Raw genomic sequence first — 108,818 nt, 5'->3', positions numbered from 1 at the left:
TAACAACGTAACGCATCGGGTCTCTCCTTGGATGGCAGTAGTCTCCGCCGATTTCGCGCCCCTGTCCAGCGACGCGGTCCCGGGCGCGGGACCCATCGGCAAGCCTGCGCCGAAAGACGTGACGCCTAGCCTAAAATGCCCCGCCAGCGGGCCACCTGTTCACGCACCCGCACGGGCGACGTGCCGCCGTAAGACACCCGCGACGCGACCGAATTATGGACGCCCAGCACATCGAAGACGGCCGGCGTAATATCCCCGTGCACCGATTGCATGTCCTCAAGGGTCAGATCAGGCAGATCGCAGCCTTTGTCTTCTGCCAGCTTCACCAGTGAACCGGTCACGTGATGGGCCTCCCGGAACGGCATGTCCAACGCCCTGACCAACCAATCGGCAAGGTCCGTCGCGGTTGAAAAGCCCGACGATGCGGCGGCCTCAAGCGAGGGCACATTGGCCTGCATATCGCGCACCATGCCTTCCATCGCCGCAAGAGCCAACATCAGGTTATCGGCGGCGTCAAATGTCTGCTCTTTATCTTCCTGCATGTCCTTGGAATAGGTCAGCGGAAGCCCCTTCATCACCGTCATCAGGGCGACATTGGCCCCAAAGATGCGCCCGATCTTGGCCCGGATCAGCTCGGCCGCGTCAGGGTTCTTTTTCTGCGGCATGATCGACGACCCGGTCGAGAACCTGTCCGACAGGGCCACAAACCGGAACTGTGCAGAGGACCAGATCACCAATTCCTCCGCGAACCGCGACAGATGCATCGCGCAGATCGACGCCGCCCCCAAGAACTCCAACGCGAAATCCCGGTCCGCCACCGCATCCAAGGAATTCGCGGCAGGGCGATCAAAGCCCAGCGCCTCTGCGGTCATTTCCCGGTCGATGGGGAATGACGTCCCCGCCAGTGCCGCGGCCCCCAGCGGCGATTCGTTCATGCGCGCGCGCGCATCGCGAAACCGCGAGGCATCGCGGCCCAGCATCTCTACGTAAGCCATCATGTGGTGGCCCCAGGTGACAGGCTGCGCCGTTTGCAAATGTGTGAAACCGGGCATGACCCACTCGGCCCCTGCCTCAGCTTGGCCCAACAATGCCCGCTGCAACGCCTCAACCCCGGCAATCGCGGCGTCCAACTGGTCACGCACCCATAGCTTAAAATCAGTAGCAACTTGGTCGTTTCGTGACCGCGCCGTGTGCAGACGGCCTGCGGCGGGGCCCACAATCTCGGTCAGGCGCGACTCCACATTCATATGAATGTCCTCCAGCGCTGCCGAATAAGCAAAAGTTCCGCCCTCGATCTCTGACAAGACCGTGAGCAGCCCTTCCCGGATCACGTCAACGTCGCTACCCTCAACAATGCCTGTGGCCGCCAACATGGCGGCATGGGCACGGGAACCTTCGATATCCTGACGCGCCATGCGCTGGTCATACGAGATCGAGGCATTGATCGCCTCCATGATCGCATCGGGTCCAGCCGCAAAACGGCCGCCCCACATGGTGTTGGCCTTGGACGTATCGTTGGAGGAACCCGTATCGCTCATATCTGTCTGCCCTGTCTTCAGAGGAACCGAAATGGTCCGCAAAACCCTAGTTACCGCCGCATACATCGCCGCAAGCCTATGCGCAAATGCCGCAATCGCCCAAGATCTGTCTGATCTGCAAGTGGGCGACATGCGCGGACTGGTGATCCATGCCGAACCGGTCCCCGCTTCCGAGCAGCCTTTCGTGCAGGAAGATGGGTCTGAAACCACGCTCGCCACCTATTCTGGACAGGTCGTCCTCCTGAACTTTTGGGCCACATGGTGCGCGCCCTGCCGGGAAGAAATGCCTTCGCTCCAAAGCCTCCAAAACACCATGGGCGGCGAGGATTTTCAGGTCGTCACCCTTGCCACGGGCCGTAATCCTCCACCCGCCATCCGTCGCTTCTTTGAAGAGATCGGCGTAACGTCCCTTCCGCAAAACCGCGACATCAACCAGCAAATCGCCCGCGAAATGGGGATTTTCGGCCTGCCCATCACCGTCGTCCTCGACCGCAACGGTCAGGAAATCGCCCGCCTTCGTGGCGATGCCGATTGGGCCTCCCCCGAGGCGATCACTCTTCTAGAGGCCCTCTCCGCGCGCGAGAGCTAATACCAACGACCGCGCCGCTCCCTTCTTCATCTTGGCAAATACACCTCCGGGGGACATGCGCCCCTTGGGGTGCATGGGGGGCAGAGCCCCCAAACGAATAACCTTGGGCAGAGCCCCCAAGTAAACAGTCTCGGGCAGAACCCTACATTAAATACCAAACAACTTCCCCGTCACGCCCCCAACCTTAACGGGCCAGCGCCGCGACCTCTTCGTGCCTTGGGCAGCCCACCAAATGATCGTTCACCACGCCCGTCGCTTCCAGCCACGCATATACAATCGTCGGCCCGCAGAACTTGAACCCCGCCTTCTTCAAATCCTTTGACATCTTGGCGCTCATATCGGTGGCAGGCGGCACTTCCGCCATCGTGGTAAAAGCGTTTCTCAACGGCACGCCATCCACGTAATCCCAGATAAAACGGTCAAACCCGCCTTTCTCTTCCATGTCGATCCAGGCCCTTGCATTGGTGATCGTCGCCTCAATCTTGCCGCGGTGCCTCACGATCCCCGCATTGCCCAACAACCGTTGCACATCGGCCTCTCCCCACTGGGCAATTACTTCTGGATCAAACCCTTCAAATGCCTCCCGAAAGGCGTCCCGCTTGCGCAGGATGGTGATCCAGGCCAAGCCCGCCTGAAACCCGTCCAGCACCAACTTTTCCCACAACGCGCGGCTGTCGTATTCGGGCACACCCCACTCGGTGTCGTGATAGGCCACGTATAACGGATCCGTGCCGCACCAATCGCAGCGACCCTCAGCCTGCGCGTCCCTCTCACTTGCCATTTCCCTAATCCCTCGCATTTGACGCAAACACCGTCTTTCATCCTTCTTTAAAGGTCTTCCGTGCATCAACCCCCAAACATACGCGCGATCGGAGTGGGTGATGGAAAACAAGGCCGGTGAACTTATCGAACCAGGAACCGCAAGCCCCTTGGATGCCGCCATCTCTCAACGGGATCGCGGGACCCTCGCCATGGTGCAACAGGCCCTGACCCGTGGGGATTCCCGCCTCGCCTATCAGCCGATTGTCCGCTCCGATGGCCAAGGCGTCGCCTTCTACGAAGGGCTCATTCGCATCCTCGATGAGACAGGTCGTGTGATCCCGGCCCGGGATTTCATGGGCGCGGTGGAAGATACTGACATCGGACGCCAGATCGACTGTGCCGCGTTGCAACACGGCCTTCAGGCGCTCCATGCCAATCCCGGCCTTCGCCTGTCGATCAACATGTCCGCCCGCTCTGTGGGCTACCCCCGGTGGATGCAAATCCTTCGGGCCTGCCTGCGTGATACCCCCACTGTTGTCGAACGCCTGATCCTCGAGATCACCGAAAGCTCCGTCATGATCATGCCGGAAATCGTCGCTATCTTTATGGAAGACCTGCAAGACAAAGGCATCACCTTCGCCCTTGATGACTTCGGCGCCGGCTACACCGCGTTCCGGCACTTCAAAACCTTCTATTTCGACATCCTGAAAATTGACGGCCAGTTCACCCGCAACATCGCCGAGGATGCCGATAACCAAGTCCTGTCCGAGGCTCTGATCGGCCTTGCCCGCCACTTCGACATGCTCGTCGTGTCAGAATCGGTCGAAACCCCGGAAGAGGCGCAATGGCTCGTTTCCGCCGGCGTCGATTGCCTTCAAGGCTACTACTACGGCGCTCCCTCCATGACCCTTCCCGAAATCGACAATGATCGCGTCATGCGCAGCGCTTAATTCACGCCCCGTTCTTTCCCTAAGGGCAAGATCACTCCTTTACATCGCCTGAGACACCGTGTCCGTTGATTAAAGCCGCCGCCACACTTTAAGACGCGGCCGACAACACACGCCGCACCGACCACCCCAATTCGGGGCTCGGATGCGCTCAGGAAAGGACTTACCATGACCAATGTCGTCATCGCCTCCGCCGCCCGTACGCCGGTTGGCAGCTTCCTCGGCTCCTTCGCAAACACCGCCGCCCACGACCTCGGCAAAACCGTGATCGAAGCCGTTGTTGAACGCGCTGGCATCGACAAAGCCGATGTCTCCGAGACGATCCTTGGCCAAGTCCTCACCGCCGCCCAAGGCCAGAACCCGGCCCGCCAAGCGCATATCAACGCAGGCCTTCCGCAAGAATCCGCGGCTTGGAGCATCAACCAGGTCTGCGGCTCCGGCCTGCGCGCCGTGGCCCTTGGCGCTCAGCACATCATGCTCGGCGATGCCTCCGTTGTGATCGCCGGCGGCCAGGAAAACATGTCCATGTCCCCCCATGCCGCCATGCTGCGTGCGGGCCAGAAAATGGGCGACATGAAGTATATCGACACGATGATCCGCGACGGTCTGTGGGATGCCTTCAACGGCTATCACATGGGCCAAACCGCCGAAAACGTCGCCGAGAAATGGCAGATTTCGCGGGAGATGCAGGACGAATTCGCCGTTGCCTCTCAGAATAAGGCCGAAGCCGCGCAGAAAGCCGGTAAGTTCGCCGATGAGATCACGTCCGTGATCGTGCCCAACCGCAAGGGCGACATCACCGTCGATCAAGACGAATACATCCGCCACGGCGCGACAATGGAAGCAATGCAGAAACTGCGCCCCGCTTTCACCAAAGACGGCTCCGTCACTGCGGCAAACGCTTCCGGCCTGAACGACGGCGCGGCCGCTACGCTGCTGATGTCCGCCGAGAACGCAGAGAAGCGCGGTATCCAGCCCCTCGCCCGCATCGCTTCCTACGCGACCGCTGGCCTTGACCCGTCGATCATGGGCGTCGGCCCAATCTACGCCTCTCGCAAGGCGCTGGAAAAAGCCGGTTGGTCCGTGGACGACCTCGACCTTGTCGAAGCGAACGAGGCGTTTGCCGCCCAAGCCTGCGCCGTGAACAAGGACATGGGCTGGGATCCCAGCATCGTAAACGTCAACGGCGGCGCGATTGCCATCGGCCACCCCATCGGCGCTTCCGGTTGCCGCGTCCTGAACACGCTGCTGTTTGAAATGCAGCGCCGTGACGCGAAAAAAGGCATCGCCACGCTCTGCATCGGCGGCGGCATGGGCGTTGCCCTCTGCGTCGAGCGCGACTGATCCAACACCACCGCAAGAGCTGCACGCAATAAAGTTGCGCGCAGCTTTTTTATTTGCAACAAAGTTATACAAATCAGGAGGAGAGACATAATGGGACGAGTCGCACTGGTCACCGGCGGAAGCCGCGGCATTGGCGAAGCCATTTCCAAGGCCCTGCAAGCGGACGGCTACACCGTCGCCGCCACCTACGCAGGCAACGATGAAGCTGCCGCGAAATTCACGGCTGAAACCGGCATCAAGACCTACAAATGGAACGTCGCCGACTACGACAGCTCCAAAGCAGGCATTGAGCAGGTCGAAGCCGACCTCGGCCCCATCGAAGTCGTTGTCGCCAACGCCGGTATTACCCGCGATGCGCCGTTCCACAAAATGACACCGCAACAGTGGAACGAGGTGATCGACACCAACCTCACCGGCGTCTTCAACACCGTCCACCCAATCTGGCCCGGCATGCGCGAACGCAAATTCGGCCGTGTTATCGTGATCTCCTCGATCAACGGCCAGAAGGGCCAGTTCGCTCAAACCAACTACGCCGCCACCAAAGCCGGCGACCTGGGTATCGTGAAGTCCCTCGCCCAAGAAGGCGCCCGCGCTGGCATCACCGCCAACGCCATCTGCCCCGGGTACATCGCCACCGAAATGGTCATGGCGATCCCCGAAAAAGTGCGCGACAGCATCGTCGCCGGCATTCCTGCGGGCCGCTTGGGTGAGCCTGAAGAAATCGCCCGCTGCGTCTGCTTCCTCGCCTCCGACGACAGCGGCTTCATCAACGGCTCCACCATTTCGGCCAACGGCGCTCAATTCTTCGTCTAAACGCCGACACCAAGACCCCGAAGGCCCCTGCCACCCGCGCTGGGGCTTTTTTTATGGGCGCGCCCGCTCCTTCATCTTGGCCAATACAACTCAAAGCCGCACTCTCCTCCCCACATCCCTATCGGCTCTATCCCTCCCCGCTCGCCGCGGCTAAACCACTTCCATGACACGTACCCGCGCCACCGCCATCGGCTTCATCGCCGTCCTGCTCTGGGCCCTTCTCGCCCTGTTCACCATTGGCTCCGCCCCCGTCCCCCCCTTCCTCCTCAACGCACTGACCTTCACCATCGGTGGCACAATCGGCCTCATCTGGGTTACCGTCACCAAGGGCTGGCCAAAGCTTCGCTCCGTCCCCCTGCGGGTCTATATCTTCGGCACGATTGGCCTCTTCGGCTACCACGCGCTCTACTTCAGCGCCCTGCGCCTTGCCCCCCCGGCCGAGGCGAGCCTCATCGCATATCTCTGGCCTCTGTTTATCGTGCTCTTCTCAGGCCTCTTACCCGGTGAGCGGATCGGCCCCCTCCACATCATCGGCGCGCTTATCGCCTTCGCCGGTGCCGCGTTGATCGTCGCACCAGGGGCCGATGGCTTCTCAGGCGGCATCGGCCTCGCCCTCGCCGGGCTCTGTGCGCTGACGTGGTCCGGCTATTCGGTGCTATCGCGCAAATTGGGGGACATGCCGACCCAGACCGTCGCCATCTTCTGTGTCGCCACAGCCATACTCTCAGTGCCCGCGCATCTTGCGCTGGAAACAACGATCTGGCCCGAGGGCATGATCGGATGGGCCTCGGTCGTGGCACTGGGCCTCGGTCCCGTGGGGCTGGCGTTTTATGTGTGGGATTTGGGGGTCAAAGCCGGGGACATCCAACTACTTGGTGTGGCCAGCTATGCGGCACCGCTTCTTTCGACGCTGGTGCTTATCGTTGTGGGCGTCGCTCAGGCATCGCCCACCTTGATCTTATCTGCCGCCCTCATCGCGGGCGGGGCGGGCCTTGCGGCCCTCGGCTCTGCCGTGGTTCAGCGCAGAGCGCAGAGGTAACCGTTCACGCGCGCCCGGTCTTGGGCGTGGTTGGTTTGAACCTGGAAGAGGGACTGGCGCACAAGCGCGCGGAATTCCGAAAAGAACATTTTAAGTGACCTTCGCACTAGAGTTGAGTTTTTAATCTGCCCGCTAATTAGGCAATCTGCGAACAAAACCCCAATGCCAATTCGGAATGCCTGTTAACCGGCTACTGCAACGCTCGCCTTCGTGGCGGGGCGGCGGCGGAACAGAGAGGCGATCAGACGCGCCATTTCACGGCTACGCTCTGCGCGGGCTTGGTTGATCAGTTTCTGCATTTCGGGTTCGGCTAGATCGTGGAACATGTGGACACCTTACGGATAAAAGTTTGCTTCCATTCCAATATAGGGACTCTTTGCGGAAGTAGCATTGCAAATGCTGCAACCCCGCATCCCGCCCGTCATTGACGTCCGGTCAAGTAATTCCAAATCTCGCTAAGGATCTTGCCGCGCTCTGCGTGGGCACGAAGGATGGCATCGCGGGCGGCGGGGCTGGTGGTATTGTCGAAGTGCATAACAGTGTTCCTTTACAGGAGTGGGAGGAGATGCATCTTACATGGGCCATCAAAGCCACGGCGACAAACGGGACTTTCCAATCACTCGCATAAGGTTTACTTAACTGAGCATGTCAGATCGCCTCCCACCCCTCACCGCTCTCCGCGCTTTTGACGCTGCAGCGCGGCATATGTCCTTCGCCAAAGCGGCCGCCGAACTTAACGTGACGCCGGCCGCCCTATCATTCCAAATCAAGTCGCTGGAGGAGCATCTGGAAGCCCCTCTCTTCCGCCGTCTCAACCGTGCGGTGGAGCTCACCGATGCAGGCCGCGCCCTTGCACCCGGTGCCGCTGATGGCTTCACCGCGCTGGCCGCTGCGTGGCGCGCCGCCAAGCGCACCGTTGAACAGAAAAGCCTGATCGTAACCGCAGGCCCCGCCTTCACCGCCAAATGGCTTGCCCCGCGTCTGTTTAATTTCGCTGTCGCCAACCCCGAGATCGAGCTTCGCTTCCTCGCCACGTTGCGGCTGGTGGATTTCGCCCATGATGATGTGGATGTCGCCATTCGGTTTGGCATGGCCAAAGAAGAACCCGGCCTCTTTTCAATGCCGATCATCCGCGAATGGGTCGCCCCGATGATGACCCCGGAGCTTGCCGAACAATTCCCCAATCCTGCCGATCTGGCCCGTGCGCCGCTCTTGCATCAGGACGACATCCATTTTCTCACCCCCACCGTCGATTGGCCCGCATGGTTCCGAGCCGCAAAACTGCCGCCGCGCTTTGCCTCGGGGGCACGGTTCAGCCAAGCCGATCACGCGATCGACGCGGCGCTGGCAGGGGCTGGCGTTGTGTTGGGGCGGATTTCACTGGCGGAAAGAGACCTGAAAGAAGGGCGCTTGGTGATGCCCTATAAACTCGGGCTTACCACCGATGCGCAATACAGCTTCGTCTGCCCAGAAGGGCCAGACGAACGTCCCCAAGTGCAAGCATTCCGTGAGTGGATTGAGGCTGAGACTTTGTCTCTGGAAGAATACCGGGATGGAACGACATTCGTTCACGCCGCCGAGGTTCAGGTCTAACCAAATCTCCCGACGGCGATCGTAGTGGTTGGCGCAAGGGCCCTTGCTTTTATCAGTCTAAGGGCGCCTTACGCAGGATGCTGACTAGCTATCGAGACGGCTGATTTCTTCCTTCAACCGCAGCTTTTCCTTCTTCATGTCGCGAAGGGTCAGATCATCCACTGCCGGACTTCGTTGTTGTTGTTCAACCGTGGCAGAGAGATGGGCATGTTTCTTCTTGAGTTCCTGAAGATGGGCGCCAAGCGACATATGTGTCTCCTCTGATAAGTTGGGTCTACAAGGATCAGTCGAGCATATTGTCATGCGTCTGTCACGAAGAACTGTCTTAACGGCTAAAATGCTCGGTATTTAGCTGGTTAGCCGAAGGGCAGCGCCGCGCCGTCGCGCAGAACGGCGCGGGTTGTTGCAGAATAGTCATCGCCATCGACGGTATGGGCTGGCCCCTCGTGGATGACGAAAGGTGCCAGCAGCCGGAAAGGGGCGCGGGCACCCTTGCGGGCGCGCAGTACGATACGGCCCGCCATCCGCCCCTCTCTCGCCGCCAAGGGCAGCACGGCGATATCGCCGAAACCCTCCAGCCCGCGCAGAATATCGGGCAGGCGTTCGGCCAGATGGATCATCGTCAGCCAACCGCCGGGTCGCAGCCGCGCTTTTGCCACCGCGCACCACTCGGCCAAGGGGGTTTCTTCGCGCAAGGCACCGTCGCGCCCCGCATCGTCCGAGGCGGTCCCCGGCCCATAGTAGGGCGGATTGGCGATCACATGGTCAAAACTGCGCTGCCGCAAATCGGTGGGAAGCACCGTCAGATCGGCCATCACCACCTCCAACCCGTTGCGCTTGGCCAATTCGGCATAGGGGGCTTGCCGCTCCACCCCTGTCACGTTTAGGCCATCCACCCGCGCCATCAGGCACAGGGCGGCCACGCCCACACCGCAGCCCAGTTCCAGCACGCTATCGCCCACCTTTGCCGGGCAGGCCGCAGCCAGAAACACCGGGTCCGTCGCGGCGCGGTAGCCGTCGCGGGGCTGCCAGGCCTGCACACGCCCGCCCAGGAAGCCATCTTGGGTCAGTTCCACTTCGACACCGGTAGGTTATTGTCGCGCAGAACCACATCGGCGGCGGCGGCCTCATCCCGGCGCACCATCAGGCGGCGCGGCAATATGCCGATGCTGCCCTCAAGCCCGCTCATATGGACGTCCATCTCGAACACCTCTATATCCTCGCCCCTAAGCAATGCGGTGGCAAAGGCGATAATCGTCGGGTCGTTACTGCGAAGAATTTCAAGCATAACCGACAGGTAAGCACGCACGCGCTTCATGTCGAGATGGAGAGCTTCCGATGAGCCTGGATACGCCAACGCAGAAGCCCCACGATCGTCTTAGCGCGGCCCTGTCCGATGATCTGGCCGCCGTGAACGCGCTGATCCGCGACCGCATGGCATCCAAGCATGCCCCCCGCATCCCCGAGGTTACGGCCCATCTGGTGGAGGCCGGGGGCAAACGCATCCGCCCGATGCTGACGCTCGCCTGCGCACGGCTGTGTGGCTACACTGGCGACGACCACGTGAAGCTGGCCGCCACGGTCGAGTTCATTCACACCGCCACCTTGCTGCATGATGACGTGGTGGACGAAAGCGAACAACGGCGCGGGCGGCCCACGGCAAACCTTCTGTGGGACAACCAATCCAGCGTTCTGGTGGGCGACTACCTGTTCGCCCGTGCGTTTCAGTTGATGGTGGAACCAGGCAGCCTTCGGGTGCTCGATATCCTGTCGAACGCCGCCGCCACGATTGCCGAGGGTGAAGTGTTGCAGCTGACCGTCGCCTCTGACATCGCCACGCCCGAAGACACCTATCTGCAAGTGATCCGTGGCAAGACCGCGGCCCTGTTCGAGGCCGCCTGCAAGGTCGGCGCGGTGATCGCTGATTGTGATGACGCGGTGATCGAGGCGCTCGCCATCTATGGCGACGGTCTTGGCGTGGCGTTCCAGATGGCCGATGACCTGCTCGATTGGGGCGGTGTCGCCGGAGAGGCCGGGGCGATTGGCAAGAACATCGGCGATGATTTCCGCGAACGGAAAATGACCCTTCCCGTGATCCGCGCAATAGCGGCGGGTGATGCGGATGAGAAGGCCTTTTGGGCCCGTACCATCGGCAAAGGCGACCAACGCGACGGCGATCTGGCGCACGCCCTGAGCCTGCTGCAAAAACACGGAACGCTGGCGCAGACACGGGATGAAGCGAACGCCTATGTCGCCGCCGCCAAGGCGGCGCTAACCGTGCTGCCCGCCGATCCGTTGCGCGATATGCTGGCCGATCTGGCCGATTACGTCGTGGCGCGTCTGAACTAAGGCGTCGCGCCCAACACCGGTGCGGCCTTGGCCCACCAGTCGGCGGGCATCGCGGCAGCGGCGGCGACCGCGTCGGCTTCTGCCGCGAACAACCCAAAGCATGTCCCGCCCGAGCCGCTCATCCGGGCAAGCCGGCACCCCGGCGCTTGGCCCAACCGCACCAACACGTCGCCGATGATCGGTGACACCGTCTTCGCGGCTGTTTGCAGGTCGTTTCGTGTCCCATCTAACCACGTAATGAAACTGTCGAAATCGTCCCACGCTGGTAACGGCAGCGGCGGGTTATCCCTGCGCTCCAGCGCATTGAAGACCGGGCCTGTCGGCACCTCTTGGCCCGCGTTGACCAACACGATCCACAGGGGCGGCAGGGGCGGCACGTCTTCCAATACCTCTCCGATGCCACGCATCCGCACCGGGCGGCCATGGAGGCAGACTGGCACATCCGCGCCCAAAGCCTCTGCCCCGCGCGGCACATCCACGCCCCACATCTGCGCCAAGCCCCGCAAGGCGCATGCTGCATCGGCGGAGCCACCGCCGATCCCGCCCGCGTGGGGCAGATGTTTGTCCAGCAAAATCGCCGCGCCGCGTCCGGGCGCGAGCCATTGCGCGGCCTTCCATACCAGATTGCGCCCATCCTCAGGCACGCCTTCTGCGCGGGAGCCACGGACATTTAAAGACAGCGTATCAGCCGGGGCGAAGGTCAGCCAATCGCCCACCCCCGCGAACACAACAAGCGAGTCGAGCAGGTGAAACCCATCCCCCCGCTTGCCCGTCACATGCAGGGCAAGGTTCACCTTGGCGGGCGCAAATTGCTTCATGCCGGACATCGCCCTGCGCTCATTCTTCCTCAAGGATGCCCGTGCCGCCTTCTTCTTCCAGCACCACATCCAAGCCGACCTCTAGCTTGCGGCGAATACGCTCGGCGTCTTCGGGTTCCGGGTCAAACGACAGGGCGCGTTGCCATTGGAATTCCGCCTCACGGTAGCGACCCACGATCCAGTAGACATCGCCCAGATGGTCGTTGACGATCGGGTCGTTCGGCTCCAACTCCACGGCGCGTTCCATGGGGGCCACGGCCTCCTCGTAGCGGCCAAGACGGTAATAAACCCACCCGAGGCTATCGACGATGAACCCGCTTTCAGGCCGCGCGGCGACCGCGCGTTGGATCATGCCCAGGGCCTCATCAAAGCTGCGGCGCTGCTCGACCAGCGAATACCCCAGATAATTCATGACGTTAGGCTGCTCGGGGTTCAGCTCCAACGCGCGGCGGAAATCGGCCTCTGCGGGGGGCCAATTGTCCAACTGGTGGTAACAAATCGCGCGGGCGTAGTGGATGAACCAATAGCGCGGCTGATCGGGGTCCACCAAATCCAAAACGGCGCTATAGGCGGCGATGGCCTCTTCAAACTGCTCTGCCCGGCGCAGCAAATCGCCATACGCCGCCTGAACCGAGGCCAGATCGGGCCGCGCTTCGACCAAGGCCGACAAGATCGCAACCGCCTCTTCCTGCGCGCCGGAATCTTCCAGTGCCTGCGCGCGTCCCATCTGGGCTTCGATGTAGTTGGGATCACTTTCCGGGACCGCGGCATAGGTGTCTGCGGCCAGTTGATATTGCTCGGTGCCCGCCAATAACTCTGCGGCCAAAACCACGGCGTCGGAATGCTCGGGGTCAATGCCCCTTGCCGCCTGTGCCATCAGCAGCGGCAGGGTTGTGTTGCGATCCCCGGCCAACAATTGGGCGACGTTAAAGAACACCTCGGCCACGCCATCTTGGGCGGTCAGCACGAAATCATAGGGCGTGTCTGCGCCTGCGCCGATGCTGGCCTGTAGTGCCAAAAGGCCGGGGTCCGGGACGGCTTGCGTATACCCATCCAGAAGGTCCAACGCCTCTCCGCGCTGGTCAAGCTGCACAAGGATGATCGCGCGGGCGCGCACGACGCGCTCGGTGTTGGTAATCTGCACCCCGGTTTCGCCCGACAGGATTTCGTTGGCGGCCTCAAAATCGCCCGTTGCAGCGCGGGCCAAGGCCAGATGCAGCGCCGCCAGTTCTTCCAGGCCGCGCTCGGACGCCAGCGCCTCAAACCGCTCTACAGCGCCGGACATATCGCCAAGCCCAAAGGTCAGCCACGCGCCGGTGAGGTCATCGGCCAAAGGTCCGGGGCCGTCACCTGCCTCGATCATATCAAGGGCGCCCTGAAACTCTCCCTCAGAAATGAGCCGCACGAAGGCGACCAATTCGGCCAGCTCCTGCCCCTCAGCTTCGGTGTCGAGATGTTGCGCTGCCGTTTGCGCCGCTTCCCATTCCCCAAGCGAGGCATAGGCGAACACCGTGTTGGACACCAAAAAGGCGTTGCCGGGGTCAAACTGTAGCGCTTGGTTGAAATATTCAGCCGCCGCCGCGTGATCGCCCGTGATCGCAGCCGCCCGCCCTGCCAGATAAGCGCCGGGCAAGCTATCGGCTTGGGCCGTGAACGGCGCAATGAACGCTGCAAGGGCCAGTGCAAACAGGGATCGGTTGGACGTCATTCATGCTCTCCTCAGCCCCAGATCGGGGCGGTTTCGTCAAAGACTAGGCCGCGTCTGAGGGAAGGGCAATCAAGCCCTTCTCACAATGTCGAATGTTGGTGTCCGTTTGCCCCTAATCACATGTTCGGGTAATTCGGCCCGTCGCCCCCTTGGGGCACCGTCCAATGGATGTTCTGTGTCGGATCTTTGATGTCGCAAGTCTTACAGTGAACGCAGTTCTGGAAGTTGATGACAAAACGCGGGTCTTTGCCTTCTTCTTCCACCACCTCATAGACACCCGCCGGGCAATAGCGCTGCGCAGGCTCGGCATATTGCGGCAGGTTCACCGCGATAGGCACCGTGCTGTCACGCAGTTTCAAATGCGCGGGCTGGCTTTCTTCGTGATTGGTGAAAGAGAACGCAACGTTCGTCAGACGATCAAAGGACAAGACGCCATCGGGGCGGGGATAGTCGATCTTCTTGTGATCCGCTGCCTTTTCCGTCGCGGCGGCGTCGGTCTTGCCGTGCTTCATCGTGCCAAACAGGCTGAACCCAAAGGTATTCGTCCACATATCCATGCCGCCAAACGCGAGAGAGGCCATAAGCCCCCGCTTCGACCAGATCGGCTTCACGTTGCGCACTTTCTTAAGGTCTTGGCCAATCGCGCCGGTCCGAACCTCCGTTTCATAATCGCTCAACTCGTCCGAGGCACGGCCCGCGCCGATCGCCTCAAACGCAGCCTCAGCCGCGGCCTTGCCTGACAACATGGCGTTATGGTTGCCCTTGATGCGCGGCACGTTGACCATGCCCACAGAGCAGCCCAACAACGCCACGCCCGGCGCCACCATCTTGCACAAAGACTGATAGCCCCCTTCAGTAATAGCGCGCGCGCCATAGGCGATACGTTTGCCGCCTTCCAGAAGCTCCGCCACCATCGGGTGGTGCTTGAAACGCTGGAATTCCATGTAGGGGAACAGATGCGGGTTCTTGTAACCCAGATGGACCACGAAACCCACGTACACTTGATTGTTTTCAAGGTGGTAGATGAAGCTACCGCCGCCAGCGTTGCTGCCCAAAGGCCAGCCCATCGTGTGGGTGACGCTGCCTTCTTTGTGCTTTTCTGGGTCGATCTCCCAGATCTCTTTCATCCCAAGGCCGTATTTCTGCGGCTCGCTGTCTTTGGCGAGATCGTATTTCGCGATCACCTCTTGGCTTAGGCTGCCGCGCACCCCTTCGCTGAGGAACACATATTTACCGAGCAGTTCCATCCCCGGTTCCGTGTTTTCCCCGATAGAGCCGTCTTCCTCCAGCCCGAAGACACCGGCCACAACGCCGCGCACTTCGCCGTTCTCGCCGTAAACCAGTTCCGAGCATGCCATGCCGGGGAAAATCTCTACCCCCATTTCTTCGGCCTGCTCTGCCATCCAGCGGCAGACGTTGCCCATGGAGACAATGTAATTGCCGTGGTTGTTCATCAGCGGTGGCATGGGGAAGTTCGGGATACGAATGCCCCCCGCCTCGCCCAGCATGTAAAAATTGTCGTCTTTGACCGGCACGTTCAACGGCGCGCCCTGTTCCTTCCAGTCCGGGATCAGCGCATCAAGGCCCGAAGGGTCTAGAACCGCGCCCGACAGAATATGCGCACCAACCTCGGAGCCCTTTTCCAGAACCACGACGTTCAGGTCCGCATCCAATTGCTTCAACCGGATCGCCGCTGACAGGCCCGCAGGTCCTGCCCCAACGATGACCACATCGTATTCCATGCTTTCGCGTTCGATCTCTGACATGCGTCATCCCCATAGGCTGTTTCGGGCCTTTTTCGCGGCCCTTAAATGGCGTTCCAGAAGGGGTAGCCTGTCCCTGTTAACGGGTCAATTCTAACGCAGTGGCACAGGCCGCTGGTCTGACGATATGACGCGAATTGTGTGGGCCCAAGAGCGGGGAGCTTCTGAATTTAAATTACTTGAACGGCGCTTTGGCATTGTTTCCCGGCCACCTTCCCGCCTCTGCGCCCTGAAACGCTTTGAACCCCTTTGGATAGGTGCTACGTCCGCGCTTGCAAGAATGAAGGGACGCGCACCATGGATCATTTCCTCTACCAAAACGGCGAACTCCATGCGGAAGGCGTGGCCATCAAGGACATTGCCGCCAAGGTCGGCACGCCCTTCTATGTCTATTCCACCGCAACGCTGACGCGGCATTTTCAACTGTTTCAAGAGGCCCTTCACGGGCTGGATCACCTGATTTGCTTCGCCGTGAAAAGCAATTCAAATCAAGCGGTTCTGTCTCATATGGCCAACCTTGGCGCAGGGATGGATGTGGTGTCTGGCGGCGAATACATGCGCGCCAAAGCGGCGGGCGTTCCGGGTGATAAGATCGTGTTCTCGGGCATCGGGAAAACCGAAGAGGAAATGCGCCTCGCCCTTGAAGGCGGCATCCGCCAATTCAACGTGGAATCAGAGCCCGAAATGGCCCGCCTGTCCCGCGTTGCCATGTCTTTGGGTGTCACCGCGCCGATCACTGTGCGCGTGAACCCCGATGTGGATGCGAAAACCCACGAGAAAATCTCGACCGGGCGGAAAGAAGATAAATTCGGCATTCCCATCGCCCGCGCGCGCGAAGTCTACGCCCTTGCTGCCTCCCTACCGGGGCTAGAGGTTATCGGGATCGACGTGCATATCGGCAGCCAGTTGACTGACCTTGAACCATTCGAAATTGCTTACACAAAAGTGGCCGAACTAACGGAACAACTTCGCTCTGACGGCCATACCATCCGCCGGCTTGATTTGGGCGGTGGCCTTGGCATTCCTTACGAGCGTTCCAACTCTGCCCCGCCTTTGCCAATAGAATACGGTGAAGTCATCAAGCGCACCGTCGGCCATCTGGGCTGCGAGATCGAGATTGAGCCCGGCCGACTGATCTCGGGCAACGCAGGGCTGCTTGTGGCCTCCACCATCTATGTGAAAAACGGCGAGGATCGTGATTTTCTGATCCTTGACGCGGCCATGAACGACCTGATCCGCCCCGCTATGTATGGCTCTTACCACGACATCGTGCCCGTCGTTGAGCCCGCACCCGGGGCCGAACAGTCGCCCTATGACATCGTCGGCCCGGTCTGCGAGTCGGGCGATACCTTCGCCAAACAGCGCAACCTGCCCCCGGTGCAAGAGGCCGACCTGATCGCCTTCCGCTCGGCAGGGGCTTATGGTGCGGTCATGAGCAGCGAATACAACACGCGGCCGCTGATCCCCGAGGTTTTGGTCAATGGCGATCAATTCGCCGTCATCCGGGCACGTCCATCGTTTGACGACATGATAAACCGCGATACTATTCCCCAATGGGCATGACGCCCGGCCGCCTTCGTGCGGGAAAGGCATGATGACCCACTCGACACCTGATGAGGCCCCAAAAACCGACGCGATCAAGCGGTTGATCTGGCCCTTGCGGCTGACCCGTCTTGGCATGGTTGCGGAACGTGGCGTGCGGGCCTTTTGGCCGGTGTGGACGGTGCTGTTTGTCGTCTTTGCGGCGCTGTCTTTCGGGGCGGGTAGCTTATTTTCCCCTACGATCACGTGGACGGCCTTGGCGCTTATCGCCTTGGGAACTCTTGTTCTTTTGGCCTTTGGACTGCGCCGTTTCAAGATGCCCACCCACGCGGATGCGTTGGGGCGGCTGGATGCCACCATGCCGGGGCGTCCCATCTCGACCCTGCTCGACAGCCCCGCCGTGGGTGGCACCGATCCGGCCAGCCAATCGGTGTGGGCGGCGCATATTGCCCGCATGGCCAACCGTGCCGCTGGCGCCCGTGCGCCCCAGCCCAACCTGCGGTTGTCGCGCAATGATCCCTACGCGCTGCGTTACGTGGGGGCGGTCGCCTTGGCGATGGCGCTTTTGTTTGGGGGCCTATCCCGGGTGACCGATGTGGGCGAGGTTCCGCTTGGCCCCGGCGCGGCGACCGCTTCCGCCGGGCCATCGTGGGAAGGCTGGGTAGAGCCGCCAATTTATACCGGTCTGCCGTCGCTCTACCTCAACGACATTGCTGCCGACAGCTTTGAAGCGCCGCTCGGCTCGGACATTACGCTACGGGCCTACGGTGCCCCCGGCGAAATTACCCTGCGTACCGATATCGGCCCCGTGCCAGAGTTGGATGAAACCGCCTATGCACAAACCGTCACGATGGAACGGGGCGGCACCTTGGCTGTCGATGGTCCCGGCGGGCGCGAATGGCAGGTCGCCGTGCGCCCTGACCAGCCCCCCGCCGTTGCGCTGGAGGGCGAGGTTGAGGGCGAAGCGCCCAGTGCCATGCAGTTCAGCTTCACTGCCAGCGATGATTACGGCGTCCGGTCGGGCACCGCGACGATCCGCTTGAACGCCGACGCCGCTGACCGCCGCTATGGCCTGTCCATTGACCCCGAGCCCCGCGAACCTGTGGTGCTGGACTTGCCGATGCCGTTCCGGGGCAACCGCGATGAATTTACCGAAGTCGTGTTGGAAGACCTGTCCGAGCATCCCTTTGCCAACCTTCCCGTAACCTTGACGCTTACGGTGGTGGACGATGCGGGCCAAACGGCTGAGGCCACTTACGACGTGGCCCGGCTTCCGGGGCAGCGTTTCTTTGATCCGCTGGCCAATGCGCTGGTGGAACTGCGCCGCGATATCCTTTGGAACCGAGACAATGCCATCCGCGCCTCTCGGCTGCTGCGGGCGCTGACACATCGCCCTGAGGATGACCTGAGCGAAGGCGTCTACCGTGGCCTTCGCGCTGCGATACAACGGCTTGAATCGGCCATCGACTCGATCTCGATTGAGACACAGGAAGATGTGGCCGAAATCCTATGGAACGCCGCGCTGGAGCTGGAATTCAGCGAAGAAGGCAGCGCGTTGGAGCGTCTGCGCAGGGCGCAGGAACGGTTGGCAGAAGCCATGCGCCAAGGCGCCTCGGACGAAGAAATCGCCCAGTTGATGCAGGAAATGCGCGAGGCGATGGACGACTATATGCAGGAGTTGGCCGATAACACGGAATTCGGCGACAACACCGACCAACCCGACGAGGGCGACGAAGGCCAAGAGATGACCAACGCCGATCTGGACGAAATGTTGCGCCGGATTGAAGAGCTGATGCAGGAAGGCCGGATCGCCGAAGCGATGGAGATGCTGCAAGCCCTGCAAGAGATGCTGGAAAACATGGAGATTACCCAAGGCGACGGCAGCGGCGATGGTCCGCGAACGCCGGGGCAAGAAGCGATGGAAGGCCTGCAAGACACGCTACGCGGGCAACAGGAACTGTCCGACGATGCGTTCCAAGACCTGCAAGATCAGCTCAACCCCAACCGGCCCGGCCAGCAAAGCGGCCAGGATGGCAACGCCCCACAAGGCAACCAACCGGGCCAAGACGGGGACAACCCCGGCCAAGGTCAGGGCGGCGAGAACGGCGAGGGCCCATCGGGCAGCTTGGCGGAACGGCAACAGGACCTGCTGCGTCAGCTGGAAGAACAAGCCCGCCGCTTGCCGGGCACTGGCACCGAAGCGGGCGACGAGGCGCTCGAGCAACTGGACGGCGCGGGCGAAGCGATGGACGACGCCGCCGAAGCGCTGGAGCGCGGCGATATTGCCGAGGCACTTGATCTGCAATCCGAGGCAATGGAAGCCCTGCGCGAAGGCATGACCCAATTGGGCGAGGCTTTGGCACAAGAACAGGGCGCAGAACCGGGACAGGGCCAAGCCGAAGGCAACCGTGCTGAAGGCCAACCACTGCAAGACCCACTGGGTCGCCAAGCAGGCAACAACGGTGCCTTTGGATCCGATGAAAGCGGGCTAAGCGACGGGGAAGACGCGCAACAAAGGGCGCGGGAATTGCTGGACTTGCTGCGCGATCGTGCGGCGGAACAAACCCGTCCTGAACTTGAACGGGATTACCTGCGCCGCTTGCTCGACCAGTTTTAGAGAAAGCCCCAAGGCCCGTGAGGGAGGAGGTTAGCCCCCGGCATTACCCGCGATGGAGCGGGCCATGTCATCGAGCCAGAACCGGGCGCTGTTCACCGCCTCGACATAGCTATCGAGCGCTGGGGCGACCTGCGGCACATACTCTTTGATCTGCGGCGCATAGGCGTAGATGCCCACCGCGATGGCCGCCAGAATAAGCACCAACAAAAAGCCCCTCCGGGCAGAGCCGCGACGACGGCTTGGGCCCGCAATGGTGTCTACATCTGTGGCGCTTGCCTCTTCTTCCTTGCGGTCGCCGGTGGCGCGCAGGGTGGAGTTGATTTCCTCGATGTCGGGGAATTCCTCGCGCCGGGACGCGGCGGCGGCGCTAGCAACGGCAGCGCTGATTTGCTCGGTCTCGAAGGCGTCTTCGGCATTCTCAAGCTCTGCGATACGGCGTTCCCGGTAGGACAGCTGATCTTCCGGCAGAGACATTTCTTCTTGCTGCGGGGCCATTTCAGGCGCGGCTTCGGCGCGGCGCAACCGCGCCTCCCGCTCCGCTTCTTCGCGCAGGATTTCGGAAACACTGCTGTCCACGGGGCGTCGCTCGGGCTGCGCAGGTTCATCAGCGGCTTCATCGGCCACCTCGGGCGATGGCGCATCGTGAACGGGGGCCACTTCAGGCGCCTGCGGCGTATCTTCGGCGGGTGCCTCCGGGGGCGCGACCTCGGGCGACACTGGCGTTTCCGGCGCACGGCGGCCAGGTTGGAACCATGTCTGCGAACAATTAGAACACTGCACATCGCGCCCGCCGGGGGGCACCATGGCTTCATCAACTTCATATCGTGCGCTGCAATTGGGGCAGGTTAACCGCATGGGAACTGATCTCTGTTCTTGGGCGCGAAAATACGGGCCTTCAGGCAGCCGAGCCTTCGGCTGATTGCGTGCTTCTACAGAAGGTTAGCAATACAACGGTATCTTTCCAATCCCCGTAAAATTCCACGGCTGCAAGCCGTTGCAACAACGACTCAGTCGCGGTCCAAGCGAAATGCCTGCGATTGCAGTAGGGCGGTAACAATGCGAAACAGGTTGCAGGCAAGGGTAAGGTGCTAATTCCAATGATCGAGATGCAGGACGCCGCCTATGGCTACGGGGCCGAACCGCTTCTGTCGGGCCTTTCGCTCAACCTTGTACCGGGCTCGTTTCACTTCCTGACGGGGCCTTCAGGCGCAGGCAAAACCACGTTCCTGAAGCTCTGCTACGCAGAATTGCTGCCGACCGGTGGTAATATCAGCTTGTTTGGACACACGGCCACGGGCCTGACACGCGATGGCATCGCAGATTTGCGACAGCGCATTGGCGTGGTGCATCAGGACTGTAAGTTCCTTGATCACTTGCCCTTGATCGACAACCTGGCCCTGCCCCTGACCGTGACCGGCAAGGGCAATATGGTGCAGGAAAGCAATCTGACCGAGCTGATCGGCTGGGTCGGCCTTTCGGCCCGTGCCAATGCCACCCCGCCAGAATTATCTGGCGGCGAAAGGCAGCGGGCGGCCTTGGCCCGCGCGATCATCATGGACCCGGACTTGATCCTTGCCGATGAGCCGACGGGTAATGTCGATTGGGACATGTCGCTGCGGTTATTGAACCTGCTGGTAGAGCTGAACAAGCTTGGCAAAACGGTGGTGATTGCCACCCATGATCTGGCGCTGATCCGTGCCGCCAAGCAAAGGGTGCAAGCCCGTGTGCTGCGCATTCAGGGCGGGCAGATCATCTCGGCGGGGGCGGACCTATGAGCTTGGGAGCAGATATTTTCGCTTTGGTCGGCCGCGATTCCCAAGCCGACCGGGTGGTGCCGCGCAGTGGGCAATCGGCGCGACTCACGCTTGCCACGTCCGCCGCGATGGCATTTCTGGCGGTATTCGCCATGGCGCTGTCCATGGCGTCGGGGCGCTTGGCCGACCGCTGGTCAGACGCCTTGGCGCAATCCTCTACCATTCGGATATCGGCCCCGGCAGCCGAGTTGGAAGCGCAGACATGGGCCGTGCTGACAGTGCTGGAACAAACACCGGGTATCGAAAGCGCCCGCGCCCTTTCAGATGAGGATCAACAGGCGCTGCTGTCGCCATGGTTCGGCCCCGACCTGCCGCTCGACGACCTTCCCATTCCGCGCCTGATCGAGATTATCGAAACCCCCGAGGGCTATGACCCAGACGGCCTGCGCCAACGCTTGGTGGCTGAAGCCCCGGGCGCCGTGCTGGATGACCACGACCGCTGGCGCCGTCCCCTGGCCGATGCCGCCAGCCGCTTGCGGCTACTGGGCGGGCTGGCGCTGGTGCTGATCCTTGGGGCCACGGCGGCGATGGTGACACTGGCAGCGCAAGCAGCCTTGTCGGCCAATGAACAGGTCATTCGCGTCCTGCGCCTTGTCGGCGCGCGCGACAGCTACATCGCCCGCGCCTTCGTGCGCCGCTTCACCCTGCGCGCCCTCACAGGGGCCGCGATTGGCACCGGGATCGGTGTGCTAGCGGTACTGATCCTGCCCTCGGCCCGCGACACGGCGGCGATCCTGACGGGCCTTAGCTTTTCCGGCACCGGATGGCTCTGGCCCCTGCTGATCCCGGTCCTTGCGGCCACAACGGCGTTTTTCGCCACACGCTTTGCAGCGTTCCGCACGTTGCGAGGGCTTCAATGATGCAGACAATCCGATCCTTTGTGCACATCGTGCAGATGTATGCGGCGATGCCGGTCATAGCTGTTGTGTTCTTTCCCTGGGCCCTGTTCAGCGCCAAGGGAGCCCATGCAGCCTGCCACACCTATTGTGCTTGGGTGTTCTGGACGCTGAAATGGATGGTCGGCCTTAAGATCGAGGTGCGCGGCACGCCCCCCACCGATGAAGTCTTAATCGCCGCAAAGCATCAAAGCTTCCTTGATGTGATGGCGATTTATCATGCAGTCCCGCGCGGCAAGTTCATCATGAAAAGCGAGCTGCGTTTTGCACCCTTCATTGGCCAATACGGCCTACGCATCGGCTGTGTGCCGGTGAACAGGGGCAAACGCGGCGCAGCGATCAAGAAAATGTTGGAGGATGTGCGCAGCGGGAAGCAGAAGGGCGGGCAGTTGATTATCTACCCCCAAGGCACCCGTATCGCGCCGGGCGTATCCGCCCCCTACAAGGCGGGCAGCGGCGCGCTGTATGGGCAGATGGGCCAACCCTGCGTGCCGGTGGCAACGAACATCGGCGTCTTCTGGCCCAAGACTGGCATCACCCGGAAACCCGGCGTCGCCGTGGTCGAGTTCCTGCCCCCGATCGAACCGGGCTTGGCCCCGAAACCGTTCCTGAGGCGGTTGGAAACTGAGATTGAAACGGCCAGCGACGCTCTTCTGGACGAAGTGGGTTTCGAGCGGGGCACGTCATGAAGACCGTGACAGACATCGCCGCCCTGGAAACCATCTATGATGCCGCCGTGCCGACATCGTTGCAGAAGGTTTGGCCGAAGTTGACGCCACTCTATCGACAATGGATCGAGGCCGCTCGCTTCGTGGTGCTGTCCACGGTTGGGCCGGAAGGCACCGATGCCAGCCCGCGCGGTGACGATGGCGCGGTGGTGCGGATCGTGGACGAGGAAACGCTGATGATGCCCGACTGGCGGGGCAATAACCGCATCGACAGCTTGCGCAATATTGTCCGCGATGGGCGCGTGTCGCTAATGTTCATGGTGCCGGGATCAGAAAATGTTGTGCGGGTGAACGGAACGGCGCTCTTGACCGATGATCCGGCGGTGACCCAGACGTTCGAGCAGCGCGGGAGACACCCTAGAACGGTGATCGTGATCAAAACCGGCGAGGTCTATTTCCAATGCGCTAAGGCGATCATGCGATCGGGCCTATGGACCCGCGACGATGCCGAGGGGCTGCCGAAAGCTGGTGATTTCATTACCGAAGTGGACCCGGGCTTTGACGGCAAAACCTATGACGCGGAATATCCCGCAAAGGCACCGGAGCGGATGTGGTGAAGGCATTGGCCTACCTCATGCTTCTCCTCGGCCTATGCCTAGGCCTCCTCGCAGCATTCGTGTTTTTCGCGGCTTGGAACGATTTTGGCGCGCGCGGCTGTCCGGGGGCTGACCAATGCGCGGATGCGGTCAGCGTGATGGTGCTGACCGGCTGCGCCATGGTGGCCAGCGCCGTTATGCTGTTTGCGGCTGTGGTTTTTGCTCGACGCTAGGGCCTTTAGGCGGCGAGCCCTTTGGAACCGATATCGAGGAACTTCTTGCGACGCCCGGCAATCAGGGCAGCACGATCTGCGCTGTCGATGCCATCCAGCAGACCCTCAATCGCTTTGCCGACGTTCGCAATTGCGACCTGTTTATCGCGCTGTGCGCCGCCGAGCGGTTCTTTAATGATTAGATCGCACACGCCAAGCTGATGCAGGTCTTGAGCGGTCAGGCGCATCGCTTCCGCCGCTTCGCGCATCTTTTCGGAATCTTTCCACAGGATCGAGGCGCACCCCTCTGGCGTGATGACGGCGTAGACCGAATGCTCCAGCATCGCGACCTTGTCGGCCGTGGCGAAGGCCACCGCGCCGCCCGATCCGCCTTCACCGATGATGACCGAGATCAGGGGCACGCCGATTTGAAGGCATTTCTCGGTTGAGCGCGCAATCGCCTCGGACTGGCCGCGTTCTTCCGCGCCTTTGCCGGGATAGGCGCCGGGGGTGTCCACCAGTGTGATGACCGGCAGGTTGAAACGGTCGGCAAGATCCATCAGGCGCACAGCCTTGCGGTAGCCTTCGGGACGAGCCATGCCGAAGTTCCGTTCGATCCGGGTCTTGGTGTCGGACCCTTTTTCGTGGCCAATGACGACAACGGGCGTGTCGTTGAACCGGGCCAAGCCGCCCATGATAGCGTGATCGTCGGCAAAGTTCCGGTCACCGGCCAAAGGCGTATATTCCGTGAACAGCGCTTCGATGTAGTCCTTGCAATGGGGGCGGTCGGCGTGACGGGCCACTTGGCATTTCCGCCAAGGGGTCAAATCCTTGTAGAGGTCACGCAGCATGTCCGACGCTTTTTTGTCGAGTGCGGCCGCTTGTTCTTCAACGTCCATCCCCTCTTCCCGGCGCGCCATAGCCCGCAGTTCTTCCGCTTTGCCTTCAATCTCGGCAAGGGGTTTTTCGAAGTCGAGGTAGTTCATTGCGCGTCCTGCTCCGTTAACGGTCCACGCAAGATATATGACGACGCAAGCGTCCAGATGCAACTCGGCACATAACGCGCTTAGGGGACAGAGTGCTTCTTTCTGCGCATCAAGAATTCGGCCTTCGCAAACAGAAGGTCATTGCGTTCTTGATTGAAGCCGGGCGCGGTGGAGGCAGGGGTTTCAGGACAGGCCTGCGCATTGGGTCGTTTGCGGGCTTCCACGTCAGGGTCCCAAGCGACAATTGCCGACACCAGTGCTGATTCTGTGAATTGCAAGAAGTCGTGGGGATCGCTGACTTCGTGCATCGACACGGACACCATATTGCCATTCGCGGCAGAAGGCGTGTCGCGCAGCGCGAGGGTCAGATTTGCCTTAAGCCTGTTCCAATTAAGCACCTCGCACGGACTGAGAGGGACCAAAACACGGCCGTCCACACATAGTCCTGCCAAATCGGCATGTTCAAAATGCGCCCCCAAAGACTGGCGATCCAACGCCACCGGGGCAGGATCACCAAATAGCGCGATGACGTTTTGCAAGGCCCTCCGGTCCGGCGCGATTGTCAGAAACCCGGCAAAGGTGCCGAACGCCCGTGCCGTGTAAGCATTGGTCATTTCTCGGACGAAGGCAGCGCTTAACAACAGCCCCGACGCCGGGTCATGGGTGGCTGAAGCATTCAAGCGCTTTTCCCAACTAATGTTGCGGTCCTCCCGATCTAGCAAAGCGGCAAATAAGGGCACCGTCGCCAAATTGAGAAGGAAAATCGGGATTGCGCTCGTCGCGAAGAAGTAGTGTGCCATTTGTTGCGGCAGAAACACGCCTGCTATCAAGTGGCTGGATGTCGCCAGCGCCAAGGCAAGATAACACCCATAGCTTCGATGCTCTGCCTTTTTAGCCAACAGGGACCACGTCAGGCCACCTGCCCCTGCCAATATCATGCCCCACAAGCCCGATTCCATGCCGACACCGCCAATGTGCAGCCGCATCATCATCGCCACAGCAAGGCAGGCCACCAATCCGTGCCCCCCAAGAAACGCACCGGCAAGAGCAATGGGGATACTGCGCAAGTCCATGATAAAGCCGTCAAAAGGCTCAATCGGATTGTTCATCTGCACGATCGCGATTGCCCCGAACATCGCCCCAAGACCCGCCCGCGCTAAGACCCCGTCCGCCAGTTTGCGGCGCACGACCCCGTATCCTTGCGCCAGAAGCCCGGTCAGCGCCAAGGTCGCAATAAGTTCAAAAATATCAGAAAAATTCATAACAGCCCCACAGCTTTACCCACCGGAAAACTGTAAGCAGCGAAATCTTTCTCAGGCCTTAACGCCTCGCGTTAGCCCGCGATCATTTTAGCTTGTTTCACGATAACTTCGGCCTGCTTGATCGATGCGATATCCACCAAACGCCCCTTATATACCGTGGCCCCGGTGCCTTCGGCCTTGGCCTTCTCCATCGCGGCAAGGATCTCTTCCGCTTCAGCGACCGCCTCGGCAGAGGGGGTGAAAACCTCGTTCGCCACCGAGATCTGCTTGGGATGGATGGCCCATTTGCCGACCATCCCCAACGTGGCAGAACGGCGCGCTTGAGCACGGTAGCCTTCATCATCCGAGAAGTCCCCAAACGGGCCATCCACCGGTAAAACACCGTGGGTGCGGCAAGCCGCGACAATTGCCGCTTGCGCCCAATGCCACGGGTCGGACCAGTATTTGGCCCCTTCGTGGAGCATATAATACGCCTCTTGCGTGCCGCCGATGCCGGTGGTCTGCATCCCCATCGACGCGGCGAAATCCGCCGCCCCTAGGCTCATCGCTTGCATCCGGGGGGAGGCCGCTGCGATCTCTTCCACATGGGCAATGCCAGCCGCACTTTCGATAATCACCTCAAACCCGATAGGCTTGGTGCGCCCCTTGGCGGTTTCAATCGCCGTGACCAACGCATCCACGGCATAGATATCTGCCGCGCAGCCCACTTTGGGGATCATGATGATGTCGAGACGCGGGGTATCGGCCTCCAGCAACTCCACCACATCGCGATACCAATAGGGCGTGTCGAGCCCGTTGATCCGCACGCTCAGGGTCTTGCCCCCCCAATCCACGTCTTTGATTGCGTTGATAATATTGGCTCGCGCCGCTGCTTTATCATCAGGGGCGACGCTGTCTTCCAGATCAAGGTTAATCACATCCGCGTCCGAGGCCGCCATCTTCGCAAACAGTTTCGGGTTCGAGCCGGGCCCAAAGAGCTGGCAGCGGTTGGGGCGGGCGATAGGGGTGGGCTGGATGCGGAAGCTCATGGAAGTCCTCACGAAAGGAAATTGCGCGATGCGTTACGTGAGGGGTAGATTAATGCGCAGCGATGCGCAAGTGCTGCACTGCGGCGCCGCGCAGGTAAGCGGGTGCAGAGAGCGGTAAGCGCCCCCTATGCCCTTTATCGGTTTCGCCAAGGCCGATCGCGCGTGTCCTTGTTGCGCCGCTTTGAAGCGTATTCTGTGGGGATCAGCACAAGGGCGGCAGCGGAGCCGATAACCGCATCCAAACCGGGCGACCCAAGGGACAGGCCAAACAATGACCGCACGAAAAACAGCACCAGAACCGCCCCCCAAGCGATGAAGACAGAGGGCAAGATTCCGTTGTGGGTCCAGCCCCACTTTTCGAACAAGAAGGCCACGACGCCCGCGATCATCAATGATCCGAAGAATGAAAACAGAACCATAGGGTCCTCCTATAACCTGGGCCTCGGCCCCTATCCTGCACCCCGGGCCCAGGCCCGGTCTACGTAAAAACCGTGCCCGGCGCGATCCTTGCTCCCAATAGCCAGTCTTTCGTATCCATCGCGCCCTTGCCTTCGGGTTGGACACGGGTGATTTCTACCGCCCCTTCGCCACAGGCGATCGTCAGCCCATTCAGTACCGTACCAGCCGCGCCCGCGCCGTCCGCGACACGGCTTTGCAGCAGCTTCAACCGCTTGCCGCCCGCCATTGTCCAAGCACCGGGAAAGGGCGACAGGCCAAGGATCTGCTTATTGATATGGGGGGCCGGAAGGCTCCAATCCACCTTTGCTTCGGATTTATCAATCTTTGCAGCATAGGTGACACCGTCCTCGGGCTGCACTTCGGCGGTCAAATCGTCCAACTGCGCCAGAGCCTTCACAATGGTGCTGGCACCAAGAGCGGATAGGCGGTCGTGTAATGCGCCCGTCGTCTCTTCCGGCCCGATGGGGGTTTCTTGGCTCAGCAGAACCGGGCCAGTGTCCAAACCTGCCTCCATTTGCATGATGCAAATGCCTGTATGGCTATCGCCCGCCATAATTGCGCGGTGGATCGGCGCGGCGCCGCGCCAACGGGGCAACAAAGATGCGTGGATATTCAGACATCCGCGCCGGGGCGCATCCAGCACCGCTTGCGGCAGGATCAACCCATAAGCCACAACCACAGCGACATCGGCGTTAAGCGCGGCGAAATCTGCCTGCGCCTCTGCGCCCTTCAAGGACACCGGATGACGGACGGACAATCCAAGCGCTTCGGCCCGCGCTTGCACCGGGCTGGGACGATCCTTCTTGCCCCGTCCCGCCGGGCGCGGCGGTTGAGAATAAACGGCGGCAATGTCGTGGCCCGCGTCCACCAAGGCATCCAGCACCGGAACCGAGAACTCGGGCGTGCCCATAAAAACGATCCGCATCACGCGCCCCTCCGAGATTTCTTGACCAGCATTTCCCGCTTCACACGGCTTAAGTGGTCTACGTACATCTTGCCCGCAAGATGGTCGATCTGGTGCTGTACCGAGGTTGCCCAGAGGCCGACGAACTCCTGCCGTACCCGCATCCCCATATGGTCGGTGAAAGCTACCGTAACCCGCGCAGGGCGGGTGATCTGAGCGCTGACGCCGGGCAGATTGGGGGAAGCCTCTGGGTAAGTATTCAAATCATCCGAGGCGCTTACAAGCTCGGGATCAGCCATGCGGATCGCCTGACCGCGAATGTCGCTGGCGTCCACCACGGCGAGCCTTAGCATCACGCCAATTTGCGGCGCCGCAAGGCCGACGCCGGGCATGGCGTCCATGGTCTCGATCATGTCTTGCCAGATATCGCGGTGCACGTCGGTGACGGTGCCGACGGTCTCAGCCACGGTGCGCAGGCGCTTGTCTGGATAGGGGATAAAGGGCCTAACCGGCATAGGTCGCCTCCAGTTCCGCGCGGGCCTCGGGCGATTGATGGTCGAAGATCACCCGGCCATCAAGGTGGTCAAACTCGTGCTGGATGCACCGGCCAAGAATACCCGTGAAGGTCGCTTCCTCGCGCGTGCCCTCTACCGTGTCCCACGCCAAGGTAATCGCGGCGGGCCGTGTCACCGCCATGGGAAGGTCAGGGATGGAAAGGCACTGCTCCTCCATCGTGCCGATGTCCTCGCTGCGCTGCTGCAACGTCGGGTTGATGAACACGCGCGGATCATACGCGCCTTCTTTCCAACTCACATCCACCACGAACACACGAAACAAAACGCCGATCTGCGGCGCGGCAAGCCCGCGACCGTTGGCGGCGTACATCGTGTCAAACAAGTCTTGGATCAATTCAGACGGCGGCGCATCCACGGGGACACAAACCTTGGCCAACCGAGGGTCAGGCCACAGCAGAACCGGCCTGACGCTCACGCGATATCGCGCGCGCGGTCGCGCTTCAACTTCACCATCTTGCGGGTGATCAACTGGCGCTTCAGCCCGCTCAAATAATCGATGAACAGCTTCCCTTCGAGGTGGTCTATCTCGTGCTGCACGCAGGTCGCCCAGAGCCCATCAAATGTCTCTTCCTGCTCCGCCCCATTCAGGTCCATCCAACGCACGGTCACGGCCTCGGGCCGCGTCACATCCGCATAAACATCGGGGATCGACAGACAGCCCTCATCATAGGTGTTTGTCTCATCCGACGCCGCCACGACTTGCGGGTTCACCATCACCAAGGGCCGGGGCACCGCATCGTCCCCCTTCTCGCAATCCAACACGATCAACCGTGACCCAATGCCCACTTGCGGCGCGGCCAGACCGATGCCCGGCGCCTCATACATCGTCGTCAGCATGTTGTCGGCCAATGCCCGCAACTTGTCCGAGACATCGTCTACGGGAGCGGCCACCTTTTTCAGGCGTGGGTCGGGATGGATCAAAATCGGAAGCTTCATGGCCGCCCGTTTAAGCGAAACCACTCTTCCATGAAAGACCCCAGCTTTCCTCGTTCTTCAAATATCCCCGCCGGAGGCTCCCTCCCTCTGCCCAAAGCGCCACTCAGGTGCGGTATGCCCCTTGCAGCCCATCCACCAAACGGTAGGTTCCCTTCCAGCACCTTCCAAGGAGAGACCCCCCATGTCATTTGACGAAATTATCGACCGCCGCGGCACCCATTGCGTAAAATGGGACATGATGGAGACCCTTTATGGCGTCTCCGCAGAAGATGGCATTTCGATGTGGGTCGCCGACATGGATTTTCGCCCGCCCCAATGCGTTCAAGATGCCGTGGCCGACATGCACAAGCACGGCATCTATGGCTACTTCGGGGACGACAGCAAGTATCGCGCTGCGATCTGCTGGTGGATGCAGGAGCGTCACAACTGGACCGTTGACCCCTCTCACATCTTCTCGACCCATGGGCTCGTGAACGGCACGTCGATGTGCCTTGATGCCTTCACATCCGAGGGCGACGGCGTTGTCCTTTTCACGCCCGTCTACCATGCCTTTGCCAAGGTCATCACCGCCTCGAACCGCGACCTGTGCGAACTGGAGATGCCCATTGTGGACGGGCGCCTTACCTTGGACTTCGACGCGTTTGATGCGCAGATGAAGGGCCACGAGAAAATGCTGGTCCTCTGTTCGCCCCACAACCCCGGCGGACGCGTCTGGACCCGAGAGGAGCTGGAAGGCATCGCCGATTTCGCCAAGCGTCACGACCTGATCCTCGTCTCGGACGAAATCCACCATGATCTGACCATGCCCGGCCAACAGCATATCCCCATGGCCCATATCGACGGGATCGAAGACCGTTTGGTCATGATGACCGCCGCCACCAAGACCTTCAACATTGCTGGCAGCCATATCGGCAACGTCATCATTGCCGATGACAAACTGCGTGAAAAATTCGCCGGACGCATGGCCGCCCTTGGGATGTCGCCGAACTCTTTCGGTCTATTCATGGTCACCGCGGCCTATTCCCCGGAAGGCGCAAAATGGCTCGATGAATTGCGCGAATACTTGGCAGAGAACGCACGTATCTTTGATGAAGGGATCAACGCGATCCCCGGCCTGCGCTCCATGGTATTGGAGTCCACCTATCTGGCTTGGGTCGATTTCGAGGGCACCGGGATGAGCAAGGATGAATTTACCGCCCGCGTGCAGGACACCGCCAAGATCGCCGCCAACTATGGGCCAACCTTCGGCAAAGGTGGCGATAGCTTCCTGCGCTTCAACATCGCCGCGCCGCGCTCGGTGATCAAGGAAGCCGTCGCGCGGATGCAGGCGGCGTTCAGCGACCTGCAATAATCTCAATAGTCAAAAACAAGTTCTCAGCCCCGCTGCTCGAATGCCCGAGCGGTGGGGCTTTTTCGTGCCTCAGCTCCTACATTCGGATCAATGCGCGAGAGCCTCCGCAATCCAGGCCTCAGCCTGCGCCAAATCCTCGGGCGTGTTCACGTTGAAAAACATTGGCGGGCGGGCGTCGGCGAAATCCACATGGGCCACTTGGTGTCCCATTGCCCAAGCGGTGACCTTGCGGCCGCCCCCCCGCAAGAACGCCTCCAGATCGTGAGCCAAGGACACATCCCACAACGCCGTTGTCCCATGCACGCCGTCGGCGGTTCGGGCCATCACGATGGGTGCCATGGCTGCACTCAACCGCTTGCCCAGGTCGGAAGGCAAGAAAGGCGTATCGACGGCAACGGTCAACACCCGCGCGGCCCCTTGGCTCTGCGCCCAATGCATCGCCGCAAGAACACCGCTCAGCGGGCCGAGGCCGGGTAAAGAGTCCGTGACGATAGGATAATCATCGAAGGGCTCAGGCGCGTTTATGGCCAAGGCATTCACCTGCGGCGCGATGCGTTCCGCCACATGCCGCCACATAGGCTTCTGCGCCAAAAGCACATGGGCCTTGCCGCCGCCGATGCGCCGCCCCTGACCGCCGGCCAGAACCACGGCAGAGATATTTGCGCCACCTGATTGCATCCACCCCTCCGCAGGTCTACCGATAGGCCATCCATCTGACATTCTGGCGTACCATGGCGACTGACACCACCTCGATTCCGGCCCCAAAAATGCGCAGCGCGTTCTGGCGCGGTGTCCGCGACTGCGGACCGTTTATGTTTGTGGCGGGACCTTTCGGGATGTTGTTCGGTGTCATCGCGACCGAGGCCGGTTTGGACCTGCTACAGGTCATGGGGTTCTCTGTGGTCATCATCGCAGGTGCGGCGCAATTCGCAGCCCTGCAACTGATGTTGGACGATGCGCCGACGGCGATCGTGATCTTGTCAGCGGTTGCCGTGAACCTACGCATGGCAATGTATTCCGCGTCCCTTGCGCCCCACCTGGGGGCCGCCCCCCTGTGGCAGAGGGCGCTGATCGGCTACATGAACATCGACCAGACCTATGCGGTCTCGATGCTGAAGTACGAGGCCGAACCGGAAATGTCATTGCCTCAGAAGGTGCTATATTTCTTTGGCACCTGTGTGCCCATCGTGCCGGTTTGGTATGTGATGACGCTGATCGGCGCTTTGTTGGGCCAGTCCATATCCACCGATTGGGGGCTAGAGTTTGCAGTCCCCGTCACCTTCATCGCCCTGGTTGCCCCAGCCCTTCGCACCCCCGCCCATATCGCAGCGGCAGGGGCTTCGGTGGTGCTGGCGCTGGCCTTTGCCGGGCTGCCATACAACCTTGGGCTAATGCCCGCGGGCATCGGCGCCATGATCGTCGGCGCGGAAGTAGAACGCAGGATGGGCCCAAGATGACCCCAGAACTCAGCAACTGGAGCGCCGGAGAAATCTGGCTGATCATTGCCATCCTTGGCGTGGCCACCTTCACCATTCGCCTATCGTTTCTAGGCCTGATTGGCGACCGAGAGCTTCCCGAATGGCTTCTGCGCCACCTGCGCTATACGCCCGTGGCGATCCTGCCCGCCCTTGTGACGCCGCTTGTGGTTTGGCCCGGCTCTACCGGTGGCGCGCTGAGTGCGCCGCACCTTGTCGGAGCGATTGCCGCGATGGGGATCGGCTACTGGCGCAGAAGCCCGATTTGGGCGGTGGCCGCTGGCATGGCGGCGTTTCTGGTGGTGCGGGCGGTTTTATAAGCGCCCCCCGGGCCAAGGCCCGGTCTACGTGGGTGCGGTTTACACGGGCAACGCTGTTGTCTTGAACACCGTCTTTAGCGCGAAACTCGATTGCATCTGCGCCACGCCGGGAAGCCGGGCCAAGTGCTGGCGGTGGATGCGGGCGAAATCCTCGGAATCCCGGGCAACGACCTTCAGCATATAGTCGGCAGACCCCGCCATCAGATGACATTCCAACACGTCTTCAACCCGTGCCACTGCCTTCTCGAAAGCGTCAAAGGTCTCGTCCGACTGCCCTTGCAACTTGATCTCGACAAACACCGTTGTGACACGGCCCACGGCGCGGGGGGACAGCAATGCCACGTAGTCTCGGATCACGCCCGAGGCCTCTAACCGCTGCACCCGGCGGTGGCAGGCCGAGGGCGACAGGTTCACCCGTTCCGACAATTCCGCGTGGGTCATCCGGCCTTGTCGCTGCAATGCCCTCAGAATTGCGACATCCATGTCGTCCAACTCGACCTCTTTGGTGATTCCTCGTGCCATAGGCGCCCTTTTTGCAAGCTTCTTGCGTGTTATCGCTCACATTCGGGCAAAGTTTCAAAGCAATTCCAACGCGACAGGCGCAGTCTCCACCCAGAAAAGCTTGTTTTGGGAGGAACAGCACATGCACATCGGTTGCCCCACGGAAATCAAACCTCAGGAATTTCGCGTCGGGATTACCCCCGCTGCCGCCCGTGAGGCCGTAAGCCACGGCCATCTTGTCACAATGCAGTCGGGCGCGGGCCTTGGTGCAGGCTTCACCGATGACGACTACGTCACGGCGGGTGCGCAGATCGCCGCCACCGCCGAAGAGATTTTCGCCAACGCCGACTTGGTTGTGAAGGTGAAAGAACCGCAAGCGGTGGAACGCGCCATGCTGCGCAAGGGTCAGATCCTGTTCACCTACCTGCATCTTGCCCCTGACCCCGAACAAACCGCTGACCTGCTGAAAAGCGGTGTCACCGCGATTGCGTATGAAACGGTGACGGACCGCAACGGAGGCCTGCCCCTGCTGGCCCCCATGTCCGAAGTCGCCGGGCGGTTGGCCCCTCAGGTCGGGTCGTGGGCGCTGCAAAAAGCGAACGGCGGACGGGGCGTATTGATGGGCGGCGTCCCCGGCGTGGGCCCGGCCGAGGTTCTGGTGATCGGCGGCGGCGTTGTGGGGACACAAGCCGCCCGTGTGGCCGCTGGCATGGGAGCGGATGTGACCATTCTTGATCGCTCTCTCCCTCGCCTGCGCTACCTCGATGACGCCTATCGCGGTACATTCAAAACCCGTTACGCCAGCGCCGATGCTACGGCCGACCTGATTACGCGTGCTGATATGGTGATCGGCGCGGTCTTGATTCCCGGTGCCGCCGCCCCGAAACTGGTCACCAAGGCGCAGCTCTCCACGATGAAACCCGGTGCGGTGATCGTGGACGTGGCGATCGACCAAGGGGGCTGCTTCGAGACCTCCAAAGCCACAACCCACCAAGACCCAATTTATGAGGTAGACGGCGTCGTCCACTACTGCGTTGCCAATATGCCCGGCGCCGTGGCCCGTACCTCTACGCTGGCCCTTGGCAATGCCACGATGCCCTTCATGCTGGCCTTGGCCGACAAAGGGTGGAAGCAAGCCTGCGCCGATGATCCGCACCTGCTGGAAGGGCTCAACACCCACGAAGGCAAACTGACAAATTACCCCGTCGGCGTGGCCTTAGGTCTTGATGTATTGTCGCCGTCCTTGGCGATCAAAGGCTAGCAACAAAAAGGGCCGAGGCATCTCTGCCCCGGCCCCTCTCACACAATGTGCGATACCTTAGCCGCGTGCTTGCAGCGCGTCGCGAATCTCAATCAGAAGCTCTTCCTGGGTCGGACCCTTAGGAGCTTCTGGCACTGCCTGCTCTTCCTTGGCGGCTGCGTCTTTAACGCGGTTCACCATCTTCACCAGCAGGAACACCACAAACGCGATGATCAGGAAGTTGATCACAGCCATGATGAAGGCACCATAAGCGAAGATCGATGCGCCAGCTTCACGCGCAGCTTCAAGCGATGCGCCCGCAGGCACTTCACCCGCCAGAACAGCGTAGTTGTTGGTGAAATCAACACCGCCCGACACGAGGCCGATGATCGGGTTAATAAGATCGCCCACCAAAGAGGTGACAATCGCCGTGAATGCCGCGCCGATGATGATACCGACGGCCATGTCCATCACATTGCCCTTGGCAATGAAATCCTTGAATTCGTTAATCATGTGGTTGTCCCAACCTAGTTCGTTCCTGTTCGCAAGGGATGTTGTTCGTGCGCTTGCGCACAGCTCTCCCTCTCGCGACCGTACAATCGCTGGGGTGGCGTTAACAAACAAGGGGACATATCTGCAAGAAGTTGCATATATGGAGAGTGAATTTCGATGACTTCTATCACCGACCACCCGATCAATACCCGCTGGCCCGCTAAAGATCCGTCCGTGATCCAACTTTATTCCTTCCCCACACCCAATGGGGTGAAGGTCTCCATCGCACTGGAAGAAATGGGCCTCCCCTACGAGGCGCACCGCGTCACCCTGTCTGATGCCGATGTGCGCAGCGAGGCGTTCCTTGCCCTGAACCCCAATAACAAGATCCCCGCCATCATCGACCCCAACGGGCCCGATGGCACCCCGCTAGAGCTTTGGGAATCCGGTGCGATCCTGATCTACCTGGCCGAGAAATCAGGCAAACTGCTTGGCACCAACGCGGCGCAGAAATACGAGATCATCAAATGGGTGATGTTCCAGATGGGCGGCTTGGGCCCCATGCTCGGCCAACTGGGGTACTTCTCCAAGTTTGCCGGTGCCGAAATCGAAGACCCTCGCCCAAAGGAACGCTTCGTGGTCGAGGCCAAACGCCTCCTCGCTGTGCTCGAAAAGCAACTGGCAGACCGGGATTGGATCGCGGGCGAGTTCTCCATCGCCGATATCGCAATCGCCCCTTGGTTGGCCGCGCTGGAATTTTACGGCACCCAAGACGCCGTCGGCTGGAACGACCTTACCCACCTGCCCGCCTACCTGGATCGCTTCCACGCCCGCGAAGCCGTTAAAGTGGGCCGGGTGACACCGCCACGCGAAGGCTGACACCAAAAAAAGGGCGCGCGGATCACCTCCCGCGCGCCCCGAAACCAAAACACCGCCCCATAGCTATCCCGGCAAAGCACCCGTCAAGACATAGCGCAATATCTGCACAACCTGCTCCGGCTCTTCGGCAGTAGCCATCGCCGCTGCATGAACCTCTTTCAACGCGTGCTGATGTTCGGGCATCGACAAAACGATTACGGGCTTCCCCAGCGCACTGGCATATCCCGCGTCAAACGCCGCGTTCCATTGCTTGTACTTTTCGCCAAACCGAACAACGACCACATCGGCCGTCTCAATCCCGTGGCGCGTTCGAATAGCATTCACCTTGGCTCCCTTGTGGTCGTGCCAATACTTGTCCGGCTCCTCCCCCAAAATCGCCACGCCGCAATCGTCGCTCGCCCCATGATCCGTCACCGGGCCCGAAAACGTCACGTCCAGCCCTTCCGCGCCCGTCACGATCCTCTCTCTCCAATCGGTGTGTATCTCACCCGACAAATAGACTTTAAGCGCCATGCCTCGCTCCTTCATCTTGGCCAATACAACTCAAACTCCGCCGCCCCAAACGCGCCGCCTAAGACCCCCAAATTTTTGTACGAAAATTTGCACGCCCGTGACGCCTAAAGCAGCACCGTCTAATTCACCCGCGCAGCACGCCGCCCACGGCTTTAGAAACCTTCGCCACGACCTTGTCCGCAGCGGCGTCGATTTCTTCCTCGGTCAGCGTCTTGTCCTTCGGTTGCATCCGAACGGCGATGGCGATGGATTTATTGCCCTCCCCAAGCGATCCGCCGATGAATTCGTCAAACACGCTCACGTCGGCAATCAGCGCCTTATCTGCTCCCGCAGCCGCATTCACCACGTCCAAAGCGGCCACATCAGCGGGCACGACAAACGCAAAGTCGCGTTCTACCGTTTGCAGATCCGACATCGTCACTGCACCTCGGCTTGCATTGGTGCTGCGTGGCATCGGCACGGCCTCAGGATAGATCGAGAACGCCATTGCCGGGCCTTTAACGCCCATCGCGTCCAGCACCTTTGGGTGGATTTCCCCGTAAACCGCCAGCACCTTCTTTGGACCAAGGCAAATCATCCCGTGGCGACCCGGATGCCACTGCGCCCCCGCGCCACGCAAAATCTGCGCTTTGGCGGGCGCCCCGATGGCGGACAGAACCGCCTCGGCATCGGCTTTCACGTCAAACACATCCACCGCGCGTCGCGCACCGTGGGGGTCGCGGGGGCCAGTGTGGCCGACCAACAGACCTGTCGCGACCAAGTGCTGCTCTCCGGGCTCTCCGCCTTGGAACGCGGCGCCAACCTCGAACAGGGCCATGTCCATCCGACCCCGCGCTTGGTTGCGGGCCGCTGCCTGCAACAGGCCGGGCAGAACCGCGGGCCGCATGTGCGACATCTCAGATGAAATCGGGTTCTCCAGCATCACCCCGTCCGAGCCGCCATCAAACAGCTCTGCGCTGGCCTTGTCGATGAACGAATAGGTCACGCACTCATTATAGCCGAGCGCCGCAATCGTCCGCCGCGCCGCACGTTCGCGCTTTTGCATCGGGGTCAATACGGGCGCTGGCACGCCGGGCTCGCGCGGCAGGGGCTGTGGCTCCAGCTGTGACAGAGACGTGACGCGGGCCACTTCCTCGACCAGATCAGGCTCTCCGTGGACATCGCGTCGCCAACTTGGGACGGCGACTTCCAGCACATCACTTCCCGATACGCCAAAGCCCAAGGCCGTTAAAATCCGCGCCTGCTCCTCGATCGCCACTTCCATGCCGACCAGTGATTTCACCCGGTCCGGGCGCAAAGTGTAGCTGCGTGCCGTATCCAGCGCGGCACCCGCTTCCACCACTTCCGAGGCTTCTCCGCCGCACAGGTCCAACACCATCTGCGTTGCCGCATGTAGGCCGGGACGCGTGTATTCAGGGTCTGCCCCACGCTCAAACCGGTACCGCGCATCCGAGTTAATCTTCAGCGCGCGGCCCGTGTAGGCGATCGCCACCGGGTCCCACCATGCGCTTTCAAGGAAGACGTTCACCGTCCCTTCAGTGCAGCCTGTCTCGGCCCCGCCCATGATGCCCGCGATGCTTTCCACGCCGTTATCGTCGCTGATCACCATCTGACCTGCGCCAAGCGTGTAGCTTTTGTCATCCAGCGCCACGATCTCTTCGCCGCCCGCAGCCTTATGCACCCGCAAATTGCCCGAGACCTTGTCGGCATCGAACACGTGCAAGGGCCGGTTTTGATCGAAGGTGAAATAGTTGGTGATATCCACAAGGGCCGAAATCGGACGCAGACCAATCGCCCGCAGGCGGTCTTGCAGCCATGCGGGGCTGGGGCCGTTCTTCACGCCCTTAATCAATCGCCCGGTGAAATGCGGCGCACTCTCCAACGTGTCTTCGTCAATTGTCACCGTTATGGGCGACGGGAACGTGCCCGCCACTTCGACCGGGTCACTAGGCTTCAACGTGCCAACACCGCGCGCGGACAGATCGCGGGCAATCCCGCGCACGCCAAGGGCGTCTTGACGGTTCGGCGTGATCGCAATCTCGATCACCGGATCGACCTTGGCCGGGTCATTCTCGGCCAGCCAATCGACGAACTTCTGCCCGACCTTGGCGTTCTCCAACTCGATAATGCCGTTATGCTCATCGCTCAGCAGCAGCTCTTTTTCCGAGGCCATCATCCCGAAGCTTTCCACGCCGCGGATTTTGCCCACGCCGATGGTGATATCGAGGCCGGGGATATAATCGCCGGGTTTGGCCAGCACCACGTTGATCCCCGCCCGCGCGTTGGGCGCGCCGCAGATGATCTGTTGCACACCTTCGTCAGTTTCCACCTGACAAATGCGCAGACGATCCGCGTCGGGGTGCTGCTCGGCCGATTGGATATGGGCGATGGTGAAATTCGCCAAGGCCGCCGCGCGGTCCTCCACGCCTTCGACCTCAAGCCCGAGGTCCGTGAGGGCATCGGTGATTTCAGTGACAGTCGCCTCAGTGTCGAGGTGATCTTTCAGCCAGGAGAGGGTGAATTTCATTTTGAATTGTGACCTATGTTCCGAGGTGTTTTTTCATCGCTTTGACCAAGTCAGATCGTGCTTCAATAAAGGCGTTGCGAGGCACTTCTTTCGGCGACATCGCATATTTGAAAGCACGGTCCTCTAAATCGGCGATGTCATTGTTGGCGTAAAGAACCAGCAGCGATCTCGAGTTTGTGTAGCTCAGATGAGTTTCTCTTTTGATTACAGGATCGTCGCCATGCTCGGCACCGAACGCTTCGAGAGAAAGAGCACCTAGATTCGACAGATGACTACGATAAACTTCACGCCGCTCCGCGTGAAGCTGCTCCTCTCGATCAACTTTCTTCTGACCTCTGTAAAATACGAAACCAAGAATGACAGGAATGGCGCCGCCAGTAAGCGTGCCGAGAAAGGGCAAAAGAAGTGAGGCGTAGGTGGCGTCCAGCACCCCTCAAACCCCCGCGTGCGTCGTCGGCACCTGCAGCGCGCCGAACCCGTAGTGGCGCAACCACCGCAGGTCGCTTGCGAAAAAGTCCCGCAAATCCGGGATGCCGTATTTCAGCATCGCAATCCGGTCGATACCCATCCCAAACGCGAAGCCTTGGAATTCGTTCGGGTCGATGCCACCCGCTTTCAACACATGCGGGTGGACCATGCCGCTTCCCAAAATCTCTAGCCAATCGTCGCCCTCGCCGACCTTCACCGTGCCGCCCTCAAAGCTGCACTGAATATCGACCTCGGCGCCCGGCTCCACAAACGGGAAGTGGGACGCGCGGAAGCGGGTTTTGACCTGAACGCCGAAGAAGGCGGAATAGAACTCCTCCAGCACCCATTTCAGGTTCGCCATAGAGATGTCTTTGCCCAACACCAACCCTTCCACCTGATGGAACATCGGCGTGTGGGTCTGGTCGTAATCGGCGCGGTAGACACGACCCGGTGAGATGATGCGGCACGGCGCGCCGTGTTCCTGCATGTAGCGGATCTGCACGGGGCTGGTGTGGGTGCGCAGCACGTGGGGCGGGCGGTTATCGCCCTCGGCCCGGTGAGTGTAGAACGTGTCCATCTCGGCCCGCGCGGGGTGGTGGCCGGGGATGTTGAGCGCGTCGAAGTTGTAGAAGTCGGTTTCGATCTGCGGGCCTTCCGCGACCGAGAAGCCCATATCTGCGAAGATCGCGGTGACTTCTTCCATGACCTGAGACACAGGGTGGATGGTGCCTTGGCGCTGGGGACGGGCGGGCAGCGTCACGTCCAGCCATTCGGCTTTCAGGCGCGCGTCCAGCGCGGCGTCGGCTAGGCCCGCCTTCTTCGCCACGATGGCGGCGTTAACCTCATCCTTCAGGGCATTGAGCGCCGGGCCAGCAACCTGCCGTTCCTCGGGCGTCATTTTGCCGAGCTCTCGCATTTTGAGAGAGATCTCACCCTTCTTGCCAAGGGCCGCGACGCGAAATTCCTCTAGGGTTGCCTCATCCGTGGCCCCACCGATGCGGCCAATCCAGCTGCTTCGCAAGTCGTCCAAGCCGTCCATTTTTCCGCGCTCCTGCCTCAGATTTCTGGGAAAATCCCTAAGCGGGGGGCGGCGGGAATGCAAGCTGGCGGCTGGGGCGTGCCTTATTCCCGCCACATTCTTCCAAAGGGTACTTTGGGAACAAATCGACCTGTATACCCCCAAAGCAAATATCTGATTTAAAATAGAAATAATGGCACTTGTGCCAGGGTCGCGAGCAGACACAAGGAGGCATTCCTGCAACAGATAGGCGGTCTCATCAGACGTAACCGTGTCAAATCATTGACTGAAATGGGGCTTAGCCTCAGTTTCCACCCCAAGTCGGGCAACAAAGCACCGGCAAATATTGGGCAGGTACACGTGAGCATGTTGGTCTCTAGACACTCGAGGGTGATCCCTCGATGCTTGGCTCCCCTTGTGGGAATTGTCGGTGCGGGACAGCGCCGAACACGCGCACTTCGGTGCGGCTGGGTCGCCATATCAACACCTTTCACCCGTGTATCCGTAGCGTATCCAGACGGCGCAACGCTCTTAGGCGCGTCGTCTACACAAACGGAGTATGTTTGATGGCGATCTTTAGAAAACGCATGCAGCAAGACATGGAACACGACGACGCCGGCCAACGTTTGGCCCACGCATCGCGTCGTGCAGATCATTATCGTAAACTGGTCGCGACACCGTCGGTGTTGTTGGCAGCAGGCCTGTTCACCGTCTCCGGTGTGGCCGGTGGCTTCCTTGCGACGGGGCAAACGCCGCGTCCGATGGCCGCCCTTAGCCCAGTTGCCCCCGTGGCGCCTGTCGCCGTAATCCAGCCCGCCGTTGCCCTGCAAGCGGCCCCCGTGGTGGAAGACGTAGCCAACGTGGCCGCGCAAGAACTGCCGCCGGTTCTGGAAGCCGCTTTGGAGTTGTCCGAGGACGCGCCCGAGGAAGAAGAACTGGTATTCACCTCCCTCTCTGTTGATGCAGCGACGGGCCGCGAAGAACGCCGTGCCGCAGCACGCCCCGTTCTGACCGAAGCGCAGGCCGAGATTTGCCGCGAGAACCTGCAAGGCGCCGCTGATCGTCTGTCGGTTCGCTTTTCGGCAGGGTCCACCAATGCAGCGTCGGAAGACATGGACGCCGCCTATTCCTTCGCGGAAGGCGTGGCATCGTGCTCGGGCATCCGGGTCATGGTGCGGGGCCACTCCGACGCCACCGGGGATGAGACGCAGAACCTCCTGCTGTCTTGGGAACGCGCTGAATCGGTGATCGAGGCGATTAGCGCCGCAGGTCACGACACCACTTATTATGAGCCCATCGGCTTCGGGTCTCGCCAACTTCTGGCAGACACGCCCGCCGAGCAAGCCGAAGCCCTAAGCCGCCGCGTCGAATTCGCCGTCGTGGCCCTGCGCCAGTAACCTGAAAGGTAACGAACCATGCCCGTATTCATGAACTTGCTGCTGGTCCTTCTGTTGATTAGCTCGGCTGGCGTTGGCGGCTACCTTCTTGCCCGCGCCCATTTCACCGCCACGATCGCAAACCGCGTCATGGCCTACCAAGCCCGCCTTGCCCGGTCCCAACGGGACGCAAAGCAGGCCCACAAAGATGTGGCCCGTCTGGAAGTTGAAGTGGCGACGCTGAACGAAGACCTCACCCGCACCCGGGAACGGGTCGGCCGTTACGAAGGCGCATTGTTTGAAGGCTATCCAACCAGCGACATTGATCTGCAAGCCGCAAGCGCGTCGGTTAGCGAAGCCACAACACAGCAACAGGCGGAAGCCTTTGTGCAGCGCGTCCAAGGCGCAAGCGACTTTGACCGTGCCGGCGACCAAGACGTTGCCCCCGTGGCACAGCGCCGAGGACTGGAGCAGATGAGCCGCGCGATCGCCTAACGATAAGTCCGGCGTGCCGTGAAAGCGGCCGCCGCCACTACCAAGATCACAAAGAAAAACCCCGCGGCGCCTTGTCGGTGCCGCGGGGTTTTTGTCTTTCCTCAGAGAGGGAAGCGCTTAAAGCGCTGCCTTCGCCTGATCTACGATTGCGCCGAACGCATCGGGCTCGTGCACGGCCAGATCGGCCAGAACCTTACGGTCCACCTCGATACCGGCTTTCGCCAGACCGTTGATGAAGCGCGAGTATGTCAGCGCTTCGTCGTGGGAACGCACGGCGGCGTTGATCCGCTGGATCCACAGCGCACGGAATTGGCGCTTGCGGGCCTTCCGGTCACGTGTTGCGTATTGGTTCGCCTTATCGACGGCCTGTGTCGCAGTGCGGAAGTTCGTCGAGCGCGCGCCATAATAACCTTTGGCTGCGTCGATGACTTTCTTGTGGCGACGATGAGTGACGGTTCCACCTTTGGTACGGGACATATCCGGGCCTCCTTAGCGGTCGTATGGCATGTAGGATTTGGCGATCTTGGTGTCAGGAGCGGAGAGTTCGCTCATCCCACGTGCGTTACGAAGAAACTTGTTCGTCCGCTTGATCATCCCGTGCTGTTTACCAGCTTGCGCGGCCATCACCTTACCGGTGCCCGTCACTTTAAAGCGCTTCTTCGCGCTCGACTTTGTCTTCATCTTCGGCATTTCCAACTCCTGTCTTGTTCGAGTGGTTCAGGCGCGCGTCGGCATGCCGTTTGTGGCCGGACGCACCGTAGGAAGCGGTCATTTAGGACGAAGTCCGCTTTCGTGCAAGACAAAAGCCTTCTGCCAGGGGCGAAATCAACTTTTTCGCCACACTCGCAGATCTGGCCTAGTTCAGCACCCGTGCCGCGACGGTGATAAAGGCGTTGGGGATATCCACCGCCTGCAAGCCGTCCGGCTCGTTCATATGCACATAGACGCCAAGGCCAATGGCGATCGCAAACGAGGTCAACGCCACAAACGGCCAGCGCTTCATCGTCCAGGCCGCAACGATGGACGAGAGCGACAAGATCCCGACCAAGGTTGCAATCACCAGAAGAATATCTGCGCTGACGGGAACAGTCATTCCAGCTCGGACGCGAAAATCAGACGCTCATCACAAGGGGCGATTCGCAGGATGTTGGTGGAGCCCGATTGCCCGAAAGGCACGCCCGCTGTCACAACGATCTGGTCGTCCTTCTCGGCCAACCCCTCAGAAGTAGCCGCACGCACCGCGTTGATGACCGCTTCCTTAAAGCGGCCAACGGTGCCGACTTTCACGCAATGGCAGCCCCAGGTCAGGCACATCCGCCGTGCAGTAGCTTGCCGCGATGTCAGGGCAAGGATTGGCACATTGGGACGCTCACGCGCTGTCAGCGCCGCGGTGGAGCCGGATTCCGAGAAGCAACAGATCAATTTAATGTTCGTCGTTTCAGCGATTTCACGGGCGGCGGACACGATAGCGTCTGCCACTGTCTCTTTCTCGCCGCCACGGCTGGCCTCAATCACTTCGCGGTAGGTGGTGTCATTCTCGACCTCAACCGCCACGTTGTTCATCGTGGTCACGGCCTCGATCGGGAAATCGCCTGCGGCGGATTCGGCGCTGAGCATGATGGCGTCAGCGCCTTCATAGATCGCGGCCGCCACGTCCGAGACTTCGGCGCGAGTGGGCATAGGCGATTCAATCATGCTTTCCAGCATCTGTGTCGCCACGATCACCGGCTTGGCCGCGTGGCGGCATTTGCGCACCAGACGTTTCTGGATCGGCGGCACGTTCTGAACCGGAAGCTCTACCCCCAGATCGCCACGAGCAACCATGATGCCGTCAGAAGCATCAAGGATTTCGTCAAAGTTTTTCACCGCCGAGGGTTTCTCGATCTTCGACAGGATCGCCGCACGGCCTTTGGCGAGGCTGCGCGCCTCTTCCACGTCTTCCTTGCGCTGCACGAACGACAGCGCCAGCCAATCGACGCCCAATTCGCACACAAATTCGAGGTCTTTGCGGTCCTTCTCGGACAGAGCCGCCAGAGGCAGCACCACGTCAGGCACGTTCACGCCCTTGCGGTTGGAAATCCGCCCGCCCGCGATAACTTCGCAATCGGCGAAATCTTTGCCGCACTTGACGACTTTCACGCGAATCTTGCCGTCGTTGATGAGCAGATGCGCACCCGGCTCCAGGGCGGCGAAAATCTCGGTATGGGGAAGCTGCACACGGGTCGCGTCGCCGGGCGTATCATCAAGGTCCATGCGGAACGATCCGCCAACCTCAAGATCATAGCCTTCGTCATTGTCGAAGACGCCGACGCGCAGCTTGGGGCCCTGAAGGTCCGCAAGGATGGCGATGGGCTGGCCCAGATCCGCTTCGATCTGACGGATGATCCCGTGACGGACTGCAATTTCCGAATGATCGCCGTGAGACATGTTCAGGCGGAACACGTCTGCGCCCGCCTCGTGCAAGGCACGGATCATCTTGTAGTCATCTGACGCAGGGCCAAGGGTTGCTACAATCTTGACGTTACGGTCGCGTTTCATGGCTCTTTCGTCCTCTATCGTACGTTGATCGCCATTTATCAGGCGATGTTTGCGCTATCATTCGCGCCGTTGCCCCGTATTGACGCAAAACGCAGCTTCAAACAACCGGGCAGAGCGCTGGCGTTTGGCCGCAGTCCGTTTTACCCGTGGGGTCTCGCAAGTTTGGATGAAGATTGAATGACGGACGCAGTGGAGATTTTCGGCGCAGAACACGGCGGGCGGTGGGTTGTGACCTGCGACCACGCCAGCAATCGGGTGCCCGACGACGTGGCAGGCGGCGATCTTGGCCTTCCGCCCGAAGATATGGCCCGTCACATCGCCTATGATGTGGGCGCATTGGGCGTGGCGAAGGCGATGGGTGAGGCGCTGTCCGCCCCTGTCGTGGCATCGCGGTTTTCTCGGTTGGTGATCGACCCGAACCGGGGCGAAAATGATCCAACGCTTTTGATGCAAATCTACGACGGCTCAATCATTCCCGCCAATCGCGGTGCATCTGAGACGGAGTTAGAGCGGCGCCTAGATCGATTTCATCGCCCCTATCACGCGGCACTGACAGAAGTAATTGCCGCACGCGATAAGCCTTTGATCGTGTCGATCCACAGCTTCACACCGCAACTACGCGGGCGCGAACCGCGGCCCTGGCACGTGGCGGTGCTTTACGCGAGCGACACGCGGCTGGCCTATCCGTTTCTGGCGCGGCTGCGCGACGAGGATGACCTGTGCGTGGGCGACAATGAGCCCTACGTCGGCCATCTGCCCGGCGACGCGTTGGACCGCCACGCTGTGAAAACGGGGCATGTGCATGTGTTGATCGAAGTGCGTAACGATCTGATTGAAAAAGAAGAAGATCAGGTCGCATGGGGCGCGCGTTTGGCCGCGCATCTTGAAGCCACCGTGCGCAGTGCTGATCTATGACGGAAAGAACAGGAGTGATGATATGAGCGAGCCTACCACCACCGAGCTAGAAGCCGCCGCCTTCCGCCGCCTGTTGGCGCATCTGGACAGCCGCAAGGATGTGCAGAACATCGACATGATGAACCTGACGGGGTTTTGCCGGAACTGCCTGAGCCGTTGGTACCAGGAAGAGGCCGCAGAGCGCGGCGTCGAGATGGATAAGGATGCGGCCAGGGAAATTGTGTACGGGATGCCCTTTGCCGAGTGGAAAGCGAAGTACCAGCTCGACGCCACTGATGCGCAAAAGGCGGCGTTTGAGGTGAACAAGCCCGATCACTGAAGGCGGGAACGGCGGGGGATTTCATCCCCCGGACCCCCTGAGAGTTGTAAAGCCAAGATGAAGGAGCGGGTGCGCTCAGGCGGCTTTCTGGGCCGCTTCTGTGCGCAGGAAGGCGGGCCTATTTGCGGTGCTGAGTTCGGGGACATGGGTGTAGCCGCCCGTATCAAATTCGAGAATTTGGGAAGCGGCGTTGAGGCGGCGTTCCTGAATGAAACGCGCCATCGCGCCACGGGCTTTTTTGGCGAAGAAGCTGACGATTTTGGGGCCGCCGGGTTTTTCCTCGTAGAATTGCGGGGTGATGATGTTGAGCTTGAGAGCTTTTTCATCGACCGCAGAGAAATATTCCACCGAGGCGCAGTTGATAAGCGTGTCGGTTTGCACGGCTTGGGCTTGAGCGTACAGCGCCTCGGACAAGCGGGGACCCCAGTAGGCATAGAGAGAGGGGCCTTTACGGGTTTTCAGGCGGCTGCCCATTTCCAGCCGGTAGGGCTTGATCGCATCGAGCGGGCGCAGCAGGCCGTAGAGGCCGGACAGGATGCGCAGGTGGTCTTGGGCGTAGGTGAGCGTATCAGCGTCGAGGCTCGTGGCCTCTAGCCCCGTGTAGGTATCACCCGCGAAGGCCAGAGCGGCAGGGCGGGTTTCCTCGGCATCGGTCTCGAACGCTTTGAAACGGTCGGCGTTGAGTTTCGCGAGATCGGCGCTGATGTCCATCAGTTTGCGCAGGTCCGCTTGGCTGAGGCGCTTCGCGGCACGCGCCAAAGTCACGGCGTCATCCATGAAATCGGGCGTGGTTGTCTGCACGTCACGCGCCGCCCAATCGAGGCGCTTGGCGGGGGAAATCACGGTGAGCATGGGCGGGTCTCCTTTGGAGCTTTAGATATAGGCGGAGGACGGCTTTTATCCAGCCTCTCGGAGCACATCGAGGAAGGCATCCCCAAAGCGGTCGATTTGTTTTTCCCCCATACCCGCGATGCGCGAGAGGTCATGGACAGAGGCAGGCTTACGCTCGGCTATTTTGCGCAGGGTGGAGTGGTTTACCGACAGGTATTTGCCCGCCCCATCGTCGCCGCGCATCAGGTCTTGTTGGACCTCCATCAGACGATCAAACACATCGCCCGCGTCGCGGCCCGCAAGGGCGCGCCGGGCGGGGTGGACGGGTTCGGGGGCGTCGCCGGTGATGACCTGTAGAAACGCGGTGCCGTAGCGGTCCAACTTGGTGGCCCCGACACCGGATATGCGGGCCATGTCATCGAGGGTTGCGGGGCGTTTTTCGGCCATCTCGATCAGGGTTTTATCGGTGAAGATCACATAGGCAGGCACGCGGGCATCCTCGGCCAGCGCGCGCCGTTTGGCTTTGAGAGCAGACATTAGCGGCGCGTCTTCCTCGGACACCAGCATCTTCACGGCGGGGCGGCGGGGGGCCTTGGCGATGGTGTCTTTGCGCAGGGTGATGCTTTCCTCGCCGCGCAAAATCGGGCGGGCGGCCTGGGTCATGCGGAAGGCACCGTGCCGTTCTGGATCGGGGCGCACAAGGTCGCGGCCCATCATCTGGCGGAACACGGCCTGCCAGCCGCGCTTGTCGAACTCGGTGCCGATGCCGTAGGTGGACAGGCGATCATGGCCGCGCTGTGTAATCTTGTCGTTCTGCACCCCGAGCAGCACATCAATCAGGTGGCCCGCCCCGAAATATTCGCCTGTGCGCAGCATCACCGACAGCGCCTTTTGCACGGCAACCGAGGCATCGAACAGCTCGGGTGGCTTGGCGCAGAGGTCGCAATTGCCGCAATCCTCGGACGCATCGCCGAAGTAGGACAGCAACACCTTGCGGCGGCATCCCTGCGCTTCAGCCAAGCCAAGCAGCGCGTTGAGGCGGGCGTGATCGGCGGTTTTGCGTTCCGGCGGGGCGAGGCCTTCGTCCACCTGCTGACGGCGGAAACGGATGTCGTCGGGGCCGTAAAGCGTCAGCGTGTCGGCAGGGGCGCCATCACGGCCCGCGCGGCCGATTTCCTGATAATAGCCCTCGATCGACTTGGGCAAATCGGCGTGGGCGACCCAACGGATATCGGGCTTATCGACGCCCATCCCGAAGGCCACGGTCGCGCAGACGATCAACCCATCTTCTTGGTTAAAGCGAGTCTCGACGATGCGGCGATCCTCAGCCTCCATCCCACCGTGGTAGTGGCAGGCGCTGTGGCCTTCGTCGCGCAGCGCTTTGGCCAGCGTTTCTGTCTTGGCGCGGGTGCCGCAATAGACGATGCCCGACTGCCCCTTTCGGGCGGCGGCGAAGGACAGGATCTGTTGGCGCGGCTGGTTCTTGACCTCGAACGCCAACGTCAGGTTGGGGCGGTCAAACCCGTGCAGGAAAACGTCCGGCGCGGCGTCAAAAAGACGCTCGCAAATCTCGGCTCGGGTTTCGGCATCGGCGGTGGCTGTGAAAGCGGCCAGCGGCACGTTGAGGGCGCGGCGCAACGCGCCCAAACGCAGGTAATCAGGGCGGAAATCGTGCCCCCATTGGCTGACGCAATGGGCCTCATCCACGGCGATCATCGACACGCCTGCCCGTGACAACATCCGCTCGGTGCCCGACGACGCCAGCCGTTCCGGCGCGAGGTACAGGAGCTTCAGCGTTCCGGCCTCTAGTCCCGCCCATACGGCATCGGTTTCCTCGGGCGTGTTTCCGGACGTCAAAGCGCCCGCCTCAACCCCTGCTTCGCGCAAGCCCCGCACTTGGTCGCGCATCAGGGCGATCAACGGAGAGATCACCACAGTCACGCCGTCGCGCATCAGCGCAGGCAGTTGAAAGCAAAGGGATTTACCACCACCCGTGGGCATGATCGCCAACACATCCTTGCCCGATGCCACAGCCTCTACGATCTCTGCCTGACCGGGGCGGAAATCATCAAAGCCGAAGGTGGCTTTCAGAAGAGCGCATGTGTCGGGGTGTTCGACCAACATCGTTAGGGGCAGCCTGTCGGTTTTTATATAAATGCTCGGTTCAGGCTGAACGTCCCATATTGAGATTCGGTAAACAAGACCCGGAGCGGCAAGATATTGTGGATTACTCGGCCAATCCGAGCAGGGCTGGTAGATCATCCATGGAACGGAAGACCTGTGCGCCGACCTCTTCCAGCGCACTGCCCCCTTCAGGAGCATAGCCGAAACAGCGCATTCCGGCCCGTTGCGCCCCCAATGCGCCTGCGCCGCTGTCTTCGATCACCACGGCCCGTCCCGGCGCGACGCCCATGTATTTGGCGGCGATGAAAAACAACTCCGGGTCCGGTTTAGACACCCCTAGGGTGTGGGCCGAAAAGCGTTTGCCCTTAAACCGTTGCGCCATACCGGTGTTGCCCAGGGTGATGTCCATTTTCTCATCTGATCCGTTGGACGCGACGCAATACGGCACCCCCGCCGCATCAAGCGCATCCAGCACCGACACTACGCCGGGGATCGGGTCCACGCCTTCGCGTAAACGGGCGTAGGTGGTGGCATAAATGCTGTCGATCCATTCGCGGTCCGTGCCCGGCATGGCCGCCCCCATGGCGCGCACGGAGGCGGCCACTTGGGTCATGCTTTTGCCCACGAACATGCCCATGACCTCGGCCAGTGGCATCTGAATCCCCATGTCAGCGAGCGCATCAGTGATGGTCTGGTTCGACAGCGGCTCGCTATCCACCAGAACGCCATCGCAATCGAAAATAACCAGTTCAGGAGGCATTCAATTACCTGTCATTTTTCAGGAGTGAGATTGTTGTGGCACCGTAACGCCGCTGATCGAGCAGCAAGAAGCCCGCAGGAATGATCGGCGGGGCGTTTTCCTCCCAAACAACCGTTGCGCCGGGGGCGAGCCAGCCTGTCTGCCGGAGGGTTTCCAACGCGGCCTCTCCCAAGCGCTGCCCATAGGGCGGGTCGAGGAACACCAGATCGGCGGGCACCTTGGCCGGCCCCAGATCGGCTACCTCGGTGCGGAACACCTTGGTGATGCCCTGCGCGGAACACAGCGCAATGTTTTCACGTAAAAGCGCCCGAGAGGCCGCGCCGCTATCTACAAAGGTTGCCTGCACAGCGCCCCGGCTAAGCGCTTCCAACCCCAACGCGCCGGTGCCCGCAAACAGGTCGAGCACACGGGCATCGCGCACCAGATCGCCATTGCGGCCATTGGTCAGCAGATTGAACAGGCTTTCGCGCACCCGGTCCGTGGTGGGGCGCAGATGCGCCGCCGCATCGCCAGCGCCCACATCGGCCAGTTTCTTGCCGCGCAAACGGCCGCCAACGATCCTCATGGTGCGGCTCTCATGCTTTTAACAGCGGTTTCAGGTCGCTTTCGGGGTCTGCAATAATCTCAGCGGCGGGAGATTTTCCGGCCTCGATCAAACGCTTGCCAATCATGTAGCCGCGAGGGTCGTTCATGGCATCGACGGCCAGCAACGTGTCACCTGCGTAATACCAATGGGACCGCATCGTGCCGCCATCGCGCACGACCACGCGGTCGTACCCGGTGTTGAGCCCGCCGATTTGCAGTTTCACGTCGTATTGATCCGACCAGAACCACGGGTGCGGCACGTAATCTTCATTCGCACCAAGTATGTTTTTGGCCACCACCTCGGCCTGATCAATCGCGTTTTGAACGCTTTCCAACCGAATGCGGTTGCCCCGGAACGGAAGCGAGGCGCAATCGCCGGCAGCCCAAATACTGGGGTCCGAGGTGCGACCCTGAATGTCGGTGGCTATGCCGTTATCCAGCGTGACGCCCGCCATCTGCGCGGGGCCATCATTGGGGACAATGCCGATCCCGGCAATCACCAGATCGCAGGGAATATCTTCGCCGTTGGCGAGCCGCGCACCGACCACGCGGCCATTGTCGCCGCTCAGGCTTTCCAGCCCTACGCCTTCCAGAATGCGCACGCCGCGGGCGGTGTGAAGGTCGCGGAAGTAGTCGGCGGTTTCAGGTGCCGCGACACGGCCAAGGATACGTGGCGAAGCCTCGATCAAGGTCACGTCCATCCCGCGCTTGCGGGCCACGGCGGCAGCCTCCAGGCCGATGTAGCCGCCGCCCACGATCAAGGCGCGGCGGCCCTCGGTCACCTCGGGCTCCATCTTATCGACGTCGGCCAGCGTCCGCACCACATGGACCCCGCCCAGATCCCCGCCAATGGCCGCAGGCAAGCGGCGCGGGGTAGAGCCTGTGGCAAGAACCAGCGCATCATAAGGCAGCGCTTCGCCGTCCACCGTCACGGTCTTGGCAGACGCATCAATCGCGTCCACGCTGGCCCCCAAACGCAGAGTTATATCGTTGTCGGCATACCACGCCTCTGGCCGCAGAAAGAGCCGCTCTAGCGCCATTTCGCCAAGCAAATAAGCCTTGGACAGCGGAGGACGTTGATAGGGTGGCACAGGTTCATCACCGATGAGCGTAATCGCCCCGTCAAAGCCTTCGGCACGCAGTTTCGCTACGCAAGACGCACCCGCCTGCCCCGCCCCGATGACGATAATCTTATCCATGACGTCTTTTCCCTGCTGGCCCTCAACACCGCAGACCCTATATGCGAGGACATGAAACGTTCAACCACGGGAGACGTACTAATGACACTTTCCACAGGCGACACTCTGCCCAATGCGACCGTTCTGCGCCTTGGCGCCGAAGGCCCCGAACAAGTTCAGATGGACACGCTGACCAAGGGCCGCAAAGTTGCGATCTTCGGCCTTCCGGGCGCTTACACCGGCACTTGCTCTACCGCCCATGTGCCTAGCTTCATCCGGTCGATGGATGGGTTCAAAGCCAAAGGCGTGGACGAGGTTATCTGCCTGTCCGTCAACGATCCCTTCGTGATGGATGCCTGGGGCAAAGACACCGGCGCGACCGATGCGGGTATCGCGATGCTTGGCGATGCGGCGACTGAGTTCACCAAAGCCATCGGCATGAACTGGACGGCGGAAGCCGCGGGCCTGATCGAGCGGTCCCGCCGCTACGCGCTCTATGCGGAAGACGGTGTCGTAAAGGTGCTACACGTCGAAGAAGGCCCCGGCGTTTGCGAGGTCTCCGGCGGTGAATCGCTTCTTGCCGCGATCTGAGACACACAAAGGCCCGCGTCAGAGTTGATCTGGCGCGGGCCTTTTCTTGGGCGTTGGCGAGCAGCGTCAGCCTTCCTGAACCAGCGTCCGGGTGGGGAACGGAATGTCGATCCCGCCCTCATCAAACGCCTCTTTTACCTTGCGTTTGATATCGGCCTGATAGTCCCAGTAATCGCCCTGATTAACCCAAGCACGAACCAAAAAATCCACGCTGGACGAATTGAGGTTGTTCACCTGCACCCATGGAGCGGGCTCGGCGTGGGTGCGGGGATCGGCCTTTAGAACCTTGCGGATAATCGCTTCTGCATCGGCAAGGTTCACGCCGTAGCCGACGCCAAATTCCCACTGCGCGCGACGGGTGCTGTAGCCCGAGTAATTCTTGATCTCACTCCCCCAAACGTCGGAATTAGGCACGAAGACCTGCACGTTCCCGATCGAAGCCAGCTCGGTCATGTTGAGTGAGATGTTCTTAACGGTCCCGGATTCTCCGCCAACCTCGACAAAGTCGCCAATCTTGATGGGGCGGAACATGATAATCATGATCCCCGCCGCCACGTTCGACAGGGTGCCTTGCAGCGCCAGACCAATGGCCAAGCCCGCCGCACCCAACGCCGCCACCACCGAGGTTGTCTGCACACCAAACGTATTCAGCACAAACAGCGCGGCGAATATCAGGATCACATAGCGCGCCATCGTCCCCAAAAACGCGAATAGCGTTATATCGAGGTGCGCGTGCCGTTCCCCAAGGGCAGCGATGCGGCGCCTGACCCAGCTGGCCAGAAAAAACGCGACCAGCAAGATCGCGACGGCAGCCACCACATTGCCAAGGATGCTCGCCATAAATTCGATGGTGAAGATATCGCCAACGGTCGTATCTGCGGCGATTTCATAGTTTAGGATGTCTTCGAGTGTCATGTCGTTCCGTTATTCTTAACCCAACAGGGCATCTAATTTAGAGGCCATCGCGATATCACGCGGAGAAAGGCCATTTACGTCGTGGCTGGTCAGGGTCACTTCTACCGTCTTGTAGACGTTCGACCATTCAGGATGGTGGTCCATCTGCTCGGCCACCATCGCCGCGCGGGTCATCCAGGCGAAGGCTTCCGAGAAGTTCTTGAAGATGAAAGTCTTGGTGATCGCATCGCGGCCGTCTACCACGGTCCACCCGCGCGACTTCACCTCGGCCAAGCCGGTTTCGCGGGCCTCGGCTGTTAGGGCTGCGTTGGTCATTCCTGTTCCCCTACCTGTGCCGCCTTGAAGGGGCCGTAGCTTGTCAAAACCTCGATCTCTTCGTCGATCGCATTTCTTTCGGCCTCCAGATAATCTCCGATGGCCTTGGCGAAACCTGCGTCCCCAACCCAATGCAGCGAATGGGTCGCCACGGGCATGTAACCCCGTGCCAGCTTATGAGTTCCCTGCGCCCCCGCTTCCACCCGTGACAAACCCTGCGCAATGGCGAAATCAATGGCGCGGTAGTAGCACAGCTCAAAATGTAGACAGGGGTGATCTTCCACACACCCCCAGTAACGCCCATAGAGCGTATCGGCCCCGATAAAGTTCAGCGCCCCCGCCACGGGCTGGCCGTCGCGAATGGCGAGACACAAGAGCATGTCATCAGCCATCGTCTGATGAGCCAAGTCGAAAAACGCTCGCGTCAGATAGGGCGTCCCCCATTTGCGCGCGCCGGTGTCTTGGTAGAAGTGCCAGAAGGCGTCCCAATGCTCAGGCTTGATCTGCTCTCCGGTGAGGCTGACGATCTCTCCGCCGAAATCCTGTGCGCGGGCACGTTCCTTGCGGATGTTCTTGCGTTTGCGTGACGACAAGTTGCCAAGGAAATCATCGAAACTCGCATAGCCGTCGTTGACCCAATGAAACTGCTGCGACACACGCCGCATCAGGCCGATGCGTTCGCCCGCAATCGCCTCATCCTCGGTGCAGAAGGTAATGTGGATCGACGACAACTCATTATCTGCGGCGATTTGCACCGCGGCTTGTATCAGCGCGGAAATGCCGGTGGTGTCGTGACCCGGACGGGTCAAAAAGCGGCGGCCTGTGGCGGGGGTGAAGGGGGCGGCGATCTGGAGCTTGGGGTAATATTGCCCGCCCGCATTTTCATAGGCATGGGCCCAGTTGTGATCGAAGATATATTCGCCCTGACTATGGCCCTTGGCGTACATCGGCGCGCAAGCGATCACGAGGTCTCCCTGCCGCGCCACCAGATAGCGCGGCTGCCAGCCCGTCCCCTGCCCCACACTGCCCGATTGCTCCAACGCATTCAGAAAACGGTAGGTGGTGAAGGGGTCAAGCGGGCGCCCCGCCTCGGGGCAGGCGCAGGCATCCCAATCCTCGGGCGCAATCTGCGACAGAGAGGTCAGAACTTCGATGCTGATCTGGGTGTCACCGTCCACGCTTAAGGCTCCATTATGGGTCAGGTCAAAGATGGGGCCTTGGGCGCGGCGGTCAATCCTTTAACGCCGCCGGGGGCGCAATGCCCCGGCGGCTGGACTTCTGGCATCAAGGTCGGTCGGCAGGAATGTAGCCTTCAAACGTGATGTTGTCGGCGACGCGACGCGCCTCAACCTCTTGCTCGGGCGAGCGGACGGTCCAACACAGGATAGGCACACCCCTGGCCTTCAGCTCTGCCACCCGTGGCGCTGCAAGATCGGCCCGGTTGTGGCTGATGAAACTGGCCCCGACCGTATCAAAGGCCCCGATTTCACGCAGCGCTTTCAACGTGTCCGGCGACAGGTCCGGCCATTCCGTTTCATTATAGCCGTCCGTCACGATCCCCCGCGCGACGCTCGGGGCGCGTTTGGCCATGTTGGCGACCATGTGGGGGTTGAAGGACATCACAGCCACGGGGCCAACGTAGCCTTCCAGCGCGGAGGCGACCGCGCGTTCAAGCTCATCCGGGGCCGCGCCCGTGCCGCCGGATTGGTCCTTCAGCTCGATCAACAGAGGCACCTTGCCGTCAACGATTTTCAGCACATCAGGCAGGGTCGGCACTGTTTCAGTCGATCCGGTAAGTCTCACATTCACCAGATCCCGTGACGCCCAGCCGCGGATCGGGCCGCTTTCGGCGGTAAGACGATCCAGCCGTTCATCGTGGAACACCATCGCCGCCCCATCCGAGGTCAGCTGAACGTCCACCTCAATCCCATACCCTGCGGCCACAGCCGCCCTTACGGCGCCTGCGCTATTTTCAATCACGCCGCTTGCCCGATCATGGAGACCACGATGGGTTAGCGGTTGGCCAAGGAAGGCGGCGGGAAGCTTCGGTGTCATGGTTTGATCTGGAAGATGCCTTCGATTTCTACCGCAACGTTGAACGGCAAAGCACCCGCACTGACCGCCGAGCGGGAGTGACGGCCGGCGTCGCCCAGCGCCTCCACAAGGAAATCCGAACAACCGTTCACAACCTTGGGCTGATCGCCGAACTCAGGTGTAGAATTCACGAAGCCGGTTAGCTTTACCACGCGCACCAACCGATCAAGATCGCCGCCACAGGCCGCTTTCACCTGACCCAAAAGGTTGATCGCGCAAACCCGTGCCGCTGCTGCGCCTTCCTCCACTGTCAAGTCAGCGCCGACTTTACCAGTGATCAATTCACCGTTTTCCATGGAGATCTGGCCCGAGACGAACAAAGTCTCTCCCACCTGAACAAAAGGCACGTAGTTGGCCGCAGGGGCCGCCGCGTTGCCCAAAGTGACACCCAATTCCGCGAGCCGTGCTTCAAAGTTTCCGCTCATGTCCGAGCCTCCGCAAATATGTGAATTTGGCGCGACCCTAAGTCGGTAGGCGCGGCAAGGAAAGACCGCTTTAGCTTTCCCGCATCGCACGAGAGAAATAGGCGGCGAAAGGTTCCAGCAGATAGGTCAGCGGCGTGCGATCTTCGGTGCGAATAAATGCCGTAACAGGCATGCCGGGGATCAGCACATGCCCCTCCAGAAGCTGTGCTTGATCGTCAGACATGGTTATTTCGGTGCGGTAGAAACTGCTGCCGCTGGCCTCATCCACGAAGGCATCGGCAGAGACTTGGGCGACCCGCCCGCGCACATCGGGCATGGTGCGTTGGTCAAACGCGGGGAAGCGGAGGGAAACCGATTGCCCCTCAAACACCTGATCGATGTCTATCGCAGGGACACGGGCCGAGATCACCAAGGGGCGTCCTTCGGGGACGATATAGGCGAAAGGGTCCGCCGGGCGCAGGACTGACCCAGTCCCGAAAATGGTCAACCCATGGATCGTGCCCGCCACGGGCGCACGCAGTTCCAGCCTCGAGATGCGCCGTTCAAGGTTGGCGGCGCGTTCGTTTAATTCCTGTTCCACGACGCGGATTTCACGCAGCTCTGCAATCGCTTGCTCGCGGCGACTGGTGGTGATCTGTAAAATCGCCAGTTCCGTCTCGATGATCCGCTCCGCAGCTTCGGCACGGCCTGCGATGGCTTGGCCCAACTGTCCGCGTAATTGCACCAGCTCTTGGCGCAGGCGCACGACCGGTTCCACCGTGCCAGAACCGCGATCTAACAGGTCCTCCCGGCGCGAAAGTTCCTCCGTGACGAGGGCAATTTGCTCCTCCAACGCCGCTTCTTGGGCGCGCATGGCATCGACCTGAGTGCCTATCTGCGTGATCCGCCCCCGCAATTGCTCCTCCTCCCGCGCGAGGGTGTCGGCGCGGGCGGCGAAGAGGTTTTGCTGCCCGCTCAGCACATCGGCAATATCGGGGTTCACGGCACCAAAGGCGCGAAGGCTTTCGTCATACGCGAAGGCAACGGCACCGTCGCGCTCTGCGGTCAGTCTCGCGCGGCGCGCGCCCGTTTCTGCCAGGCGCGCAAGGGCGACCGTCAGCTCGGTTGTGGCCTCGGCCGCGTCAAGCCGGACAAGCACCTGCCCTTCGGCCACACGGTCCCCTTCATCGACCAGCAATTCCGCTACCACGCCCCCTTCGGGATGCTGGATCGCTTGCCTATTACGGTCCACCTCGATCTGGCCTGAGGCGACAACGGCCCCCGACAGCGTGCTGGACACAGACCAGCTGCCAAAGCCTGCGACCAAAACGAACAGCGCAAAAAGGCCAAGGCCCATGGGTCCGCGAACGGACCAAGCGGAACGGGTGACTGGGGTCATGTCAAATCCCCCGGTGACTGTCCTTTGGTGACGCGCTGCACCTCGGCGCTGTTATGCAGGACCTTTGCCAGCACCTCATCACGAGGGCCGAACGCTTGCACGACACCGCCATTCAGGACCAACAGCTTATCGCACTGCTGGATGGCATTGGGCCGGTGCGCCATGATAAGCACGCTGTGGCCCGCCGCCTTCATGCCCTGCACGGCGATGTTCAGCGCCTCTGACCCCTCATGATCGAGCGCGGAGTTCGGCTCATCCAGCACCAAAAGCACCGGATCGCCGTAGAGTGCACGGGCTAACCCAACGCGCTGTACCTGCCCGCCGGACAAGCGCGGGCCGGTGCCCGATACGTCGGTGTCATAACCATGGGGAAGCTCTCGGATCATGGTGTCGGCGGCGGCGGCGGTAGCGGCCGAGGTCACGGCGGCTGCCTTGGGCGACGGATCGAGGCGGGCGATGTTTTCTGCAACAGAACCGTCAAACAGGCTGACCGATTGCGGCAGGTAGCCGATCAACTTGCCCAGTGCGTCCGGGTCGTATTGGTCCAACGTCGCACGGTCCAACCGGATCGAGCCGCCAGAGATAGGCCAAACACCGGTGATGGCCCGCGCCAACGTGGATTTGCCCGAGCCAGACGGGCCGATAATGCCAATCGCCTCCCCCGGTTCCAAGCGGAAGGACACGCCGCGCAGGGAAGGCTTCACCTCTCCCGGCGGGGCGACGGTTAGGCCCGCCACCTCTAGCGCGGCTTTGGGGCGTGGCAGCGCCAGCCGCGGGAGAGTCTCGCCCTCGGCCAGCAATAGGGCGCCCAGGCGATGCCAGCCCCGCAAAGCCTCCTGAATGAACGGCCATTGTCCAATCGCCATATCAATCGGTGCAAGGGCGCGGCCCATAAGGATCGATCCTGCAATCATCGCGCCCGCCTGCATTTCGCCGCGCAGAACCAGTAGGGCGGCAAGGCCCAATATCGCCGATTGCACGAACAGGCGCAGGGTCTTGGATAGCGTCGCAAAGCCCCCCGCGCGGTCGGCCACGTGCATGCTGACATCCAACGCCCGCGCCCGTTGCTGGTGCCACCGAGCAAAGGCTGCGCCCTGCATCCCGAGCGAGCGTATCACCTCGGCCGATGATTGCATTTCCGCCGCCATCCGGTCCGCCGCCCGGCCGGTTTCCGATGCCTCTGCCAAAGGCCCGGCGGTGCTGATGCGGTTGGCGATTGTCACGAGCACCAGCGCAAGCGCGGCCCCCAGCGCGAACCACCCCAACCAGCCATGGAACGTAAAGATCGCCAAAATAAACAACGGCGTAAACGGCAAATCAAACACGGCCATAAACACCGGAGAGGACATGACCCGCTGGACCGAGGCCAAATCTGCCAGCGCCGTCTGCGCCTGCCCCGTGCGCTGCGCCCGGTCCAACGCCGCACGGAAAACACGCGCATCGAAGGTTTCCTGCAACCGCGCCCCGAACCGGGCCGCAACGCGGGCGCGGGCGTAATCCAAGATTCCCATCATCAAAAACAGGAACGCCACCAGCACCGACAGGGCCAGAAGCGTTTCCTCACTCCCCGATCCCAAGACCCGTTCATAGACCTGCAACATGAATAGGGGACCGGTCAGCATCAGGACGTTCACAAACAGGCTGAACAATGCGACGGACCACAGAATCCAGCCGTTGCGTCGGCGAAACTCTGCCAGCTCATCAATTGCAATCATGTGCATCGGGTTGGCGGCCTTTTGTGGTGCATTTCCTGCCACACGCCGCCTTGACAGGCAGCCCTTCCCTGCCGATGTAACAAGGGTGTGGTGCCCCGAATTATTACCCTATACCCTTTAAGAAGTGTGTAGGCGGACAAAGTCGCCAGACATGCTGCCTTTGGGGGATCGACGTGCGCTTTTTACCTTCGCGATTTTTGGGCCAATGCAGCGCTTTTGCGCTGGTCGTTCTGGTGTCCGCTTGCGGCCCGGCAACCTTGCCGCCCGGCGATCAGATTGCCGACGCAGATGAGGCCCGAAACCGCGCCGCTCATGAGCTTAACCTTTCCCTCGACCGGGCCTTTCTAAGCCCTGCCTCCGACGCCTACGGATCGGGTGTGCCGGAACCTGTGCGGGTTGGTGTCTCTAACTTCGCATCCAACCTTAACCAGCCCGGTTATGTGCTGAACAACCTGCTGCAATTGCGCCTTGGCGATGCGGCGCAGAACACCCTGCGGTTTGCGCTGAACACCACCGTCGGCGTGGCGGGCCTGTTCGATGTGGCCACCGCCCTTGGTGTGCATGAGGCCGACACGGACTTTGGCGAGACCCTGCACATCTACGGTGTGGGAGAGGGCGACTACGTGGTGCACCCGTTCTTTGGCCCGTCCACCACCCGCGATACCGTCGGCATGGTCGTGGACTACGCGATGAACCCGCTACGCCACTACATAGAAACGCCCGAAAGCAATTATCTGACGGCCACAAGCGTCGCCTCTGGGTTGAACTCTCGCTACGAATTCGACGGAACGATCGATTCCGTTCTGTATGAAAGCGCCGACAGCTATGCGCAGTTACGCTCTCTCTACCTGCAACAGCGCCGGTATGAATTGGGCGGCTCCAGCGCCGACTATGAAGACCCCTACGCCGATGCAGACCCAGCCGCGGCGGCCCAAGCCGTAGCCGCTGACCCAAATTATGACCCTTACTCGGACCCGTATTTTGATCCCTATGCCCAATAAATTCCAATCCCTCCGCTCTCGCTTTGGCCGTCGTGCCTTTTTGTCCACCGCTGTTGCCGGGGCGGCTGTGCCGTTCCTGCCCGGCCATGCCCAGGCGTTGAACGCGAACCAAGCTCAAGCGCTGGTGGAGGCCGCTGTGGCAGACGTGAACCGTGTCATCGCCTCGGGCGGGTCGGAAGCCAGCGTTCTGCGAGAGATGGAGCGTATCCTCAGCACCTACGCAGACGTGCCCACCATCGCCCGTTCGGTGCTTGGCCCTTCAGCACGGTCCGCCAGCAACGCACAGATGCGCGCCTTTACCGAGGCGTTCCAGGATTACTTCTCGGCGAAATACGGTCGCCGTTTCCGGGAGTTTATTGGCGGGTCGATCACCGTGAACTCTGCCCGGCCGGTACGCTCGTTCTTCGAGGTCATCAGCACCGTGAACATGCGCAATGAAGCGCCATTCGAGCTGCGCTGGCTGGTGTCAGACGGCTCGGGGCGGCCGCTGTTCTTCAACCTGATTATCGAGGGTGTGAACCTGATGATCTCGGAAAGGACAGAGATCGGCGCGATGCTGGAATCGCGCGGCGGCAACATTGATGCCCTGACGCAGCATCTTCGGACACTCGGTTAAGTCACGCCGTACGGTGGATTGTAGGGCGGGCTTAAGCCCGCCACCCCCTCGCGACACAACGGCTCGCACCTAATTCAGCTGATATTCTAACGGGTAATGACCGTTGCGAAATTCTCCGAAAAGATCGGGAAGGTCAGGGTGGCTCACCGGCTCGCCACTATCGTCGGGCACAAGGTTCTGCTCCGAGACATAGGCGACGTAGTAGGTTTGGTCGTTCTCAGCCAACAGGTGATAAAACGGCTGGTCCTTCAGGGGGCGCGCCTCTTCTGGGATAGCTTCGTACCATTCTTCGGAATTTGAGAATTCCGCATCAATATCAAAAACAACCCCGCGAAACGGGTGCTTCTTGTGACGGACGATCTGCCCGATATTGTATTTGGCTTGTGTCTCAAGCATGGATTGCCCCCAGAACTTACCAAGATTCATTATCGAACCGTTACCGGGTTTGTCCATCCCGACGCACCGTTCAACAGGGAAACAGTCTGTGAACCTAGCTTTTGCCGTTCTCGAAATTACCGCGCCCGTCTTTGTTTTGGGGCTCGCTGGCTTCGTTTGGGTCCGCGGAGGTTTTGACTACCCCACCCAGTTCGTGACCCGCCTTGCCATGACCCTCGCAGTGCCCTGTTTGATCTTCACGGCGCTGGTCAATGCCGACATCGAACCGAGCGCCCTTGCGGCCCTCAGCTTCGCGTCGGTCCTGTGCTACGCCTTGGCCACCGCCGCTGCCTTTGCCGTCGTCCGCCTGTTTCGCCTTGATATGCGGGCCTATCTGGCTCCGCTCACCTTTGGGAACACCGGCAACCTTGGCTTGCCGCTGGCGCTATTTGCCTTTGGCGACACCGGGCTGGGGCTGGCGATTGTGGTTTTCGCAGTCATGGCGATCATCATGTTCACCGCGGGCCTTTGGATGGTGGCCGGGGTGCAGAACCCCCTCCGCGTGTTGAAAGAGCCAATCCTTTGGGCCTCGATCCTTGGGGTCTTGGCCCTGATCGTCGGCTGGCAACCGCCTACGGTGGCTCTGAATGCGCTGACGTTGGTCGGCCAAATGGGCATCCCGCTTATGCTGTTGACCCTTGGGGCCGCTGTGGCCCGCCTGAAACCCGCCCGCGTGCTTACCGCGCTCGGCCTTTCGGCGATCAAGCTGTCGGTGGGCCTGGCCGCTGGGATCGGCGTGGGCCTTGCCGTGGGTCTGTCCGGCGTACCGCTGGCCGTTCTGATCCTGCAAATGGCAACGCCCGTGGGCGTCACCTCTTACCTCATGGCTGAGCGGTATCAGACCGACCCCGACGCCAGCGCCAGCCTTGTGGTCACCTCAACACTTCTGGCGATTATTGCGCTTCCGGTCACGCTTTCGTTCCTTCTGCCCGGATAAGGCAATCCACCAGTTTTCCCGCAAGGTTTTTTGGTGTATAGTCAGGGTTAACGCGCCGAAAAAATGGCGCAACCCAGAGGCAGAGCAGGCCAATGTATAGACGAACTCTTTTGATAGGCCTTACGGCCTCTCTCGCGGCGTGTGGGTCGCGGGAATTTGATTCCCCCCGAAACCTCGACAACGCTTGTGCCCTTGCGGAGGAGCGCCCCCATTACATGCGGGCCATGCGCCGGGCCGAACGGAACTGGAACGTACCCGTTCACGTTCAGATGGCCGTAATCCATCAGGAAAGCCGCTTTGACGGCGATATCCGCCCCCCCTACCGCTATGCCTTGGGTGTGATCCCCATGGGGCGCCAAAGCTCGGCCATTGGCTATTCCCAGGCGTTGGACGGCACGTGGGATGAATATATCGACGCCACTGGCAACCGAGGGGCCGACCGCACCGACATCCGCGACGCCACCGACTTCATGGGCTGGTACATGAACCTGACGCTGGAGCGGAACAACATCCCCCTCACCGACGCGCGCCGCCAATACCTTGCCTACCACGAAGGGCACACAGGCTACGCGCGGGGCAGCTACAACTCCAAGCCATGGTTGTTGGACGTTGCTCGCCGTGTGGAAAGCCGGGCAGAGCAATACCGCCTTCAGCTTGCCAGCTGCTAGGCGGTTGCCGCTGCCACTTGGGGCTACCGTTAGTTCCTGTTTCGGGCGTTAATTTCCTGCGGGATCGAAAAATAGCTCGCGGGAATGCTCCCGCCTTGCCGAAGTGCGCCCAAAATCACCGTTGTCTGAGCGCCGCCCTCATCAGTGATGACCCATTGGCGCAGCTCGATCGGGTTCGGCGTAAACACCAGCGCGATAGAGCCGACATTGGGGCGTTGCGGATCACGGGCCACGACACGGGTCGCGGTGCCGTCGAACGTATGGTCGCTGACCATCCCCGATTGGCCGAGGTTCACGTTACGCTCTAGAATGATGCGCAGAGGGGTCTCGGACAGCGGGTATTGCTCGGGCGGACCCGAGGCGCGCCCATCGAAAATCGCCACTTGGCTGCCGCCCGCCATGACCAGAAGATCATCGCCGTCATAGTCAAAGCGCACCCGTCCGGGGCGATGGATATAGACCGTCCCCGTGGAAACGGTTCCGTCCGAGTTAATCTGCGTAAACGGGCTCTCGGCCGTTTGCATCGCGTTCAGGTACGCGGACAAATCCGCCAAAGGGATCGCATTGGCAAAGGCCGCAGATGTGCCCGCAAGGGTGAAGGCGGCAGTGGCACCCAGAAGGTTCCGGCGTGTGATCGACATAAATTTATGCTCCGATTCGAAAGGCTTGCCTTGAATATAGGGACACTCTGCGCGCTATGCGATAACACCGGCGCGTCGCCGCCTATCAACACTGCGCGAGGACTGACACCGCCTAGCCGTGCTGCCCCGTCTCCTCAGATTATCGACGAACGGGGCAAACTTGTTGCCTTGCGGATCGCGCGGATATCACACGTTAATACCGGGACTATAGGTGCCGCGCTAGTCCTGCTCAGGCACCAAGATTTCGCGCTTACCCACATGGTTGGCGGACGACACGAGGCTGTTTTCCTCCATCTGCTCCACCAAACGCGCGGCCTTGTTGTAGCCGATGCCCAACTTGCGCTGGATGTAGGAGGTCGAACACTTGCGGTCCTTCACCACAATCGCCACCGCCTGATCGTACAGCGCATCTTCGCCGCCCGTATTGCCACCCGTGTTCAGGCCCAACACCGCATCAATGTCGCTTTCCTTGTCATCGTCAGGTCCGTCCAACACGCTCGACGCGTAATCCGGCGGCCCGAAGGACTTCAGGTGGCGCACGATTTCTTCAACCTCTTCGTCCGAACAAAACGGCCCATGGACGCGAGTGATCTTCGCTCCGCCCGCCATGTAGAGCATATCACCCATGCCCAGAAGCTGCTCGGCCCCCATCTCCCCCAGGATCGTGCGGCTGTCGACCTTGGAAGTTACGTGGAAGGAAATCCGCGTGGGGAAGTTGGCTTTAATCGTGCCGGTGATGACATCCACAGACGGACGCTGCGTGGCCATGATGATGTGAATGCCCGAAGCCCGCGCCATCTGTGCAAGGCGCTGAATGCAGGCTTCAATCTCTTTACCCGCGACCATCATCAGATCGGCCATCTCATCGACGATCACGACGATGAAGGGCATCTTCTCGGGCATATATTCTTCCGTCTCGAACACGGGATCGCCCGTCTCGTCGTCGAAGCCGGTCTGGTAGGTGCGCGAGAACATCTCGCCCTTATCCAGCGCGTCTTTCACCCGGCTGTTATAGCCGTCGATGTTACGCACGCCCATTTTGGACATCTTGCGATAACGCTCTTCCATCTCGCCCACGGTCCACTTCAGGGCCACAACGGCCTTCTTCGGGTCCGTGACAACAGGCGACAGAAGATGGGGAATGCCGTCATAAACCGACAGTTCCAGCATCTTCGGGTCGATCATGATCATCCGGCAATCTTCCGGCTTCAGCTTATAGAGCAGCGACAAGATCATCGTGTTGATTGCCACCGATTTACCGGACCCCGTCGTACCCGCGATCAGCAGGTGAGGCATCTTGGCGAGGTTGGCGATAATCGGATCACCGCCGATATCCTTGCCCAGGGCCAGCGGCAGGCTGGCGTTGCCATCGCCAAAATCTCGGTGGCTGAGCATTTCACGCAGCACCACCATTTCGCGGTTCTGGTTCGGCAATTCGATCCCGATAACCGTGCGGCCCGGCACCGTGGAAACACGGGCAGACAGCGCGGACATCGACCGGGCGATATCGTCGGCCAAGCCGATCACGCGCGATGCCTTGAGGCCCGGCGCGGGTTCAAGTTCATACATCGTGACAACGGGGCCGGGGCGCACGCTGACGATTTCGCCCTTCACGCCGTAGTCATCCAGCACGTTTTCCAGCATCCGGGCGTTCGCTTCCAGCGCCTCATCGGACAGGTGATGGCGCTCGATCGTGGTGGGGCTGGTCAGCAGCGTCAGCGGCGGGAATTCATAGGGCTCAGGCTCGGACAGGGGCAAGGAAGGCTGGCTGTCTGCCTTGGCTTGGCGCGATTGCGCGGGGGCCTTGCGCGATGGTTGCTGCACAACGCGGCGCGGCTCTTCCTGCGGGGCGGGCACGGCGCGGCGCTGGATGCCCGGTTGCACTTGTGGCGCGGCAGCAGCGATGGGGGCCGGTTGCGGCTCGGGACGGTTCAGCTCAACAGGCTCAACCTCGGCCATAGGGGCTTCGGGCGCCTCAACAGGGGCTTGCGCCGCGGCAGCCGTCAAAGGAGGCTCTTTCCGGTTCAGGCTTGGAATGCGCGAAGGCGTGCCCGGCGTCACACGAGCACGGGCCGCGATATCGGCAATGGTGTTGCCGGTCTTGGGCGCTTCCTGTGGGCTACGGCGCGCCCGGATCGCATCCGAAATACGCGAGCGTACACGGTCTGGCCCCACGGGCTCTTCTTGTAGGTCTTCCACCAACACCGGATCGGCGTCGGGCAAAGGCCCCTCTAGCGTAGGTTCAGGCTCCCGCCGCAGACTGGGCATTCGAGAGAATAACCCTTGCGGCGCAGCGGCTGGTGCAGGCGGGGCGGCGGGTTCCGCATAGGCGGGGTCGGCGGCGGCGGTCAGGGCGGGCTCAACCGGGATATCCGCACGGTGCACACGGGGCTGCCCGGTTGTGGTGTATGATGGATCAATCGCTAAGGGAGCAGCCTGCGCGGCCAAGGCTTCGCGACGTGCGGCACGGCGATCTTGCAAAGCGACAGCGGTGGCCCCTGCCCCACGGCCAAGTCCGCGCATCGTTGCCATTACCGCCGTTCCTGTGGCGATCATGCCCACCAAAAGGAACCGTAGGGTCAACCCAAGCTCACGCTTAGTGACGCCCAAAACGAACAAGACCATCGCTGCCGACAAAAGAAATGCAAGGAAAGCGGCCACTTTGATGCCGATCTGTGGCGACATGGGCAACGCGCTGAGCACTGCGCCAAGGATCGTATCGCCAAACAGGCCACCGGCCCCAAAGGAATGCGACCAGCCCACAGGCGGCACATGGCTGGCGGCGTAAATCGCGGCCATGGCAATGGCGATGGGCAGGAACAAGACGCGGCCCAAGGCGCGTTCTTGCCCGCGATGCAGAATGAACCGCGCGCCCCAAGCAAGGGCTGCCGTCGGCAGAACCCAAGCGGCAAACCCCATAATCATCATCAAAACGGCAGCGATCGAAGCGCCCCCGCGACCCAAAAGGTTCTCGGGCGCGGCATCGGTAGCGGCCATCCAGTTGGGGTCTTCGGGCACGTAACTCCACAGCAACGCAGCCAAGGCAAGGCCAAGCCCCACAAGCGCCATGCCACACATCTCTCGGCCCCGACGGGCGAGGATTTCGTGCATATGTCCGTCCAAAAGCGGCTCTCGCTGGCGGGTCTGATAGGCCATTATCGTGCCTCCTCAATCATATAGCGTCTTGCGGATCAACATGAGCCCGCGACGCATTTCTTCTTTTTCAGCAACCATCGCGACGCGGATCTTGTCGTGACCCGGCGTGACGCCGTCCACTTCGCGCGCAAGGTAGGAGCCGGGCAAAACCTTCACACCCGTCTCTTGCCACAGCTTCACCGTGGCCTGTTCGGCATCTTGCACCGGAAGCCACAGGAAGAACCCGGCTTCGGGGCCTTTGTAGCCCTGCACATCCCCGAAAATCTCATCGGCGATGGCGTATTTTTCTTGGTAAAGAGCGCGGTTCTCCACCACGTGATCTTCGTCGCGCCACACGGCCTCGGCCACGGCCTGAAGCGGCTGGGGCAACGGCGCACCGGAATAGGCCCGCAATTGCTTGAGCCGCGCGATGGTTTGCGGTCCCCCGGCACAGAAACCCGACCGTAGACCCGGCAGGTTGGAGCGTTTGGACAAAGAGTGGAAGATCAGAACCCGTTCAGGGTCAGCACCCATCTTTTGGGCAACCTGAAGCGCCCCTGTGGGGGCATCATCACGGTAAATCTCGGAATAGCATTCGTCGGCGAAAATCTTGAAGTCGTGCTTTTCGGCCAGTGTTATCAGCGCTTCCCAATAGGCCTCGGACGCAACAGCGCCCTGCGGGTTCGCCGGAGAGCATATGTAGGCAATCGCCGTGCGGTCCAAAATAGCCGGATCAACGGCATGAAAATCGGGCAGATCGCCGGTCGCCGCCGTGGCGGGCAGGTACATCGGCTCAGCCCCCACAGAAAGAGCGGCCACGGCGTAGACCTGATAAAACGGGTTCGGGGTCAGAACGACAGGTTGTTGGCCGTTCTTTTTTTCCGGGCACAGCGCCATGCAGGCGTTATAGAGCCCTTCGCGCGTCCCATTGAGCACAAGGATTTGTGTCGCCGGGTCCACATCGACGCCATAGCGTTGGCCCAACCAATCGGCCTGCGCCCTGCGCAACGCCAAAGAGCCATCGTTTTCGGGATACTTCGCAAAACCCTGGATGCTGTCGGCCAACACCTTGTCGATCCAAGCGGGGAACGCGTGGCGAGGCTCGCCAATGGTCATCAAAATAGGGTCGCCGCCCGGCTCCATGCCGTCCAACAACGTCCGCAAACGCGGAAACGCATATTCAGGGAGGTTCGAAAACCGCTCCGGAAAAACCATAACTGCCTCATTTTCGGGGTCATTAACGCCCCGTTAGCCATGATGATAGCGAACGGGGCGGCGCTGGTCCAGAAAAACAGCCGTGTTTCCAGAGGGGTGTGGCGGTTAAGCCAATGCGCCCTCTGCCGCCTTCGCCAAACGCAGCAAACGCGCGTCGTCACCGGGGGGGCACATCAGCATGATCCCCGTCGAAGACACGCCCGTGGGCAAGGTCACAGCACACACGCCCATGAGGTTTCCGACACGGGTATTGCGTAGGGTCAAAAGGTTCTCGGTCACGAAATAATCGTTGTCACTATCGAGCCGCGCCACGTTGGGCGGCAGGTTCGCGGCCGAAGGGATCAGCACCGCGTCATAGCCCGCCGTCGCCGCATAGTATTGCTTGCGCAGCACTCGAAGGCGCTGCCACAAAGCAACGAAATCGGCGGCCAGAACATCCGCCCCTTGGCGGAAACGGGCGCGGATGCGGTGGTCCATTTTCTCTGGGTCAGCCTCGATCACTTTGCCCCAAGTCCCGTAAGCCTCGGCCGTATAAAGTGACAGGGTGGTCTCCATCGCCTCGTTCACCGCCGGGATATCCGCCGTTTCGATGGTCGCCCCCGCGCTAGACAGCCGCTCCATCGCCGATTGGAATGCCGCACCGGGGGCGTCGCGCACATCGGTGGCATAGGGGTTCAGCACCAGCATCCGCGTGCCCTTGAGCGAGGTCTCGGCGAGGTCCGGCGCGGCGGTGTTGCCCATGACGGCGAACAACTCGGCGCAGTCCTCTACCGTGCGGCACAGCGGGCCGACAGTATCAAAGCTCTCCGCAAGGGGCACGACGCCCTCCAACGACAAGGCATTGTGCGTCGGCTTGAAGCCCACCAGATCGTTCCACGCAGACGGTAAGCGGATGGACCCGCCAGTGTCCGATCCGATGCCCGCCGCCGCCATGCCGTAAGCCACCGAAGTCGCCGCCCCTGAAGATGAACCTCCGGGCGCAAGCTCTGGGTCATTGGCATTTGGCGGCGTCGCGGTAGAGGGGTTCACCCCAAGGCCCGAGAACGCCAGTTCCGTCATATGGGTCTTGCCAAGACACACGAGGCCCGCGCGGGTGGCGTTTTGCAACACCTCGGCATCCTGCGAGGGCACACGACCTTGCAGCAGTTTGGTCCCCGCCTCGGTCACCGTGCCGGCGGTGTCGAACAGGTCTTTCCAGCTGATCGGCACGCCATCCAGCAACCCGCGCCGAACGCCCTGCTTGGCGCGATCATGGGCGGCAATCGCCTCGGCCAGGGCGCGATCACGGGTTTGGCGGGCGAAGATACGGCTGCCAAAGGGGCTTTCCTTTGCGGCCTCAAGGTAGGCTTCCGTGATGGCAACAGGGTCCACATCACCCGCGCCTATGCCCCGCCCAATCTCACTTGCGCTTTTCGTCAGCCAATCCATCACGTCACCCCTAATTGTCGCCTGCGGACGCTAACGACGACGCGCCACATGGACAATCCCCCACCGCGCGCCATAGTTCAGGGCATGGAACAACGCGATGCAGATATTCTGATTGTTGGCGGGGGGTTAAACGGCCCTTGCCTTGCCTTGGCCTGTGCCTCTGCCGGGTTTTCCAGTGTTGTTCTGGATGCCCTGCCCGCCACCACGCGGAAAGACGCCAGCTTTGATGGACGCGCCTATGCGCTGGCTCTGGCGTCGGTGCGGATGCTGGACGCTTTGGGCATCTGGAGCAGCGTGGAGGACCACGCGCAACCGATGCTGGAGATCAAAGCCTCGGACGGACGGGCGGGCGAAGGAGCCGCGCCTTTCTTTCTGCATTTCGATCATGCCGAAATCGAAGAAGGCCCCATGGGTCACATGCTGGAGGACCGCTATCTGCGCCGCGCCTTGCTGGACGCGATGGCGGCAGAGCCCCTGATCACCCACCGAGCAGGCGTGCAAGTAGTGGCCCAAGCGACCAGCGGCATCGCCTCGGTCACGCTTGAGGACGGAGAGGTTTTGCGCGGCGGACTGTTGGTGGGGGCCGATGGCAAACGGTCGGGCGTGGCAGAACGCGCCGGGATCAAGCGCACAGGGTGGGACTATGGCCAAACCGCGCTGGTGTGCGCCGTCGATCATGCCCTGCCCCATAACGGCATTGCGCATCAGTTCTTCATGCCCGGCGGCCCCTTGGCGATCCTGCCTTTGCCGGGAAACCGCTCCTCCATTGTGTGGTCCGAGACTGAGCCGCGTGCCTCTGCGCTGGCGCGTGCCGATGATGCGGAATTCATGGCCGCCCTGCGCCCGGCCTTCGGCGATTTTCTGGGCGATATCACCCTTTCGGGCGCGCGCTTCAGCTATCCGCTGACCCTGTCGCTGGCGCAATCTTTTGTGTCGGAACGGCTGGCCCTTGTGGGCGATGCGGCCCACGGGGTGCACCCGATCGCGGGCCAAGGTCTGAACCTTGGGCTGCGCGATGTGAGCGCATTGGCCGAAACCCTTGCCGATGCCAAACGGCGCGGAGAAGACTTTGCCCGCCGCGACGTGTTGGACCGCTACCAACAATGGCGCCGCTTTGACACCGCAGGGCTGGCGGTGGCGACAGACACCGTTAACCGCCTGTTCTCGAACGATAACCCGTTGCTGCGGGCAGCACGTGACATTGGCATGGGGGCGATTGGGGCCTTCCCTGATCTGCGCCGCCGTTTCATCCGAGAGGCCGCTGGCCTGAACGGCGACCTCCCCCGTCTGATGCAGGGCCGCGCGCTGTAAGGCGCGGGAAATCCTCCGCTTTGGCTTGGGCTGCCCATCCGTTAAGATAGGATCAACCCAGACCACCAAAGGACACATCATGTCGGGACCAAAGCTCACTTCTATGATCGTCTTTGGCACGTTGAGCCTTCTGTTTGGCGCGCTCTTCTCCATTGGCCTGAACGGGGTCGGCACTGCCTTTGTGGTGGGCGTAATCGTGGCCGGGGCGACCTGCGCGTTCATCTGGTTTGCGAAGACCGGCCGCCAAGCCTTTGCGCGGGGCTTCATCGGCCTTGGCGCGGTGTTTTTGATCGTCCCCGTTGCGGCCCTTTCGGGGTACGGCGACCAAATTGCAGATACCTCGACCGCGGTGATGGCAAACGGCGGGGCCTTCACCGATGAAGAAGCGAGCATGCTTTTCCTATCGACCATCTTCGCCTCCGCCGGGCTGCTTTTCGGCATGTTCGCGGGCTTTATCCTAGTGCTGATCGGCGGCCTGATGCACCGCAACAAACCTACAGAGACCGCACAATGAAGGCCCGCAACGGACCTGCCATTCTGATCGTCTTCTGCCTTCTGTGCTTTGCCGTCTGCTGGTTCACGATCACTGCGCTGACCACGCCGGGGCGGGCCATTGGCAGCGGGATCGTTGCCGCTGCGGCTGCCGGGATTTTCATCTGGTTTGCCACCACCATGCGGCACGCCATTGCGCGCGGGTTAATCGTGTTGGGGGCCACCGCCTTTGCCGCCCCCCTCGCCGCCCTTCAGGCCGTGTCCAATGATCTTATCTTCTCGGCCTTCAACGAGGACGCCAGCCCAGATCGCTATGTCGCGTTCGACGCTGTCATGCAGATCGCTTGGCTCAACGCCATGCTTGGCTTTTTCGCTGCGGTCGTGTTGTTGATTATCGGCGGAATCATGCATCGCCCAACGCGTGAAAGGGGCGACACCGCGCCTTAGTCCAACTTGCGGGCTTCTTCTTCCAACATGATCGGAATGCCGCCCCGGATCGGGTAGGCAAGATGCGCCGCCTTAGACACCAATTCCTGCCGTTCCGCGTCATAACTTAGCGGCGCTTGGGTCATCGGACAGACCAACGCCTCTAGCATCCGGCGATCGATGGGGGGGCGAGGTTTCTTCTCTTCACTCATTGCATCCGTTCCTCATCGCTGCCTGCGGCCAGGGAAAATTCCAGCAAAGTCACCAGCGTTTCGCGGCGGGTGGACAGCGATGGTGCCTCAAGCAAGGCTTGCTTTTCCTCAGGTTCAAACGGGCACAACATGGAGAGAGAGTTTATCAGCAACTCATCCTCGGCTTCCTTCAGGCTGTCCCAATCTGTTGAAAGGTCGTGAGCCTCAAAATAACGGTTGAGAAGTGCCAGAAAAGGGTCGCGGTCAAAGGCGCTGTCGGTTTCGGCGGGGCCGAGGTCGGCCTCAAACCCATCCCAAGACACATCGCAACGGCGATAGGGCATGAAGCCCGAAACCTCTTGATTGATGCGGAACCGCGAGACGCCCCCAAGGGTAATCATGTAGCGCCCATCCTCGGTTTCCGAGAATTGGGTCAATCGGCCTGCACACCCGATGTGATGCAGCTTCTCCTCCCCCGAACCGGGGGCCTCAAAGGGCTGCACCATGCCGATCAAGCGATGGGGCGTTTTCATCGTGTCCTCGATCATCTGAAGATACCGAGGTTCAAAGATGTGCAGCGGCAAGCGCGAGCGAGGCAGCATCAAAGCGCCCGGCAAAGGGAAGATCGGGACCGTGCCCGGAAGATCAGCGTGTGTCATCATACGCATGAACGTAGGCTGATCCTTCCCTCAGGCAAATATCATCGAGCTCAGGCGACGACGCCCGTTCAGGGCGATGGGATCTTGCGGCGGCAAGGCCTCAAAAATAGTGAAAAGTTGCGTCTTGGCGGCCTCGTCATTCCAGGTGCGATCCCGGCGGAACAGCTCCAACAGATTGTCCACGGCCAGCTCCACTTCGCCCCCGGCATGAAGCGCTTGCGCCAGTTCAAAGCGCGCGGCGTGGTCATCGGGGTTGGCATCGACGGCGGCTTGCAGCTCTGCCAATGGACCCGCGCTTTCGGCTTGCCGGGCCAGCTCGATCTGAGCGCGAATGGCTTCCAACTCGGGGGCGTTGAAGATTTTATCGGGGGCGGTGCTAAGCAGTTGCTCGGCCTCATCGGTCTGACCCATGGCCAGATGCGCACGGGCAAGGCCCGCCATGGCGGGGGCATTTTCGGGCTCTTCCCCAAGGATCGCGGCGAAGGTCTGGGCAGCGTCATCGTGATCGCCTGCGGCAAGCATTTCCTCAGCCGCCTCCAGCGCTTCGCCAAGACCGCCGTCTTCCTTCGACATAGCGGCCAGCTTATTCACGAATTCCTTGATCTGGCTTTCCGGCACCGCCCCTTGGAACCCATCAACGGGCTGGCCTTCGTGGAAGGCGTAGACCGTAGGGATGGATTGCACCCGAAGCTGCGCGGCGATCTGCTGGTTCTCGTCTACGTTGACCTTCACCATACGCACCTTGCCTTTGGCGGCGGTCACGGCCGCTTCAAGCTGGGGCCCAAGCGTCTTGCAGGGGCCGCACCAAGGAGCCCAGAAATCCACGATCACAGGGGTCGTTTGGCTGGCCTCGACCACGTCCGTCATGAAGGTGGCGTCGGTAACATCCTTGATAAGATCGGTGGGCGCTGCTGCGTCTGGTGTTGTACCGAATTCGAGCATCTTGGGGCTCCGTCAATGACTAGTGTTACGCGCTATATGCGGCGTCCGGTAGCGATCGCCAAGGGGCTAGAGGTCAAAAGTCGCAAAGACAGGCGCGTGGTCCGAGGGCTTTTCCCACCCCCGCGCATGACGCGCCACCCGAGAGGAATGCGCCGCCGTGGCAATATCGGAAGTGGCCCAAACGTGATCGAGCCTGCGGCCCTTGTCGGCGCTATCCCAATCCGGGGACCGGTAGGACCACCAGCTAAACAGCTTGCCATCGGGGATATCGGCACGGGTCACGTCCACCCAACCGCCCGCCTCCTGCGCCTGGGCCATATGTTCGACCTCGATCGGCGTATGGGAAACAACTTTCAGCAGTTTCTTATGATCCCAGACATCATCTTCGCGGGGCGCGATGTTGAGATCCCCCACAAGGATGGATTTCTGCGGTTTGTCGGCATGGGCCCAGTCCCGCATATCTGTCATGTAGTCGAGCTTCTGGCCGAACTTGATGTTCTTTTCCCGGTTCGGCTCATCCCCGCCCGCAGGCACGTAGAAGTTGTGGATCGTCACCCCATTTTCCAGCTGCCCCGCGACGTGGCGAGCGTGGTCGAGGCCGGCAAATTCATGCGACCCCGCTTCAACCATCGGAATTTTCGAATAGATCGCGACGCCGTTATAGCCCTTCTGCCCGCGCGCCACGACATGGGTGTAGCCAAGGGCGGCAAACACGTCCGAGGGCATTTTATCGACCGGGCTTTTGCATTCCTGAAGGCAGAGCACATCAGGCGCCTCTTCCGTCATCAACTGCGCCACAAGGGTCTGCCGAAGGCGAACAGAATTGATGTTCCAAGTGGCGAGGGTGAAGGGCATGTTGTGGCTCCGGTTGTGGGGTGCGGCGACGATAGGGATTGGAACAGGCGTGTCTAGGGGGCGCTGCCCCCTGGTGGCATCAAAGATGCCCCCACCCCCGCGATATTTCTGAAAAGGTGAATGAGGGGGGGGCGCTAGCGGAGGGTGGCGAGCGCCGAGAGAAGAGCTGCGGCGAAGGCCTGCGGGTCTTCGATCATAGGGATGTGGCCGACATCGGGAATGACGGTCAGGGTACTATTTGGGATCAAGCGGTGCAGGTTTTCGCCTTGAGCAAGCGGGGTTGTCGTGTCTTCCGCGCCCCAGATGATTGCGGTGGGGAGAGTAATATTCTCGTAGGCCACGGAGGTGGTTGAGGGGAGATCCGTGGGGGCAATTAGTAGAGTTGGGAGCCAGGTGGCGAGCGCCTCGGTCGCGCCTTCAAGGCGGCTCGGGCGCGAGAGGGTCGAGAGAACCTCATCGGTGGCGGCGTCTTTGCGATGCAGAAAGGCTTGCAGCAGGCGCCGCGACAACAGCGGGTTGGTGACGGTGGCAGAGACCAGCGTCTCGCGCAGCCAGAGGGGACGCAGGGGAGCGGGCAGAGCAGCCGCTTGCCGATCCAACGGAAGGGCGCCGTTGATGATGGTCAGAGAAGCAAAGGCATCGGGTTGTTGCATAAGCGCTTCGACCGCGGCCCCAGCCCCGAAGGAGTGGGCGACGATATGCGGGGTGATCCCTTCGGCCTCGGCAAAGGCGAGGATACGCGCCGCAGTGGCCGCGCGCCCGTAGTCTTCGCCCGGGTCACGGTCCGAGAACCCCATCGGCGGCAGGTCTATGGCGATGGCGCGGTAACCCTCTGCCGCCAAGACATCCAAAGTGTGCCGCCAAGACCCGGACCAGCCGACAGAGCCGTGTATCAACAGCACCGGAGGGCCATCTGCCGGACCGCGTTCAATGGCGAAGATGCCTTGCCGCGCCGTCGCCACCAAGCGCCCATCGTTAGGGGCAACATCTGCGGCGACCTCCTCCTCGCGCAGGTGAGCGGCAAGGCGGAACCCGCCCAGTGTCAGCGCGGCGAGGAGGCTTAGGCCGAGGAGCAGTTTGAAAAGAAATCTCATGGTGTGCATTGTGCCTGATCCTTTTCCCGGCGCAAGCTGGCCCGGAAGGAGATGTCGATGCCCGCCTTGATCCGAGAGAACCGCAATTTCCGCCTGTTGATGTCTGGCGCGGGTCTGTCGAACTTGTCCGATGGGATCGGCGTCTTGGCCTTTCCCTGGATGGCGACGCTTATCACCACGGACCCACGCGCCCTTGCTATCGTGGCCTTCGCCACCCGTCTGCCCTGGTTTTTGTGGTCCCTGCCCGTGGGCGTTTGGACGGATCGCGCCGACCGCCAGAAAATGATGGTCCGTGCCGATTTGGCCCGCATGGCCTTGGCGTTGGCCGTTGTCGCCCTAATCGTCGCTGGCCCGAGAGAGGCCGCGGGGTCGCAGCAGATCATGTGGATGATTGGCGGGCTATCAGCCCTCGCTTTCCTGATGGGTACGGCGGAAGTGTTTCGGGATAACGCCGCGCAAACTGCCCTTCCCAGCATCGTCCACAAGGACCGTCTAGAGGAGGCCAACGGCCAAATCTGGTCGGTGGAGCAGGTCATGGGGCAGTTCGTCGGGCCGCCCCTTGCGGGGCTGTTGATCGCCCTCACCGTTCCTGCGCCTTTCGTGTTTGAAGCCCTTGGCTTCGCCCTTGCCGCCTTTGCCGTTTGGGCCATCGCCTTCCCTGCGCGGGGTGCGTTGGCCCCGCGTGAGGGCTTTTGGAGAGAGATGCGCGCAGGCTGGACCTGGATCAAAGGGCATCGGGTGATCTTGCAACTGGCCCTGATATTGGGCGGGCTGAACGCCGCGCATATGGCGGGCTTCACGGTGCTGGTTCTCTATAGCCAAGAGGTCTTGGGCCTTGGCGCATTCGGGCATGGCATGTTGCTAACCGCAGGCGCGGCGGGGGGCGTTGCGGGCGGCTTGCTGTGCCCTTGGATCGCCGCGCGGCTTGGGTCGTCTCGTAGCCTTTGGGTGGCTTTGGCGCTCATGCCGCTCCCGTTTCTGGGGCTTTATCTGACGTCGCAGGTCTGGGTCGCGGTGGCCCTTATGTTCCTGGAAACCTTCGTAGCGGTGCTATGGAACGTCGTTACCGTGTCTTTCCGCCAAAGGGTCATCCCCGATGCGCTACTGGGCCGGGTCAATTCTATCTACCGGTTCTTTGGCTGGGGGATGATGCCCCTTGGCGCCTTGGCGGGTGGTTGGATCATGGCGATTGCAGAGCCGTCGATGGGCCGGGAAGACGCCCTGCGCCTCGTGTTCCTGCTGTGCGCGGGGCTCTTTTTAGCGCTCTTTGCCTATGGCTTGGCGCGGTTGCGATTGCCCCGCGCCTGAGCCTTTCAATATTGCACGACTTCAATCTCTAACCCGTTGTCATCGTGAAAATAAAACCGTCGCCCCGGCGCATAATCCGCGTGATTGTGGGGCACCAGCCCTAGGCCTTTCACCCGCGCCTCGACTGCGCCCAGATCATCCACCACCACGCCCAAGTGGTTCAGCCCATTCACCCGCCCATAGGAGTCTTCCGCCTGTTGCAACGGGGCCTTAGGCGCATAAAGGGCGAGGTAGCTGTCATTGCCCCCCACATGGACCGAATGGCCGCCATCTTTGGCCGGGCCTTGCCAACGGATTTGCCAGCCGAAGAGGGTGCGTAGCATGTCGGCGGTCGCCTCTGGCTGCGGGACTGTGATGTTGAGGTGTTCAAGTTGCGATTGCATCGGTCGACTCCTGTTTCATTAAGACGACTCACTTGATAATTCCTCAAGTTCACTTGAGGTAAAGCGAAATCTCAAAAAAAAGCCCGGACGCAAGGTCCGGGCCAGTCAACAGGGAGAGTGGTGCCTTTCCCGAGGGAGGTCGGGACACCCGGCACCGGGGGATCTGTTGCTCTTTTACGTACATAGGAACGCTTAAAGAGCCGTTAAAGTCTACGCGACCAGTCTATATCCACCGGATTCGGTCACAAGAAGGCGAGCATTTGACGGGTCCGGCTCAATTTTTTGGCGCAAACGGTAAATATGCGTCTCTAGTGTGTGGGTCGTGACACCAGCGTTGTAGCCCCAAACCTCGTGCAGCAGCACTTCGCGGGCCACCACGCCATCTTGGGCCCGGTACAGGAACTTGAGGATATTGGTCTCTTTCTCGGTCAGGCGGATCTTCCGCTCGTCCTCGGTAATCAGCATCTTCATGGCAGGCTTGAACGTGTATGGCCCAAGCTGGAATACCGCATCTTCCGACTGTTCGTGCTGGCGTAACTGGGCGCGGATACGGGCCAGAAGAACCGGGAAGCGGAAGGGTTTGGTAACGTAGTCGTTGGCACCTGCATCAAGGCCAAGGATCGTGTCGGCATCGCTGTCGTGGCCCGTCAGCATAAGCACGGGGCATTTCACCCCCTGCTTGCGCATCAAGCGGCACAGCTCGCGGCCATCGGTGTCGGGAAGGCCCACATCAAGGATCACCAGATCGTAGATGCCTTCCTTGACCCTCTCCATCGCTTGCGCGCCGTCGGCGGCCTCAAATACGTCGAAATCTTCGGTCATCACCAGCTGCTCGGACAGCGCTTCGCGCAGGTCGTCTTCGTCATCGACCAAAAGGATTTTCTTGAGGTTTGCCATTGGTTGGGCTCCCGTCTGCGTGTTCCGTTGCCCTGACATGACGCGCCGCTGCCCCTTTTGTCCATGGATGTAACCATGTCTCACGCCTGTGTGTGCGCCTGTGAGGAAATGTTTCAGTTCGTGACAGCGTTTCAATTCCCCCGCCGGGCGGGCTATGTCAGGGACATGAGTCTTTTACCCTCCATATCGGACCTTGTCGCCCGTGCCCGTAGTGACCTGCGCGTGGGCCTGCCTGTTGTCTTGCAAGACGGCGGCGCTGCCTTGATCGTCATGGCGTGCGAAACTGCCCGTGACGACCGCTTGGACGCCCTGCGCACCCTTGGTCCCGTCGTCGCCGCCATTACCGGTTGGCGGGCCGAGACGTTGAAGGTCCGTGTCTACGACGGTGATATCGCTCGGATCGTAATGCCCGCCGATGCGGGCGCGCGCTGGTTGTCCGAGCTGGCAGACCCCGCCAGCGATATGAACACGCCCTTGAAAGGCCCGTTCAAGGAAGATCGCGAAGGCACCGCCGCCCTCCACCGTGCCGCTGTTCTGCTCGCCAAATCGGCACAGCTTCTGCCCGCCGTTGTTGGGGTTACCGTCACGCAATGGCCCGAAGGCCTGACCGTGCTGCCCCTGACCGCCACGCTCCATGACCTTGCCACCGCCACCCCCCTTTCCCCCGTTGCTGCCGCCCGCCTGCCCATGGCGCTGGCCGGGGCCGGACGGCTCCATATCTTCCGGCCCGACAATGCCGAGATCGAGCATTACGCCATCGAGGTCGGTCGCCCGGACCGCGCCGAACCGGTCCTTGTGCGGCTTCACTCCGCTTGTTTCACCGGCGACGTTTTGGGCTCGCTCAAATGCGACTGCGGCCCGCAACTGCACGGCGCGTTGACGGCCATGGGGGCCGAGGGTGAAGGGGTGCTGCTCTACCTTAACCAAGAGGGGCGCGGGATTGGGCTTGCCAACAAGATGCGCGCCTACGCCTTGCAAGATCAGGGGTTCGACACGGTCGAGGCCAATCACCGCCTTGGGTTCGAGGATGACGAACGCGATTTCCGCATCGGCGCTAATCTGCTGCGCCGCATGGGCTTTGACGCCGTACGCCTGATGACCAACAACCCCCGCAAGGTCGAGATGTTGGAAGGCGAAGGCATCACCGTCGCCACCCGCGTTCCCCTTGTGATCGAATCAAACCTGCACAACGCCGCCTATCTTGACGTGAAGCGCGATAAATCCGGCCATTTGTTATGAGCCCCGAAGACATCGTCCTGACCCCTATGGGCCTGCGGTTCTGGGGCGCTTCGCTGCCCTATACCGTGGGCCGGGGCGGCGTGGTGCGCGATAAACGTGAAGGCGATGGCGGTACGCCCGTGGGCATTCACCGCATCGTGGGCTGTCTCTACCGTGCGGATCGTGGCCCCAAGCCTTGCCATTGGGCCAAGCCGATTGGCCCTAATGATCTTTGGTCCGATGATGACACGCGCGCAGGCTATAATCTACCGACCCGCCGCCCCTTCGCCGGATCGGCGGAGCGTCTGGCCCGTGGTGATTCCCTTTACGACATCGTGCTGGTCACCGATTGGAACTGGCCCGATGCGCAGCGCGGCAAGGGATCAGCCATCTTCATACACCAATGGCGCGGCCCCTTCCGCAAGACCGAGGGCTGTGTGGCCGTCAGCCGGGCAAACCTGCGCTGGATGATGCCGCGCATCGCCCTTGGCACAAGGTTGGTCGTGCCCGAGGCGATGGCGTTGTAGGTCCAATGGCTAAGAACCCGGGCCGAGGCCCGGTCTACGAAGACACCCGTTCCCCAAAGATCGCTGATCCCACGCGAATATGTGTCGCGCCTTGGGCGATTGCTGTTTCAAAATCCGCTGACATGCCCATCGACAGGCCGTCCAACCCGTTACGTGCCGCGATTTTCGCCAGAAGCGCGAAGTGGAGAGAGGGTTCCTCCTCCACCGGGGGGATGCACATGAGCCCCCGCACAGGCAGGTCCATCGCGCGGGCTTCGGCGATAAAGGCATCGGCCTCGGACGGTAGGCATCCCGCTTTCTGAGGCTCCTCCCCCGTGTTCACCTGAATAAACAGGCCGGGGCAATCGCCGCGTTCCTGGGCAAGGCGGGCAAGGGTCTTGGCCAGCTTGGGGCGATCAACGGTGTGGATGGTGCCGAACATCTCCATCGCTTGGCGGGCCTTGTTGGTTTGCAACGGCCCGATCAGATGCAGGTCAATCCCGTCGAACTGCGCCTGGAACGCGGGCCAACGGCCCTGCGCCTCTTGCACGCGGTTCTCGCCAAAAATGCGGTAGCCCTCGGTCAACACGGCTTCGACCCGCTCGGCGGGCTGAACTTTGGACACGGCAATCAGGGTGATGTCGCTTGGATCGCGGCCATGGGCCTGCGCGCAAGCGGAAATGCGGGTGGTGATATCGACAAGTGACATACAGCCTATGTCACAAACGAAAAGAGCGGGCACAAGGCCCGCTCTTCCCAAATCATGCTAATCCGGGTGGATTAGAAGGACATTGCAACGCCCAGGGACCACATGGAGGAGGTGCCCAGTGCAGTTGTACCTGCGTTTGCGTTGGTTACGTCGTTGGAACCGTAGCCGAGCTGTGCGGACAGACCGCCACCCAGGTCGTATGCTGCGGAGATGCCGAAACCAGTCGCGTCAGCTGCCAAGGAGGCTGCGTCCCAGTCGTACTGACCGTAGTTCACGCCAACGGTGATTGCGTCGAACGCGTAGGATGCGCCGATCGCCATGTGCGTGCCATCTGTAGCTGCCAGGTCAGGGGAGATCGTGGAGTAGTTGATGCCCACTGCCAGACCGGAGTCCAGAGTAACCTGAGCGGAGATACCCATAACGTCGTAGCCTTGATTGCCAGCAGTAACGGCGTCGATGTCGTTAACTGTCTGGTAACCAGCACCGATGGTGTAAGAACCGCCACCGAAGGAACCAGTGTATTGCGCGCCGATGCCGTAGATGTTGTCGCCCTGAAGACCATCGTTCAGAGGCTGAGCAACTACTGCTACGCCTGCAACAGTACGAGCGGCAAGAAGACGATCGTCGTCCATCTCAACCGAACCAGTGATGGTGAAGCCGGATACGGAGTAGGAGTAGGACAGGATCTGACCGTCATACGCGCCGTCGAGGCCGGCGTTACCGTTCCAACCAACGTGCGAAGTGTGCGCGTCGTCGATGGAGCCTGGGCCCGCAGGAACTTCAACCATACCAGCGTCGAAGCCGCCGTCGGTGTCGCCCAATGTCAGCGTACCGAAGTCGCCGGAGATGAATACGGCTGTGCCCCAGTCATCGTTGGCTGCGCCGCCGGCACCGCCAGCGATTTCGTCGAGGTCAACTGCTGCACCGAAAGTGATGCCGCTGTCTGTTTCGCCGGACATCGTGAAGGTGATGTCGAGGTCTTGGTGGAATTGAGTGATTGTGGAGCCGGAGCCACCAACAACACCCATTTCAGCGGAGCCGGACAGAGCGATGTCTGCGGAAGCAATACCAGCAGTCGCTACGAGCGCTGTGGATGCGAAGAGAACCTTTTTCATGGTTTTTCCCTTGTGTTCACTTGAAAAACTTAACCCCAAAGCGGAACGCCCGAATTGGGTATGCATGGTGTTTCGCCTTTCACCCCCATGATTGCAACAATGGCCCAAAGCCGCCCGAAAGGTTCGCTTTCGCGTGGTGCAGACATGTCACAGTCGATTTCGGCCAGTAAAACCACCTGAACCCAATAAATCATACACCGTTGGGACTTAGGCCCCGTGCCGCGCGGTGGACCTTGCGCAGAATACTGCCGACGGATTGCCCTTTCCCGACACCGCCGCCCCCTTGCCGCCTGAGTCGCCGCGAGGGTTTGACCGCAGCATTTTCCCGAATCGTGGGGGCTTTCGGGCCATTTGCCGGGCGCACGAACGACGCACGAAAAAAGGTGTGTATATAAGTGTGTATATAGATAGTGCGTGGCGCAGCCCGCCAAGGATGGTTCCCACGCCCAAACAAGACCGCCCCTTGCCGCAAGGAAGGTCGTTCTATAAAAGTTGCCTCAACAATTGGGCGGGACCAGTGAAGATGTTGAAACGACTTGCAAACTATCTGGGCGCAGCCTTGATCATCGGGGCGCTTACCGCCTGTGGCGACTATGCCAACGACACCGAGGTCGCCAATGAACGGCTTTCGCAGCAAGGTTTCCTTGTAGATGCGGAACGTGAAACGATCTGGGATCTCTTCGGTAACAGCGATGACCCTTCGGTGACGGTGGAAGTGAACCGCTACCTTTGGCGCGCCTCGCTAGAGATTCTCGACTTCATGCCGTTGGAAGCCGCTGACCCGTTCACCGGCATCCTTGTGTTCGATTACGCCACACCGCCCGGCGGCAACCGCGCCTACCGCGCGACGGTCTATGTCAGCGACCCTGCGCTAGAGGCCCGGTCGTTGCGGGTTGCGCTGCAAGGGCGCGGCGGCTCTGCCGTTAGCCGAGAGACCGCGCGTCAGGTCGAAGATGCGATTCTCACACGCGCCCGTCAGCTGCGCGTTGCCGACGGCAACCTCTAGACCCCAGCGCGTTAGCTTTCTAAACACAACGCCGGGCCGTTCCTGTTCATAAGGGGGCCCGGCGTTTTTATGTCTACATGCCTCAAGGAATACCCCGATGTCCCGTTACGACCCCTCCGAGATTGAGAAGAAGTGGCAAGAAGCCTGGGACAAAGCCGGGACATTCACCGCCACGATGGAGGGCGACCGCCCCAAGTATTACGTGCTAGAGATGTTCCCCTACCCTTCGGGGCGCATCCACATCGGCCATGTGCGCAACTACACAATGGGCGACGTGATCGCGCGGTTTAAGAAGGCGATGGGCCACAACGTACTGCATCCCATGGGGTTTGACGCTTTCGGGATGCCCGCGGAAAACGCCGCAATGGCCAATGGCGGTCACCCCTCGGATTGGACCTACGCCAATATTGAAACGATGGTCGAGCAGATGAAGCCCCTTGGCTTTGGCATCGACTGGTCGCGCATGTTCGCCACCTGCGACGCGGAATACTACGGCCAGCAGCAGGCGCTGTTTCTGGATTTCCTCGATGCCGGGTTGATTGAACGCAAGAACGCCGTCGTGAACTGGGACCCGGTCGATATGACGGTTCTGGCGAACGAGCAGGTCGAAGACGGCAAGGGCTGGCGTTCCGGCGCAGAGGTCGAGCGGAAAGAGCTGACCCAGTGGTTCTTCAAGATCAGCGATTACTCCGATGAATTGTTGGAAGCGCTGGACGGGTTGGACGACTGGCCTGCAAAGGTGAAGCTGATGCAAGCCAACTGGATTGGCAAATCGCGCGGGCTTCAGTTTGCATTTGGTCTGGTGGACCCTGTGGGCGGCCATGACCGGGTCGAGGTTTACACAACCCGCCCCGATACCCTGTTGGGGGCCAGCTTCGTGGGGATCTCGCCCGATCATCCCATCGCCAAGCAGCTGGAAGCCGACAACCCCGAGATCAAAGCCTTCTGCGATGACTGCCGCAAAGGCGGCACCACCGCGGCCGAGCTGGAAACAGCCGAGAAACGCGGCTTCGATACCGGCCTGAAAGTGCGCCACCCCTTCGATACGGCGGCGGAATTGCCCGTCTACATCGCCAACTTCATCCTGATGGACTACGGCACCGGCGCGATTTTCGGCTGCCCGGCCCATGATGAACGCGATCTGGAGTTCGCCCGGAAGTACGACCTGCCCGTCGTCTCGACCTTTGTGCCGGTGGACGATGAAGGCCACATGCGCCCCGAGGATGGCGGCGCGGCTTACGTGCCACCCAAGCCCGACCCGGTGCGCTACATCGCGGGCTTCGCGGGCGATGAGGTGCAAACCGGCAACGACGCCATCGACGCTGCGGTGACATTCTGCGAGGAAAAAGGCGTGGGCCAGGGCGTCACCAAGTTCCGTCTGCGCGATTGGGGCCTGTCACGGCAGCGCTATTGGGGCTGCCCGATTCCCGTGGTCCATTGCGACGCCTGCGGCGTGGTCCCCGAGAAGAAAGAGAACCTGCCGGTCGAACTGCCCTACGACGTGTCTTTCGACGTTCCCGGCAACCCGCTGGACCGTCACCCCACATGGCGCAACACGCCTTGTCCGTCCTGTGGCGCACCTGCCCTGCGCGAAACCGACACGATGGATACTTTCGTCGATTCCAGCTGGTACTTCGCCCGCTTCACCGCGCCCCGTGCCGATACGCCCACATCAGCGGAGGAAGCCGCGTATTGGATGAACGTCGATCAATACATCGGCGGGATTGAGCACGCGATCCTGCACCTGCTCTATTCCCGTTTCTTCGCCCGCGCGATGCACGCCACAGGCCACCTGCCTGCCAAAGCGATCGAGCCGTTTGATGCGCTGTTTACCCAAGGCATGGTGACCCACGCGATTTACAAGACCGAAGGCGCCGATGGCCGCCCCGTTTATCACTACCCCGAAACCGTGGACCTGCGCGATGGCGGCGGTTTCCTGGAAGACGGCACCAGGGTGGACATCATCCCTTCGGCCAAAATGTCGAAGTCGAAAAACAACGTCGTCGATCCGGTTGAGATCATCAAACAATACGGCGCCGACACGGCTCGTTGGTTTGTCCTGTCCGACAGCCCTCCCGAACGGGACGTGGAATGGACAGCCTCGGGTGCGGAAGCGGCCTACAAGCATTTGGGCCGCGTCTATGCCCTGTCCACCCGCATTCAGGAAGCTGCGAAGACATCTGACCAGATGGATGAGGCGGCCGACACAGAACTGCTGCGTGAAATGCACAAAGCGATTCGTGATGTATCGAACGGGGTTGATAGCTTTGGCTTCAACGCCGCGATTGCGAAACTCTATGCCTTCACCAACACGCTCTCCAAGTCCAAGGCGTCCCATAGTGCGCAGCGCGAAGCCGTTATGGTTTTGGCGCAACTGATGGCCCCCATGACCCCGCATCTGTCGGAAGACATCTGGGCGCAACAAGGCGGCGAAGGGCTGATCGCCAACGCCCCTTGGCCCAAGGCCGACGAGGCAATGTTGGTGGAATCCACCGTAACCTTGCCCATTCAGATCAACGGAAAACGCAAGTCCGAGATCACTGTCGCCAAAGATGCCAGCAAGGAAGAGGTTGAAAAGATCGCGCTTGCAGACGACGCTGTGGTTAAGGCGCTTGATGGGGCCGCGCCGAAAAAGCTGATCGTTGTCCCCGGACGGATCGTGAATGTCGTTATTTAACCGCCGAACCCTTTTGCTGTCTCTTGCTGCGCTGCCAATGGCCGCGTGCAACTTCCAACCTGTCTACGGGCCGGGCGGCTCGGGCGAGGTGATCCGAAACCGGATCCGGGTGGCCGAACCAGATAGTCGCCTTGAATTCGGGCTCGTGGCCCGGTTGGAAGATCGTCTGGGCACCGGCACACGCTACACGCTGGATTATGCCATCGAACGCTCTACTCGGGGTCTGGCGATTGACGAAGATGAAGTCATCAACCGCATCAACCTAAGCGGCACCTTGTCATTTACCGTGCGCGATGCCGCCAGCGGGCGCGTTGTGCAATCCGGGGAAGTGGCAACCTTCACCTCCTACGCGACAACGCCATCACCGGTTGCCACGGAATCTGCGCGTCGCGATGCGGAAGACAGGCTGGCCGTCGCATTAGCGGATCAATTAATCACCCGCCTGATCGCCTCCGCGCAATCGTGGTCATGACCGCCCCATGAAACTGTCCACCCGTGACGCCAACACCTACTTCAAACGCCCCGACACCTCGGCGGCGGGGTGTTTGATCTTTGGCGATGACGCCATGCGGGTCGCCTTGAAACGGCAGGATCTCATGGCCGCCCTTCTGGGTGAATCCGCGGAAGAGGAAATGCGCCTGACGCGGATGACCGGGGCTGACCTGCGCTCGGACAGTGCGGGACTACTGGATGCGGTGAAGGCAGTGGGCTTCTTTCCCGGTCCCCGTGCGGTCTTGGTCGAAGGCGCAACGGATGGTCTGGCCAAAGTCTTCACCACCGCGTTTGAGGAATGGCAGCAAGGTGACGCGCAAATCATCGCCACCGCCGGGCGGCTGACCGCAAAATCCGCCCTACGCAAAGTGTTTGAGGGCAACAAACTCGCCTATGCCGCCGCAATCTACGATGACCCGCCGGGACGCGCCGAGATTGAAGATATGCTCAAAGCTGCCGAGATCACCGACACGGACCGAGAGGCGATGACGGACCTAGAGGCGCTGGCGCGATCTATCGGGCCCGGCGATTTCCGCCAGATGATCGACAAGCTGGGGCTGTATAAACGCGGCGATGCGACGCCCGTGATGCCCGCCGATATCGAGGCCGTGGCCCCCCTGACCCAAGAGGCAGAGCTGGACGATATCCTCCACGCGACCGCCGAGGCAGAGACCGGCGCGATTGGCCCCATTCTGGTCCGCCTGAAACAACAGGGCACAACGCCGGTGTCGCTTTGCATTGCCGCGTTGCGCCACTTTCGGGCGTTGCACATGGCCGCCGCCCATCCCAACGGCCCCGCTGCGGGCCTGCAAGCGATGAGGCCCCCTGTCTTCGGCCCGCGCCGCGACCGGATGGCACGACAAGCAGGCCGCTGGGGTCGCGACGCGCTGGAAGCGGCGCTGTCGATGTTAATCGAGACGGATTTGACCCTGCGCTCCGCCAGCACCGCGCCGCAGATGGCGGTGATGGAGCGTACGTTGATCCGTCTGGCGATGCTACCGGGACGCGGCAGGCGCTAGAGGGCAACGCGCACGGCAAGGGGCGGCGGGCTTAAGCCCGCCCTACGGGTGCACCGTTAGTACATCGCGGCGTGCAATCCGGCCCATCGGCCCGTGGCGAAACAGCCGTTAATCAAGTAGCCGCCTGTGGGCGCTTCCCAATCCAACATCTCTCCGGCCACGAACATGCCGGGGATGGCTTCGAGCATCAGCCCCTTGGTGAGCGCGGATTGCGGGACACCGCCGGCGGTTGAAATCGCCTCGTCCATCGGGCGCGGGCCGTCATGCTTGACGGGCAGCGCCTTGATCAGTGCCGCTAGGGCCGCAGGATCATCGGGCAAAGGACGCGCAAATTCTTGCAGCAAAGCGCGCTTGAGAGGATCGAGCCCCAACCCGGTGAGGGCTTTCGTTAGGGTCTGCTTCTTCGGGCGTTTCTTGAGGCGAGAGATAAGGCCTTCGACGGGGCGGTCGGGCAAAAGGTCAAAGGTCAATTCGGCTCCGTCTCGCACGGCGGATGAAATGGCGTAGATGCCGCCACCTTCCAGGCCACGGTGGGAAATCACAGCCTCCCCCCGTTGGCGCATGTCGCCAGCATGCAGGGCGATATTCTTCAGGGGCGTGCCCAGATGCGCTGTCATATGATCAGACCACGTAACGCAAAGGCCCATATTGGCGGGCTTGAACGGCGCAAGACTTACACCCTTCGCGGCCAAGATATCGGCCCAGGCACCGTCGGAACCCAACCGCGACCAGCTGGCACCGCCAAGGGCAAGGACGGTGACCTTGGGCGAGAGTGTTTGCGGGCCATCCGGCGTGTCGAAGGCCAGCGCGTCACCGTCAAACCCGGTCCAGCGCCAGCGCAGAAACATCTGCGCGTCCAGCCGTTGCAACCAAGCGCGCAGCAGGGGCGAGGCCTTCATGGCTTTGGGAAACACCCGCCCCGTGGTGCCAGTAAAGACGGGTTGGCCAAGGTCCTCGGCGAAGGCCATGACCTCCACCGGGTCCAATTGCGACACCATGGGGTAGAGCCAATCGGCTGCCGCCCCATAGGCACGAATGAAGGCATCAAACGGCTCATCCTTGGTGAGATTGAGGCCGGATTTGCCTGCCATCAGAAATTTGCGCCCGGCCGAGGGTTTTGCCTCGATGATCGTGACCTTACGGCCCGCTTTCACCAGGGTTTCAGCCGCCATAAGGCCAGCGGGGCCGGAGCCGATGACAAGGGCATCAAGGGGCATGTCGGGCATGGGTTAGGTCCTATTGGGGGGCCAGCCCCCCTGACGTCTTTTCCGGGGAAAAGCCGCCTCCCCCCGGAGGTGTATGGCCAAGGTGAATGGGGGAGGGGGGCGCTTAGGGGATCATCGTTTTGATGGCATGAAGGTTTGCGGGGGCGCCTGCAAGGGAAGTTGCACAAAGAGCACGAGCGGAAGGGAGGAGGGTTTCGGGTGGGCAGATCCGGTCGATCAGGCCGAAGGAGAGGGCTTCTTGGGCGGAAAGTTTCTCCGAGGCGAGGAGGATGAGTTTCGCACGGGACGGTCCGATTAGGGCGGTGAGGCGGGCCGGGTCAGAGGGTTGCGGCAGAAAACCTAGTTTGGCGACAGGGTAGAAGAAGGAAGCGGCGGGCGAGCTGAGGCGGATATCACAGGCCAGTGCCATGCCGAATGCGCCGCCCGCGAGCGTGCCGTTGAGCGCAGCAATGGTCAGGCAGGGCAGTGCGGCGAGCGCGGAGGAGGCCTGTTCCCAGAGCGGAGAGGTGGCGAGGCCTGCGTGGGCCTCTTGCAGATCGGCACCGGCGGAGAACACTTTGTCGCCCGCGCCGGTCAGGATCAGGGCGTGGGCGCTTTGGCTTTCAGCAAAGACGCGGACTAGTTCGCTCAGCATATCGGCGGTCAGGGAATTGGCCTTATGGGGGCGATTGAGGGTGACAATACGCAGGCCACCCTCATCCAAGACGTCGATCACGAGAGGCCCACAGCCGCGCGGATGCCTTCATCACGTAGGGATATGTCGCCGCCAAGATACCCATCAGCGGCCTCGGTGCACATCCAGGCCAGGGTTTTGGCGGGCCATTCCGGCGGGATGTGATCGGACCATTCCAATGCGGCAACGGGGTTCATACCGGTGGCTTTGATTTCCACCTGCATTTGCGTGGCGACCGTGCCGGGCGACAGGCCCAAGGCGCGGATGCCCTTATCCCCCATCTCCTTGTGCACGGACCGGGTCAGCATCAGCGCCGCCGCCTTGGAGGCGCAATAATGGGACCAGCCCTCAAGCGGATTGGTCGCCGCCCCGGAAGATATGTTCAAGATCGTGCCGCCCTTGCCCATATGTGGCAGCGCTGCGCGGACCCCGTTGAAGGTGCCTTTGAGGTTGATGTCGATCACCTGGCCCCAAGCATCAGGGTCGGAATCCTCAATGCGGGCCACAGGCTCGATCACGCCCGCGTTGTTGATGATCACATCGAGGGAGCCGAAGGTCTGCACGGCGGCGTTGAAGGCGGCCTCCACCTCCCAATAACGGGCGACATCGCAGGGCACGGCGAGGGCGTTTTCGCCGATTTCGCCCGCCAATTCCGCGATCGCGTCCCGCGAGCGGGCCAGCAGCACCACCTTCGCGCCCAAAGCCGCAAATTCGCGGGCCGCCGCTGCGCCAATGCCGCGGCTTGCCCCGGTGATTGCCACGACTTTTCCTTCTACCACATGCGCCATGAGCCATTTCCCCTTAGTCTTTGTCATTCGCTTGGAACGTAGCGCCCACAATCGGCGGCGACCAGCCATATACGGTGATCCTTACTTGACGCTCTGGACGCGTCCCTTGATCATCTGGGTTTTACACCCCTGCTTGCTGGAGCACCCCTCCGATGAAACGACTTTCTTCTACGATTTCCCTGCTGGCACTGGCTATCGCCTCGCCCGCGCTGGCAGATACCTCTGCGGCAGAACTGTGGGCTGAATGGCAAGCCCAAGCCGAAGCCACCGGTCAGACCATGAGCGCCGAAGTCTCTGAGACGGGCACAGGCCTGACCCTGACGAATGTCACCACGCAATTTGCCGACGAGAACGTCTCGACCAATGGTGTGATTGATCAAATTGACCTGATCGAGAACCCCGACGGCACCGTATCTGTCGCCCTATCCGAGCTTTATACGCTGACCTTCACCTTTGAGATTGATGAAGGCGACCCCCCCGCCAATATCGAGCTTCTGGTGCGCCACGAGAACCTTGATATCCAGATTTCAGGCGATGCCGGGGCGCGGGTTTATACCTATGCGGCCGATCAAATCAGCCTTCACGAAGGTCGTCTTTGGGGCGGGGATGGAGAGCCGCCAGAGGTCAATTTGGAGATGATAATCTCGGACCTTGCCTCCACCTACAGCATCACCGGTACAGACCCGGAAACCATGCGATTTTCGTCTGCGGCCACAGCGGGCGGTATGTCGATGGAGTTGGATATTGCCCCATCGAACGCATCGGGTCGCTTCAAGACCGGCTTGCACATTGGCGCGATGACATCCAGCAGCGAAGGCACGCTAATATCGTTGACCAGTATGAACCAATTCGACAGCGCCCTGCCTGAAGGGTTCGAGCTTTCCGGCACAACGACCTATGGCCCTCTCAGCCTTGAGATGATGTTTGAAGAAAACGCCGATGGCTTTTCGGCCACATACAGCAACGACGGCGGCAGCATCGGTGTGTCGATCTCTCCTAATGCGATGGCCTACGATGTCGCGGCTTCGGGGGCGAGCGCCTACATTGAAGGGACGGACATCCCGGTTCCGGTAGAGCTTTCTGTCGGGTCCAGCGAATTGGCCCTGTCCTTCCCCCTCGCCGCCGGTGACACGCCGCAAGACATGGGGATTCGCCTTGGCGTCCAGGATTTTGTGGTCGGCGAGAGCCTGCTCAGCATGGTTGATCCCGCCAGCGCCCTGCCCCGCGATCCGATGAGCCTTCTGCTGGACACCACAGGGCAGGTGCAATTGTTCATGGACCTCGTGAACATCAACCCCGAAGAGATGACCGGCCCTCCCGGTGAATTGCGTGCGGTGACCGTGAACGAGTTGAGCCTTTCGGTTGGGGGCGCATCCCTGACCGGATCGGGGGATTTCAGCTTTGCACCGAACCAAATGATCCCCGTGCCCGTGGGCGCGGCCGAGCTGGAGCTTTCTGGCGGCAACGCCCTTCTGGATGCGCTTATCGCGGGCGGTTTGGTGCCGAACGAACAGGGCGCGTTCATTCGGGGGGCGGCCAATGTCTTTGCTCGCCCCGGCGCGGCACCTGATACGTTGGAGACAACGGTGGAATTCGGGGCCAATGGCTCCATCACCGCTAACGGTATTCCACTGCAATAACCGTATCCGTTAACGTCCCATTGAGCGGCCCGGGGTAAATTCCTCGGGCCGTTTCGCTTGCAAGCCCGCCGTCCCGCCTCTACCTCCGTTGAAACCCTTCGCCTTGAGGATGCCCATGACCGATACCGCGCTTGCCCCCCTTGCCGCCGCCTTGCTAGAGGCCGCAACCCGTGCCGGGGCCGATGCCGCTGATGCTTTGGCTGTCGATGGCACCTCGGTCAGCATTGGTGTGCTGAACGGCGCCCTGGAACAGGCCGAGCGGTCCGAAGGGATCGAGGTTGGTCTACGGGTGCTGGTGGGCAACCGGCAGGCCTGCGTGTCGGCGTCCGATACCTCTGCCGATACCCTGCGCGAAATGGCTGAACGCGCCGTTGCCATGGCGCGGCTTGCGCCGGAAGACCCCTACGCAGGCCTTGCCGATGCGGCGCAACTGGCCACGGTACGCGATGGCGCAGCGCTAGACATGAACGACACGGGCGCAGACCCGGACCCCGCCACGCTGGAGGCGATGGCACTGGAGGCCGAGGCCGCAGCGCTGGCCGTGGACGGTGTGGCGCAGGTGTCCAACGCCGGTGCTGGGTTCTCTCGGCGGCAGGTGCATCTGGCGGCCACCAACGGGTTCGCGGGCGGCTATGCCCGCACCGATCACGGCGTTCATTGCGTGGCGATCACCGGCGAAGGCAACACGATGGAGCGTGATTACTTCGGTGACGGGCGCAACCACGCCAGCGATCTGATGTCCCCTTCCGAGATCGGGCGTTTGGCGGGCGAACGCACTGTGGCCCGCGCCGGGGCGAAAAAGCCGCCCACGGGCGCGTTTCCGGTAATGTTTGACGAACGCATTTCATCGGGCCTGATCGGGCACCTTTTGGCCGCCACCAACGGCACCGCAATCACCCGTGGCGCGTCCTGGGCGCGGGACTTATTGGGCGAGCAAGTGCTGCCCAAAGGCCTTTCGATCATCGAAGAACCCCACCGACCGCGCACCTCTGCCAGCCGCCCCTTTGATGCCGAAGGCTTGCCAACCGCCAACCGGCTGATCGTGGACGATGGCGTGCTGACCGGCTGGACGCTGGACCTTTCCAGCGCCCGCAAACTGGGCCTGACCTCTACCGCGTCGGCTACCCGTGGCACCGGCGCACCGCCGTCGCCTTCCGTGGGGAATGCGCGTCTGACGGCGGGCGATCTATCGCGCGACGCACTGTTGCAACAGATGGGCACGGGGCTGCTGATAACCTCGCTGATCGGATCTTCAATCAACGCCACAACCGGCGATTATTCCCGTGGCGCTTCGGGCTTTTGGGTGGAAAACGGCGAAATCACCCATGCGGTGAACGAATGCACCGTCGCGGGCAACCTCCGTGACATGCTGCGCGGGATCATCCCCGCCAATGATGCCCGCCCCCACCTGAGCCGCGTCGTGCCCTCGCTCCTGGTCGAGGGGCTGACGATTGCAGGAGCCTGAACACGACCTGAAACTGCTCTGCGACGCTGCGCTACAGGCTGGCGAGATTGCGAAGCAGTTCTTCGGCCAAGACCCCGCCGTCTTCGACAAAGGCCCAGAAGGCCCGGTGACCGAGGCTGATCTGGCCATCGATGCCATGCTACATGACGTTTTGCGCACTGCGCGGCCCGATTACGGTTGGCTGTCGGAAGAAACCGATGACGATCCCGCCCGCCTTTCCGCCGAGCATGTGTTTATCTGCGATCCGATTGATGGCACCCGCGCGTTTATCGAGGGCGGCACCAGCTTCTCCCACTCCCTCGCGGTGTCGCGGAACGGTGAAATCACCGCCGCCGCTGTCTTCTTGCCTATGCGGGATAAACTCTACGGCGCAGCCCTTGGCTCGGGGGCGACGCTGAACAACGCGCCTTTGCAGGTCACCACTACGGCGCAACTGGCCGATGCCACGGTGCTGACGACCAAAGCCAACATGCAGGCACATCACTGGAAAGAGGGCGTGCCGGAGGTAAACAAAGCCTACCGCCCGTCTTTGGCCTACCGCATGTCATTGGTTGGGGAAGGTCGCTTTGACGCGATGATGACGTTCCGCCCCACATGGGAATGGGACATCGCCGCAGGGGCCCTGATCATCGCAGAGGCAGGCGGCATCGTTACTGACAGCTTCGGGCTGCCGCTACGGTTCAACGGCCCCAGCGCCCAAGTAGACGGCGTGCTGACGGGAAGCGCATCGGTGCATCAGGCATTGCTGGACATGCGCCCTTTGAAGGCGGGCTAATCCCCGCCCAAACGCGCGTTATCTGCCGCTGACGCGGTACACCACAATGTTCAATGGCCCCGTGGCCATGATCCGGCTGGCGGGAAAGGCATCTTCCTCGGCCGGGTTGTTGGTATGGGCTGAGGCAGTTTCGGGAAGGGCTGCAAGCACAGTGACGATCAAGAGCGGGGCCAGACGTAGAAGGGATTTTGAAAAGGGCATGGCAGCTATGAAGTCTCTGAAAAATTGGGGTGGCGAAATCTCTTGATGGTCGTTGTGCTTGCGCCATTACCTTAGCTTTTGCGCTGTTCCCGCGCGAGTAAGGCTCTCCTTACCCGCGAAAACGAAACCCCGCCGCGGGGGCACGCGACGGGGTTGTTTGGCAAGACGACCCTAAGGGAGAGAAACGGCAGAGAGCGGAAAGGGCAGCGTCTTGCTAGGTCAGGTCAGGGATTACCGGCCAGAGCCAAGATCACCGTTTGCTATCCGGCCAGAGCCAAGATCGCCGCCAGAAATACGGCCCGATCCCAGATCACCACTTGAAGTACGGGTGACATCTCCGGTTGCGGTGAAAGCCGAAACGGGGGTGGTCACAGCCATAAGTGAGGCGGAAATTGCCAAGGCTGCGACGAGCGAGGAAAAAGATTTGGTCATTGAAAAACCCTCCGTTTCGATAGGATCAATATGCCCCTTCCGCCCCGCCCTCGCTATGGCGGGAAACCTGACCTTATGGCGCTGCCCGCGACCCCTCGGCGCTTGACGCCCCCGCCCTGCCCCTTAAGGGTGCAGGCGCAATCTAACCCATCGGACTAACCTGTCGGAGATCCCCATGCCCCAACGCCTTCACCTTGTTTTCGGCGGCGAGCTGAAAGACCCTCAGAAGACGGAATTCGAGAACCCCGAAGACATTCACGTCGTCGGTATGTTCCCCGATTATCAATCGGCCTACGATGCCTGGAAGTCCGAGGCTCAGCGTACCGTGGACAATGCCCACATGCGGTATTTCATCGCCCATATCCACCGCCTGCGTGACGAAGCGGCAGAAGCCTCGCCCACCGAAGAATTGGGCAGCTAATCCACCATGGCGCGGTCCCTTGTCCTTGGCCTTTATCTTGCGTGGTCCGCGCGAGGCGCCCGCGCTTTTGCGGAGCGTAAGCTGCGGGAACGCCTCGCCAGCGGAAAAGAGGACGCCGCCCGTCTGGATGAACGCCGGGGCATCGCCACGACGCCGCGCCCGGAAGGGCCGCTGATCTGGTTCCACGCCGCCTCGGTCGGGGAATCTCTGGCGGTGCTGGAACTGATCCGCCGTGCCTTGGCTGAACGCGAAGACCTGACGGTCCTGGTGACCACGGGCACCGTCACCTCGGCTGCCGTGATGGCCGACCGCTTGCCAGAAAGGGCGATCCACCAGTTCGCGCCATTGGATGCAAAGCCATTTGTGACCGCGTTTCTGGACCATTGGAAACCCGATGTGGCGATCTGGACCGAAAGTGAGCTTTGGCCCACCTTGGTCGTGGAAACCCATGCCCGCGGCATCCCGATGCTGCTGCTCAACGCGCGCATGTCCAAGGCCAGCCACGACAAGTGGCGCTTCGCCCGTGGCATGATCCGCAGTCTTCTTGAGCGGTTTCAGGCAGCTTTGGTGCAGGATAATCTGACGATGGTGTATCTGCGCCGTTTGGGGATGCCTGTGGACCGGATGAAGGTGATGGGCACGTTGAAAGAAGGCTCTGCCGCGCTGCCCTGCAATGAAGATGACCGCGCGGCGATGGCGGCCAACTTGGCCGGGCGTCCGGTTTGGTTGGCGGCCTCGACCCATGACGGGGAAGAGAAGATGGTGCTGCAAGCGCACCGGATGGCGATGCGATCTTCGCCCCGGTTGCTGCTGATCCTCGTGCCTCGCCACCCTGACCGCGCCGACGAGATTGCTGACCAATTGCAAAGCGACGGCTGGCGTTTCACTCGGCGCAGCGCCGATCAAGAACCCGCAGATGAGGCACAGGTCTATCTTGCCGACACAATGGGCGAAATGGGGCTTTGGTATCGGCTTTCCCCAATCAGCTTTGTCGGCGGCAGCCTTGTGGCGATTGGCGGGCATAACCCGTTTGAGCCTGCCGCCCTCGGCTCTGCCATTCTGCACGGGCCTTATGTGACGAACTTCGTCGATATCTATGACCGCCTGCGCGACGGCGGCGCGGCACGGCTGGTATCCTCGCCCGATAAGCTCGCCGGGCAGGTGGCCGAATTGCTGAACCCCGATGAGGCCGCCACCATGGCCGCCGCCGCGTGGCAGGTGATCTCGGACGGGGCGGACGTGACGGATCGGGCACTGGCCCTGATTATCGACACGTTGGAAGAGGCGGAAACACCCTGATGCGCGCGCCGGGCTTCTGGCACGAACCGGCGGGGATCTTGGCCTCGGCCCTGTCGCCCTTGGGGGCGCTCTATGCCGCCGGCACCGCGCGACGGCTACGGGAAGGGCCGCGCGAAAGCGTCGGCGTGCCGGTGATCTGTATTGGCAACATCAACGCGGGCGGAACCGGCAAGACCCCCACCGCCATCGCCGTAGCGCAACGCTTGGCGGCGCGGGGCGTGGCTGTTCACGCTGTGACACGGGGCTACGGCGGAGAGATTAACGGCCCTGTTCAAGTTAATGAGCGCTCCCACACGGCCAAGCAGGTGGGGGATGAGGCGTTGCTTCTGGCCGCCTTCCTGCCAACTTGGGTATCGGCAGACCGGGTCGCCGGGGCCAAAGCGGCCGTGGCCGCAGGTGCAGAATGTCTGATCCTTGACGATGGATTCCAGAACCCCGGCTTGGCCTATGACTTATCGGTCGTGGTGGTGGATGCATGGCGCGGGTTCGGCAACGGAAAGGTGATCCCCGCAGGGCCGCTTCGAGAGCCCGTGGACGTGGGGTTGGCGCGCGCCGACATGGTGGTGAGCATCGGGCCGGAAGCCGCGCAGACGCGATTCGCCGCGACCTGGGGCGACCGGGTGAAGGTGCCCCATCTGACCGGCGCGTTAGAGCCGTTGGCCACGGGAATATCCCTCGACGGCGTGCCCGTTCTGGCCTTTGCCGGGATCGGTCATCCTGAAAAATTCTTCCAGACGCTACAAGGGTTGGGGGCGGATCTGCACGCGACCCACGCTTTGGCCGATCATCAGCCGTTGAGCGACGCCTTGATGGCGCGGCTGTTGCGCGATGCGTGGCAGCGCGGGGCGCAGGTGGTCACGACCGAAAAGGACGCGGTGCGCCTGTCGCCCGAGTTCCGGTCTCGGGTGATGACGGTGCCGGTGAGGTTACAGATGGATGATTGGGCACCGCTGGATGCGGGGTTGGAACGGGTGATGGCGCGAAAATAGCCGCCGCGTTTTTGGGGTAAGTGTCGCCCCAAAAGAATCGATATTTATGAAAAGATGAAGGGGGCGGCGCGTTCTATCGCGAGCCAAGGGGGTGACCCGCGCCGGGTTAGGGGCGCGGGCCGAGGGCGATCAGCCTGCCGCTTCGATGGCGGAGTCGAGAAGAGCGCTCATGTCGGTGAAGTTCATGTTGCCGTGGAGTTCGTCGTTGAGGATGAACGCCGGTGTGCCGGGGATTTCATGCACTTCCATGTTCGCCTCGTAGTTGGCGATCATGGCTTCGGCCATGGCGGCGTCGGTCATGCAGGCATCGAGTTCTTCGTTGGTGAGGCCAGCCGTGCGGCCAATGCGCTTGAGGTTTTCCGCAATTTCCGCGGGGGAGCCTTGGGTCCATTCGCTTTGCTGCGCATAGAGCAGGTCCACGATACCGAAGTAGCGCAGGGGGCCACCGCAGCGGGCGACCATACCGGCCCAGAGGCCGTAGCGGTCAAAGTAAACTTCACGGTAGACGAAGTTGATGAGCCCCGTGTCGATGTAATCGCGCGTCAGTTGCGGCATGACGTTGGCGTGGAAGCTGCGGCAATGGGGGCAAGTGAAGCTGGCGTATTCGATCAGCGTGACGCCGCTGTCCGGGTTGCCTTTCGACATCTCGATCACTTCTGGGAGGTCGCTGACTTCCTGGGCGTTGGCCGCCGTGAAGGGTGTCAGGGGGGCCTCGGTCTGGAAGCGTTGGCCACCGCGGCCGTTCCACAAGAGGTAGGCACCGGCGCCCAGGACGCCCGTGGCGCCGCCTAACATCATGGCTCTGCGATCCATATTATTCTCCTTAACGATTTGACTGAGTAACTATGTTCCCGGCCAGCTTTCGCAAGGCGTCGCGCAGCACGGGATCGTTGATGTGATCGAGGCCTTGGGTGGCCTGTTTCAGCCGCGCCGGGTCGGGCGCGGGTTTTTTCTTTGGTTCAGGCGGGGCGAAAGCCACCTGCCCTTCGGCGAAACCGGTGGGGGCGGTTTGGGTGACTTGCACGTCTTTGATCGCCGAATAGCCGTAGCAGGCGTTCACGCGGGTGATGATCGCTTCGCGGCTCATCTCCAGCATCGGGGCTTTGGCGCCCGTCGTCAGCAGGACCAGCGTACCGCCGAAGCCACGGCCAAATTTCACTTTCACCGGGACCGCCATGGCGGAAATCTCGGGCCCGACGATCTCTGCCCAATGGGTTAGAAGCTTCGTTTCCGCGAAGCCGCGCTTTTCGGCGGGAGTGCGCAGCTCGGCCCCGACGAGCGTCACGGCACGTTCAAAGCCCCGCCTGCGGCGTGGCTTGGATTGTGTCGTTTTGGTCGGGCGGGCGGCCATGGGTTGAACCTTTCGTTGCACGCACTCTATGCCTTCCTGGGATGCTAACCAATATCAAGCGACACAGATTGGATAACGGGTGCGTGAAGATCAGATAGGGCGCGCGTTGTTGCAGTGGTATGACGCCCATGCGCGGGATTTGCCATGGCGGGTTCCCCCCAATTCGGGGGAAACCGCCGATCCTTACCGCGTGTGGCTAAGTGAGATCATGTTGCAGCAAACCACCGTTGTGACGGTGAAGGCCTATTTCGAGAGGTTTACCGAGCTTTGGCCAACGGTGGCCGATCTGGCCTCGGCGGAAGACGCCGAAGTTATGGGCGAATGGGCGGGCCTTGGGTACTACGCCAGGGCGCGGAATTTGCTGAAATGCGCCCGCGCCGTGGTCCGCGATCATGGCGGGCAGTTTCCAGGGACCGAGGCCGCGTTGCTGAGCCTGCCCGGGATCGGGCCCTATACGGCGGCGGCTGTCGCCTCCATCGCGTTCGATCAGCCCGCCCCGGTCATGGATGGGAATATCGAAAGGGTGATGGCCCGGCTTTTTGCGGTGGAGGAGGCCTTGCCGGGCAGTAAGCCCGTGTTGAAGGCCCACGCGGCGCGGCTGACCCCGAAAAAGCGGCCGGGGGACCACGCGCAGGCGCTGATGGATCTGGGTGCGACGGTGTGCACGCCAAGGTCACCCGCCTGCGGGATATGTCCATTGATGGCGGGATGTGCGGCCCGAAAGCAGGGGATTGCGGCGGAACTGCCGAAAAAAGCCCCCAAGAAGGTAAAGCCGATCCGCTTGGGGTATGTGTACGTCGCGCGGCGCCAGGACGGGGCGATATTGTTGGAGACCCGGCCCGAGAAGGGTCTGTTGGGCGGCATGTTGGCCTTTCCCAGTAGCGACTGGTCTGAGGCGCCGGTTGAGACCCCGCCTTGCGATCTGGACTGGAAAGACCCCGGCCTGGAGGTGCGCCACACGTTCACGCATTTCCACCTGCGCCTTGCCTTGAGGTTAGGGCAAGCCCCCCTAGACACGTCGCCGCAACGGGGTGACTTTGTGCCCAAGGCCCAATTCAAGCCATCCTCTTTGCCTACGCTGATGCGTAAAGCCTATGACCTGAGTGAGATAGACCATGATCCCACCTGAAACCGTCGCGAAGTTTCAACGCGCGCTGCCCTTCTGGGCGAGCCTTTTGCTAATCCCCTTGATCGCCATTCTGGCCACGCAGGGCGGTTGGTGGCTGGTGGGGATACCCTTGGCGACGTGGTGGTTATTTGCGGTGCTGGACCAGGTCACCGGGTTGGAGTTGGAAAACGCCGACCCCGGCACGGCGGACGATCAGTTGTTTTGGTATCGGGCGATCACGTTGATCTGGCCGCCGCTGCAATTCGCGACGCTGTTTGCGGTGATTTACTATGCCACCCGCGCCGAACATCTGAGCGGGGGGGAACTGGCGGGGCTGGCCTTTGGGATGGGTGTGTTGAGCGGCACGATCGGGATCAACTACGCCCATGAGTTGATGCACCAATCCTCCAGGCTGGAGCGTTGGTTGGGGGATCTGTTGCTGGCGAGCGTGCTCTATTCCCATTTCCGGTCGGAGCATTTGCTGGTGCATCACCGCTATGTGGGCACTGGGCGCGATCCGGTCACCGCTCGGTATAACGAGGGGTTCCACCGCTTCTTTCCGCGCGTTTTGCGGGAGTCTTACCGGTCTTCATGGCGGGCGGAAGCGGCGATGTTGGCCCGCAAAGGCTTGCCCGCGTTGGACGGGAGAAACCCGTTTTGGCGCTACATTGCGTTGCAGGGGATCTTCCTGGCACTGGCGTTTTTGGTGGGGGGATGGGTCGGATTGGCGATGTTCCTGGGGCAGGCTTTAACCGCCGTATGGCAGTTGGAGCTGACCAATTACATTGAGCATTATGGCCTGACCCGTAAGCACCTGGGCGAAGGAAAATATGAACACGTGCGGCCAAGGCATTCCTGGAATGCCGCGCACAAGGCATCGAACTGGTTGCTGATCAATTTGCAGCGCCATTCGGACCATCATTACAAACCGGACCGCCGGTTTCCCTTGTTGCAGAATTATACCGAGGCCGATGCGCCGCAGTTTCCCTATGGCTACCCAGTCATGACCACCTGCGCGATGATACCGCCGTTGTGGAAGCGGGTAATGAACCCAAGAGTGAAGCGGTGGCGGGCGATGTATTACCCGGAGATCACTGATTGGAAGCCCTATAATAAGATGAAACATCCCTTGCCGCGCTAGGCGGCAGGGATTGCGCCCGGCGGGGCCGGTCGCAAAAGCGGGGGATTTCATCCCCCGGCCCCCCTGAGAGTTGTATGGCCAAGATGAAGGGAGCGGGCACGCTACCGTTGCAGCGCAGGGGTTTGATGGATGTGGCTGGCCTGCTCGGCGGCGGTGACAAGGAAATCGGCCACATCGGCGCGGTTGATCAGGCCGTTGCGCCAAGTCTCTTTTTCGACCAGCACTTGGTAGGCGTTTGATTTGCGGTTGTCGGTCAGGATGCCGGGGCGAGCAATTGTCCAGTCGAGGGCGCTGTCTCGGATCAATTGCTCTTGCAGGTCCTTATCGGCGTAGGCGCGGCCCAGAAGCGCTTTTTGGGTGAGGCGTTCAGGGGTGGAAAGTTTTTCGGCGCTGTCACCGGCACCAAAGCCCGTGACAGTCAGAAGGCGTTTAATGCCGTTTGTTTCCATTGCCGCGATCAGGGTTCGGGTAGCGTCGGAAAACAGGGTCGTGGGTTTCAGCACGCTGGCATCTCTAGGCAGGCCGAGGGTGAGGATAACCGCATCGGCCCCGTCAATTGCCGCCGCAACATCGGTGGCATTCGTGGCATCGCCCATGAGCGTGGTAAGATTCTCATGGTGGGCCGTGGTCGTTTCCATGGTTCGCGCCATGGCGGTGACTTCATGGCCGCGTTCAAGCGCCTCTGTCACGGTCTTGCGGCCGATACCCCGGCTTGCGCCAATGATAGATAGTTTCATGGAAAGCACCTCCTTCCTATCAAGATAGGGATGATCTGGCAGCATCCAACGGGGAAAACGGCGTCGGCCTGTGCCCGGCAATCGCAAACGCGAAAAGACCCGCCGGTATGGAACCGACGGGCAAAGTTGGCCCACGCGCCAAATTGGTAACATGCGCGGGCGGCAAGGTTCTGTGCCAAACGTAGGGCGCGCACGCGAAGAGCGCCCTACGTGAGGTGTTCCTGAAAAGGGGGTGTTACTCGGACATTTCCGCCCGAATTTGCTGACGCAGCACGTCAATCGAGACGTTCTTGCCGTCGCGTTTGAAGTTCCAATACGTCCAGCCATTGCAAGAAGGCGCCCCTTCAAGCTCGGCGCCGACTTTGTGGATCGAGCCTTTGACATCATCGGCGATCAAGGTGCCGTCGGCACGTACTTTCGCCAAATGACCGCGAGGACTGGTCAGCATTTCGCCGGGGCGCAACATGCCACGCTCGACCAACTGGCCGAAGGGCACACGGGGTTCGGCGCGTTTGGGCGTGGTGACGGCGATCGAGGTTTTGTCGAACTTCCGCACCCGAGAGATGCGTTTTTCCGCAACCTTACGGTAGGCTTCTTCGCGCTCGATCCCGATGAATTCGCGACCCAATGCCTTGGCTACAGCGCCGGTGGTGCCAGTGCCGAAGAAGGGATCAAGGACCACATCGCCGGGGTTGGTGGAACCCACCAGAACGCGGTGCAGCAGCGATTCGGGTTTCTGGGTGGGGTGCGCCTTGTCACCCTTGTCGTCTTTCAGGCGCTCGCCGCCATTGCAGATCGGCAGAACCCAGTCCGAGCGCATTTGAATGCCCTCGTTCAGCTCTTTCAATGCTTCGTAGTTGAAGGTGTATTTGGACCCTTCATCCTTGGAGGCCCAGATCATCGTTTCGTGGGCATTGGTGAAGCGCTTGCCGCGGAAGTTGGGCATTGGGTTGGACTTGCGCCATACGACGTCATTCAAGATCCAGTAGCCTTGGGTCTGCAACTCGGCACCCACACGGAAGATGTTGTGGTAGCTGCCGATCACCCAGATCGCGCCGCCGGGCTTGAGAAGACGCTTTGCAGCAGCCAGCCAGGCGCGGGTGAAGGTGTCGTAGGCTTTGAAGCTGTCGAACTGATCCCAAGCGTTGTCGACCGCATCGACCTTGGAGTTGTTGGGGCGATGGAGGTCGCCCTTCAGCTGCAAGTTATAGGGTGGATCTGCAAAGATCAGATCAACCGATGCTTCGGGCAACGCGTTCATCACGTCGATGCAATCACCGGCAAGAATCTGGTTCAGGGGCAGTGTCGCCACTGCCTTCTCTTTCGTCTTAGTTGTCATGTTCCGCCTCGCAAAGGCGCCTCTTTTGGGCGCTCATTTCTGCCCACGCCGGATTAAGCGTGGATCTTTTTATTGAGGCTAGAATCCACGATCATCGATTCCCGGTCAATTTTCTTCGAATCGAACCGGTACGATTTCATCCACACAATATCTTGCGGATAGGCGCAAAACTGCGTCGGTGATGAGGGGTAACCCCTAGATGATGTAGGCCGGCGGTGTGTTTGGCGGTGCCGTAACCCATGTTTGTGTCCCAACCGTAACCCGGATGCATCACTGCAAGCTCTTTCATCAAAGTGTCCCGCCGTACTTTGGCCACAATTGAGGCCGCCGCGATGGAAACCGAGCGCCCGTCCCCCTTCACAACGCAGGTGGCCGGGCACGGCAGGCCCGGCGGGATCGCGTTGCCATCAATCAAGGCATGGGTGGGCGTGGCCTTGAGGCCCGCGATGGCACGGGTCATGGCAAGGAAGGTGGCTTGGCGGATGTTGAGGGCGTCGATCTCTTCCACGCTGGCCCATCCCAGTGAAACATCCGCTACCTCTAGCACGGCCAAGGCCAAGGCATCGCGGCGCGCTTCAGTTAACTTCTTGGAATCGTTCAACCCTTCGGGAATACGGGTCGCGTCCAATATCACGGCACAGGCCGTCACCGGCCCCGCCCAAGGGCCGCGCCCGACTTCATCCACACCCGCAACGATTCCGCCCAGGTCTTGCTCTAACTGATAATCTGGTCCCATAGGCCCGAAGTGCGCCAAAGAAAAAGGCGGCGCAACCCTGTGGTCGCGCCGCCCCGTTTTCCACTGCTCGGAAATCTCGCTGACTTAGCCTTGGGTCCAGCCGTTATTGGTCAGGCAACGGGCGCGGTAGATGCTGCGCTGGCCGTTCTGTGTCCAGACCCGATGCAAACAGTTCTGCGGCAGCAAATGAGCGTTCTGCGCGTGGCGCTGCATGCACTGCTGGCGATAGCCCCGGAAACGGCCATTGCCGTCATGGCCTTGGATCAAGCAGCGGGACGGCGCCACACGCTGCACAGGTTGCGGACGCGGCTGATGGATCACCTGCGGGTTGCCCCGGTGGCCGTTGTTCCGGCCGACCTGGCTGATTCCATACAGAAGCAGCAACCCACCCAGTACGGCAGCCGCCTCGCCGCCATTATTGCGGTGCCCATTGGCCGCCGCCGGAGAGGACGAGGCCGCAACACCGGTTAGTGCCAATGTCACAGCCAAAAGGCCTGCGGTCACGGATTTGGAGAATTTGTTGAGCATAATCTTGTTCCCTTGTCTTATTCACATGGTCAATCTTGGGGTGTTCAGCACATGGCGGGCTTGGGTTGCCGCCTTGCCTGAAACGGAAGAGCGCACTCATTCGGCGCCTGTAGGGAAACTTTCGGCGCTCTGGTCTTGGCCATGCAATGACGGGCGCGCGCTATCGGATATTGCTTGGATTGCTATTGGATAACGCACGGAATTCAGGGCGAATTTCAGGGCGGATCAATCCCCACGGGCTCAATGTCACTTACGGGTGGATCAACCTCATGGACCCATCCCGGCATTGGTCGTGCGGCGTCTGATACCGTTTGCGCCGCCGCCATGGGGTTAGGACTGGCCCAAAGCGCCGCCACCAGAAGGGCGGGTAAAGGGTTTCGTCATCGAAATAGCATTCTAAGAATCAACGCCGGGCCGAAAATGCGCCCGAGAGGTATGAAAATGGGTAGGGGCGATAATTGCCTTGGAAAAACGATGCCCAATCCTTTCCCTGCAAGGCAAAAACCGATGCCCGCTATTGGATAACAGCCTCCCCGGCTGCCCTCCGATATTGAATGACAGACCCACTCCGGCACATATCCGTTCGTGAAGCTGCCCCCTTTTCAGCACAATAGATGAGCACTCCATTATGACCCGAACGATCAAAACTCTTTTCAAACCCCTCCTCGCGGCCCTCGCCCTTTCGGTTTTGGCTGCGCCCCTTCACGCCGCTTGTTACGCGGACTATCGCGCAAGGATGGATAACCCTTTGCGTCTGCACTACGGTGTGATCCAAGTACCTGATAGCGCCTGTTCGGTCGGTGCCGCCTCTGGCGTCATCTCAAGCCGTTTGGCCGCTCAGGGTTGGACGTTGGTGAATGTGAGCTCGGTCTTTGACGATTCCGGCCTCGCATCAAGGAGATCGGATGCCGGACAATACTACCTCCGTTTCTGACACACGGATCGCGTCTACGCGCGTCGTACAATTAGGCATTCTGGCGGTCGTCGCGGTTCTCGTGACTTCCGCCGTTTTACTGTTCATGAACCTCCCCGACGCCGATGCCTTCAACGAGGCCGTGGTGCAGGTGTTCGAGGTCAATGACGTGCGAAACCCCGATGCCATCGCCATGCTAGAGGTTCTGGCCCAATCAGGCACGACCTTCTCCAAGGTGCTGGCCAGCTACCGCGCCGTGATCTTCGTTCTGATGATCTTCGCCACGGCCCTTCTGGTGGCTTGCCTCGTATTCCTGATTACCATCATCACCCTCAACCGCCGCATGGGCGAGATCGAGCGTCAGGGCATTCAGGTCTCGTCCCTGATCTTGTCGCGTGAAGAACGGGTGGTGCTGATCAACAACCTCGAATTCAAGCTGACCGATGCGGCAATGGAAACGCTCTCGGTGCTGGCCGAGGCGCGACTGGACGACGACGTGCTCTCCGGTGCTCAGATCGAGGCGATGGTCTCCGGCAAGCTGGAATCCGACGTGGATGAAGCGGCAGGTGCCACGCGCATCAAACGCCTGCGCGATACGCTCGGCAACCAGATGGTAAGCGAGCTTCTGGTCAAAAACATCGCCCGGCGCGGCTACATTCTGGCGATCGACAAAGACGTCATTAAGATGATGTGACCATGGGCGACGCGGATGCCCCCTACCCCGGCCTGCACCCGGACCTCTGGCCCCTGGTGCGAGCGATGGAGGCTGACCCGGATCCAACCCCAGACCACCTGCGCTCGATCGCGACCCTACGCGCCGCCGTCGCCGCGATGGAGGCCACGCTGCCGCCCCTCCCTTCCGTCATCACCACCGACGACTGGTCCCTGCCCTGCAACGGACGCAACGTGCCCCTGCGCAGCTACGCCACCGCCAATCCCCGTGCCGAGGTGCTGCTCTATATCCACGGCGGCGGGTGGAGCCTTGGAACCCTGCGCGGCCACGACCATGTCTGCGCGGATCTGGCGCTTGATACCGGTATGCGCGTCGTCAGCATTGATTACGCCCTCGCCCCTGAATACCCCTACCCCACAGCCCTGAACGAATGTGTAGCGACGCTGAATCACCTCACATCGGGCCAATCCCCCCTTGGCGCGGCGCCGCAGATCTGGCTCGGCGGCGATAGCGCGGGCGGCAACCTCGCGCTCGGCACCGCGCTCAAAACCCATCGCGCGGCGGGCCTCTTCCTGATCTACCCGGCCACCGATCCCACCTGTAGCGCGCCCAGCTATACCGCCCACGCCAATGCGCCCTACCTGTCGCGTGCCATGATGCACCGCTGTTGGCGCGACTACCTTGGCACCGCGCCAGCCGATGCCTACTCTGCCCCCGCTACAGCCGATCCCGCAAACCTCCCCCCCGCCATCATCCTGACGGCGGCGCTCGACCCGCTCCTCGGCGACGGCGAATCCCTCGCCGCCACTCTCCTCGCCGCCTCCAAACTCATCTGGCACGAAAAGGCGGAAGGCTTGATCCACGGCTTCATCCGCTGGCGCAAGCAATCACCCGCCGCAGCCTCCACCTTTAGCCGCGCGACCCACGCCCTCGCCCGCGCCATAGACCGTACATAGAAAGAGCGGGATGACCTCTCCGCCATCCCGCTCTTCATCTTTTCATAAATATCGAAAACGCAGGCCTCTCAGCCCGCGCCGATATCAGCAGTAAGGCGCACCGCGACCGGCACCCGGCGCGTCAGTCCCGAGAGAGCCGTTGTCTGCATCGGTGATGCCGGTGGAATAACCACCGCTACCGCGCCCGCAACCTGCGGAATCGGTCCAAGAGCCGTTGTCGCTGTCAGTGCCTTGGGCTTGCGCGCCCGTGGGGATCAAAGCAGCGCCAACACCGGCGGCCCCCATGACGCCCAGAACCGTACGACGGTTGGTGGGGTGATCTGTTGTAATCTCTGCGTCTGTCAGAGTTTTTTTCTTGTCATCGCTGGACATTGGTGAATTTCCTCAATGCTATTCTGGCTTCGTATGGAAAATTTTTGGCCGATCTGCCGATTTCAGTCAATGGAGGTGATCCCTTACCCGCACAAGTGATTGATCCCCGCACCCTTGCGTGCTCAGACTGCCACAACAGATTTCTCATATGTCTAGCAAACACCACGATTCAACAAACGGACGCCAGATGACCGACACTTTCAGCTTTGATTGGGCCATAGCCCCCGAAACACCCGAAACTTTCTTCAAGGACTACTTTGAAAAGAAGCCGATGCTGATCAAGCGCGGCCAACCGGGGTATTTTTCGGACCTTCTCAGCTACGCCGAGATCGATCGCGTCGTCTCGACCATGGGCCTGCATGTCCCCGAGATCAACGTGACCCGGGCCGATGGCGAAATCACGCCAGCAGACTTTGCCTATGAAACCGGCCAAGTGGACCCTGTTCGTGTGAACCAACTCCATGCTGATGGCGCGACAGTGATCCTGTCGGGACTGCATGAACGTCTCCCCGCGCTGGCGCGCTACTGCCGCGCGATGGAATCCGCCATGTCGGCCCGTGTTCAGACGAACATCTACATGACCCCTCCCGGCAATCAGGGCTTCAACCCGCATTACGACGGCCACGACGTGCTGGTGCTGCAAGTCTCGGGCACGAAGGAATGGCGCATCTACGGCACGCCCGTGGAACTTCCCCTGCCCGATCAAGCCTTTGAACGCGGCATGGATGTGGGCGAGGAAGAACATCGTTTCATTCTGGAGCCCGGCGATGCCGTCTATATCCCCCGTGGTATGGCCCATGATGCCGTCGCCACCGACGAGACGTCGCTGCACATCACCACCGGCCTGATGTTCCGCACCTGGGCCGATGCTCTGGCCGAAGCGGTCATCGCCAAAGCCCACCGCGAACCCGCCATGCGCCGCGCTCTGCCACCCGGATACGCCAGCTACGGTGCCGATCTGGATGCTTACAACGATACATTCGCCGAGCTTGTCACGATGGTCGGAGATGCCCATGTGGGCAAACTACTCTCTGGGTTCCGGGAAGAATTTCTGACGGCCCGTGTGCCCCGTGTCGAAGGGCAGATGGCGCAACTGGCGAAGCTCGATAGCCTGACCATCGACAGCCGCGTCGGTGCCCACCCCCATATCGTTTTCGGCATCCACGACGTGCCGGATGAAGATCAGGTCTGCCTCGTTGCCCAAGGGGCCGAGATCATCCTGCCTGCTCACGCAAAAGAAGCGATGGAATTCTGCGTCACCAATACCGATTTCCGCCTAGGCGATATGGGTGGAGACCTCGATGACGCGGGCAAAATGGTCCTCGCCAAACGCTTCGTGCGCGAAGGGCTGATGCAGGTTTTGTAATCCGGTCCCCCGGGCCAAGGCCCGGTCTACAAATCTCCGGCCAAGGCCCGGTCTACGCAGCGTCCATGTAGACCGGGCCTTGGCCCGGGGCGGCCTCTCAAATCATGTAGACCGGGCTTCAGCCCGGATCAGAACCAAAAACGCCACCTTGCTAACAAGCCCCCGCACAGGCGCCTTGGTGGCAGGACATTACCTCGGCCAACATGCGGGGATGGGCATCGGGGAAAACGAAACCGGGGCAAGCGTCTTCGAGCAACACGAAGCGCCGGAGCTCGGCCTGAAAGAAGAACAACCCGTATTCCACGTCCGCCGCCGATCCGCACCAGGCAATGGTGCAGGTCACTTCTACCGTCACCGGAATATCTTGCGACAATTCAAAGCCATCTTCCGTAAATAGCTCTCCCACGAAGCGGGCAGGCTGCGAATAGCCTACCATGTCGTTAATATCTCCGCCCCGTGCCACCGCCCCTTCGGGCGGGTCGCTTGGGCCTGTCAAAGACAACGAGCCGACGCCAATCACATAATTGACCGGGCTTTCAGCGGCTTGCGTGTAGGCGCCCGCCACACTGGGGACCGAGCAGCTTAGGGCAGAAACCGGACCGGCCGCGACAAGCGCTGCAACAAACGACAGATAACGGATCATCAAATGCCAAGCTCCTTCAGGACAGCCTTGTAGATACCGCGCTTGAACGGGACGATCACAGTCAGGATTTCCCGCTTTGTCATCCACCGCCAATCGCTGAACTCCACGTCCTTGTGGTTCAGGTTGATGACGCTATCGGGCGCATCAAGGCGCACATGCACCCACATCTGCGCCTGACCACGATATTTGTCCTTCCACCGCCCCAAGGCCAGCTCTGGAGGGAAATCATAGGTCAGCCAGTCAGAGGTCTTGCCGATGAACGTGACATGATCGCGGCCCACGCCGGTCTCTTCCTCAAGCTCTCGGTAGGCGGCATCAACGGGGTCTTCACCCTCGTCCAACCCACCTTGCGGCATCTGCCAGGCAGGCGTGTCGATGCCGGCCCTTTGGCCCGCAAAGATACGCCCGTCCGCGTTGGTCAAAACGACCCCCGCGCACGGGCGATACGGTAGATCAGCACTCACCTCAGTTTGGACCCAAAGCGCCAAGACCCGTCAGAATATCAATGGCATAGGCCAGTTGATAATCCTCGTTACGCAGGGCGGCGGTGGCTTCAGCTTCGGCGCGTTCTTCT

At 61.1% G+C, this 108,818-nt stretch carries 121 protein-coding genes (2 of these 121 cut by a window edge); 50 read left to right on the top strand and 71 right to left on the bottom strand.

Annotated features, from left to right (window positions below; genetic code table 11):
• Positions 1–16, bottom strand: the start of a protein-coding gene (locus K3728_02210) for a hypothetical protein (GenBank protein UWQ96081.1). 128 nt of this gene lie to the left of the window's left edge; 16 of the gene's 144 nt are visible here — the first part of the coding sequence; its start codon is at positions 14–16; its stop codon lies off the left edge, out of view.
• Positions 17–125: 109 nt separating this feature from the next.
• Positions 126–1,538, bottom strand: coding sequence for an argininosuccinate lyase (gene argH / locus K3728_02205; protein UWQ96080.1), 1,413 nt, complete (start codon positions 1,536–1,538; stop codon positions 126–128).
• Here argH and K3728_02200 point away from each other — a divergent pair.
• Positions 1,453–2,127: a TlpA family protein disulfide reductase gene (locus K3728_02200; GenBank protein UWQ96079.1), complete on the top strand. Its 675-nt coding sequence runs from the start codon at positions 1,453–1,455 to the stop codon at positions 2,125–2,127. The genes argH and K3728_02200 overlap by 86 nt on opposite strands.
• 184 nt (positions 2,128–2,311) lie before the next feature.
• Here the strand turns inward: K3728_02200 and K3728_02195 are convergent, their stop codons facing one another.
• The gene (locus K3728_02195; protein UWQ96078.1) at positions 2,312–2,908 is read right to left on the bottom strand and encodes a DNA-3-methyladenine glycosylase I; all 597 of its coding nucleotides are present in this window, start codon (positions 2,906–2,908) and stop codon (positions 2,312–2,314) included.
• 100 nt (positions 2,909–3,008) lie between these two features.
• Between K3728_02195 and K3728_02190 the strand changes: the two genes are divergently transcribed.
• The 4 genes from K3728_02190 (at position 3,009) to K3728_02175 (ending at position 7,032) form a co-directional block, all read left to right on the top strand.
• On the top strand, positions 3,009–3,839 hold the full coding sequence (locus tag K3728_02190) for an EAL domain-containing protein (GenBank protein ID UWQ96077.1): 831 nt from the start codon (positions 3,009–3,011) through the stop codon (positions 3,837–3,839).
• A gap of 165 nt (positions 3,840–4,004) precedes the next feature.
• Positions 4,005–5,180, top strand: a complete 1,176-nt coding sequence (locus tag K3728_02185) for an acetyl-CoA C-acetyltransferase (protein UWQ96076.1) — start codon at positions 4,005–4,007, stop codon at positions 5,178–5,180.
• A 90-nt stretch (positions 5,181–5,270) separates the two neighbouring features.
• Positions 5,271–5,993, top strand: a complete 723-nt coding sequence (gene phbB, locus K3728_02180) for an acetoacetyl-CoA reductase (GenBank protein UWQ96075.1) — start codon at positions 5,271–5,273, stop codon at positions 5,991–5,993.
• 163 nt (positions 5,994–6,156) lie between these two features.
• Positions 6,157–7,032, top strand: coding sequence for an EamA family transporter (locus K3728_02175; GenBank protein UWQ96074.1), 876 nt, complete (start codon positions 6,157–6,159; stop codon positions 7,030–7,032).
• A 182-nt stretch (positions 7,033–7,214) separates the two neighbouring features.
• Here the strand turns inward: K3728_02175 and K3728_02170 are convergent, their stop codons facing one another.
• Positions 7,215–7,358, bottom strand: coding sequence for a hypothetical protein (locus tag K3728_02170; GenBank protein ID UWQ96073.1), 144 nt, complete (start codon positions 7,356–7,358; stop codon positions 7,215–7,217).
• Between the two features lie 319 nt (positions 7,359–7,677).
• Between K3728_02170 and gcvA the strand changes: the two genes are divergently transcribed.
• A complete protein-coding gene (gene gcvA, locus K3728_02165; GenBank protein ID UWQ96072.1) occupies positions 7,678–8,625 on the top strand; it encodes a transcriptional regulator GcvA in 948 nt (315 codons plus the stop codon).
• Between the two features lie 84 nt (positions 8,626–8,709).
• Here the strand turns inward: gcvA and K3728_02160 are convergent, their stop codons facing one another.
• The 3 genes from K3728_02160 to K3728_02150 form a co-directional block, all read right to left on the bottom strand.
• Positions 8,710–8,874 (bottom strand): DUF465 domain-containing protein, encoded by a 165-nt coding sequence (locus K3728_02160; GenBank protein ID UWQ96071.1) that lies wholly within the window; start codon positions 8,872–8,874, stop codon positions 8,710–8,712.
• A gap of 107 nt (positions 8,875–8,981) precedes the next feature.
• The gene (locus K3728_02155; protein UWQ96070.1) at positions 8,982–9,701 is read right to left on the bottom strand and encodes a methyltransferase; all 720 of its coding nucleotides are present in this window, start codon (positions 9,699–9,701) and stop codon (positions 8,982–8,984) included.
• Complete coding sequence (locus K3728_02150; protein UWQ96069.1) at positions 9,692–9,913, bottom strand: DUF2007 domain-containing protein; 222 nt, start codon at positions 9,911–9,913, stop codon at positions 9,692–9,694. The genes K3728_02155 and K3728_02150 overlap by 10 nt, the downstream gene beginning before the upstream one ends.
• A gap of 50 nt (positions 9,914–9,963) precedes the next feature.
• On the opposite strand from K3728_02150, the gene K3728_02145 reads away from it, so the two are divergent.
• A complete protein-coding gene (locus tag K3728_02145; GenBank protein UWQ96068.1) occupies positions 9,964–10,974 on the top strand; it encodes a polyprenyl synthetase family protein in 1,011 nt (336 codons plus the stop codon).
• Here K3728_02145 and K3728_02140 read toward each other — a convergent pair.
• From K3728_02140 to K3728_02130, 3 genes are all read right to left on the bottom strand, one after another.
• The gene (locus K3728_02140; GenBank protein UWQ96067.1) at positions 10,971–11,801 is read right to left on the bottom strand and encodes a 4-(cytidine 5'-diphospho)-2-C-methyl-D-erythritol kinase; all 831 of its coding nucleotides are present in this window, start codon (positions 11,799–11,801) and stop codon (positions 10,971–10,973) included. The genes K3728_02145 and K3728_02140 overlap by 4 nt on opposite strands.
• Positions 11,802–11,811: 10 nt before the next feature.
• Positions 11,812–13,500, bottom strand: a complete 1,689-nt coding sequence (locus K3728_02135; protein ID UWQ96066.1) for a tetratricopeptide repeat protein — start codon at positions 13,498–13,500, stop codon at positions 11,812–11,814.
• 116 nt (positions 13,501–13,616) lie between these two features.
• Positions 13,617–15,266 (bottom strand): electron transfer flavoprotein-ubiquinone oxidoreductase, encoded by a 1,650-nt coding sequence (locus K3728_02130; protein UWQ96065.1) that lies wholly within the window; start codon positions 15,264–15,266, stop codon positions 13,617–13,619.
• 294 nt (positions 15,267–15,560) lie between these two features.
• Between K3728_02130 and lysA the strand changes: the two genes are divergently transcribed.
• On the top strand, positions 15,561–16,826 hold the full coding sequence (gene lysA, locus K3728_02125) for a diaminopimelate decarboxylase (protein UWQ96064.1): 1,266 nt from the start codon (positions 15,561–15,563) through the stop codon (positions 16,824–16,826).
• A gap of 31 nt (positions 16,827–16,857) precedes the next feature.
• Positions 16,858–19,422, top strand: a complete 2,565-nt coding sequence (locus K3728_02120; GenBank protein ID UWQ97413.1) for a DUF4175 domain-containing protein — start codon at positions 16,858–16,860, stop codon at positions 19,420–19,422.
• 30 nt (positions 19,423–19,452) lie between these two features.
• Here the strand turns inward: K3728_02120 and K3728_02115 are convergent, their stop codons facing one another.
• A complete protein-coding gene (locus tag K3728_02115; protein ID UWQ96063.1) occupies positions 19,453–20,277 on the bottom strand; it encodes a zinc-ribbon domain-containing protein in 825 nt (274 codons plus the stop codon).
• A gap of 242 nt (positions 20,278–20,519) precedes the next feature.
• Here K3728_02115 and K3728_02110 point away from each other — a divergent pair, with 242 nt between their 5' ends.
• From K3728_02110 to K3728_02090, 5 genes are read left to right on the top strand one after another with little or no spacing between them, the layout of a single operon-like run.
• Positions 20,520–21,197, top strand: a complete 678-nt coding sequence (locus tag K3728_02110; protein UWQ96062.1) for an ATP-binding cassette domain-containing protein — start codon at positions 20,520–20,522, stop codon at positions 21,195–21,197.
• On the top strand, positions 21,194–22,096 hold the full coding sequence (locus K3728_02105; GenBank protein ID UWQ96061.1) for a cell division protein FtsX: 903 nt from the start codon (positions 21,194–21,196) through the stop codon (positions 22,094–22,096). The genes K3728_02110 and K3728_02105 overlap by 4 nt, the downstream gene beginning before the upstream one ends.
• The gene (locus K3728_02100) at positions 22,096–22,821 is read left to right on the top strand and encodes a 1-acyl-sn-glycerol-3-phosphate acyltransferase (protein ID UWQ97412.1); all 726 of its coding nucleotides are present in this window, start codon (positions 22,096–22,098) and stop codon (positions 22,819–22,821) included. Before K3728_02105 ends, K3728_02100 begins: the two co-directional genes overlap by 1 nt.
• Positions 22,818–23,417, top strand: a complete 600-nt coding sequence (locus K3728_02095) for a pyridoxamine 5'-phosphate oxidase family protein (protein ID UWQ96060.1) — start codon at positions 22,818–22,820, stop codon at positions 23,415–23,417. The genes K3728_02100 and K3728_02095 overlap by 4 nt, the downstream gene beginning before the upstream one ends.
• Positions 23,414–23,629 (top strand): hypothetical protein, encoded by a 216-nt coding sequence (locus K3728_02090; GenBank protein ID UWQ96059.1) that lies wholly within the window; start codon positions 23,414–23,416, stop codon positions 23,627–23,629. The genes K3728_02095 and K3728_02090 overlap by 4 nt, the downstream gene beginning before the upstream one ends.
• A 5-nt stretch (positions 23,630–23,634) precedes the next feature.
• On the opposite strand, the gene K3728_02085 is transcribed toward K3728_02090, so the two are convergent.
• The 8 genes from K3728_02085 to def (K3728_02050) form a co-directional block, all read right to left on the bottom strand.
• The gene (locus tag K3728_02085; GenBank protein UWQ96058.1) at positions 23,635–24,594 is read right to left on the bottom strand and encodes an acetyl-CoA carboxylase carboxyltransferase subunit alpha; all 960 of its coding nucleotides are present in this window, start codon (positions 24,592–24,594) and stop codon (positions 23,635–23,637) included.
• Between the two features lie 80 nt (positions 24,595–24,674).
• On the bottom strand, positions 24,675–25,856 hold the full coding sequence (locus K3728_02080) for a hypothetical protein (GenBank protein UWQ96057.1): 1,182 nt from the start codon (positions 25,854–25,856) through the stop codon (positions 24,675–24,677).
• A 71-nt stretch (positions 25,857–25,927) separates the two neighbouring features.
• Complete coding sequence (locus K3728_02075) at positions 25,928–26,884, bottom strand: L-malyl-CoA/beta-methylmalyl-CoA lyase (protein ID UWQ96056.1); 957 nt, start codon at positions 26,882–26,884, stop codon at positions 25,928–25,930.
• Between the two features lie 134 nt (positions 26,885–27,018).
• Positions 27,019–27,303 (bottom strand): hypothetical protein, encoded by a 285-nt coding sequence (locus K3728_02070; protein ID UWQ96055.1) that lies wholly within the window; start codon positions 27,301–27,303, stop codon positions 27,019–27,021.
• A 59-nt stretch (positions 27,304–27,362) separates the two neighbouring features.
• Positions 27,363–28,268, bottom strand: a complete 906-nt coding sequence (gene fmt / locus K3728_02065) for a methionyl-tRNA formyltransferase (GenBank protein UWQ96054.1) — start codon at positions 28,266–28,268, stop codon at positions 27,363–27,365.
• Positions 28,268–28,762 carry a peptide deformylase gene (def, locus tag K3728_02060; GenBank protein ID UWQ96053.1) on the bottom strand — a complete coding sequence of 165 codons (495 nt, stop codon included), beginning with the start codon at positions 28,760–28,762 and terminating at the stop codon, positions 28,268–28,270. The genes fmt and def (K3728_02060) overlap by 1 nt, the downstream gene beginning before the upstream one ends.
• Positions 28,752–29,237 (bottom strand): peptide deformylase, encoded by a 486-nt coding sequence (gene def / locus K3728_02055; protein ID UWQ96052.1) that lies wholly within the window; start codon positions 29,235–29,237, stop codon positions 28,752–28,754. The genes def (K3728_02060) and def (K3728_02055) overlap by 11 nt, the downstream gene beginning before the upstream one ends.
• Positions 29,234–29,758 carry a peptide deformylase gene (gene def, locus K3728_02050; GenBank protein UWQ96051.1) on the bottom strand — a complete coding sequence of 175 codons (525 nt, stop codon included), beginning with the start codon at positions 29,756–29,758 and terminating at the stop codon, positions 29,234–29,236. Before def (K3728_02050) ends, def (K3728_02055) begins: the two co-directional genes overlap by 4 nt.
• Before the next feature lie 181 nt (positions 29,759–29,939).
• Between def (K3728_02050) and K3728_02045 the strand changes: the two genes are divergently transcribed.
• Positions 29,940–31,109, top strand: coding sequence for a pyridoxal phosphate-dependent aminotransferase (locus K3728_02045; GenBank protein UWQ96050.1), 1,170 nt, complete (start codon positions 29,940–29,942; stop codon positions 31,107–31,109).
• A gap of 87 nt (positions 31,110–31,196) precedes the next feature.
• Here K3728_02045 and mobA read toward each other — a convergent pair whose 3' ends face one another.
• Positions 31,197–31,787: a molybdenum cofactor guanylyltransferase gene (gene mobA / locus K3728_02040; GenBank protein UWQ96049.1), complete on the bottom strand. Its 591-nt coding sequence runs from the start codon at positions 31,785–31,787 to the stop codon at positions 31,197–31,199.
• 53 nt (positions 31,788–31,840) lie between these two features.
• Between mobA and K3728_02035 the strand changes: the two genes are divergently transcribed.
• A complete protein-coding gene (locus tag K3728_02035; GenBank protein ID UWQ96048.1) occupies positions 31,841–32,566 on the top strand; it encodes an AzlC family ABC transporter permease in 726 nt (241 codons plus the stop codon).
• Positions 32,563–32,904 (top strand): AzlD domain-containing protein, encoded by a 342-nt coding sequence (locus K3728_02030; protein UWQ96047.1) that lies wholly within the window; start codon positions 32,563–32,565, stop codon positions 32,902–32,904. The genes K3728_02035 and K3728_02030 overlap by 4 nt, the downstream gene beginning before the upstream one ends.
• A gap of 39 nt (positions 32,905–32,943) precedes the next feature.
• Here K3728_02030 and K3728_02025 read toward each other — a convergent pair whose 3' ends face one another.
• A complete protein-coding gene (locus K3728_02025) occupies positions 32,944–33,426 on the bottom strand; it encodes an Lrp/AsnC family transcriptional regulator (protein ID UWQ96046.1) in 483 nt (160 codons plus the stop codon).
• Between the two features lie 121 nt (positions 33,427–33,547).
• On the opposite strand from K3728_02025, the gene ald reads away from it, so the two are divergent.
• Positions 33,548–34,666, top strand: a complete 1,119-nt coding sequence (ald, locus tag K3728_02020) for an alanine dehydrogenase (protein UWQ96045.1) — start codon at positions 33,548–33,550, stop codon at positions 34,664–34,666.
• A 57-nt stretch (positions 34,667–34,723) separates the two neighbouring features.
• Here ald and mscL read toward each other — a convergent pair whose 3' ends face one another.
• Positions 34,724–35,158 carry a large conductance mechanosensitive channel protein MscL gene (mscL, locus tag K3728_02015; protein UWQ96044.1) on the bottom strand — a complete coding sequence of 145 codons (435 nt, stop codon included), beginning with the start codon at positions 35,156–35,158 and terminating at the stop codon, positions 34,724–34,726.
• A 156-nt stretch (positions 35,159–35,314) separates the two neighbouring features.
• On the opposite strand from mscL, the gene K3728_02010 reads away from it, so the two are divergent.
• Positions 35,315–36,016 (top strand): glutathione S-transferase N-terminal domain-containing protein, encoded by a 702-nt coding sequence (locus tag K3728_02010; protein ID UWQ96043.1) that lies wholly within the window; start codon positions 35,315–35,317, stop codon positions 36,014–36,016.
• A gap of 63 nt (positions 36,017–36,079) precedes the next feature.
• On the opposite strand, the gene K3728_02005 is transcribed toward K3728_02010, so the two are convergent.
• The 4 genes from K3728_02005 to pheS all read right to left on the bottom strand — a co-directional run bounded on the left by K3728_02005 (position 36,080) and on the right by pheS (position 40,554).
• Complete coding sequence (locus tag K3728_02005) at positions 36,080–36,529, bottom strand: YtoQ family protein (GenBank protein UWQ96042.1); 450 nt, start codon at positions 36,527–36,529, stop codon at positions 36,080–36,082.
• Between the two features lie 124 nt (positions 36,530–36,653).
• Positions 36,654–39,056 (bottom strand): phenylalanine--tRNA ligase subunit beta, encoded by a 2,403-nt coding sequence (gene pheT, locus K3728_02000; GenBank protein ID UWQ96041.1) that lies wholly within the window; start codon positions 39,054–39,056, stop codon positions 36,654–36,656.
• Positions 39,057–39,069: 13 nt separating this feature from the next.
• Positions 39,070–39,486 carry a hypothetical protein gene (locus tag K3728_01995; protein UWQ96040.1) on the bottom strand — a complete coding sequence of 139 codons (417 nt, stop codon included), beginning with the start codon at positions 39,484–39,486 and terminating at the stop codon, positions 39,070–39,072.
• A 3-nt stretch (positions 39,487–39,489) separates the two neighbouring features.
• Entirely contained in the window at positions 39,490–40,554 is a 1,065-nt protein-coding gene (gene pheS, locus K3728_01990; protein UWQ97411.1) for a phenylalanine--tRNA ligase subunit alpha, read from the bottom strand.
• A 554-nt stretch (positions 40,555–41,108) separates the two neighbouring features.
• On the opposite strand from pheS, the gene K3728_01985 reads away from it, so the two are divergent.
• The gene (locus K3728_01985; protein ID UWQ96039.1) at positions 41,109–41,939 is read left to right on the top strand and encodes an OmpA family protein; all 831 of its coding nucleotides are present in this window, start codon (positions 41,109–41,111) and stop codon (positions 41,937–41,939) included.
• 18 nt (positions 41,940–41,957) lie between these two features.
• A complete protein-coding gene (locus K3728_01980; GenBank protein UWQ96038.1) occupies positions 41,958–42,413 on the top strand; it encodes a hypothetical protein in 456 nt (151 codons plus the stop codon).
• A gap of 117 nt (positions 42,414–42,530) precedes the next feature.
• On the opposite strand, the gene rplT is transcribed toward K3728_01980, so the two are convergent.
• The 4 genes from rplT to pyk all read right to left on the bottom strand — a co-directional run bounded on the left by rplT (position 42,531) and on the right by pyk (position 44,951).
• Positions 42,531–42,890, bottom strand: coding sequence for a 50S ribosomal protein L20 (gene rplT / locus K3728_01975; GenBank protein ID UWQ96037.1), 360 nt, complete (start codon positions 42,888–42,890; stop codon positions 42,531–42,533).
• Between the two features lie 12 nt (positions 42,891–42,902).
• Positions 42,903–43,103, bottom strand: a complete 201-nt coding sequence (rpmI, locus tag K3728_01970; protein ID UWQ96036.1) for a 50S ribosomal protein L35 — start codon at positions 43,101–43,103, stop codon at positions 42,903–42,905.
• Positions 43,104–43,269: 166 nt separating this feature from the next.
• Positions 43,270–43,506, bottom strand: coding sequence for a hypothetical protein (locus tag K3728_01965; protein UWQ96035.1), 237 nt, complete (start codon positions 43,504–43,506; stop codon positions 43,270–43,272).
• Positions 43,503–44,951 (bottom strand): pyruvate kinase, encoded by a 1,449-nt coding sequence (gene pyk / locus K3728_01960; GenBank protein ID UWQ96034.1) that lies wholly within the window; start codon positions 44,949–44,951, stop codon positions 43,503–43,505. The genes K3728_01965 and pyk overlap by 4 nt, the downstream gene beginning before the upstream one ends.
• A gap of 177 nt (positions 44,952–45,128) precedes the next feature.
• Between pyk and K3728_01955 the strand changes: the two genes are divergently transcribed.
• Complete coding sequence (locus K3728_01955; GenBank protein ID UWQ96033.1) at positions 45,129–45,866, top strand: N-formylglutamate amidohydrolase; 738 nt, start codon at positions 45,129–45,131, stop codon at positions 45,864–45,866.
• Between the two features lie 22 nt (positions 45,867–45,888).
• Complete coding sequence (locus K3728_01950; protein ID UWQ96032.1) at positions 45,889–46,185, top strand: DUF1244 domain-containing protein; 297 nt, start codon at positions 45,889–45,891, stop codon at positions 46,183–46,185.
• A gap of 75 nt (positions 46,186–46,260) precedes the next feature.
• Here the strand turns inward: K3728_01950 and yaaA are convergent, their stop codons facing one another.
• The 5 genes from yaaA to K3728_01925 all read right to left on the bottom strand — a co-directional run bounded on the left by yaaA (position 46,261) and on the right by K3728_01925 (position 51,684).
• Entirely contained in the window at positions 46,261–47,037 is a 777-nt protein-coding gene (yaaA, locus tag K3728_01945) for a peroxide stress protein YaaA (protein ID UWQ96031.1), read from the bottom strand.
• A 45-nt stretch (positions 47,038–47,082) separates the two neighbouring features.
• The gene (gene recQ, locus K3728_01940) at positions 47,083–49,140 is read right to left on the bottom strand and encodes a DNA helicase RecQ (protein ID UWQ96030.1); all 2,058 of its coding nucleotides are present in this window, start codon (positions 49,138–49,140) and stop codon (positions 47,083–47,085) included.
• Positions 49,141–49,243: 103 nt separating this feature from the next.
• Positions 49,244–49,900: an HAD family phosphatase gene (locus K3728_01935; GenBank protein UWQ96029.1), complete on the bottom strand. Its 657-nt coding sequence runs from the start codon at positions 49,898–49,900 to the stop codon at positions 49,244–49,246.
• Between the two features lie 4 nt (positions 49,901–49,904).
• The gene (gene rsmD, locus K3728_01930; protein UWQ96028.1) at positions 49,905–50,465 is read right to left on the bottom strand and encodes a 16S rRNA (guanine(966)-N(2))-methyltransferase RsmD; all 561 of its coding nucleotides are present in this window, start codon (positions 50,463–50,465) and stop codon (positions 49,905–49,907) included.
• 10 nt (positions 50,466–50,475) lie between these two features.
• A complete protein-coding gene (locus K3728_01925) occupies positions 50,476–51,684 on the bottom strand; it encodes an FAD-dependent oxidoreductase (GenBank protein ID UWQ96027.1) in 1,209 nt (402 codons plus the stop codon).
• Between the two features lie 81 nt (positions 51,685–51,765).
• On the opposite strand from K3728_01925, the gene K3728_01920 reads away from it, so the two are divergent.
• Complete coding sequence (locus K3728_01920) at positions 51,766–52,254, top strand: peroxiredoxin (GenBank protein ID UWQ96026.1); 489 nt, start codon at positions 51,766–51,768, stop codon at positions 52,252–52,254.
• Positions 52,255–52,320: 66 nt separating this feature from the next.
• Here the strand turns inward: K3728_01920 and K3728_01915 are convergent, their stop codons facing one another.
• From K3728_01915 to K3728_01885, 7 genes are all read right to left on the bottom strand, one after another.
• Positions 52,321–53,169, bottom strand: coding sequence for a mechanosensitive ion channel family protein (locus K3728_01915; protein UWQ96025.1), 849 nt, complete (start codon positions 53,167–53,169; stop codon positions 52,321–52,323).
• A 15-nt stretch (positions 53,170–53,184) separates the two neighbouring features.
• Positions 53,185–53,484, bottom strand: a complete 300-nt coding sequence (locus K3728_01910) for a 4a-hydroxytetrahydrobiopterin dehydratase (protein ID UWQ96024.1) — start codon at positions 53,482–53,484, stop codon at positions 53,185–53,187.
• Positions 53,481–54,662 (bottom strand): GNAT family N-acetyltransferase, encoded by a 1,182-nt coding sequence (locus tag K3728_01905; protein ID UWQ96023.1) that lies wholly within the window; start codon positions 54,660–54,662, stop codon positions 53,481–53,483. The genes K3728_01910 and K3728_01905 overlap by 4 nt, the downstream gene beginning before the upstream one ends.
• Before the next feature lie 106 nt (positions 54,663–54,768).
• Positions 54,769–55,539: a phosphodiesterase gene (locus tag K3728_01900; protein ID UWQ96022.1), complete on the bottom strand. Its 771-nt coding sequence runs from the start codon at positions 55,537–55,539 to the stop codon at positions 54,769–54,771.
• Entirely contained in the window at positions 55,536–56,003 is a 468-nt protein-coding gene (locus tag K3728_01895; GenBank protein ID UWQ96021.1) for a RidA family protein, read from the bottom strand. The genes K3728_01900 and K3728_01895 overlap by 4 nt, the downstream gene beginning before the upstream one ends.
• A gap of 70 nt (positions 56,004–56,073) precedes the next feature.
• Positions 56,074–57,381 carry an HlyD family type I secretion periplasmic adaptor subunit gene (locus tag K3728_01890; GenBank protein UWQ96020.1) on the bottom strand — a complete coding sequence of 436 codons (1,308 nt, stop codon included), beginning with the start codon at positions 57,379–57,381 and terminating at the stop codon, positions 56,074–56,076.
• Entirely contained in the window at positions 57,378–59,102 is a 1,725-nt protein-coding gene (locus tag K3728_01885) for a type I secretion system permease/ATPase (GenBank protein UWQ96019.1), read from the bottom strand. The genes K3728_01890 and K3728_01885 overlap by 4 nt, the downstream gene beginning before the upstream one ends.
• Before the next feature lie 167 nt (positions 59,103–59,269).
• Here K3728_01885 and K3728_01880 point away from each other — a divergent pair, with 167 nt between their 5' ends.
• Both K3728_01880 and K3728_01875 read left to right on the top strand, forming a co-directional pair.
• Positions 59,270–60,097: a VacJ family lipoprotein gene (locus K3728_01880; GenBank protein UWQ96018.1), complete on the top strand. Its 828-nt coding sequence runs from the start codon at positions 59,270–59,272 to the stop codon at positions 60,095–60,097.
• Entirely contained in the window at positions 60,087–60,713 is a 627-nt protein-coding gene (locus K3728_01875) for an ABC transporter substrate-binding protein (GenBank protein ID UWQ96017.1), read from the top strand. Before K3728_01880 ends, K3728_01875 begins: the two co-directional genes overlap by 11 nt.
• Positions 60,714–60,782: 69 nt before the next feature.
• On the opposite strand, the gene hspQ is transcribed toward K3728_01875, so the two are convergent.
• Complete coding sequence (gene hspQ / locus K3728_01870; protein UWQ96016.1) at positions 60,783–61,109, bottom strand: heat shock protein HspQ; 327 nt, start codon at positions 61,107–61,109, stop codon at positions 60,783–60,785.
• A gap of 88 nt (positions 61,110–61,197) precedes the next feature.
• Here hspQ and K3728_01865 point away from each other — a divergent pair, with 88 nt between their 5' ends.
• A complete protein-coding gene (locus tag K3728_01865) occupies positions 61,198–62,085 on the top strand; it encodes an AEC family transporter (protein UWQ96015.1) in 888 nt (295 codons plus the stop codon).
• A gap of 92 nt (positions 62,086–62,177) precedes the next feature.
• Positions 62,178–62,753, top strand: coding sequence for a lytic transglycosylase (locus K3728_01860; GenBank protein UWQ96014.1), 576 nt, complete (start codon positions 62,178–62,180; stop codon positions 62,751–62,753).
• Between the two features lie 29 nt (positions 62,754–62,782).
• On the opposite strand, the gene K3728_01855 is transcribed toward K3728_01860, so the two are convergent.
• The 4 genes from K3728_01855 to K3728_01840 form a co-directional block, all read right to left on the bottom strand.
• Complete coding sequence (locus K3728_01855) at positions 62,783–63,394, bottom strand: outer membrane lipoprotein carrier protein LolA (GenBank protein ID UWQ96013.1); 612 nt, start codon at positions 63,392–63,394, stop codon at positions 62,783–62,785.
• 219 nt (positions 63,395–63,613) lie between these two features.
• The gene (locus tag K3728_01850) at positions 63,614–66,550 is read right to left on the bottom strand and encodes a DNA translocase FtsK 4TM domain-containing protein (protein ID UWQ96012.1); all 2,937 of its coding nucleotides are present in this window, start codon (positions 66,548–66,550) and stop codon (positions 63,614–63,616) included.
• Between the two features lie 12 nt (positions 66,551–66,562).
• Positions 66,563–67,744: an aminotransferase class I/II-fold pyridoxal phosphate-dependent enzyme gene (locus K3728_01845; GenBank protein UWQ96011.1), complete on the bottom strand. Its 1,182-nt coding sequence runs from the start codon at positions 67,742–67,744 to the stop codon at positions 66,563–66,565.
• 105 nt (positions 67,745–67,849) lie between these two features.
• Positions 67,850–69,172, bottom strand: a complete 1,323-nt coding sequence (locus K3728_01840; protein ID UWQ96010.1) for an amidase — start codon at positions 69,170–69,172, stop codon at positions 67,850–67,852.
• Positions 69,173–69,220: 48 nt separating this feature from the next.
• On the opposite strand from K3728_01840, the gene K3728_01835 reads away from it, so the two are divergent.
• From K3728_01835 to K3728_01825, 3 genes are all read left to right on the top strand, one after another.
• Entirely contained in the window at positions 69,221–70,483 is a 1,263-nt protein-coding gene (locus tag K3728_01835) for an FAD-dependent monooxygenase (protein UWQ96009.1), read from the top strand.
• 79 nt (positions 70,484–70,562) lie between these two features.
• Positions 70,563–70,997, top strand: coding sequence for a hypothetical protein (locus tag K3728_01830; protein UWQ96008.1), 435 nt, complete (start codon positions 70,563–70,565; stop codon positions 70,995–70,997).
• Complete coding sequence (locus K3728_01825; protein ID UWQ96007.1) at positions 70,994–71,422, top strand: hypothetical protein; 429 nt, start codon at positions 70,994–70,996, stop codon at positions 71,420–71,422. Before K3728_01830 ends, K3728_01825 begins: the two co-directional genes overlap by 4 nt.
• Here K3728_01825 and K3728_01820 read toward each other — a convergent pair.
• The 5 genes from K3728_01820 to K3728_01800 form a co-directional block, all read right to left on the bottom strand.
• Positions 71,419–71,613: a Trm112 family protein gene (locus tag K3728_01820; protein UWQ96006.1), complete on the bottom strand. Its 195-nt coding sequence runs from the start codon at positions 71,611–71,613 to the stop codon at positions 71,419–71,421. The two genes, K3728_01825 and K3728_01820, sit on opposite strands and share 4 nt — an antisense overlap.
• Positions 71,610–72,254 carry an LON peptidase substrate-binding domain-containing protein gene (locus K3728_01815; protein ID UWQ96005.1) on the bottom strand — a complete coding sequence of 215 codons (645 nt, stop codon included), beginning with the start codon at positions 72,252–72,254 and terminating at the stop codon, positions 71,610–71,612. The genes K3728_01820 and K3728_01815 overlap by 4 nt, the downstream gene beginning before the upstream one ends.
• A gap of 27 nt (positions 72,255–72,281) precedes the next feature.
• Positions 72,282–73,193 carry a thioredoxin gene (gene trxA / locus K3728_01810; protein UWQ96004.1) on the bottom strand — a complete coding sequence of 304 codons (912 nt, stop codon included), beginning with the start codon at positions 73,191–73,193 and terminating at the stop codon, positions 72,282–72,284.
• A gap of 66 nt (positions 73,194–73,259) precedes the next feature.
• Positions 73,260–74,048 carry an exodeoxyribonuclease III gene (locus K3728_01805; GenBank protein UWQ96003.1) on the bottom strand — a complete coding sequence of 263 codons (789 nt, stop codon included), beginning with the start codon at positions 74,046–74,048 and terminating at the stop codon, positions 73,260–73,262.
• Positions 74,049–74,182: 134 nt separating this feature from the next.
• Positions 74,183–75,142 (bottom strand): alpha/beta hydrolase, encoded by a 960-nt coding sequence (locus K3728_01800; protein ID UWQ96002.1) that lies wholly within the window; start codon positions 75,140–75,142, stop codon positions 74,183–74,185.
• A 57-nt stretch (positions 75,143–75,199) separates the two neighbouring features.
• On the opposite strand from K3728_01800, the gene K3728_01795 reads away from it, so the two are divergent.
• Positions 75,200–76,450 carry an MFS transporter gene (locus K3728_01795; GenBank protein UWQ96001.1) on the top strand — a complete coding sequence of 417 codons (1,251 nt, stop codon included), beginning with the start codon at positions 75,200–75,202 and terminating at the stop codon, positions 76,448–76,450.
• A gap of 5 nt (positions 76,451–76,455) precedes the next feature.
• Here K3728_01795 and K3728_01790 read toward each other — a convergent pair whose 3' ends face one another.
• Together K3728_01790 and K3728_01785 are read right to left on the bottom strand one after the other, a co-directional pair.
• Complete coding sequence (locus tag K3728_01790; GenBank protein ID UWQ96000.1) at positions 76,456–76,833, bottom strand: VOC family protein; 378 nt, start codon at positions 76,831–76,833, stop codon at positions 76,456–76,458.
• A 210-nt stretch (positions 76,834–77,043) separates the two neighbouring features.
• Complete coding sequence (locus tag K3728_01785; protein ID UWQ95999.1) at positions 77,044–77,730, bottom strand: response regulator transcription factor; 687 nt, start codon at positions 77,728–77,730, stop codon at positions 77,044–77,046.
• Positions 77,731–77,895: 165 nt separating this feature from the next.
• Between K3728_01785 and ribA the strand changes: the two genes are divergently transcribed.
• Positions 77,896–78,969 (top strand): GTP cyclohydrolase II, encoded by a 1,074-nt coding sequence (gene ribA / locus K3728_01780; protein ID UWQ95998.1) that lies wholly within the window; start codon positions 77,896–77,898, stop codon positions 78,967–78,969.
• Positions 78,966–79,475 (top strand): L,D-transpeptidase family protein, encoded by a 510-nt coding sequence (locus K3728_01775; protein ID UWQ95997.1) that lies wholly within the window; start codon positions 78,966–78,968, stop codon positions 79,473–79,475. Before ribA ends, K3728_01775 begins: the two co-directional genes overlap by 4 nt.
• Before the next feature lie 34 nt (positions 79,476–79,509).
• On the opposite strand, the gene K3728_01770 is transcribed toward K3728_01775, so the two are convergent.
• The gene (locus K3728_01770; GenBank protein UWQ95996.1) at positions 79,510–80,163 is read right to left on the bottom strand and encodes a YggS family pyridoxal phosphate-dependent enzyme; all 654 of its coding nucleotides are present in this window, start codon (positions 80,161–80,163) and stop codon (positions 79,510–79,512) included.
• A gap of 71 nt (positions 80,164–80,234) precedes the next feature.
• Positions 80,235–81,344, bottom strand: coding sequence for a porin (locus K3728_01765; protein ID UWQ95995.1), 1,110 nt, complete (start codon positions 81,342–81,344; stop codon positions 80,235–80,237).
• A 457-nt stretch (positions 81,345–81,801) separates the two neighbouring features.
• Between K3728_01765 and K3728_01760 the strand changes: the two genes are divergently transcribed.
• The 4 genes from K3728_01760 (at position 81,802) to K3728_01745 (ending at position 86,472) form a co-directional block, all read left to right on the top strand.
• Entirely contained in the window at positions 81,802–82,284 is a 483-nt protein-coding gene (locus K3728_01760) for a DUF3576 domain-containing protein (GenBank protein ID UWQ95994.1), read from the top strand.
• A 97-nt stretch (positions 82,285–82,381) separates the two neighbouring features.
• Entirely contained in the window at positions 82,382–84,961 is a 2,580-nt protein-coding gene (leuS, locus tag K3728_01755; GenBank protein ID UWQ95993.1) for a leucine--tRNA ligase, read from the top strand.
• The gene (locus K3728_01750) at positions 84,948–85,433 is read left to right on the top strand and encodes a hypothetical protein (protein ID UWQ95992.1); all 486 of its coding nucleotides are present in this window, start codon (positions 84,948–84,950) and stop codon (positions 85,431–85,433) included. Before leuS ends, K3728_01750 begins: the two co-directional genes overlap by 14 nt.
• Positions 85,434–85,440: 7 nt before the next feature.
• The gene (locus K3728_01745) at positions 85,441–86,472 is read left to right on the top strand and encodes a DNA polymerase III subunit delta (protein ID UWQ95991.1); all 1,032 of its coding nucleotides are present in this window, start codon (positions 85,441–85,443) and stop codon (positions 86,470–86,472) included.
• Between the two features lie 56 nt (positions 86,473–86,528).
• On the opposite strand, the gene K3728_01740 is transcribed toward K3728_01745, so the two are convergent.
• The 3 genes from K3728_01740 to K3728_01730 all read right to left on the bottom strand — a co-directional run bounded on the left by K3728_01740 (position 86,529) and on the right by K3728_01730 (position 89,159).
• Positions 86,529–87,689 carry a TIGR03862 family flavoprotein gene (locus tag K3728_01740; GenBank protein ID UWQ97410.1) on the bottom strand — a complete coding sequence of 387 codons (1,161 nt, stop codon included), beginning with the start codon at positions 87,687–87,689 and terminating at the stop codon, positions 86,529–86,531.
• Positions 87,690–87,801: 112 nt separating this feature from the next.
• Positions 87,802–88,413, bottom strand: coding sequence for an enoyl-CoA hydratase/isomerase family protein (locus tag K3728_01735; protein UWQ95990.1), 612 nt, complete (start codon positions 88,411–88,413; stop codon positions 87,802–87,804).
• The gene (locus K3728_01730; GenBank protein ID UWQ95989.1) at positions 88,410–89,159 is read right to left on the bottom strand and encodes an SDR family oxidoreductase; all 750 of its coding nucleotides are present in this window, start codon (positions 89,157–89,159) and stop codon (positions 88,410–88,412) included. The genes K3728_01735 and K3728_01730 overlap by 4 nt, the downstream gene beginning before the upstream one ends.
• Positions 89,160–89,311: 152 nt before the next feature.
• Here K3728_01730 and K3728_01725 point away from each other — a divergent pair, with 152 nt between their 5' ends.
• The 3 genes from K3728_01725 (at position 89,312) to K3728_01715 (ending at position 93,039) form a co-directional block, all read left to right on the top strand.
• Positions 89,312–90,799: a DUF2125 domain-containing protein gene (locus tag K3728_01725; protein ID UWQ95988.1), complete on the top strand. Its 1,488-nt coding sequence runs from the start codon at positions 89,312–89,314 to the stop codon at positions 90,797–90,799.
• Positions 90,800–90,914: 115 nt separating this feature from the next.
• Positions 90,915–92,264 (top strand): TldD/PmbA family protein, encoded by a 1,350-nt coding sequence (locus tag K3728_01720; protein ID UWQ95987.1) that lies wholly within the window; start codon positions 90,915–90,917, stop codon positions 92,262–92,264.
• On the top strand, positions 92,251–93,039 hold the full coding sequence (locus K3728_01715; GenBank protein ID UWQ95986.1) for a 3'(2'),5'-bisphosphate nucleotidase CysQ: 789 nt from the start codon (positions 92,251–92,253) through the stop codon (positions 93,037–93,039). The genes K3728_01720 and K3728_01715 overlap by 14 nt, the downstream gene beginning before the upstream one ends.
• Before the next feature lie 18 nt (positions 93,040–93,057).
• Here K3728_01715 and K3728_01710 read toward each other — a convergent pair whose 3' ends face one another.
• Positions 93,058–93,240 (bottom strand): hypothetical protein, encoded by a 183-nt coding sequence (locus tag K3728_01710; GenBank protein UWQ95985.1) that lies wholly within the window; start codon positions 93,238–93,240, stop codon positions 93,058–93,060.
• A gap of 231 nt (positions 93,241–93,471) precedes the next feature.
• A complete protein-coding gene (locus K3728_01705; GenBank protein ID UWQ95984.1) occupies positions 93,472–93,672 on the bottom strand; it encodes a hypothetical protein in 201 nt (66 codons plus the stop codon).
• A gap of 175 nt (positions 93,673–93,847) precedes the next feature.
• Between K3728_01705 and K3728_01700 the strand changes: the two genes are divergently transcribed.
• Genes K3728_01700 through lpxK form a run of 3 tightly spaced genes read left to right on the top strand, consistent with a single transcriptional unit; the run spans position 93,848 to position 96,381 of the window.
• The gene (locus tag K3728_01700) at positions 93,848–94,093 is read left to right on the top strand and encodes a DUF4170 domain-containing protein (protein UWQ95983.1); all 246 of its coding nucleotides are present in this window, start codon (positions 93,848–93,850) and stop codon (positions 94,091–94,093) included.
• Positions 94,094–94,099: 6 nt separating this feature from the next.
• The gene (locus K3728_01695) at positions 94,100–95,392 is read left to right on the top strand and encodes a 3-deoxy-D-manno-octulosonic acid transferase (GenBank protein UWQ95982.1); all 1,293 of its coding nucleotides are present in this window, start codon (positions 94,100–94,102) and stop codon (positions 95,390–95,392) included.
• Complete coding sequence (lpxK, locus tag K3728_01690; protein UWQ95981.1) at positions 95,392–96,381, top strand: tetraacyldisaccharide 4'-kinase; 990 nt, start codon at positions 95,392–95,394, stop codon at positions 96,379–96,381. Before K3728_01695 ends, lpxK begins: the two co-directional genes overlap by 1 nt.
• Positions 96,382–96,510: 129 nt before the next feature.
• On the opposite strand, the gene K3728_01685 is transcribed toward lpxK, so the two are convergent.
• Both K3728_01685 and K3728_01680 read right to left on the bottom strand, forming a co-directional pair.
• The gene (locus K3728_01685) at positions 96,511–97,194 is read right to left on the bottom strand and encodes a DsbA family protein (GenBank protein ID UWQ95980.1); all 684 of its coding nucleotides are present in this window, start codon (positions 97,192–97,194) and stop codon (positions 96,511–96,513) included.
• A gap of 10 nt (positions 97,195–97,204) precedes the next feature.
• On the bottom strand, positions 97,205–97,732 hold the full coding sequence (locus K3728_01680; protein UWQ95979.1) for a DUF721 domain-containing protein: 528 nt from the start codon (positions 97,730–97,732) through the stop codon (positions 97,205–97,207).
• A 79-nt stretch (positions 97,733–97,811) separates the two neighbouring features.
• Between K3728_01680 and mutY the strand changes: the two genes are divergently transcribed.
• The gene (mutY, locus tag K3728_01675; GenBank protein UWQ95978.1) at positions 97,812–98,861 is read left to right on the top strand and encodes an A/G-specific adenine glycosylase; all 1,050 of its coding nucleotides are present in this window, start codon (positions 97,812–97,814) and stop codon (positions 98,859–98,861) included.
• Positions 98,848–99,981 (top strand): alkane 1-monooxygenase, encoded by a 1,134-nt coding sequence (locus K3728_01670; protein ID UWQ95977.1) that lies wholly within the window; start codon positions 98,848–98,850, stop codon positions 99,979–99,981. Before mutY ends, K3728_01670 begins: the two co-directional genes overlap by 14 nt.
• A 101-nt stretch (positions 99,982–100,082) precedes the next feature.
• Here K3728_01670 and K3728_01665 read toward each other — a convergent pair whose 3' ends face one another.
• The 4 genes from K3728_01665 to K3728_01650 all read right to left on the bottom strand — a co-directional run bounded on the left by K3728_01665 (position 100,083) and on the right by K3728_01650 (position 103,321).
• Positions 100,083–100,718, bottom strand: a complete 636-nt coding sequence (locus K3728_01665) for an SDR family oxidoreductase (protein UWQ95976.1) — start codon at positions 100,716–100,718, stop codon at positions 100,083–100,085.
• A 235-nt stretch (positions 100,719–100,953) separates the two neighbouring features.
• The gene (locus tag K3728_01660) at positions 100,954–102,057 is read right to left on the bottom strand and encodes a site-specific DNA-methyltransferase (GenBank protein ID UWQ95975.1); all 1,104 of its coding nucleotides are present in this window, start codon (positions 102,055–102,057) and stop codon (positions 100,954–100,956) included.
• A 136-nt stretch (positions 102,058–102,193) separates the two neighbouring features.
• Positions 102,194–102,793, bottom strand: coding sequence for a ribonuclease HII (locus K3728_01655; GenBank protein ID UWQ95974.1), 600 nt, complete (start codon positions 102,791–102,793; stop codon positions 102,194–102,196).
• 84 nt (positions 102,794–102,877) lie between these two features.
• Positions 102,878–103,321, bottom strand: coding sequence for a hypothetical protein (locus tag K3728_01650; protein ID UWQ95973.1), 444 nt, complete (start codon positions 103,319–103,321; stop codon positions 102,878–102,880).
• A 628-nt stretch (positions 103,322–103,949) separates the two neighbouring features.
• Here K3728_01650 and K3728_01645 point away from each other — a divergent pair.
• From K3728_01645 to K3728_01635, 3 genes are read left to right on the top strand one after another with little or no spacing between them, the layout of a single operon-like run.
• Entirely contained in the window at positions 103,950–104,255 is a 306-nt protein-coding gene (locus tag K3728_01645) for a hypothetical protein (protein UWQ95972.1), read from the top strand.
• The gene (locus K3728_01640) at positions 104,227–104,928 is read left to right on the top strand and encodes a hypothetical protein (protein UWQ95971.1); all 702 of its coding nucleotides are present in this window, start codon (positions 104,227–104,229) and stop codon (positions 104,926–104,928) included. The genes K3728_01645 and K3728_01640 overlap by 29 nt, the downstream gene beginning before the upstream one ends.
• A 2-nt stretch (positions 104,929–104,930) precedes the next feature.
• A complete protein-coding gene (locus tag K3728_01635; protein UWQ95970.1) occupies positions 104,931–105,863 on the top strand; it encodes an alpha/beta hydrolase in 933 nt (310 codons plus the stop codon).
• A gap of 84 nt (positions 105,864–105,947) precedes the next feature.
• On the opposite strand, the gene K3728_01630 is transcribed toward K3728_01635, so the two are convergent.
• The gene (locus K3728_01630; protein ID UWQ95969.1) at positions 105,948–106,235 is read right to left on the bottom strand and encodes a hypothetical protein; all 288 of its coding nucleotides are present in this window, start codon (positions 106,233–106,235) and stop codon (positions 105,948–105,950) included.
• Between the two features lie 187 nt (positions 106,236–106,422).
• Between K3728_01630 and K3728_01625 the strand changes: the two genes are divergently transcribed.
• A complete protein-coding gene (locus tag K3728_01625; GenBank protein UWQ95968.1) occupies positions 106,423–107,601 on the top strand; it encodes a cupin domain-containing protein in 1,179 nt (392 codons plus the stop codon).
• 151 nt (positions 107,602–107,752) lie between these two features.
• Here the strand turns inward: K3728_01625 and K3728_01620 are convergent, their stop codons facing one another.
• The 3 genes in view from K3728_01620 to K3728_01610 are tightly spaced (at most 1 nt apart) and all read right to left on the bottom strand, a layout consistent with a single transcriptional unit that may run on beyond the window.
• The gene (locus K3728_01620; GenBank protein ID UWQ95967.1) at positions 107,753–108,244 is read right to left on the bottom strand and encodes a hypothetical protein; all 492 of its coding nucleotides are present in this window, start codon (positions 108,242–108,244) and stop codon (positions 107,753–107,755) included.
• A complete protein-coding gene (locus K3728_01615; GenBank protein ID UWQ95966.1) occupies positions 108,244–108,708 on the bottom strand; it encodes an RNA pyrophosphohydrolase in 465 nt (154 codons plus the stop codon). The genes K3728_01620 and K3728_01615 overlap by 1 nt, the downstream gene beginning before the upstream one ends.
• Position 108,709: 1 nt before the next feature.
• Positions 108,710–108,818 carry the 3' end of a S41 family peptidase gene (locus K3728_01610; GenBank protein UWQ95965.1) on the bottom strand. Its footprint extends 1,217 nt past the window's final position, so the window shows 109 of its 1,326 coding nt (coding positions 1,218–1,326); its start codon lies beyond the right edge, outside the window — the gene reads right to left on this strand; its stop codon occupies positions 108,710–108,712.

This window comes from Rhodobacteraceae bacterium M385, assembly GCA_025141835.1.
In the GTDB taxonomy this organism is placed as follows: Bacteria; Pseudomonadota; Alphaproteobacteria; order Rhodobacterales; family Rhodobacteraceae; genus Gymnodinialimonas.
Note: the sequence above shows the minus strand (reverse complement) of the source record. Positions and strands in the feature narration are given on the sequence as shown.

Excerpts from the sequence above, each read along its gene's own strand:
- fmt (UWQ96054.1), bottom strand. The coding sequence starts at position 28,268 with ATGCGGATCGTTTTTATGGGCACGCCCGAGTTCTCGGTTCCGGTGCTG.
- K3728_02085 (UWQ96058.1), bottom strand. The coding sequence starts at position 24,594 with ATGAACTACCTCGACTTCGAAAAACCCCTTGCCGAGATTGAAGGCAAA.
- K3728_01890 (UWQ96020.1), bottom strand. The coding sequence starts at position 57,381 with ATGACCCCAGTCACCCGTTCCGCTTGGTCCGTTCGCGGACCCATGGGC.
- K3728_01950 (UWQ96032.1), top strand. The coding sequence starts at position 45,889 with ATGAGCGAGCCTACCACCACCGAGCTAGAAGCCGCCGCCTTCCGCCGC.
- K3728_01670 (UWQ95977.1), top strand. The coding sequence starts at position 98,848 with ATGATCCCACCTGAAACCGTCGCGAAGTTTCAACGCGCGCTGCCCTTC.
- argH (UWQ96080.1), bottom strand. The coding sequence starts at position 1,538 with ATGAGCGATACGGGTTCCTCCAACGATACGTCCAAGGCCAACACCATG.
- rpmI (UWQ96036.1), bottom strand. The coding sequence starts at position 43,103 with ATGCCGAAGATGAAGACAAAGTCGAGCGCGAAGAAGCGCTTTAAAGTG.
- ribA (UWQ95998.1), top strand. The coding sequence starts at position 77,896 with ATGAGTCTTTTACCCTCCATATCGGACCTTGTCGCCCGTGCCCGTAGT.
- K3728_01790 (UWQ96000.1), bottom strand. The coding sequence starts at position 76,833 with ATGCAATCGCAACTTGAACACCTCAACATCACAGTCCCGCAGCCAGAG.
- K3728_02095 (UWQ96060.1), top strand. The coding sequence starts at position 22,818 with ATGAAGACCGTGACAGACATCGCCGCCCTGGAAACCATCTATGATGCC.
- K3728_01925 (UWQ96027.1), bottom strand. The coding sequence starts at position 51,684 with ATGGATAAGATTATCGTCATCGGGGCGGGGCAGGCGGGTGCGTCTTGC.
- K3728_01820 (UWQ96006.1), bottom strand. The coding sequence starts at position 71,613 with ATGAGTGAAGAGAAGAAACCTCGCCCCCCCATCGATCGCCGGATGCTA.
- K3728_01875 (UWQ96017.1), top strand. The coding sequence starts at position 60,087 with ATGCCCAATAAATTCCAATCCCTCCGCTCTCGCTTTGGCCGTCGTGCC.
- K3728_01895 (UWQ96021.1), bottom strand. The coding sequence starts at position 56,003 with ATGAGCGGAAACTTTGAAGCACGGCTCGCGGAATTGGGTGTCACTTTG.
- K3728_02170 (UWQ96073.1), bottom strand. The coding sequence starts at position 7,358 with ATGTTCCACGATCTAGCCGAACCCGAAATGCAGAAACTGATCAACCAA.
- trxA (UWQ96004.1), bottom strand. The coding sequence starts at position 73,193 with ATGCTCGAATTCGGTACAACACCAGACGCAGCAGCGCCCACCGATCTT.
- K3728_01980 (UWQ96038.1), top strand. The coding sequence starts at position 41,958 with ATGCCCGTATTCATGAACTTGCTGCTGGTCCTTCTGTTGATTAGCTCG.
- K3728_01700 (UWQ95983.1), top strand. The coding sequence starts at position 93,848 with ATGCCCCAACGCCTTCACCTTGTTTTCGGCGGCGAGCTGAAAGACCCT.
- K3728_01660 (UWQ95975.1), bottom strand. The coding sequence starts at position 102,057 with ATGACAACTAAGACGAAAGAGAAGGCAGTGGCGACACTGCCCCTGAAC.
- K3728_01835 (UWQ96009.1), top strand. The coding sequence starts at position 69,221 with ATGGACAATCCCCCACCGCGCGCCATAGTTCAGGGCATGGAACAACGC.
- K3728_01900 (UWQ96022.1), bottom strand. The coding sequence starts at position 55,539 with ATGACACCGAAGCTTCCCGCCGCCTTCCTTGGCCAACCGCTAACCCAT.
- K3728_01915 (UWQ96025.1), bottom strand. The coding sequence starts at position 53,169 with ATGACACTCGAAGACATCCTAAACTATGAAATCGCCGCAGATACGACC.
- mscL (UWQ96044.1), bottom strand. The coding sequence starts at position 35,158 with ATGATTAACGAATTCAAGGATTTCATTGCCAAGGGCAATGTGATGGAC.
- K3728_02200 (UWQ96079.1), top strand. The coding sequence starts at position 1,453 with ATGATCGCATCGGGTCCAGCCGCAAAACGGCCGCCCCACATGGTGTTG.
- K3728_01730 (UWQ95989.1), bottom strand. The coding sequence starts at position 89,159 with ATGGCGCATGTGGTAGAAGGAAAAGTCGTGGCAATCACCGGGGCAAGC.
- K3728_02140 (UWQ96067.1), bottom strand. The coding sequence starts at position 11,801 with ATGTCCGGCATGAAGCAATTTGCGCCCGCCAAGGTGAACCTTGCCCTG.
- K3728_01770 (UWQ95996.1), bottom strand. The coding sequence starts at position 80,163 with ATGTCACTTGTCGATATCACCACCCGCATTTCCGCTTGCGCGCAGGCC.
- rsmD (UWQ96028.1), bottom strand. The coding sequence starts at position 50,465 with ATGAGGATCGTTGGCGGCCGTTTGCGCGGCAAGAAACTGGCCGATGTG.
- K3728_01655 (UWQ95974.1), bottom strand. The coding sequence starts at position 102,793 with ATGGGACCAGATTATCAGTTAGAGCAAGACCTGGGCGGAATCGTTGCG.
- K3728_02115 (UWQ96063.1), bottom strand. The coding sequence starts at position 20,277 with ATGCGGTTAACCTGCCCCAATTGCAGCGCACGATATGAAGTTGATGAA.
- K3728_02100 (UWQ97412.1), top strand. The coding sequence starts at position 22,096 with ATGCAGACAATCCGATCCTTTGTGCACATCGTGCAGATGTATGCGGCG.
- K3728_02130 (UWQ96065.1), bottom strand. The coding sequence starts at position 15,266 with ATGTCAGAGATCGAACGCGAAAGCATGGAATACGATGTGGTCATCGTT.
- K3728_02150 (UWQ96069.1), bottom strand. The coding sequence starts at position 9,913 with ATGCTTGAAATTCTTCGCAGTAACGACCCGACGATTATCGCCTTTGCC.
- K3728_02025 (UWQ96046.1), bottom strand. The coding sequence starts at position 33,426 with ATGGCACGAGGAATCACCAAAGAGGTCGAGTTGGACGACATGGATGTC.
- K3728_01750 (UWQ95992.1), top strand. The coding sequence starts at position 84,948 with ATGTCGTTATTTAACCGCCGAACCCTTTTGCTGTCTCTTGCTGCGCTG.
- K3728_01845 (UWQ96011.1), bottom strand. The coding sequence starts at position 67,744 with ATGGTTTTTCCGGAGCGGTTTTCGAACCTCCCTGAATATGCGTTTCCG.
- K3728_01765 (UWQ95995.1), bottom strand. The coding sequence starts at position 81,344 with ATGCATACCCAATTCGGGCGTTCCGCTTTGGGGTTAAGTTTTTCAAGT.
- K3728_01635 (UWQ95970.1), top strand. The coding sequence starts at position 104,931 with ATGGGCGACGCGGATGCCCCCTACCCCGGCCTGCACCCGGACCTCTGG.
- K3728_01850 (UWQ96012.1), bottom strand. The coding sequence starts at position 66,550 with ATGGCCTATCAGACCCGCCAGCGAGAGCCGCTTTTGGACGGACATATG.
- K3728_01815 (UWQ96005.1), bottom strand. The coding sequence starts at position 72,254 with ATGATGACACACGCTGATCTTCCGGGCACGGTCCCGATCTTCCCTTTG.
- K3728_01795 (UWQ96001.1), top strand. The coding sequence starts at position 75,200 with ATGCCCGCCTTGATCCGAGAGAACCGCAATTTCCGCCTGTTGATGTCT.
- K3728_02190 (UWQ96077.1), top strand. The coding sequence starts at position 3,009 with ATGGAAAACAAGGCCGGTGAACTTATCGAACCAGGAACCGCAAGCCCC.
- K3728_02080 (UWQ96057.1), bottom strand. The coding sequence starts at position 25,856 with ATGAATTTTTCTGATATTTTTGAACTTATTGCGACCTTGGCGCTGACC.
- K3728_02195 (UWQ96078.1), bottom strand. The coding sequence starts at position 2,908 with ATGGCAAGTGAGAGGGACGCGCAGGCTGAGGGTCGCTGCGATTGGTGC.
- hspQ (UWQ96016.1), bottom strand. The coding sequence starts at position 61,109 with ATGCTTGAGACACAAGCCAAATACAATATCGGGCAGATCGTCCGTCAC.
- K3728_02045 (UWQ96050.1), top strand. The coding sequence starts at position 29,940 with ATGTCATTTGACGAAATTATCGACCGCCGCGGCACCCATTGCGTAAAA.
- recQ (UWQ96030.1), bottom strand. The coding sequence starts at position 49,140 with ATGTTGGTCGAACACCCCGACACATGCGCTCTTCTGAAAGCCACCTTC.
- K3728_01705 (UWQ95984.1), bottom strand. The coding sequence starts at position 93,672 with ATGACCAAATCTTTTTCCTCGCTCGTCGCAGCCTTGGCAATTTCCGCC.
- gcvA (UWQ96072.1), top strand. The coding sequence starts at position 7,678 with ATGTCAGATCGCCTCCCACCCCTCACCGCTCTCCGCGCTTTTGACGCT.
- K3728_01955 (UWQ96033.1), top strand. The coding sequence starts at position 45,129 with ATGACGGACGCAGTGGAGATTTTCGGCGCAGAACACGGCGGGCGGTGG.
- K3728_01650 (UWQ95973.1), bottom strand. The coding sequence starts at position 103,321 with ATGCTCAACAAATTCTCCAAATCCGTGACCGCAGGCCTTTTGGCTGTG.
- K3728_02135 (UWQ96066.1), bottom strand. The coding sequence starts at position 13,500 with ATGACGTCCAACCGATCCCTGTTTGCACTGGCCCTTGCAGCGTTCATT.
- K3728_01920 (UWQ96026.1), top strand. The coding sequence starts at position 51,766 with ATGACACTTTCCACAGGCGACACTCTGCCCAATGCGACCGTTCTGCGC.
- lpxK (UWQ95981.1), top strand. The coding sequence starts at position 95,392 with ATGCGCGCGCCGGGCTTCTGGCACGAACCGGCGGGGATCTTGGCCTCG.
- pyk (UWQ96034.1), bottom strand. The coding sequence starts at position 44,951 with ATGAAACGCGACCGTAACGTCAAGATTGTAGCAACCCTTGGCCCTGCG.
- K3728_02175 (UWQ96074.1), top strand. The coding sequence starts at position 6,157 with ATGACACGTACCCGCGCCACCGCCATCGGCTTCATCGCCGTCCTGCTC.
- K3728_01910 (UWQ96024.1), bottom strand. The coding sequence starts at position 53,484 with ATGACCAACGCAGCCCTAACAGCCGAGGCCCGCGAAACCGGCTTGGCC.
- K3728_01855 (UWQ96013.1), bottom strand. The coding sequence starts at position 63,394 with ATGTCGATCACACGCCGGAACCTTCTGGGTGCCACTGCCGCCTTCACC.
- K3728_02005 (UWQ96042.1), bottom strand. The coding sequence starts at position 36,529 with ATGGCGCTTAAAGTCTATTTGTCGGGTGAGATACACACCGATTGGAGA.
- K3728_01775 (UWQ95997.1), top strand. The coding sequence starts at position 78,966 with ATGAGCCCCGAAGACATCGTCCTGACCCCTATGGGCCTGCGGTTCTGG.
- K3728_01785 (UWQ95999.1), bottom strand. The coding sequence starts at position 77,730 with ATGGCAAACCTCAAGAAAATCCTTTTGGTCGATGACGAAGACGACCTG.
- K3728_01710 (UWQ95985.1), bottom strand. The coding sequence starts at position 93,240 with ATGCCCTTTTCAAAATCCCTTCTACGTCTGGCCCCGCTCTTGATCGTC.
- mobA (UWQ96049.1), bottom strand. The coding sequence starts at position 31,787 with ATGCAATCAGGTGGCGCAAATATCTCTGCCGTGGTTCTGGCCGGCGGT.
- K3728_01965 (UWQ96035.1), bottom strand. The coding sequence starts at position 43,506 with ATGACTGTTCCCGTCAGCGCAGATATTCTTCTGGTGATTGCAACCTTG.
- K3728_01720 (UWQ95987.1), top strand. The coding sequence starts at position 90,915 with ATGACCGATACCGCGCTTGCCCCCCTTGCCGCCGCCTTGCTAGAGGCC.
- K3728_02110 (UWQ96062.1), top strand. The coding sequence starts at position 20,520 with ATGATCGAGATGCAGGACGCCGCCTATGGCTACGGGGCCGAACCGCTT.
- K3728_02030 (UWQ96047.1), top strand. The coding sequence starts at position 32,563 with ATGACCCCAGAACTCAGCAACTGGAGCGCCGGAGAAATCTGGCTGATC.
- yaaA (UWQ96031.1), bottom strand. The coding sequence starts at position 47,037 with ATGCTCACCGTGATTTCCCCCGCCAAGCGCCTCGATTGGGCGGCGCGT.
- K3728_01630 (UWQ95969.1), bottom strand. The coding sequence starts at position 106,235 with ATGTCCAGCGATGACAAGAAAAAAACTCTGACAGACGCAGAGATTACA.
- phbB (UWQ96075.1), top strand. The coding sequence starts at position 5,271 with ATGGGACGAGTCGCACTGGTCACCGGCGGAAGCCGCGGCATTGGCGAA.
- K3728_01740 (UWQ97410.1), bottom strand. The coding sequence starts at position 87,689 with ATGCCCCTTGATGCCCTTGTCATCGGCTCCGGCCCCGCTGGCCTTATG.
- K3728_01860 (UWQ96014.1), top strand. The coding sequence starts at position 62,178 with ATGTATAGACGAACTCTTTTGATAGGCCTTACGGCCTCTCTCGCGGCG.
- K3728_01885 (UWQ96019.1), bottom strand. The coding sequence starts at position 59,102 with ATGCACATGATTGCAATTGATGAGCTGGCAGAGTTTCGCCGACGCAAC.
- K3728_02185 (UWQ96076.1), top strand. The coding sequence starts at position 4,005 with ATGACCAATGTCGTCATCGCCTCCGCCGCCCGTACGCCGGTTGGCAGC.
- K3728_02075 (UWQ96056.1), bottom strand. The coding sequence starts at position 26,884 with ATGAGCTTCCGCATCCAGCCCACCCCTATCGCCCGCCCCAACCGCTGC.
- K3728_01825 (UWQ96007.1), top strand. The coding sequence starts at position 70,994 with ATGAAGGCCCGCAACGGACCTGCCATTCTGATCGTCTTCTGCCTTCTG.
- K3728_02160 (UWQ96071.1), bottom strand. The coding sequence starts at position 8,874 with ATGTCGCTTGGCGCCCATCTTCAGGAACTCAAGAAGAAACATGCCCAT.
- K3728_01725 (UWQ95988.1), top strand. The coding sequence starts at position 89,312 with ATGAAACGACTTTCTTCTACGATTTCCCTGCTGGCACTGGCTATCGCC.
- K3728_01760 (UWQ95994.1), top strand. The coding sequence starts at position 81,802 with ATGTTGAAACGACTTGCAAACTATCTGGGCGCAGCCTTGATCATCGGG.
- K3728_01830 (UWQ96008.1), top strand. The coding sequence starts at position 70,563 with ATGTCGGGACCAAAGCTCACTTCTATGATCGTCTTTGGCACGTTGAGC.
- K3728_01745 (UWQ95991.1), top strand. The coding sequence starts at position 85,441 with ATGAAACTGTCCACCCGTGACGCCAACACCTACTTCAAACGCCCCGAC.
- rplT (UWQ96037.1), bottom strand. The coding sequence starts at position 42,890 with ATGTCCCGTACCAAAGGTGGAACCGTCACTCATCGTCGCCACAAGAAA.
- K3728_01625 (UWQ95968.1), top strand. The coding sequence starts at position 106,423 with ATGACCGACACTTTCAGCTTTGATTGGGCCATAGCCCCCGAAACACCC.
- def (UWQ96053.1), bottom strand. The coding sequence starts at position 28,762 with ATGCCGGTTAGGCCCTTTATCCCCTATCCAGACAAGCGCCTGCGCACC.
- K3728_02120 (UWQ97413.1), top strand. The coding sequence starts at position 16,858 with ATGACCCACTCGACACCTGATGAGGCCCCAAAAACCGACGCGATCAAG.
- K3728_02010 (UWQ96043.1), top strand. The coding sequence starts at position 35,315 with ATGACTTCTATCACCGACCACCCGATCAATACCCGCTGGCCCGCTAAA.
- K3728_02145 (UWQ96068.1), top strand. The coding sequence starts at position 9,964 with ATGAGCCTGGATACGCCAACGCAGAAGCCCCACGATCGTCTTAGCGCG.
- lysA (UWQ96064.1), top strand. The coding sequence starts at position 15,561 with ATGGATCATTTCCTCTACCAAAACGGCGAACTCCATGCGGAAGGCGTG.
- K3728_01665 (UWQ95976.1), bottom strand. The coding sequence starts at position 100,718 with ATGAAACTATCTATCATTGGCGCAAGCCGGGGTATCGGCCGCAAGACC.
- pheT (UWQ96041.1), bottom strand. The coding sequence starts at position 39,056 with ATGAAATTCACCCTCTCCTGGCTGAAAGATCACCTCGACACTGAGGCG.
- leuS (UWQ95993.1), top strand. The coding sequence starts at position 82,382 with ATGTCCCGTTACGACCCCTCCGAGATTGAGAAGAAGTGGCAAGAAGCC.
- ald (UWQ96045.1), top strand. The coding sequence starts at position 33,548 with ATGCACATCGGTTGCCCCACGGAAATCAAACCTCAGGAATTTCGCGTC.
- K3728_01840 (UWQ96010.1), bottom strand. The coding sequence starts at position 69,172 with ATGGATTGGCTGACGAAAAGCGCAAGTGAGATTGGGCGGGGCATAGGC.
- K3728_01640 (UWQ95971.1), top strand. The coding sequence starts at position 104,227 with ATGCCGGACAATACTACCTCCGTTTCTGACACACGGATCGCGTCTACG.
- K3728_01805 (UWQ96003.1), bottom strand. The coding sequence starts at position 74,048 with ATGCCCTTCACCCTCGCCACTTGGAACATCAATTCTGTTCGCCTTCGG.
- K3728_02105 (UWQ96061.1), top strand. The coding sequence starts at position 21,194 with ATGAGCTTGGGAGCAGATATTTTCGCTTTGGTCGGCCGCGATTCCCAA.
- K3728_01800 (UWQ96002.1), bottom strand. The coding sequence starts at position 75,142 with ATGAGATTTCTTTTCAAACTGCTCCTCGGCCTAAGCCTCCTCGCCGCG.
- K3728_01935 (UWQ96029.1), bottom strand. The coding sequence starts at position 49,900 with ATGCCTCCTGAACTGGTTATTTTCGATTGCGATGGCGTTCTGGTGGAT.
- K3728_02035 (UWQ96048.1), top strand. The coding sequence starts at position 31,841 with ATGGCGACTGACACCACCTCGATTCCGGCCCCAAAAATGCGCAGCGCG.
- K3728_01680 (UWQ95979.1), bottom strand. The coding sequence starts at position 97,732 with ATGGCCGCCCGCCCGACCAAAACGACACAATCCAAGCCACGCCGCAGG.
- def (UWQ96051.1), bottom strand. The coding sequence starts at position 29,758 with ATGAAGCTTCCGATTTTGATCCATCCCGACCCACGCCTGAAAAAGGTG.
- K3728_02070 (UWQ96055.1), bottom strand. The coding sequence starts at position 27,303 with ATGGTTCTGTTTTCATTCTTCGGATCATTGATGATCGCGGGCGTCGTG.
- K3728_01685 (UWQ95980.1), bottom strand. The coding sequence starts at position 97,194 with ATGGATCGCAGAGCCATGATGTTAGGCGGCGCCACGGGCGTCCTGGGC.
- K3728_01620 (UWQ95967.1), bottom strand. The coding sequence starts at position 108,244 with ATGATCCGTTATCTGTCGTTTGTTGCAGCGCTTGTCGCGGCCGGTCCG.
- K3728_01985 (UWQ96039.1), top strand. The coding sequence starts at position 41,109 with ATGGCGATCTTTAGAAAACGCATGCAGCAAGACATGGAACACGACGAC.
- K3728_01645 (UWQ95972.1), top strand. The coding sequence starts at position 103,950 with ATGACCCGAACGATCAAAACTCTTTTCAAACCCCTCCTCGCGGCCCTC.
- K3728_01695 (UWQ95982.1), top strand. The coding sequence starts at position 94,100 with ATGGCGCGGTCCCTTGTCCTTGGCCTTTATCTTGCGTGGTCCGCGCGA.